Below are 114,754 nucleotides of genomic sequence, written 5' to 3'. Positions count from 1 at the left end.
CCGGGGGTCCGCGTTACGCGGCCGCCGCCTTGGCCGCCGTCAGGGCCTCGATCAGCCGCTCCGGCTCCCGCGTCGACAGGTACAGGTACGGAGTCGGGTCCTCCGGGTCCGTGACCACCACGCGCACGGCCCGCGGGATGTAGGCGCGCAGCAGCAGGAACGCCCGGACGTCCGCCTTGTACGTGCGCCAGGCGCGGGCCTCCTCGGGGTCGAGGATCTCCGCCTCGCCCAGCGCCGAGACCGGCACCTTCGCCTCGCCCGCGATCAGCGAGTCGCCCACGATCCGGATACGGACCGCGCCGTACGAACTGGCCGCCACCGCCGCCACCGCCGTGCCGCCCACGAGACCGCCCAGCATCGGCAGCGTGCCGAAGGGCAGCAGGATCAGCGCGAACGCCAGCCCCACCAGGAAGGAGACCAGCCACCAGGAGCGGGGCGCGGTGAGGCGTTCTTCGTACGGGGCCGTGGAGAGCTGCATGAAGCAAGCTTGGCACGGTATCGGTGTTCGGCCGACGCGCGGGTAAGGTCTGCGCCTGTGAGTGGTACTTCCCCAGGTCTCCAGCCCCCCGCCGACGCCGTGAAACCCGTACGGCACCCCGACGCGCCCGCCCCCGGCGAGCTGCTCGGCGCCCACTACGGGCAGTGCTTCGGCTGCGGCGGCGACCAGCCCCACGGACTGCACCTCCAGGCGCGGGCCGGTGAAGGCGTGTCGATCACCGCCGAGTTCACCGTCCGCCCCGCCCACCAGGGCGCTCCAGGCCTGGCACACGGCGGCGTGCTGGCCACCGCGCTGGACGAGACGCTGGGCTCGCTGAACTGGCTGCTGCGCACCATCGCGGTGACCGGACGGCTGGAGACCGACTTCCGGCGGCCGGTGCCCGTGGACACGACCCTGTACCTGGAGGCCGAGGTCACCGCGGTGGCCGGCCGGAAGATCTACTCCACCGCCACCGGCCGGATCGGCGGCCCCGACGGCCCGGTGGCCGTCCGTGCCGACGCCCTGTTCATCGAGGTCAAGGTCGAGCACTTCGTCCAGAACGGCCGCGAGGAGGAGATCCGCGCCGCCATGGACGACCCCGACCAGCTCCGCCGCGCCCGCGCCTTCGAGGTGAACCCGTGAGCCGTGCCGACCTAGAGGTCCTGATCCGCCGCGTCGACCCCGACGTGCCGCTCCCGGAGTACGCGCGGCCCGGCGACGCGGGCGCCGACCTGCGCACCACCGCCGGCTGCGAGCTGGCGCCCGGCGAACGCGCCGTTCTGCCCACGGGCGTGTCTGTGGCGCTCCCGGAGGGGTACGCGGCCTTCGTGCACCCACGTTCCGGACTGGCCGCCCGCTGCGGTGTCGCCCTCGTGAATGCCCCGGGGACGATCGATGCCGGGTACCGTGGGGAGATCAAGGTGATCGTGGTGAATCTCGACCCGCGCGAGAGCGTGCGGTTCGAGCGCTTCGACCGGATTGCCCAACTGGTCGTCCAGCAGGTCGAGAGGGTCCGCTTCCGTCAGGTCGCGGAACTTCCCGACTCGGCGCGGGCCGAGGGGGGCTTCGGGTCCACCGGCGGCCACGCCGGGTTGGACCGTGCAAGCGGCACAAGCGGTCAGGTCGCCGAAGGCGGCCCGACGGGTGGGAATCGATACGCTTCGGTCGTATCCGACCGGGAAGGACAGTGACGTGTTCGGACGTCGCAAGAAGAGGGATGCCGCCGAGGACGCGGCCGGCGAGACCGAGCAGGTCGTCGACAGCGTCGACACCGAGGCGGACGAAGAGCGCGAACGCGTGCGGCTCGAGCCCGAGCCGCGCCCCGACGGTCCCTGGGACAGCACCGAGGTCCGCGAACCGGGCGAGGGCAGGGTCGACCTGGGAGGCCTGTTCATCCCCGGGGTCGACGGCATGGAACTGCGGGTGGAGGTCGCGGGCGACGCGATCGTCGCCGCGACCGTGGTCCTGCGCGACAGCGCCATCCAGCTCCAGGGCTTCGCCGCGCCCAAGCGCGAGGGAATCTGGGGCGAGGTGCGCGAGGAGATCGGCTCCGGCATCACCCAGCAGGGCGGCATCGTCGACGAGGTCGAGGGTCCGCTGGGCTGGGAGCTGCGGGCCCAGGTCCCGGTGCAGCTGCCGGACGGCACGGGCGGCTTCCAGGTCGTGCGGTTCGTCGGCGTGGACGGGCCCCGCTGGTTCCTGCGCGGAGTGATCTCGGGCCAGGGCGCGGTGCAGCCGCAGGCCGCCGGGCTGCTGGAGCAGATCTTCCGGGACACGGTCGTCGTCCGCGGCGAGGGCCCGATGGCCCCCCGCGACCCGATCGTCCTCAAGCTGCCCAACGACGCCCAGATGGTCCCCGAGGGTGTCCAGCAGGAGGAGGGCTCCCGCTTCGCCGGCGGCATGGGCCAGCTCCAGCGCGGACCGGAGATCACCGAGGTCCGCTAGGCGATCGGGCGAGGACAGGCGACTCGGTACGGCCGGGGCCGTACCGCGCGTCACGAGGGCCGCATCCCCGGCGGGGGGGTGCGGCCCTCGTGGCACGCACGCCCCGAAGACCGGTCCCGGGGCCGTTGAATCCGCCCGCCGCTGCGGCGATACTGGCGCCCGGTTTCACGGCGTACGACGGGGGAGGACGCGGAATGAGCCAGGTGGTCACCGAGACCATGGTGCGCGTCGAGGACGTACGGAAGTCGTACGGTCGCGACGGCGCCGCCGTACACGCCCTGCGCGGCGTCTCCTTCGACGTGCGGCGCGGTGAGCTGGTCGCCCTCAAGGGGCGGTCGGGCTCCGGCAAGACCACCCTGCTCAACGTCGTCGGCGGTCTGGACACACCGGATGCCGGACGGGTCGAGGTCGACGGCCGGGACCTCGCGACGCTGGACGAGGACGGCCTGCTCGCCCTGCGCCGGGACCGGGTCGGTTTCGTCTTCCAGTCCTTCGGGCTCCTCCCGGTCCTCACCGCCGCCGAGAACATCGGTGTACCGATGCGGCTGCGCCGGGCCGCGCCGCGCGCCCGCGAGGAGCGCGTCGAGCTGCTGCTCTCCCTCGTCGGCCTCGCCGACCACGCCGCCCAGCGCCCCGGCGAGCTGTCCGGCGGGCAGCAGCAGCGGGTCGCCGTCGCCCGTGCGCTCGCCAACGAGCCCGCCCTGCTGATCGCGGACGAGCCCACCGGCCAGCTGGACGCGGAGACCGGGCGCTCCGTGATGGAGCTGCTGCGCGCCGTCGTGCGCAGCGAACGCGTCACCGCGCTGGTCGCCACCCACGACACGACCCTGCTGGGCCTCGCCGACCGGGTGCTGGAGCTGCGGGACGGGCGGATCGTGGAGGACTGACGCCCGGGGCGGCGTCCGCATCTCGCCGCGGTCCGGACGGCACCCCTTGGGCGTCAGGGTTCCGTCAAGGACGGCCGGCACCCGCCCCCCACCCCGATTTGTCGGGATTGCGGGTCGTAAGGTCGACGCTGCGCACTCGGCGCCGACCGGAAGACAATGAGGCCATGGGACGCGGCAGACTTCGGATCTACCTCGGTGCGGCACCGGGCGTCGGCAAGACGTACGCCATGCTGTCCGAGGCGCACCGCCGCGTCGAACGGGGCACCGACTGCGTGGTGGCGCTCGTCGAGCACCACGGCCGCTCCCGCACCGAGGTGATGCTGCGCGGTCTGGAGGAGGTGCCGCGCCGGGAGGTGGAGCACCGCGGCGCGGTCTTCACGGAGCTGGACCTGGACGCGGTCCTCGCCCGCGCCCCCCGGGTGGCGCTGGTGGACGAACTGGCCCACACCAACGTCCCCGGCGTGCGCAACGCCAAGCGCTGGCAGGACGTCGAGGAACTGCTCGCGGCCGGCATCGACGTCGTCTCGACCGTCAACATCCAGCACCTGGAGTCACTCGGCGACGTCGTGGAGTCCATCACGGGCGTACGGCAGCGGGAGACCGTGCCCGACGAGGTGGTGCGGCGCGCGGACCAGATCGAACTGGTCGACATGTCGCCGCAGGCGCTGCGCCGGCGCATGGCCCACGGCAACATCTACCAGCCGGACAAGGTCGACGCCGCCCTGTCGAACTACTTCCGCCCCGGCAACCTCACCGCCCTGCGCGAGCTGGCGCTGCTGTGGGTCGCGGACCGGGCCGACGAGTACCTTCAGCAGTACCGCAGCGAACACCGCGTCTCCAGGATCTGGGGCTCGCGCGAACGCATCGTGGTGGGTCTGACCGGCGGCCCCGAGGGCCGGACGCTGATACGGCGGGCCGCGCGCCTCGCCGAGAAGGGCGCCGGCGGCGAGGTGCTGGCCGTGTACATAGCCCGCAGCGACGGGCTGACCTCGGCCTCGCCCAAGGAGCTGGCGGTGCAGCGGACCCTGGTGGAGGACCTCGGCGGCACCTTCCACCACGTGCTCGGCGAGGACATACCGGCCGCGCTGCTCGACTTCGCGCGGGGTGTCAACGCCACCCAGATCGTCCTCGGCTCCTCGCGCCGCAAGGCCTGGCAGTACGTCTTCGGACCCGGCGTCGGCGCCACCGTCGCCCGCGAGTCCGGCCCCGACCTGGACGTCCACATCGTGACCCACGAAGAGGTCGCCAAGGGGCGCGGACTGCCGGTGGCCAGGGGCGCGCGGCTCGGCCGGTCCCGGATCGTGTGGGGCTGGTTCGCCGGCCTGGGCGGCCCGGTGCTGCTGACGCTGCTGCTCAGCACCGTCCACCTCGGACTCGCCAACGACGTCCTGCTCTACCTGGCGCTGACGGTCGCGGCCGCCCTGCTCGGCGGGCTGTACCCGGCGCTGGCGTCGGCCGCGGTCGGGTCGCTCCTGCTGAACTGGTTCTTCACGCCCCCCGTCAACCGGATCACCATCGCCGACCCGAGGAACATGCTTGCGCTCGCCATATTCGTGGGCGTCGCGCTCTCCGTGGCCTCGGTCGTCGACGTCGCGGCCCGCCGCACCCACCAGGCCGCCCGGCTGCGCGCCGAGTCGGAGATCCTCTCCTTCCTCGCGGGTGACGTCCTGCGCGGCGAGACCAGCCTGGAGACGCTCCTGGAGCGGGTGCGCGAGACCTTCGGCATGGAGTCGGCCGCTCTGCTGGAGCGGGAGGGCGACGTGGCGCCCTGGACCTGCGCCGGCCGCGTCGGAACGGGACCGCCGGTCGGCCGGCCGGAGGACGCCGACGTGGACATGCCGGTCGGGGACCACATGGCCCTGGCGCTGACCGGCCGCGTCCTGCCCGCCGAGGACCGCCGGGTGCTCGCCGCCTTCGCCGCCCAGGCCGCCGTCGTCCTGGACCGGCGCCGCCTGCGCGAGGAGGCCGACCGGGCCCGCACCCTGGCCGAGGGCAACCGCATCCGCACCGCGCTGCTGGCCGCCGTCAGCCACGACCTGCGCACCCCGCTGGCCGGGATCAAGGCGGCGGTGACCAGCCTCAGGTCCGAGGACGTGGCCTGGTCGGACGAGGACCGGGCGGAGCTGCTCGAAGGCATCGAGGAGGGCGCCGACCGACTCGACCACCTGGTGGGCAACCTGCTCGACATGTCCCGCCTCCAGACCGGCACCGTCACCCCGCTGATCCGCGAGATCGACGTCGACGAGGTGGCGCCGATGGCGCTCGGCGGCGTGCCCGAGGGCAGCGCGGAGCTGGACATCCCGGAGACGCTGCCCATGGTCGCGGTGGACGCCGGGCTCCTGGAACGGGCGCTGGCCAACCTGGTGGAGAACGCCGTCAAGTACAGTCCGGACGACCGGACCGTCCTGGTCGCCGCCAGCGCCCTCGCGGACCGCGTCGAGGTACGGATCGTCGACCGGGGGCCGGGAGTGCCGGACGAGGCCAAGGACCGCATCTTCGAGCCCTTCCAGCGGTACGGCGACGCCCCGCGCGGGGCCGGTGTCGGCCTCGGTCTCGCCGTGGCGCGGGGCTTCGTCGAGGCGATGGGCGGCACCCTGAACGCGGAGGACACCCCCGGCGGCGGCCTCACCATGGTCCTGACCCTGCGCGCGGTGGGCTCCGGGGAGCCGGCCCCGCACCTCGTGACGGCACAGAACGCGACCGCGGAAAGGCAGGCCGCCCCATGACCCGGGTGCTCGTGATCGACGACGAACCGCAGATCGTGCGGGCCCTCGTGATCAACCTCAAGGCACGGCACTACGAGGTCGACGTCGCGCACGACGGCGCCACCGCCCTCCAGCTCGCCGCCGCCCGCCACCCCGACGTGGTGGTGCTGGACCTGGGCCTGCCCGACATGGACGGCGTCGACGTGATCAGGGGCCTGCGCGGCTGGACCCGGGTGCCGATCCTGGTGCTGTCCGCCCGGCACTCCTCCGACGAGAAGGTCGAGGCGCTCGACGCGGGCGCCGACGACTACGTCACCAAGCCGTTCGGCATGGACGAGCTGCTGGCCCGGCTGCGGGCCGCCGTCCGTCGGTCCGAACCGGTTCCCGGCGGCGAGGACGAGGTGCTCGTGGACACCGCAGGGTTCACCGTCGACCTGGCTGCGAAGAAGGTCAACCGGGGCGGCAAGGACGTACGCCTGACGCCCACCGAGTGGCATCTGCTGGAGGTGCTGGTGCGCAACACGGGGCGCCTGGTCAGCCAGAAGCAGCTGCTCCAGGAGGTGTGGGGGCCGTCGTACGGGACGGAGACGAACTACCTGCGCGTCTACATGGCCCAGCTGCGCCGCAAGCTGGAGGCGGACCCCGCGCACCCGCGCCACTTCATCACCGAGCCGGGCATGGGGTACCGCTTCGAGAAGTGAGCGGCGGTGACGGCGCCGGTGGCGCAGGGCCGGCGTGAGGCTCGCCATCCCGGCCCGAGAGGGGTGCATGGCTGTCGGCGGGCCCCGGTACGCTTCAGATATGAGTGCTGCTCCGCGTTCCGACAAGCCGGTGGGCCGGTTCCGGCGCATGTTCGACCGGCTCTCCTCCTCGCAGGAGGATCTGGAGTCGGAGGAACTGCGCGAGGACGCCGACACCGCCGGCTGTACGCGCATCGGAGACTGCCAGGACCGGCAGGTCGTGTCGGTTACTGGTACCTTGCGCACGGTCACCCTGCGGCCGCGTGCGGGCGTCCCGGCCCTGGAGGCCGAGCTGTTCGACGGCACCGCCGCCCTGGACGTGGTGTGGCTGGGCAGACGCTCCATCGTCGGCATAGAGCCGGGGCGCAAGCTGATCGCATCGGGCCGGGTCTCGATGAGCCACGGCCGCCGGGTGCTCTTCAACCCGAAATACGAACTGAGACCCCTCGGACGGGAGTAGCCGGTGACGTCGCTCGACAAGCCGACCGAAGACACGACGGAAGCCGACGACGCCAACGCCCGGGCGGTGACGGAGGCCGCGCTGTTCGAGGCGTTCGGCGGCGTGCGCGGCATGATCGAGACGGTGCTGCCCGGCCTGCTCTTCGTCACGATCTTCACGCTCAACAACGACCTGCACATGTCGGCGATCGCGGCCCTGGCCGTGTCGGTGGTGCTGGTCGTGGTGCGGCTGGTGATGAAGGACACCGTCAAGCACGCGTTCAGCGGTGTCTTCGGCGTCGCCTTCGGCGTGGTCTTCGCGATGATGACCGACAACGCCAAGAACTTCTATCTGCCGGGCATGCTCTACACCCTGGGCCTGGCACTGGCGTACATCGTCACCTCGCTGGCCGGGGTGCCCCTGATCGGCCTGATCCTCGGCCCGGTCTTCAAGGAGAACCTCTCCTGGCGCACCCGCAACCCGGGCCGGAAGAAGGCGTACACCAAGGCCAGCTACGCGTGGGGCCTGATCCTGCTCGCCAAGAGCGCCGTCCTCTTCCCGCTCTACTGGTGGGCCGACACGGAACAGCTCGGCTGGGTCCTCGTCATCCTGAAGATCCCGCCGTTCCTGCTCGCCGTCTGGCTGACCTGGGTCTTCCTGGCCAAGGCTCCGGCCCCCATCGACGTGTTCGCGGAGATGGAGGCGGCCGAGGAGGCCGAGAAGGCCGCCAAGGCGGAGAAGGACGAGCGGGAACGGAGCGGCCAGGAGGCCGACGGCACCCTGGCCGGGTCGCCCCAGCCCGACGGGGAGGCCGCGGACCTGCGCGGCGGCAGGCACCGCAAGGCCTGACGGGCCGGACTGAACGGCTCGGCGGGGCGGGGGGGGGGGGGGGGGGGGGGGGGGGGGGGGGGGGGGGGGGGCGCGGGGGCGGCGCCCCGCGGGCGGGGGGGCCCCCCCCCCCCCCCCCCCCCCCCCCCCCCCCCCCCCCCCCCCCCCCCCCCCCCCCCCCCCGGGCCCGTGGACCCGCTGCGTCGGTCAGACGGTGTCGTCCGGGCGCCGGCGCGCCGACAGCAGGTCCTCCAGCTGCTCCTCACGGGCCTGGGCGGCGACGAACAGCAGCTCGTCGCCCGCCTCCAGAGAGTCCTCCCGGGACGGCGTCAGCACCCGCGTGCCGCGGATGATCGTCACCAGCGAGGTGTCCTCGGGCCACTGGACGTCGCCGACCTGGGTGCCGGCCAGGGCCGACTCCTCCGGCAGCGTCAGCTCGACGAGGTTGGCGTCGCCGTGACTGAAGCGCAGCAGCCGGACCAGGTCGCCGACGCTCACCGCCTCCTCCACCAGGGCCGACATCAGCCGCGGGGTGGAGACGGCGACGTCCACGCCCCAGGACTCGTTGAAGAGCCACTCGTTCTTCGGGTTGTTCACCCGGGCGACGACGCGCGGAACGCCGTACTCCGTCTTGGCCAGCAGGGACACGACGAGGTTGACCTTGTCGTCGCCCGTCGCGGCGATGACGACGTTGCAGCGCTGGAGCGCCGCCTCGTCCAGGGACGTGATCTCGCACGCGTCGGCGAGCAGCCACTCCGCCATCGGGACGCGCTCGACCGAGATGGCGGTCGGCGCCTTGTCGATGAGCAGGATCTCGTGACCGTTCTCCAGCAGCTCGCCCGCGATCGAACGGCCGACCGCGCCGGCTCCGGCAATGGCGACCCTCATCAGTGACCGCCCTCCTCTTCGGGACCCTTGGCGAACGCCGCCTCGACCTTGTGGACCTCGTCGGTGCGCATCATCACGTGCACGAGGTCACCCTCCTGCAGGACGGTCTGCGAGGAGGGCAGGATCGCCTCCCCGAGCCGGGTGACGAAGGCCACCCGCACGCCCGTCTCCTCCTGGAGCCGGCTGATCTTGTGACCGACCCAGGCCGAGGAGGTGTGCACCTCGGCGAGCTGGACGCCGCCGGTGGGGTCGCGCCACAGCGGCTCGGCACCCGAGGGGAGCAGCCGGCGCAGCATCTGGTCGGCCGTCCAGCGGACGGTGGCGACGGTGGGGATCCCCAGGCGCTGGTAGACCTCGGCGCGGCGCGGGTCGTAGATGCGGGCGGCGACGTTCTCCACGCCGAACATCTCGCGGGCCACGCGGGCGGCGATGATGTTCGAGTTGTCCCCGCTGGACACGGCGGCGAAGGCACCCGCGTCCTCGATGCCCGCCTCACGCAGGGTGTCCTGGTCGAAGCCGATGCCGGTGACCCGGCGGCCGCCGAACGAGGAACCGAGGCGTCGGAAGGCGGTGGGGTCCCGGTCGATGACGGCGACCGTGTGCCCCTGCTGCTCCAGGGTCTGGGCGAGCGCGGAGCCCACCCGCCCGCAGCCCATGATGACAATGTGCACGGCTCACACCACTCTTCTTCTCAGCCCTCTTACCGGGGTGAACATCCCGTTCATCTTCCTCTTTCGGCTCGACGGGCAAACACCGGCGGCCCCGCTGAGGGCCGCGGGTCACCATCATGCCGCTCCGCCGCCGCCGGACCCCGGCGGGGTGGTTCGTTCGCGTCGTGCAGTGCCGTCGGACCGGAGCGCGGGGCACGCCGCGGCACACCGACGCAGGCATCGCGCTTCACCGCTCCAGCGCGTCGGTCCTGTGTCGAGTCTGATTGGACCGTTGCCGTCCTGCTGGTCACCTCGGCGACGGCACGGAGCATTCCCACTGCCGCCCGCCTCGCCTCCTGCGTCGGCCTCGCCCCCCCACGACCGCAGGACCTGGAGACACCCCCCGTGCCGCTCGGCGCCGGGCTCAGCCCTCCGCCGACGACCCCCGCCGGCTGATGCTGCGGATACTCGCGAAGGCCAGGATGCCGAGACCGACGAGCGTGACGACGCCGCCGATCAGCTCCGCGGACAGATGCACGGGATCTCCCTCACAGGGCGACGAGTGGTGCTCACGGGCGACGGACGGTGCCCACAGAGGACGGACGGTGCTCACGGGCGACGGACGGTGCCCACAGGACGACGGGCGGTGTTGGTCATATAGCCATGCGAACGCCACCGCCCGCTTCATCCGCAGCCGCACCACCCCGCTGATTCACCCGTAGAGCAGACGGCGGGCGGATCGGGGGGTGGCGGTTGGGCGCTCGCCCGTTCGAACGCCTACGATCCTCTGTTGTGTCCAAACTGACCGACGTGCCCAAACGGATTCTCATCGGGCGCGCACTGCGCAGCGACCGGCTCGGCGAAACGCTCCTGCCGAAGCGCATCGCCCTGCCCGTCTTCGCGTCCGACCCGCTGTCCTCAGTGGCGTACGCGCCCGGCGAGGTGCTGCTCGTCCTGTCCATCGCGGGCGTGTCGGCATATCACTTCAGCCCCTGGATCGCGGTCGCGGTCGTCGTCCTCATGTTCACGGTCGTCGCCTCCTACCGGCAGAACGTGCACGCCTACCCGAGCGGCGGCGGCGACTACGAGGTGGCCACCACGAACCTCGGCCCGAAGGCCGGCCTCACCGTGGCCAGCGCCCTGCTGGTGGACTACGTCCTGACGGTCGCCGTCTCGATCTCCTCCGGCATCGAGAACCTGGGCTCGGCGATCCCCTTCGTCGTCGAGCACAAGGTCCTGTGCGCCGTCGCCGTGATCCTGCTGCTCACCCTGATGAACCTGCGCGGGGTCAAGGAGTCGGGCAAGCTCTTCGCGATCCCGACGTACGTCTTCGTCGGCGGCGTCTTCATCATGATCGTCTGGGGAGCGTTCCGCGGCCTGGTCCTGGGCGACACCATGCGCGCCCCGACCGCGGACTACGAGATCAAACCGGAGCACGGCGGCCTGGCCGGCTTCGCCCTGGTCTTCCTGCTCCTGCGCGCCTTCTCCTCCGGCTGCGCCGCCCTCACCGGCGTCGAGGCGATCTCCAACGGCGTCCCGGCCTTCCGCAAGCCCAAGTCGAAGAACGCGGGCAACACGCTCGCGATGATGGGCCTGCTCGCCGTCACCATGTTCTGCGGCATCATCGCGCTGGCCTCCGCCACCGACGTCCGCATGTCCGAGAACCCGGCCACCGACCTCTTCCACAACGGCGTCGCCGTCGGCGCGGACTACGTCCAGCACCCGGTGATCTCCCAGGTCGCCGAGGCGGTCTTCGGCGAGGGCAGCTTCCTGTTCGTCGTCCTGGCCGCCGCCACCGCGCTGGTCCTCTTCCTGGCCGCCAACACCGCCTACAACGGCTTCCCGCTGCTCGGCTCGATCCTCGCCCAGGACCGCTACCTGCCGCGCCAGCTGCACACCCGCGGCGACCGCCTGGCCTTCTCCAACGGCATCGTGCTCCTGGCCGGCGCGGCCATGCTCCTGGTCGTCGTCTACGGCGCCGACTCGACCCGGCTGATCCAGCTCTACATCGTCGGCGTCTTCGTGTCCTTCACGCTCAGCCAGATCGGCATGGTCCGGCACTGGAACCGCCTCCTGGCCACCGAGCGCGACCAGGCCGCCCGCCGCCGCATGGTCCGCTCCCGCGCGATCAACGCCTTCGGCGCCTTCTTCACCGGACTCGTGCTGGTCGTGGTCCTGGCCACGAAGTTCACCCACGGCGCCTGGGTCGCCCTGCTCGGCATGTGCATCTTCTTCGCGACGATGACGGCGATCCGCAAGCACTACGACCGTGTCGCCGAGGAGATCGCGGCCCCCGAGGACCCCGAGGAGGCCCAGAACGACGACATGGTGCGCCCCTCCCGCGTCCACTCGGTCGTCCTGATCTCCAAGATCCACCGGCCCACGCTGCGCGCCCTCGCCTACGCCAAGCTCATGCGCTCCGACAGCCTGGAAGCGCTCAGCGTCAACGTCGACCCGGCCGAGACCAAGGCCCTGCGCGAGGAGTGGGAGCGCCGCGGCATCGCCGTACCGCTCAAGGTCCTGGACTCGCCGTACCGCGAGATCACCCGGCCGGTCATCGAGTACGTCAAGAGCCTGCGCAAGGAGTCCCCGCGCGACGCGGTCTCGGTCATCATCCCCGAGTACGTGGTCGGCCACTGGTACGAGCACCTGCTGCACAACCAGAGCGCCCTGCGCCTCAAGGGCCGCCTGCTGTTCACGCCGGGCGTCATGGTCACCTCCGTCCCGTACCAGCTGGAGTCCTCCGAGGCCGCCAGGCGCCGGGCCCGCAAGCGCCAGGACTGGAACGCCCCCGGCGCGGTCCGGCGCGGCCCGGCCCACCACCCCCACCAGGACCGTACGAAGGACAAGGACTCCTCCTCGTCCACGTAGACTGGACGGCTGTTGTCCTTTGTCGTCCCGTTCTCTGGAGTCACCCCGCCATGCAGGCAGAACCGAAGAAGTCGCAGGCGGAGTCGCGAGCGGTCTCGCTGGTGGGGGAGGAGTACGAGGTCGAGGTGGGCCCGGTCGCCCACGGCGGCCACTGCATCGCCCGCACGTCCGAGGGCCAGGTGCTGTTCGTCCGGCACACGCTCCCCGGCGAGCGGGTCGTGGCCCGGGTGACGGAGGGCGAGGAGGGCGCGCGCTTCCTGCGCGCGGACGCGGTCGAGATCCTGGACGCCTCCAAGGACCGCATCGAGGCCCCCTGCCCCTTCTCGGGCCCCGGCCGCTGCGGCGGCTGCGACTGGCAGCACGCCAAGCCGGGCGCGCAGCGCCGCATGAAGGGCGAGGTCGTCGCCGAGCAGCTCCAGCGCCTGGCGGGCCTCACCCCCGAGGAGGCCGGCTGGGACGGCACGGTGATGCCGGCCGAGGGCGACAAGGTGCCCGCCGGGCAGGTCCCGTCGTGGCGCACCCGCGTGCAGTACGCCGTGGACGCCGACGGCCGCGCGGGCCTGCGCAAGCACCGCTCCCACGAGGTCGAGCCGGTCGACCACTGCATGATCGCGGCGGAGGGCGTCAGCGAGCTGGGCATCGAGGCGCGGGACTGGCCCGGCATGGCGTCCGTCGAGGCGATCGCGGCCACCGGCTCCCAGGACCGCCAGGTCATCCTGACCCCGCGCCCGGGTGGGAGGCTCCCCCTCGTGGAGCTGGACCGCCCGGTCTCGGTCATGCGGGTCGGTGAGAAGGACGGCGGCGTCCACCGCGTCCACGGCCGCCCCTTCGTCCGCGAGCGCGCCGACGGCCGCACCTACCGGGTCGGCTCGGGCGGTTTCTGGCAGGTCCACCCGAAGGCCGCCGACACCCTGGTGAAGGCGGTCATGCAGGGCCTGCTGCCCCGCAAGGGCGACATGGCCCTCGACCTCTACTGCGGCGTCGGCCTCTTCGCCGGAGCCCTCGCCGACCGCGTCGGCGACCAGGGCGCGGTCCTCGGCATCGAGTCCGGCAAGCGCGCCGTAGAGGACGCGCGCCACAACCTCGCCGACTTCGACCGGGTCCGCATCGAGCAGGGCAAGGTCGAGTCCGTCCTGCCCCGCACCGGCATCGACGAGGTCGACCTCATCGTCCTCGACCCGCCCCGCGCGGGCGTCGGCCGCACCACGGTCCAGCACCTGTCGTCCCTGGGCGCCCGCAGGATCGCCTACGTGGCCTGCGACCCGGCGGCCCTCGCCCGGGACCTGGGGTACTTCCAGGACGGGGGGTACCGGGTGCGGACACTGCGGGTGTTCGACCTGTTCCCGATGACGCATCATGTGGAGTGCGTGGCGATCCTGGAGCCGGCGGTTAGGGGCTCCTGACCTGGACTTTTGTCGTCCGGGTCGATCTTTGCGGATCGTTGACCTGCGGGTTCGTGGGTGAGGTGCCTGGGTGGACGACGCCCTCGGAGGGGCTTTCGGAGATTCTTGACGCTCGGATGACGCCCGAAGCGGAAGTCTCTGCTGCACCTTCGCAGGCGTTGTCAGCTGCCATCTTCGGCCCACACTTTGGGGAACAGGACATTCGACCCGCCGTGTGATACCGGTCAGGTATCATGGCCGTATGGCGATGACACTCCGACTCCCTGACGACCTGGACGCGCAGCTTACGGAGCGGGCCCGTCGGGAGGGCCGCAGTAAGCAGGAACTCGCCATCGAGGCCATCCGTGACGCCCAGAACCGGGCCGAGCTGAAGGTCGATGACGTCCTGGCCGAGCTGATGGACAGCGATGCGGAGATCCTGGACTACCTGAAGTGACGAACGTGCGCTACCTCCAGATCGACGAGATCCTGGCCATCGCCCGTACGGTCAACGGTACCGAACACAGCGTGCGCGACATGGGCCTCCTCGTGTCGGCGATCGAGCGGCCCCGGACCAACGTGTTCGGGGCCGAGTTGTATCCCACGCTGCACGAGAAGGCCGCAGCGCTGCTGCACTCCGTCGCCCGCAATCACGCGCTGATCGACGGCAACAAGCGCACCGCCTGGCTCGCCATGCGTGTCTTCCTGCGGTTCAACGGCGTCAGCGCCAGTACCGTCCCGCCGCCCGTTTCCGTGGCCGGCCCGTTCGTCGAGGGTGTCGCGCAGGATCACATCGATGTACCGGCCATTGCCAAGCGCCTGTCGGCCTGGTTCCCGGTTTCCTGACGTTACGGGACGTCCCGGGGGCGCCTCACGTGGAGGTCAGACGCGACCGATCCAGTCCACTACGGTCGCGGCGGACTCCTGGGGCACTTGCTCAGGTGCCGCCACGTGCCCGTCGGACAGCAGTCTTGTCGGGCAGTCCAGCACTGCTGCGAACTTCGCCGGGGACGGTCGCGAGTAGTGATCGTCGGGCGCGCACACCGCGTGCGTGCGTGCGGGCGGTGAGCTGTGGCAGGCGCGGCTCCCTGACGCAGCGGCGTACCGCCTCAGGGCCCTCCTCGACGCGGTCGAGGACGGTCAGCGCGTCCACGATGTACCGCCCTGGAGCCGGCTCCTCGCCGGGACGGCAGAAGGCGCGTCGCTTGTCCCGCAACTCCCGCAGATGCGTGCCGTCCGGCGCGGGGCCGACATGCTCGGCTCGTGCGTGGGCTTCGACCAGGTCGGAGGGCGGGACACGGATGCCGCGCTGCAACTGGCCGAGCGCGGGGTGGTCGTCGCCCACGCTTTGAGGCCGGAGACGACCGCGGTGGCCTGCCGGCCGCGGTTCCGGCTGCCGTGAATCAGGGCATCGGCCGGGCGAGGGCACGCCCCCTGCGTGCGGACCGGATGCCGTAAGAGTCCCGTCAAAGCCGGAGGCGCGGTCGTATGGGAGTCGTCAACGGGTGGCTTTTTTCGGCCACAGAGGCGCTTTCCTCTAATCGTCCGTACCAACCGAACCTCACTCCAGGAGTTCGCGATGGCCGATCTGGCCTTCGTCGTCGTCACACTCGCGGGATTCGCGCTCGTGGCCCTTGTCGCCAAGGGGGTGACGAAACTGTGACCGTCGAGAACGTCGTCGGCCTGGTCGTGGCCGTCTCCCTGCTGGGTTATCTCGTCCTCGCCCTGATCTTCCCGGAGAGGTTCTGAGATCTTCATGGGTCCCGTACTCGCCGGCGTCCTCCAGCTGCTCGCCCTCATAGCGGCGCTGGCACTCGCCTACAAGCCCCTCGGCACCTACATGGCCCGGGTCTACTCCTCCGACAAGCACTGGCGTGTCGAGAAGTGGATCTACAAGGGCATCGGCGCCAACCCCGACACGGAAATGCCGTGGTCCGCATACCTGCGCGGGGTCCTCGCCTTCTCGGCGGTCGGTGTGCTCTTCCTCTACCTGCTGCAGCGGCTGCAGGGCGTGCTGCCCGGCTCGCTGGGCTTCTCCTCGATCGACCCGGACCAGGCGTTCAACACGGCTGTGTCGTTCGTGACGAACACCAACTGGCAGTCGTACTACGGCGAGCAGGCCATGGGCCACGTCGTGCAGACCGCCGGACTGGCCGTGCAGAACTTCGTCTCCGCGGCCGTCGGTATCGCGGTCGCGGTGGCGCTGGTGCGCGGTTTCGCGCGGTCCCGCACCGGGGAACTGGGCAACTTCTGGTCGGACCTGGTGCGCGGTGTCGTGCGCGTTCTGGTGCCGCTGGCGTTCGTCGCCGCGATCGTGCTGGCCGCCTGTGGTGTCATCCAGAACTTCTCCGGGATCCACGAGGTCGGCCAGTTCATGGGCGGCACGCAGGAGTGGAACGGTGGAGCGGTCGCCTCCCAGGAGGTCATCAAGGAACTGGGCACCAACGGTGGCGGCTACTTCAACGCCAACTCCGCCCACCCCTTCGAGAACCCCACCCCGTTCTCCAACCTCTTCGAGATCTTCCTGATCCTGGTCATCCCCTTCTCCCTGACCCGCACCTTCGGCGTCATGGTCGGCTCGGTGAAGCAGGGCTACGCGATCCTCGCGACCATGGTCACCATCTGGCTGGGATTCACCGCCCTGATGATGTGGACCGAGTTCGCCCACCACGGCCCGGCACCGCAGATCGCGGGCGGGGCGTACGAGGGCAAGGAGGTGCGGTTCGGGGTCGGCGCCTCGTCGATCTTCGCGGTGGCGACCACGCTCACGTCGACCGGCGCGGTGGACTCCTTCCACTCCTCCTACACCGGCCTGGGCGGCGGTATCGCCATGCTCGGCATGATGCTGGGCGAGATCGCGCCCGGTGGTACCGGCTCCGGCCTGTACGGCATGCTGATCATGGCGGTCATCGCCGTGTTCATCGCCGGGCTGATGGTCGGCCGTACGCCCGAGTACCTGGGCAAGAAGATCGGGACCCGCGAGATCAAGTTCGCCGCCTGCTACATCCTCGTCACCCCGGCGCTCGTACTGGTTCTGACCGCGATCGCGACGGCCCTGCCGACACCGGCGCATTCCATGACCAACAGCGGGGCTCACGGCTTCTCCGAGATCCTGTACGCCTACACGTCCGCGGCCAACAACAACGGTTCGGCCTTCGCCGGACTGAACGCGGACACGCAGTGGTTCAACACCACGCTCGGTATCGCGATGCTCCTCGGCCGCTTCCTGCCCATGATCTTCGTCCTGGCGCTGGCCGGCTCGCTCGCCCGGCAGAAGCCCGTGCCGGACACCGCGGGCACCCTGCGCACCGAGAAACCGCTGTTCACCGGGTTGCTGGCGGGCGCGATCCTCATCATCACCGGTCTGACGTACTTCCCGGCGCTCGCGCTGGGCCCGCTGGCCGAGGGGCTGGCGTCATGACCACCACCCGGACCGAAAGCGAAGAGATGTCCACAGCCACTCCCACCCGGGCGCCGCACAGCGACGTTCCCACCGGGCACAAGTCCCCCGAGGGCCGTGTCGGCGCGGGCCTCTTCGATCCCGGGCAGCTGCTGAAGTCGCTGCCGGACGCCTTCCGCAAGCTCGACCCGCGGGTGCTGGTCAAGTCCCCCGTGATGTTCGTCGTGTGGATCGGCTCGGTTCTGACGACCGTGTTCTCCTTCAAGGACCCGGGCGACTGGTTCGGCTGGGCGATCAGCGCCTGGCTGTGGCTGACGGTGGTCTTCGCCAACCTCGCCGAGGCCGTGGCGGAGGGACGAGGCAAGGCACAGGCCGACACCTTGCGCAAGGCCAAGACCGGCACGATCGCGCGCAGGCTCGACGGCTCTGCCGAGGAGCAGGTGCCCGGTACCGAGCTGCGGATCGGCGACCTGGTCGTCTGCGAGGCCGGTGACGTCATTCCCGGCGACGGAGACGTCGTCGAGGGCGTGGCCTCGGTCGACGAGTCGGCGATCACCGGCGAGTCGGCGCCGGTCATCCGGGAGTCGGGCGGCGACCGCAGCGCCGTCACCGGCGGGACGAAGGTGCTCTCCGACCGGATCGTCGTCAGGATCACGACGAAGCCGGGCGAGACCTTCATCGACCGGATGATCAACCTGGTGGAGGGCGCGGCCCGGCAGAAGACGCCGAACGAGATCGCGCTGAACATCCTGCTGGCCTCGTTGACGATCGTCTTCCTGCTGGCCTGTGCCACGCTGCCGCCGTTCGCGGACTACGCGGGCACCCACCTGACGATGGTCGTCCTGGTCGCGCTGCTGGTCTGCCTCATCCCGACCACCATCGGTGCGCTGCTCTCCGCGATCGGTATCGCGGGCATGGACCGCCTGGTGCAGCGCAACGTCCTGGCCATGTCGGGAAGGGCCGTCGAGGCCGCAGGTGACGTCTCGACGCTGCTGCTCGACAAGACCGGCACCATCACCCTCGGCAATCGCCAGGCCGCCGAGTTCGTGCCGGTGGCCGGGGTGACGGACGGCGAAGTCGCCGAGACCGCCCAGCTCTCCTCGCTGGCCGACGAGACGCCCGAGGGCCGCTCCATCGTCGTGCTGGCCAAGGAGAGGTACGGACTGCGCGAGCGCCGGCAGGGCGAGCTCGCGGCAGCCGAGTGGATCGAGTTCACCGCGCAGACCCGCATGTCGGGCGTCGACGTCGACGGGCGCAAGATCCGCAAGGGCGCGGCCGGTTCGGTCATCGCGTGGGTCGAGGAGCGCGGCGGCACGGTCGCCGACGACGCGGACGCGACCGCCGGCCGGATCTCCGAGGCGGGCGGCACCCCCTTGCTCGTCGCGGTCGAGGACGCCGACGGCGCACGGGTGCTGGGTGTGATCCACCTCAAGGACGTCGTCAAGGACGGCATGCGCGAGCGGTTCGACGAGCTGCGCCGCATGGGCATCAAGACCGTCATGATCACGGGTGACAACCCGCTGACGGCCCGGGCCATCGCCGAGGAGGCCGGCGTCGACGACTTCCTCGCCGAGGCCACCCCCGAGGACAAGATGGCTCTCATCAAACGGGAGCAGGCGGGCGGCAAGCTCGTCGCCATGACCGGCGACGGCACCAATGACGCCCCGGCCCTCGCCCAGGCGGACGTCGGCGTGGCCATGAACACCGGCACGTCGGCCGCCAAGGAGGCCGGCAACATGGTCGACCTCGACTCCGATCCGACCAAGCTCATCGAGATCGTCGAGATCGGCAAGCAACTCCTCATCACCCGGGGCGCGCTGACGACGTTCTCCATCGCCAACGACGTCGCCAAGTACTTCGCGATCGTCCCGGCGCTGTTCGCCGCGGTCTACCCGGGCCTGGACAAGCTCAACATCATGGGCCTGTCCTCACCCGATTCCGCGATCCTGTCCGCCGTCATCTTCAACGCGCTGATCATCATCGCGCTGGTGCCGCTCTCCCTGAAGGGCGTGCGGTACCGGCCGGTCAGCGCCGACAGGCTGCTGCGCAGGAACCTGACCGTCTACGGCATCGGCGGGCTGATCTCCCCCTTCGTCGGCATCAAGATCATCGACCTGCTCATCTCCCTCATCCCCGGGATCGGCTGAAGGCCATGAACAACTCCGTATCGAACACAGGCCGGTTGCTGTGGGCGGGGCTGCGCGCCCTGCTGGTGCTGACGCTGGTGACGGGCGTGGTCTACCCGCTGGCCGTCACGGGCGTCGCCCAGGCCCTCTTCCACGACAAGGCCAACGGCTCGGAAGTCAAGGCGGACGGCAGGGTCGTCGGCTCCGCTCTCATCGGCCAGGCGTACAACCTGCCGCTGAAGAAGGGCCAGGAGACCCCCGAGCCCGACCTGAAGTGGTTCCAGGGCCGCCCGCAGAACGGCCTCGGCACCAACAGCGTCAACACCCGGTACCAGCTGATCCTTTCCGGAGCGACCAACCGGTCGGCCGACAACGAGGACCTGATCGACTGGGTGACCGCCGCGAAGGCCGCCGTCGTCAAGGACAACTCGGTGCCCGGCCACACCGTCAGGCCGACCGCGGTGCCCGCCGACGCGGTGACGTCCTCCGGCTCCGGTCTTGACCCCCACATCTCCCCGGACTACGCCGACCTCCAGGTCCACCGGGTCGCCGAGAAGAACGGCCTGCCCGTCGCCCGGGTGCAGAAGCTGGTCGACGAACACACCGAGGGCCGCACGTTCGGCTTCGTCGGGGAGCCCCGGGTGAACGTCCTGGAGCTCAACATCGCGCTGAAGGCGCTCACGGCCAGGAGCTGAGGGCGTCTCGCGATCCACAGAGGGAGCCGGCGACCGGGGCGACCGGGCTCGTCGGCTCCCTCGGCCATGAACAGGTACGTCCCCGACGGCGTACGACACGAAGGCGCACGCCGATGACACGGGTGCTGGTGGCGAAGGACGACCCGCGGCCCGACCACCCGCTGGACGATCGTGTCAGGGAGCGTGCGGGATCCCGCTGTCCGGTCGTGGTCGGATCGTTCGGCAAGACCTGTGAACGCGTGCGATCAGCTGATCGCACGTTGCCACCGGATCTCTCCGTCGTGCCACTGGTCGGTGGGGACGAGGCCGACCGCCGTCGCGACGGCGGCGGATGCCTTGTGGTCGGGGTGGATGTGGGCGACGACCGTGTGCACCCCGTTCTCGCGGAGCCAGGCGACGAGCGCTCGGGCTGCCTCGGTGGCGATGCCGCGACGCTGCCAAGGGGTACCCACCGTCCAGGCGATCTCCGCGGTGGCGCCGCGGTCGTCGGCAGTGATCGTCGCCTGGAGCGTGCCGGTCAGGCAGGTCGCGTCACGGAGCTGGATCGCCCAGTTGCACCAGGACGCGGCGGGGTCGGGCGAACCGGCCGTCCACCGTTCGTAGCGGGTGCGCAGGGCCTCGGCCGTGTCCGGAGCGCCGCCGATGAAGGTGTGCAGGCCGGGGTCGGAGAGCACCGTGGCCATCTCGTCGGCGTGCTCGGCCCGGAGGGGCAGCAGGGTCAGCCGGTCGGTGCGGATGGTTGCGGGCCGGAGAGTGATCACGCTGCCTCTTGGTCGGGATGTCGGTGGCACCGTCCAGGTGGACCGCGTGCCGGGGGCATGTTCGTGACGGATGGTCAGGGCGCGGCCCTCGCGGGCTGGTTACGGGAGCCGGCGCGGGTCACAGCAATCGGTCGACCAGACCGTCGATGTAGTCCGGGGTGAGCGGGACCATGCCGAACAGGACGCGGATGTACATCGGGGACAGGATGTGGTCCAGCACGTCGAGCACGTCGGGTGCGGGCTCGCCGCGTTCGCGGGCGCGGTCGAGGATGGACTGCAGTTGCCGGGTGCGTTCGGCACGGAGGGCGTCGCCGGCCTGCCGGCCCTGCTCGCCACTGCTCGACAGGGCGACGGCCAGGTGCAGCACCGCCGGCCCGTCGGGTCCGGTGATCTCGCGGGCCACTTGTGCCGCGTACGTGCGCAGATCCCCGGCGAGGCTCCCGGTGTCGGGCATCGGCGACCGCGCGTTGAGGCGGGTGAGCGCCACGTCGGTGAGCAGCGTTTCCAGGCTGCCCCACCGGCGGTAGACGCTGCTGTCGGCCACGCCCGCGCGGGCCGCGACGTCGCCGATGGTGAAGTTGCCGTAGCCGCGCTCGCTGATCAGGTCGGTGACGGCCTGGTGCACCTGCGCGCCGACGCGGGCACTGCGCCCGCCGGGCCGCCGGACTGGCTGTCGCTCGTTCATCGCACCACTTTAACGCAGGCGCCGCTTGCGTTAGTGAGGGGACGGTCTTACAGTCATCTAACGCAGTCACCGACTGCTTTAGTGCGCTCAGAGCGGGTCGCCACCCGTGTCGACCGTGGCCGGGGCGCGACCAATTCGGGAGAGGAAAAGCCCATAACCGCATCGCGTGTGGCCGCAGGCAGTCGATCGAACCGGGGCGTGCTGCTCACGGTGACCTGCCTGGGCCAGTTCATGGTCCTGCTCGACAACACGATCGTCGGAGCGGCGCTGCCCGACATGCAGCACCGGCTGCACACCCAGCTGACCGGTCTGCAGTGGATCGTCGACGCGTACGTACTGCTGGTCGCCATGCTGCTGCTGTCCGGCGGTGTCTTCGCCGACCGGTTCGGCCGCAAGCGGGTGTACCTGACCGGCGTGGCCGTGTTCACCGCGGCGTCGGTGCTGTGCAGCCTCGCGCCCTCCGTCGGCTGGCTGGTCACCGGCCGGGCGTTGCAGGGCATCGGGGCCGCGGCGCTGAGCCCGGCCTCGCTCGCCCTGCTCGCCGCCGCCCATCCGGTGCCGCAGGAACGCGTCAGGGCGATCGGGCTGTGGGCCGGACTCAGCGGAATCGGGCTGGCCGCGGGCCCCGTGGCCGGCGGCGTGCTGACGGAAGCCTTCGGCTGGCCCGCCATCTTCCTGGTCAATCTGCCCATCGGCCTGGTCCTGCTGCTGGTCGGCCTGCGTCACCTCGGCGAGACCCGCAATCCGGGCGCCCCCGCGATCGACGTCCCCGGTACCGTGCTGTCCGTCCTGGCGGTGGGGGCGCTGACCTACGGTCTGATCGAGGGTGGCGCCCGCGGCTGGACCTCACCGGTCATCCTGGGCAGCCTCGCCGCCGCGGCCGTCCTCCTCGCCGCCTTCGTCGCCGTCGAAGCGCGTCGCTCCGCACCGATGCTGCCGCTGCGGCTGTTCCGGCAGCGCCTGTTCACCGTGTCCAACGCCGCCATGACCGTGGTCGGGTTCGCGCTCATGGGTTCGTCGTTCTTCTTCTCCCAGTTCTTCGTGTACGTCCAGGGCAGCTCGATCCTGCGCGCCGGTCTGCAGACCCTGCCGCTGTCCCTCGCCATGGTGGCCGTCAGTCCGTACGCGGGCCGGCTCGCCGCCCGCCACGGCTTCCGCGCCGTGGTGACCACCGGCCTGGTCCTCGCCGGCCTGGGCCTGCTCGCGCTCGGCACGGTGCACGCCGACACGGGATACGGCAACGTGTGGTGGCGGCTGGGACTCGCCGGCGCCGGCTTCGCGCTGGCCATGTCCCCCCTGACAGGCGCCGCCATCCAAGCGGTCGACCCGCAGGAAGGCGGCCTCGCCTCCGGCATCAGCAGCACCACCCGGCAGATCGGCGCGGTGCTCGGCGTGGCGGTGCTCGGGGCCGTCGTCCGCACCCGGCAATCGGGCGGCGCCTCCTTCGAGACCGGCCTCGACAGCGCCTTCCTCGCCGCCGGTGCCGTCACACTGGTCACCGCCGTGTTCACCGGCCTGTGGCTGGCGAGGACCAAGCCCGCGGAAGGCCCGGCGACACCGCACCGAGCCACCGGTCCCGGTGCGGGCGCCACCGCGAACGAGGCGTCTGTGCAGAGCCGTTGACGGCAACAGGCAGCGGCACGGCCAGGGCAGGCGGCTGCGCGGCATGGTCACCACCGGCCGCTGCCTTCAGGGTCAGGCTCGTCGTGATCAACCTGGATAGGCTGTGCTCATGTCACGTGTACGAGCCGTTCTCGCTACGTCCCTTGTCGCTCTGACCGCCCTCACCGCCTGCTCCTCCAGCAGCGACAAGCCGGACTCGGCCTCGGGCGGCAACAAGCCGGCTTCCTCCCCGGAGCCGAAGCCCATCACGAAGGAACTCAGCCAGGCGCACTTGACCCAGGCCCTGCTGGGTGTCGGCGAGACGCTCCCCGGATACACCGTCCACAGTCCCAAGTCGACGTCCGAAGGGCAGTCCTGCGGCACGGCGGACGACGACTCCACTCCCAAGGGATGGGCTCGGGGCTCCGACGTCGACTATGAATACAACGGCTCCACGGTCAACATGGCGGCCCTGTACATCTGTCTCTTCGATACGGCGGAGGACGCCCACAGCGCCTATGCCTCGTGGAAGGGTCATGAAGCGAACAAGGAGCAGAAACCCAAGCGACCGGTGGGTGACGAGAACACGCTCGTGATCAATCCGGGCTCCAGCGACGACAGCGTCCACGGCTACGTCCGCTCCGGCAGGGTCAACATCAGCGTGCTGATCGACGGTGCCACCGGAGGCGACCCCTCGGGTGCGCAGGCCATGCTTTCCGCAGCGTTGAAGCGCCTCCAGCAACTCCAGGACGGGAAGCCCGCCACGGTCACGGCCGTAGACGAGCAGGCGGGCGCCCGCCAGTAGACGCAGCGGGGGGTCCTCGGGAGTGCGGCAGCTTCCGGCGAGCCTTCAGCAGGGGTGTCGTTCTCCTCGACGGTCCCGCGTTCTTGGACGGTGCGGGTGCGAGGACCGGGATGCGTCGTGGCGCACGGTGGATCCGATCGGTCTGGTGACCGTCCGGGAACAGGGGTACCTGCTGGCCAAGCGGGGCGCCGAGGACCGCACGTACCGGCTGAGCCGGGTCCTGGCAGCCGACGAACTCGACGAACCCGGCAGCGTCCGGACACGTTCGATCTGGACCGGGCCTGGCGCGAGCGCAACGTGCGGTTCCGGACCGGCGGCGACACCACCGCCGTGGTGGTCCGCGTGGATCCCGCGCACCGGGAGCATCTGGTCGCCACCGCTCTGGCGGTCCGCTCCGAGGAGACCGTCGAGAACGGTGAACTCCGGCTGCACCTCGACTTCCAGGACGCGCGCCACGCGGAATGGGCGCTGTGGCAGCACGCCGTGTACACGGAGGTGGAGGCTCCGCAGTGGCTGCGCGCCTCCCCGCACCGGCGCGCGACAGCGATCGCGGCCCGACACGCGCCCTCGGCCGGAGAGGCTCCGCCGACGCCCGGTAGGTCGGACTGAGGTTTCCGGGCCGGCCGTACGCCGGACGATCGAAATTTTCGGCGGCGGGCAATGTGCTTGCGGAGACACCGCGCCGACCCCTGGTTCGCACCCCGGCGATGTTCCGCGTATGAGCCGTATTGACCTGCAAGGACAGGCGCAAAGCTACCCGTGGGTGGTCGGATGGAAGTTTCCGAAAGCTTGTCGAAAGCGTTGACAGGGGCATGGCGGCCTACGAAAACTGTGGCCACCGAACGACAGGAGACAGCGGTCCCCGCGTCGTGCGACTCGGGAACACACCCGCCCCCCACCAGCCTTCATCGGGAGGATTCATGCAGCAGGACGGCATGCACCAGGACCACAGCAGCCAGAGCGGCCAGAGCGGTCAGAGCCCCGCGCCCTTCAGCGGCTTGAGCCGACGGGGCTTCCTCGGCGGCGCCGGTACCGTCGCGCTCGCCACCGCGTCCGGGCTGTTGCTGCCCGGCACCGCCCAGGCCGCCACCACCATCACCACCAGCCAGACGGGCACCGACGGCCTGTACTACTCGTTCTGGACCGACGGCGGCGGTTCGGTCTCCATGACGCTCAACGGCGGCGGCAGCTACAGCACGAGGTGGACCAACTGCGGCAACTTCGTCGCCGGCAAGGGCTGGAGCACCGGCGGGCGCAGGACGGTCCGCTACAACGGCTACTTCAACCCGTCCGGCAACGGATACGGCTGCCTCTACGGCTGGACCTCCAACCCGCTGGTCGAGTACTACATCGTCGACAACTGGGGCAGCTACCGGCCCACCGGCGAGCACAGGGGCACCGTCTCCAGCGACGGCGGCACGTACGACATCTACAAGACGACGCGGTACAACGCCCCCTCCGTCGAGGGCACCCGCACCTTCGACCAGTACTGGAGCGTCCGGCAGTCGAAGGTGACCAGTGGCTCCGGCACCATCACCACCGGCAACCACTTCGACGCCTGGGCGCGCGCGGGCATGAACCTGGGCCAGTTCAGGTACTACATGATCATGGCCACCGAGGGCTACCAGAGCAGCGGAAGCTCCACCATCACGGTCAGCGGCTGACCTCTGGCCCTGACCCCTGACCCCCGTCCCCGGGCCACCGGCTGCGGGTATGCGGACACCCCGGGTCGCCGCCGTCACGGCGGCGACCCGGGGTCGTCGGGCACCGTCCCGTCAGGAGCGGGTCCAGCGCTGGTTGTTGCCATTCGAGCAGGAATAGAGCTGGAGCAGCGTGCCGTTGGCGGTGCCGCTGCCGACGGCGTCGAGGCAGAGGCCGGACTGGACGCCGACGACGGTCCCGTCGGAGTTCAGGCGCCACTTCTGGTTGTCGCCGCCCCAGCAGCTGTAGATCTGCACCTTGGAGCCGTTGCCGGTGCCGGCGGCGTCCAGGCACTTGTTGCCGTAGACCCGGAACTCACCGGCATCCGTGTACGTCCACTGCTGGTTGGTTCCGCTGTGGCAGTCCCACAGCTGGAGCTGGGTGCCGTCGGTGGTGACGGCGTTGGGCACGTCCAGGCACCGGCCCGAACCGACGCCCTTGATCGAGGTGCCGTCCGCGGGGGGCTCCGAGGTGCCGCCACCGTTGAGTGCGTTGAGGACGGCGGTGTAGGCGGTCTTCTTGCTGCCGTCGTTGTTGAACAGCAGCGGCGTGTCACCGGAGCGCCAGGAGTCGCTGTCCCGCACGCCCCAGACGGTGATGCCGAGGCAGCGCGCGACGGCCAGGCAGTCGTTGGTCACCGCGGCGTAGGTGGCGGCCGAGGCGCCCTGGATGTCGAGTTCGGTGATGGCCACGTCGACGCCGAGGGCGGCGAAGTTCTGCAGGGTGGTGCGGAAGTTGCTGTTGTAGGGACTGCCGCTGTTGAAGTGCGACTGGAAGCCGACGCAGTCGATCGGCACGCCGCGCTGCTTGAAGTCCTTGACCATGTTGTACATCGCCTGGGTCTTGGCCCAGGTCCAGTTCTCGACGTTGTAGTCGTTGTAGCAGAGCTTGGCGGACGGGTCCGCGGCGCGCGCGGTGCGGAAGGCGACCTCGATCCAGTCGTTGCCGGTGCGCTGCAGGTTGGAGTCGCGCCGGGCGCCCGAACTGCCGTCGGCGAAGGCCTCGTTCACGACGTCCCACTGGGCGATCTTGCCCTTGTAGTGGGCCATCACGCCGTTGATGTGGTCGATCATCGCCTGGCGCAGGGCGCTGCCGCTGAGGCTCTGCATCCAGCCGGGCTGCTGGGAGTGCCAGGCCAGGGTGTGGCCGCGCACCTTCTTGCCGTTCTGCACCGCCCAGTTGTAGACGCGGTCGGCCGAGGAGAAGGTGAAGTTGCCCCGCTGCGGCTCGGTGGCGTCGATCTTCATCTCGTTCTCGGCCGTCACCATGTTGAACTCACGGCTCGCGATCGACGTGTACGCCGAGTCGCCGAGCTTGCCCGAGGCGATGGCGGTACCGAAGTAGCGGCCGCTCTGCGCCGCGGCGGCACCGAGCGTGCTCTCGGCGGCGTGCGCGGACGGTGGCGCGACCAGCGCGAGCGCCACGCCGAGGGCGCCGGCGAGCAGCGTGAGCAGCAGGCCGTGGATCCTCCGGCGGACTAAGGGTCTGGCAAGGGCGTACGAGCCCATGACTGAGCCTCCAAGGTAGACGTCACGAAAGGACGGAAGGACGGAAGGACGGAAGGACGGAAGGACGGGCGGAGCTTCCACACCGTTACGGGGAGCGTGGTGGGGTCTTCGTAGCGCTCGGTCGGCGGGCCGCCGACAGGAATGATTGAGGCCGTGGTGATGCACCGTCAATGCTTCGGGCGGGAGAACTTTTCTGTTTCGGGTCCGAAACATTCGACGCACCGCATGAGAGGCCGGCGTGCCGTGCTGCATGACCTGCTCGCCCATGCCGCGGTGTGGCATGGGCCTTGAGTCTCCGGAGCGATATAAAAGTTTCGGCTCCCAGGGCGATACGTGCGAGAGGTGTTGACGTCGTTCACCGGCTCCTTATGATGCAGATTGCTCGACACTTCGACCCTAGTTCGGTATTTCGAACACCTGGTCATGCACCCGCTTTCATGTCATGACCTTGCCAATCGGTGTCATCACCTTGCCGATCGACTCCCACTCAAGGTTGGGGAAGCCCATGCAGAGACGAAGTTTCAGCCGCAGACATCCGTCCGCGGTGCTCGCCGCCGTGGTCGCGGCCCTGGCCGCGTTGGCGGCGGTGCTCGTCGCGGTCCCGGCCCAGGCGGCCGCCGCCGGCGCCCTGCGCGGTGCCGGTTCGGGCCGGTGTCTCGACGTGCCGGGGGCCGTCCAGACCGACGGCACGCACCTCCAGTTGTACGACTGCTGGAACGGGACCAACCAGCAGTGGACGCTGACGGACGCCCAGCAACTGACGGTGTACGGCAACAAGTGCCTGGACGTTCCCGGCCACGCCACCACGGCCGGTACCCCGGTACAGATCTGGAGCTGCTCCGGTGGCGCGAACCAGCAGTGGCGGGTGAACTCCGACGGCACGGTGGTCGGCGTGGAGTCCGGGCTGTGCCTGGAGGCAGCCGGTGCCGCCACGGCCAACGGCACGGCGGTGCAGCTGTGGACGTGCAACGGCGGCAGCAACCAGAAGTGGAGCGGTCTGACCGGGACGCCGCCGACCGACGGTACCTGTGCGCTGCCGTCGACGTACCGCTGGACGTCGACGGGCGTCCTGGCGCAGCCGGCGAACGGCTGGGCCGCGGTGAAGGACTTCACCACCGTCACGCACAACGGAAAGCACCTGGTCTACGCGTCGAACGTGTCGGGATCGTCGTACGGCTCGATGATGTTCGGCCCCTTCACCAACTGGTCGGACATGGCGTCGGCCGGCCAGACCGGGATGAACCAGGCCGCGGTGGCGCCCACGCTGTTCTACTTCGCGCCCAAGAACATCTGGGTGCTGGCGTACCAGTGGGGTGCGTGGCCCTTCATCTACCGGACGTCGAGCGACCCCACCAACCCCAACGGCTGGTCCGCTCCGCAGCCCCTGTTCACCGGGAGCATCTCCGGATCCGACACCGGACCGATCGACCAGACCCTGATCGCCGACGGCCAGAACATGTACCTGTTCTTCGCCGGGGACAACGGCAAGATCTACCGGGCGAGCATGCCGATCGGGAACTTCCCGGGCAGCTTCGGCTCCTCGTACACGACGATCATGAGTGACACGAAGGCCAACCTCTTCGAGGCCGTGCAGGTCTACAAGGTCAAGGGCCAGAACCAGTACCTCATGATCGTCGAGGCCATGGGTGCGAACGGGCGCTACTTCCGCTCCTTCACGGCCTCCAGCCTCAACGGATCGTGGACCCCGCAGGCCACCAGTGAGAGCAACCCCTTCGCGGGCAAGGCCAACAGCGGCGCCACCTGGACCAACGACATCAGCCACGGCGACCTGGTCCGCGACAACCCCGACCAGACCATGACCGTCGACCCCTGCAACCTGCAGTTCCTCTACCAGGGCAAGGACCCGAACGCGGGCGGCGAGTACAACCGGCTGCCGTGGCGGCCGGGCGTCCTGACCCTGCGACGCTGACTGTCCCGGCCCACGCCCGGGCACCGGACGGGAACGCAGGTCGGACCGTGCGGATCAGCGCTTGAAGTCGGTCTCCTCGACGCGGGTCTGCACGGTCCGGCCGCTCTCCCACATGTTGGCGCCCGGTGCCACCTCCGGCATCGGGATGTCCGACCGGTTCTCGCGCTTGCCCGGCGTGGAGAGGCCGAGCCGGTCGTCCCGGGCGCGGATCATCTCGTCGGACGCCTGCCCGTCCCCGGTGAAGCCCATCATCAGCCGGGGGATGCCGTACGGGAAGTCGTCGCGGTCGTACTGCCAGGTGTGGAAGGTCTTTCCGTAGGTGGTGACGAGGTCCTCGAAGTAGGCGTGCTCGGCCAGCTCGGGGATGCCCGGGGCGGTGAGGCTGCCGGACTTCACCTCGTAGTGGTGGCTGTGCCAGAGCCGCTTCTCGTCCTCGGGCAGGCCGCGGAAGCGCTCCTCGCTGATGATGTACTCGATGCCGATCAGACGGGCGTCGGGCGCGTTGCGGTCGAAGATGACGCACTGGTGCAGGTCGTGCCGCAGGTGGATGCAGAAGTGCGTGGCCTCCACCTGGCGGCCCATGTCGTCGGCGTACATGTGGAAGCCGTTGAGGTAGGTGCTCATCGCCTCCAGCGGGTACTTCCGCTGCAACGAGCCGGCGGCCAGGTCCAGCACGCGGTGCTTGAGCGGGTGCCCCTTGCCGATCTTGCCGGCCGTGGCGGCTTTGCGGCCGACCAGGAGGCCGACCGCGGCCGTCACGCCTGCCGCGGCGCCGACGCCGATGCTCGCGGCCGCGCCCAGGCCGGATCCGCGCGAACGGTGCGAGCCCTGTGTGAGTGCCATGGGCGGCGAGTGCCCGACGCCGGGCGGACGTAACGCCCGACGGCGGCGCCCGGATGCTCGCAGGGACCTGACGTGCCGGTTCCGGGGAAAGGCCCCGCCCACGGCCCGCGTCGCCTGCGCCGGTCACTCGCGGTGGCGAACTTCGGCGGTCGGCGAGTGGGCCGCCCGGATGTCCGGCACGGTAGGGAGCCGACAGCAGCCGATCGGCGGACGGGGACGCCGTCCGGCGGGGGAGGGGAGCGCGTGACCGACCAGCCGGTGTTCGTCCTGGGCGAGGAACTGCAGGCCCTGGAGCTTGCCGCGTTCGAGACCGAGGAGGAGTTCCAGGAACTGCTCGCCCGCCATCCGCGGGTGCTCGACTTCGGCTCCCTGGCCGACGGCCGCCCACTGCGGCTGGTGCTGGTGGCCCGGGAGATGGGCGTCCCGACCGGCACGGAGAGCGGGTCGGCGTACTGGCTGGACCACCTCTTCGTCGACGCCGACGGTGTCCCGACGCTCGTGGAGGTCAAGCGGGCCACGGACACCCGGATCCGGCGCGAGGTCGTCGGGCAGATGCTCGACTACGCGGCGAACGCCGCCCGCTACTGGCCGGCCGCCCTGTTGCAGCGGTCCTTCGAGGAGACCTGCGCCAAGGACGGGCGCCCGCCCGGGGACGCGTACGGGGAACTCCTCGGTGCGGGCGGTTCCGCGGACGAGTTCTGGCAGGCGGTGGAGGAACGGCTGGCCGCCGGGCAGATGCGGTTGCTCTTCGTCGCCGACCGGATTCCGCTGGAGCTGCGGGCGATCGTGGAGTTCCTGAACCGGCAGATGCGGCAGACCGACGTGTACGCGGTGGAGCTGACCCAGTACCGCGGCGGGGGAGACCTGCGTGTCCTTGTGCCCCGCATCCACGGGGAGGTCGCCACGGCGGCGAAGTCTCCCTCCGGACGCCGCACCGCGCAGCGGACCACCCGGGCGGACATGGACGCGGCGATCCGGTCCCGCCCGGATGCGGAAGTGCGGCGGATCGCGACCGCCCTCCTCGATCACGCGGCAGCGGCCGGCGGGCGACTCGAGGGCGGTACGGCCAAGTACCGCAGCATGTCCGTGTACTACCCCGTCGCCGGGCGCCAGGTGCCGGTCTGGACCCTTTCCCTGCAGGACGATCCGGTCCGCGACGACCTCTCCTTCGCCTTCGGATCGATCACCCACCACCTCGGGCGCGAGCAGGCGGCGGCCTTCGCCGCGGCGCTGCCGACCCTTCCCGGCCTTGCGGAGAGGCTGGCGGCGCTGCCGGCCAAGGGCTACAACGCCTGGCCTTCGGTCTCCCTGACCGCCCTCGCCGCGGCGCCCGGAGCCCTGGAAGGCGTCCTGTCCGCGATCCGCGCTCTGATGGAAGGCCGAGCGGCCCCCGCCTGACGGCCGCCGCGCATCCCTCCGGGGGGCCTCAGGATCAACCCGCCTGGCCAGCGGCATCCACGGGCAGCGGCTCCTGGTCCCCCCGGCCTCGACATGGTCGCCGTGCACTTCGGCTCCCAGGTCGTCTCCCCGGCCGTACCGGCCGCGCCGCTGCTCCAGGCCTTCCTGCGGATCGGCGCCCACCTCTGACCGGCACCCACCTCTGACCGGCACCGGCCCTTCGACCGGCTCCCGCCGCCGCCCGGCGGCCACCGCTGACCGCCTCGGCCGCCACTGCCCCCTACCCCGGTAGCACCCCCAGCTTGGCTCCCCGGTATGACGCCCGGTGCGCGGGCGTCACCGCACTCTTCCACCCGTCACCCAAGGGCCGCCGTACCACCCGAGGACGGCGCCCGCACGGACGAGGAGGCGGGGATGACGACCCGACAGGAAGAGCACGACACCGGTGAGCCGGCCGGCGCGGCCGCGGCAGGACGCCCATGACCACCACCCTGGCCCCACCGGCCCGCGTCAGCAGGGCAGCGGTCGGAGCCCTCGGCCTGCTGGCGCTGTCCACCGGCGCGCTGGAGTCGGTGGTGTCACCGACGATCCCGCTCCTGGAACGCGAACTGGACATGAGCCAGTCCGAGGGAGCACTGCTCAGCATCGTCCCGCTCATCACCGGCGCGCTCGTCACCCCCCTCGCGGGCAAGTTCGGCGACCGCTACGGCGGGAAGAAGGTGCTGATCCGTCTGATGGCGGTGGTCTCGGTCGGCGGCACGGTGTCCGCCCTTGCCCCGAACCTGCCCGTGCTGCTGCTCGGTCAGGTCCTGCAAGGCGCGATGATCGGCGCGCTGCCCCTGTCGTTCGTCGTGGTCCGCAGGCACCTGCCGGCCGGCGAGTCCAAGGTGGCCATCGGAGTGGTCAGCGGGCTCTTCGTCGGCGGGTCGATGGCCGGCATGCTGTCGGCCGGTCCGGTGGCGGAACAGCTCTCCCGGCACTGGATGTTCGCGCTGCCGACCGGCGCGGTCCTCGGATCCACCCTGCTCGTGAACCGGCTGATGCCCGCCGACCCGCCGGGCCGGACGGACGGCGCCGGGATCGACTGGCCCGGCCTGCTGCTCCTGAGCGGGATGCTGACCACCCTCATGCTCGTCCTCGCGCTGGCGCCCGAAGCGGCCGCGCAACCGGTCGTGTTCGTCGTCCTCGCACTCGTGCTGGCCGCGTTCGTCACCGGGTGGGTGCGGGTCGAACGGCGGGCCGCCGCACCGATGACCGACCTGCGCATGCTGGCCCGGCCCGCGATCTGGAAGGCGTGCCTGCTGACGTTCGTGATCTGCCTCGGCACCGCGATGGCGGTCTATCTCGTGCCGCAACTGCTCGACGAGCGCGGCGACGGGTACGGATTCGGGGCGAGCGCCACCGAGATCGGCTTCTTCCTGCTGCCCGGCGCCGTCGCCGCGACGCTGGCCGGACCGCTCGGCGGGATCGGTGACCGGCGTTTCGGCTCGCGCGCCGTGGTCAACACCGGCGTCGTCATGATGGCCGGGTCCCTGGTCGCCGTGGCGGCCGTGCACTCCGAGATCTGGCACCTCGTCGTCGGCAAGGCGCTGATCGCGCTGGCCAACGGCCTGTGCGTCACCGCGCTGATGACCAGCACCGCCACCGCGGTCCACCGGAACGACACCGGCATCGCCACCAGCCTCATCCTGGTCAGCCGCGTCCTCGGCTACGCCGTCGGCGGGCAGCTCGGCGGCGCGCTCCTCACCGCCGCCACCCCTTCCGGGTCGGAGGTCGCCGCCGAATCGGCCTACGTCACCGGATTCGTCCTCGCCGGCGTCGTCACGTCGCTGGCCCTCTTCGTCACCCGCACCCTGCGCAAGGGAGTCACCGCATGACCCGCACCACGCCCCGGCCCGAGGTCCTCGTCTCCGGCGCGAGCATCGCCGGTCCCGCCCTCGCCTACTGGCTGAACCGCCACGGATACGCGGTCACCGTGGTGGAGAAGGCACCGACCGTGCGCAGCGGCGGTTATCCCGTCGACGTACGCGGCCCCGCGCTCGACGTCGTGGAGAAGATGGGCATCCTGCCGCGGCTGCGGGACGCGCACATCGACCTGCGCCGTCTCACCTTCCTCCACGCGGACGGCGCCGAGATCGCCTCGCTCCACCCGCACACCGTCACCGGCGGCGCCACCGGACGTGACCTGGAGATACGGCGCGGCGACCTGACCGACGCGCTGTACGCGGCGGTGCGGGACGACGTGGAGTTCCTGTTCGACGACTCCATCGACACCCTCGACCAGTCCGGCCACGGTGTCGACGTCACCTTCCGCGGCGGCGGCAGCCGCACGTTCGACCTGGTCTTCGGCGCGGACGGCATGCACTCGCGCACCCGGGAGATGCTGTTCGGTCCCGAGGAGCGGTTCCACCGGTACCTCGGTCACTGCTTCGCCGTGTTCACCATGCCCAACACCCTCCGCCTCTCCCACGAGACGGTCCTGTGGAACACCCCGGGCAGAGCCGCCGCCCTCTACGCCGTGGGCGACGACGACGAAGTGCATGCCTTCCTGACCTTCGCCCGGCCCGAGCCGCCCCAGCAGGCCGCCGGGGGCCCGCACGCCCGACGGGCGCTCGTCGCCGAGGCGTTCACCGGCGCGGGATGGAAGGTCCCGGACATCCTGGCCGCCCTCCACGACGCGGACGACGTGTTCTTCGACGCGGTCGGCCAGATCCGCATGCCCCGCTGGTCCCACGGCCGGGTCGCGCTGCTGGGCGACGCGGCGCACGCCCCCTCGTTCCTCACCGGTCAGGGCACCAGTCTCGCCCTGACCGGCGCGTACCACCTCGCCCGCTCCCTGGCGGGCCGGGGGCACGCCGAGGGCTTCGCCGCCTACGAGCACGGGACGCGCGACCTCGTGACCCGCACCCAGGACCGGGTCGGCGAGGGCGCCGGCACCCTCTTCCCGGCCACGAGGCAGGCCCTGGAGCGGCGCAACGAACGGCTGCGCGGCCTCGCCGGCCGATGAACGGCGCGAGCGGGCGAGGCGTCCGGAGTCGGGACCGCCCCGCCCTCGGCACCGGGCACGGCAGCGCCGCCGTCCCGGAGGGGGGCGGCGGCGGAGGGAAGCGCCGGTGCGCAGTCAGGCGGACGGAGTTCCGGTGCGGCGCCGCAGGAAGAGCGCGGCGACGGCGACTCCGAGGAGCACGAGGGCCGCGTTGACGGCGATGGCCGTGGTGACGCCGTGGTGGATGGAGGAGGCGGTGGCCGCGCCCGCGGTGCCGGCGGTGGCGACGGCGGACATGATGGGCGTTCCCATGGTGATGCCGACCTGCTGGGACATCGAGGCCAGGCCGGTGGCAAGTCCCTGTTCGGAGTCCGGAAGCCCGCTGGTGGCCGTGACCATGAAGCCGACGATCACCAGCATGTTGCCGACTCCGCCGAAGAACGTCGCGGGCAACAGCAGGGCGAGGGACGCCCCCGTCGTCGTACCGAGGAAGAGCAGGGCCGCGGTGAAGACCGCCTGGACGAGGCCGCCGCCGACCAGCACGGTCAGCGTGGACGTCCTGGCGAGCAGCCCGGGGGCGAGTAGACCGCCGACGACGGTGCCCGCGCCGAGCACGCCGAAGGTGACGCCGGCCGCGAGGGGGGAGAAGCCCAGGGTCTTCTGCAGGTACAGGGTGAGCAGGTAGACCAGCGAGGTCTCGGTGACGAAGGCGAGCAGGCCCAGCAGGTTGCCGAAGGCCACGTTGCGGCGCCCGAGCGTGCCGAGCGGCACCAGCGGCGCGGCGACCCGCCGCTCGATCAGGACGAACGCGGTCAGGAGGAGCACGCCCGCGAGCAGACCGGCCAGTGCGTGCGGGTGGGTCCAGCCGTACTCGCCGGCCTGGGTCATGCCGTAGACGAGACCCAGCAGACCGAGGGTGACGGTGAGCGCGCCGGGCAGGTCGAGGGTGGGGCGGGTGGCGGGCCGGGACTCCTTGATGACGGCCGGGGCGACGAGGACGACGGCGAGGGCGACGGGCACGTTGACGAAGAAGGCCCACCGCCAGGAGAGCAGGTCGGTCAGGACACCACCGAGGATCGCGCCCGTGGTGAAGCCGGCCGACATCAGCGCGCCGTTGATGCCGAGCGCCTTCTGCCGCAGCGGTCCCTCGGCGAAGGAGGTCGTCAGCAGGGACAGACCCGCCGGGGTGGCGGCGGCCGTGGCCAGGCCCTGGGCCACCCGGGCGGCCAGGAGCACCTCGGGGCTGGTGGCGAGACCGCCGAGCAGCGAGGCGAGGCCCAGCAGGCCGAGACTGCCGATGAAGATCTTCTTGCGGCCGATCAGGTCGCCGATGCGGCCGAAGAAGAGGGTGAAGCCCGCGGCCGACAGGGCGAAGGAGGTGGCGACCCACTGAAGGTCGGCGAGGGAGAAGCCGAGTCCGTCACCGATCGCGGGCAGCGCGACGTTCAGGATCGAGAAGTCGACGGCCAGCATGAACTGGGCGACCAGCAGCACCGCGAGGACCAGCTTCGTACGGCCGGTGAGCCGCTGGGATCCGGGCCCGGCCGCGAGCGGGCCGGAGGCCGTGCCGGGACCTGCGGCCGGCCTCGACGCGCGTTCGGTGATGGACATGGCATTCCCCTCCGAGGGGCTAATGGGTCTGTGGTGCCGTTACGAGGGAGAAGCTAGCACGGTCGAGCCGGTAAGGGAACTGTGGTTCCGATAAGGTGGGGGTCATGGCGTCGCGAGCACGCTGTGCGGAAAGAGAAGGAGTCGTCATGCCGGACCCAGCCGCCCCCGGGACCTTGCGCCCGGGAGGGCGCACCGCCCGTATCCGCGAGGCCGTTCTCCAGGTGGCGGGCGACACGCTCGCCACCGACGGCTTCGACACGCTCGACCTGGGCGAGATCGCCCGCCGCGCGGGCGTCGGCAAGACGACGGTCTACCGCCGCTGGGGGAGCCCCGGGGGTCTCGCCGCCGACCTGCTGGCGGACATGGCGGACCAGTCGCTGCCCCGTGCCGACACCGGCACCCTGGAGGAGGACCTGCGGGCGAACGCGCGCCTCGTCGTCCGGACGCTCAACGACCCCCGCCAGGGGCGCCTGTTCAAGGCGCTGATCGCGGCCTCGCTCTGCAACGAGCAGGCGGCCGAGGCACTGCACCGCTTCTACGCCGTCCGCGTCGACGAGTGGTCCGGCTGTGTGCGGGACGCCGTCGCGCGGGGCGAAGTCCCGGCCGGCACCGACCCGCACGGCGTCGTGGCGGCCGTCTCCGCTCCGCTCTACTACGCGCTGCTCAACACGGGCCGGTCCCTGTCCGACGCCGACGCCGACCGCGCGGCGCGCGCGGTGACCACCGCCGCGTGCGCGGGCGTGTGGGTGACGGGCGACGGGGGCCGACCGGCGGGCGACACCGAGAACGGGGAGGTCACCGGCTGATTTCCGGCACCGGCCGGGGCGTGATTTCCGCCCGGCGGGAAACCTGAGGCGGCATGGCGAGACTCGGAACACCACAGGCGGCCGGCGCCCCGGACACCCCGGCCCTCAAGCGCGCGCTGACCACCCCGCTGCTGTACTTCTTCATCCTGGGCGACGTGCTCGGCGCGGGCGTCTACGTGCTGGTCGGCCAGGTGGCCGCCGACGCCGGGGGAGCGGTGTGGGTGCCGCTCGCCGTCGCGCTGCTGCTGGCGATGCTGACGGCCGCCTCCTACGCCGAGCTGGCCACGAAGTACCCCAGGGCGGGCGGCGCCTCGCACTACGCCACCCGCGCCTTCGGGCCGTTCGCCGGGTTCGTCGCCGGTTTCTGCATGCTCGCCGCCGGCATCGTCTCCGTCGCGGCGCTGGCCCGCGGCTTCGGGGGCGACTACCTGTCCGCCTTCGTGACGCTGCCGGTCGGGCTCGTCGCCGTGCTGTTCCTCGCCCTGCTCGCGCTGGTCAACGCGCGCGGCATCAAGGAGTCCACCCGGGCCAACGTCGTCGCCACCGTGGTCGAGGTCGGGGGCCTCCTCGTCATCGTCGTCCTCGGTGCCTGGCTGCTGCTGCGCGGCGACGGCGACGTGAGCCGGCTCGGGCAGCTCGGCACGCCGGAGAAGGGCGCGGCGGCGGCCGTACTGAGCGGCTCGGTCCTGGCGTACTACTCCTTCGTCGGCTTCGAGACCTCGGTGAACGTCGCCGAGGAGACCCGCGACCCGCGACGCTCCTACCCGCGCGCCCTGTTCGGCGCCCTCGCCACCGCGGGCGCCGTGTACGTGCTGGTGGGCCTCGCGGCGTCCGCCGCGGTGCCGACGGACCGGCTGGCCGGGTCGAGCGGGCCGCTGCTGGAGGTCGTCAAGGAGGCCGGCGGCGTCCCGACCCGGCTGTTCAGCGCCATCGCGCTGGTCGCCGTCGCGAACGGCGCGCTGCTCACCGGCATCATGTCCTCGCGCCTGGCCTACGGCATGGCCCGCGACGGGCTGCTTCCGGCCGCGCTGACCCGGGTGCTGCCGGGCCGTCGTACGCCGTGGATCGCGATCGCCGTCACCACCCTGCTGTCGATGCTGCTCGCGCTCACCGGCAGTGTCGCCACCCTCGCCTCCACCCTGGTCCTGCTGCTGCTCGTGGTCTTCCTCATGGTCAACACGGCCGTCCTGGTGCTGCGCCGCGACCGGGGCGAAGCCGACCACTTCCGGACTCCGACCGTGCTCCCGGTGCTCGGCGCCGCGTCCTGCGTCGCGCTCGCCACGCAGATCGAGGCCGAGGTGTGGCTGCGCGGCCTGCTGGTCGTGGCCGTGGGGACGGTGCTCGCCGCGGTCGCCGCCGTCCGGCGCGGCAGAGCCAAGGACGCGGCCAAAAGCGCGTAGCGGCGCGGGGCGGCCGGAGGTGTCGCCTCGTCCCGCTCGGCGTCCTGCTCGGCGTCCCGCTCGTGGCGCCCCGTGACAGAATGGACGGCCCGCGCCCGTATCTCTGGCGCCCCTCCCCGCGTCGTCCCGCCCCGAGGTTGCCGTGACCAAGCCCGTCGCCCGTGAACCGCAGCGGCGCAACGCGCGGTCCAACCGGGCGCGCATCCTGGCCACTGCCCGCCGGGAGCTGGGGCGGAACCCGGACACCACCCTGGAGGAGCTGGCCCGGGCCGCCGGTGTCGTACGGCGCACCCTCTTCGGCCACTTCCCGGGCCGGGCGGCGCTGCTCGAAGCCCTCGCCGAGGAGGCGTCCGAGGTGCTGCGCGGCGCGATGGCCGAGGCGGCGGAGCCGGGCGCGCCCGCCGACCGGGCGCTCGCGCACTTCACGCTGCTGATGTGGCCCGTGGGCGACCGCTACCGGATGCTGCTGGCCCTGGCCCGGCACGATCTGGGCGTGGAGCGCGTGGCGGAGATCCTGGCCCCGGCCCGCGCCGAGGTCACCGCCATCCTGGAGCGCGGCCAGCGGGACGGGGTCTTCCCGGCCCACCTGCCGCCCGCCGTGCTGAGCGCGGGACTCGAAGCGATGGTCGTGGCGCTGCTGGAGCAGGTCAACACCGGAGCCCTGGAGGACGACGGCACCCGGGCCGCCGCCGCCATCCTCATGGCGGCCGGGGTGCCGGAGCGGGCCGCGCGGACCGTGGTCGAGAGCGTGGGCCCGGCGGTGCCGGCCACGGCGGTTCCGGCCGAGTAGGCCACCCACCCGTTCAGTAAGGCGCCCCCCGCCGGGGGGCGCCTTATTTGCACGTCCATGTGCAACAAACTACGCTGCTCTTGTCTGCTCATCTATGGGCAATTAACTTGCCCTCGTTCGTATCCGGGAGCCTTCATGCCCCTACTGGCCACCACCCCCGTCGAGAAGATGTCCGGGCCCTACGCCCGGCGCTGGTGGGCTCTCCTGGTCCTCTGCCTGAGCCTGCTGATCGTCGTCATGGCCAACACGTCGCTGATCGTGGCCGCCCCGGACATGACGGCCGACCTCGGGCTGAGCAGCAGCGACCTGCAATGGGTCATCGACGGCTACACCGTCCCCTACGCCGCGCTGATGCTGGTGCTCGGCGCGATAGGCGACAAGTACAGCCGCCGCGGCGCCCTGGTCACCGGTCTGGTGATCTTCGCGGGCGGTTCGGTGATGGGCAGTCTGGTCCACGAGACGGGGCTGGTCGTCGCGGCCCGCGCGGTCATGGGCGTCGGCGCCGCCGTCGTCATGCCGGCCACCCTGTCCCTGCTGGTCGCGGTCTTCCCCAAGGGCGAGCGGGCCCGTGCCATCACGGCCTGGACCGCCACCTCGGGACTCGCCATCGCGGTCGGCCCGCTGGTCGCCGGCTGGCTCCTTGAGGACCACGCCTGGGGCTCGACCTTCCTGGTCAACGTCCCCGTCGCGGTCCTCGCCGTCATCGGCGCGCTGGTCCTCGTACCGCCGTCCAGGGCGGCCGGCCAGGGCCGCATCGACTACGTCGGCGGTCTGCTCTCGATCGTCTCCGTCGGCAGCCTCGTCTACGCCACCATCGAGGGCCCGCACTTCGGCTGGGGCGCGGGACCGGTCACCGGGGCCGTCGTCGCCGGGGTCGGCCTGATCGCCTTCGTGGCCTGGGAGCTGCGCCACCCGCACCCCATGCTCGACGTGCGCAGGTTCCTGCTGCGGCCCTTCAGCGGCTCCATGCTGGCGGTGCTGTTCTTCTTCTTCGGCACCTACGGCGCCATCTACTACGCCACGCAGTTCCTGCAGTTCGTGCTCGGCTACGGCGCGCTGGAGACCGGCGTACGGCTGCTGCCGCTGGCCGGGGCCGTGTTCGTGGGCGCCGCGGTGACCGGCCGGCTGACGCCGAAGCTCGGCGTGAGGGCCATGGTCGGCTCCGGCATGGCGATCGGCACCGTCGGCGTCTTCCTGCTCGTCCTGATCGAGCAGGGCTCCACCTACGCCGACTTCCTCGCCCCGATGCTGCTGCTCGGACTCGCCATCGGCCTGAGCGTCTCCCCGGCGACCGACACCATCATGGGCTCCTTCCCGGAGAGCGAACTGGGCGTCGGCGGCGGCGCCAACGACACCGCGCTGGAACTGGGCGGCTCGCTGGGCATCGCCGTGCTGGGCTCCCTGCTCGGCACCGCCTACCGCGACGAACTGGCCGGCCTCGTCGGCGACCGGCTCCCGGCCGCCGCCCTCGACACCGCCCAGGACTCCGTGGGCGGCGGACTGGCCGTCGCCCGGCGGCTCGCCACCGACCCGGCCGCGGGTCCCGAGCAGGCGCACGCCCTCACCGACGCCGTGAACAAGGCCTTCGCGCACGGCGTCTCGACGACCAGTCTCGTCGGCGGCGTCATCATGGCCGCCGGCACCCTGATCGTCCTCGCCGTCCTGCCCGGCCGCCGGGCCCGGCAGCAGGCCGACGAGGACACGGTGCGCGGCGTGGGGCAGGACCGGGAGACCGAGCCCGCCCGCTCACAGGGCTGACCCGGTCCCGGGGTGTGCGCGGGTCCGGGCGGTGCTCCGGGTGCCGGCGCACACCCCGTCAGTCGGCCAGCGCCGCCAGCTCCTCCGCCGTGCGCGGGCCCGTCGCCGAGTCCGCCAGCAGGCCGCGGGCCCGCAGCAGCCCGGTCGCCGCGACGCCCCACGGGAGCCGCAGCCCGGCCTGCCGCAGCAGGTCGGTGCGGGCCAGCGTCGGCGCGGTCGGGCCGGTGCGCACACCGTCCGGGGTGAGCAGGGCGGCGTCGTCGGACCAGCGCAGGGCGAGGTCGACGTCGTGGGTGGCCATCACCACGGTGGTGCCCGCGGCGCGCAGCCGGTCCAGGGTGGCGAGCAGCCGCTCCTGCCCGTCCGGGTCGAGCCCGGCGGTCGGCTCGTCGAGGATCAGCACCCGGGGCCGCATCGCGACCGCCCCGGCGATCGCCGTCCGCTTGCGCTGCCCGTACGACAGCAGGTGCGTGGGCCGGTCGGCCAGCGCCGCGATGTCCAGCGCGGCCAGCGCCTCCCCGACCCGGGAGCGCACCTCCGCGTCCGGCAGGCCGAGGTTCAGCGGCCCGAAGGACACGTCCTGGCCGACCGAGGCGGCGAAGAGCTGGTCGTCCGGGTCCTGCACCACCAGCTGCACCGTGGTCCGCAGCCGGGTCAGCCCCTTGCGGTCGTACGTCACCGGCTCGCCGCCGAGCGTCAACGACCCCGCCCGCGGCCGCAGTCCGCCGCTGAGCAGCCGCATCAAGGTGGTCTTGCCGCTGCCGTTGCGGCCGAGCAACGCCAGCGCACGTCCCTCGCGCACCGCGAAGTCCAGCCCCGCCAGCACGTCGGGGCCCTCCTCGTACGCGAAGGACGCACCCCGCAGGGCGACCAGGGCCGGTTCCGGTGACAGCGCCGGTCCGCTCACGACAGGGGTCCTTCCAGTACGAGGGTGAGACCGGCCAGCACCGCGAGGAGCGCGACACTCGCCGCCGTGAACGGCACCGAGAGCCGCGCCTCGGGCACCAGCACGCGCAGCGTGCCGTCGTAACCGCGCCCGGCGAGCCCCGACTGGAGCCGAGCCGCCCGGTCGAAGGCCCGCACGAACGCGGTGGCCCCGAGCCCGCCGAGCGAACGCCAGGTCGCCGCCCGGGTGGTGTGCCCCAGCCGCGCGGCCTGCGCCTCGCGGATCCGGCGCACCGAGTCCAGCAGCAGGAAACTCATCCGGTACGTCACCAGCGCCACGTCCACGACCGGCGCCGGCACCCCGGCCCGCACCAGCCGCGGCAACAGGTCGGACATCGGCGTGGTGAACGCGAACAGCAGCACCCCGAGCGAGGCCGCCGAGGTGCGCAGCAGCAGCTCACCCGCGCGCACCGCACCGCCGTCCGCCGCCGACAGGAACCCGTCCGGGCCCCCGACCTGCACCAGCAGTGGCAGCACCCCCGTCACACAGAATCCCAACGGCACCCGGTACGCCCGCCACAGCCGGCGTCCGGGCACACCCGCCGGGCCGAGCAGCACGATCAGCGCCGTCACCAGCACCAGTGCCGCGCCGGGCCACGGCGGCAGCGAGATCGCGAGCACGGTCAGACCGAGCCCGAGCACGGCCTTGTCCACGGGGTGCCGGCGGCGCCAGCGACTGCTGTGCGCCGCCGCGTCGATCGGCAGCACTCAGTCCCCACCGGGGGTGTCCCGCGGAGCCGCCGTCGCCGCCGTCGACGCCCGCTCCTCACCCTGCCGCCGGCCCCGGCGCAGCCCGAAGTAGTACGCCAGCACGCCCGCGCCGAGCGCGGCCTGCAACGCGAACAGCGCCGACTCGATCTCCCCGGAGGGCGGTTCGTACAGCGGGGAGAACCACGGTTCGTAGTCCGGCTCGATCTCGGTGATCGCCGTCTCCGCCTCCGCGTCCGCACCGGCGAACGGCTCCTCCTTGTGGTCGCCCAGCCCCAGCACCAGCGGCAGCACCGCCAGCGCGGCGACGGCGAGCAGCAGCAGGGCGTTGATCTTCGCGTTCCGGCTCATCGGGCCACCGCCTGTTCCTTGTTCCCGCTACCCGCCGGCGCCTTCGTCAGGAGCACGCCCAGCCGGGTCAGTTCACCCTTGCTGGACTGCACCAGCAGTCGCATGACGATCACGGTGAGCAGGCCCTCGCTCACCGCCAGCGGGATCTGCGTGACGGCGAAGATCGAGCCGAACTTGCCGAGCGCGCCCAGGAAACCGCTGCTCGGGTCGGGGAAGGCCAGCGCCAGCTGCACGCTGGTGACGCAGTAGGTGGACAGGTCGGCGACGAACGCCCCGAAGAACACGGTGACCATCAACGGCACATCGAAGCGGCGCAGCAGGCGGTAGACGCCGTAACCGGCCCAGGGGCCGACGATGGCCATCGAGAAGACGTTGGCCCCGAGCGTGGTCAGCCCGCCGTGGGCGAGCAGCAGCGCCTGGAAGAGCAGGGTGATGGTGCCCAGTACCGCCATGATCGGCGGCCGGAACAGGACGGCGCCCAGACCGGTGCCGGTCGGGTGGGAACAACTCCCGGTGACCGAAGGCAGCTTCAGGGCCGACAGGACGAACGTGAAGGCCCCCGAGGCCCCGAGGAGCAGGGTGCTCTCCGGGTGCTCCCTGACCTCACGGGTGAGTGACCGGACTCCGTGGACGACGAACGGCGCGGACGCGACACCCCAGGCGATCGCGTGCGCCGGTGGCAGAAAGCCCTCGGCTATGTGCATGGCTCAGCAGACCCTCTCCAGCACCTCGTGGATGGACGACGCGCCTTGGCCGGTCTCCTGGCTTACGGGTACCACCGCCCGTGCTCCGCCTTCCCGGACCGCAAGCGATCCAGTGGCTGCCCGCGAGGGCCGGAGCCGGACTTCCCGATTCACAGTGGCGAGGGCCGCACCGGCATCACACCGGATTTCCCGTTCACCAAGGCGTGGCGACAGTAGTGCTCACACGGGGCCGGGCACAAGCGGGCCGCACGCCGGGCGGACGCCCCGCCGGGCCGTCGAAGAGGCCCGGGGCCTGCGAAAACGCAAGGCGCCACCGGTCCGACATCCGCCACCGCCCCTCCGCGCCCGACGTGGCGAAGATCTCCGCGCGCCTGTGCCGCGGAGCACCCGGATCGGCGGAACCGGCCCCGCTGATCCGGGGGACCTGACCACCCTGTCCGCATCCGGCCGGTCACCGTGGCGCCTCCGCCGCCTCCTTCGGTGCCCTGCCCGCCTCCGGCCCGGTCCGGCGCACCAGTTGGGCGACGACGAAGGAGACGACCGACGCCATGACGATCAGCGGCGTCTGGTCGTGGGCGTCCCGGCCCATCAGCAGCACCGCCAGGACCGCGCTGGCCAGCGGCAGCCCCGTCACCGCGGCCGCCGCGGCGGAGATGCCGAGGGCGAGGGCCGGGGTCGCGCCGAACCCGGGCAGCCCGGAGCAGGCCAGGGCGGTCGCCGCGCCCAGCAGCACCGACGGGAAGATCGGGCCGCCGCGCAGCGCCCCCAGCGCGATGCCCCAGGCCAGTCCCTTGCACGCGACCAGCGCGACGAGCGCCCCGACGGACCACGCGTGGGGGTGCGCGGCGAGCTGGGCGAGGGCGGCCTGGCCGGACAGCGCCGCCTCGGCCGGGGAGCGGCCCGTGATGAGCGCGTACGCGGCGATGCAGACGCCGACGGCGGTGGCGCACACGACGGTGCGGGTGGCCCTGCGGTGCCGGGTCCAGGTGACGGTGCGATGGCCCAGCCCCCGGGCCAGCGTGACCAGTACGGCGATCAGGGCCGCCGTGGGAAGACCCCACAGGAAGTCGCCCGCGTCCGGACCGGCCTGCGGCGGCAGATCGGGCAGGGCCAACGCGCCGATGTCCAGCCCCGTCCACTGCCCGAAGCCGGTGAAGACCAGCGCGCCCGTCGCGCTGGCCAGCAGACACGGCAGCAGCAGCGTGACCATCTGCGCCCCGGCGAGCCCGGCCCCCTCGATGAGCAGGACCGCCGCCGCGACCGGACCGCCGAGAATGGTGGAGATCGCGGCGGTGGAGCCGGCCGTGGCGAGGATCGCGCTCGCCCGCTGGTCGCCGCCCGCACCTGCCCGCCGCACCGCCAGCAGGGCGAGCCCGCTGCCGACGGCCATGAGCGGAGCCTCCGGACCCAGCACCACGCCGAGCGGCAGCGTGGCCAGCGCGGCGAGCACCGCGCCGGGCAGGGCACGCGGGCCGACCGGCGCACCGCCCAGGCCGTTCACCGGGAGATGGCCGCCGCCGCCCGGCATCCGGGTCACGATCGGCGCCAGGATCAGCCCGGCCAGGAGCAGCGCGGGCAGCGGCCACCACCAGGGCGGCGTGTCGTAACCGGCCGCCTCGGGCAGCGAGGTCCACACCCAGTGCTGCAACTCGTGCTGGAGGCCGACGAAGAAGAAGCAGGCCAGCGCGATGGGCACGCCCAGCAGCACGCACAGCAGCAACAGCCGCCGGTAGCCGGGGCTGAGCAGGGTCTGCCGCAGGGACTGCTCAGCCCGGTCCGCGGCGGCGTTCGCGGGCCCGCTCACCGAACCGGCCCGCGCGGGCCCCGCCGGGAGAGCCCGACCGACCGGGGCAGCCGACCCCGCCGGGACAGCAAGCACCCCCGGGCCAGCAAGCACCCCCGGGCCAGCGGGCCCCGCCGGGACAGTCGGGACAGCGGCCGACTCGTCACATGCCCTCCTTCGTCCGCGCCGCGCTCCGTCGCCGGCCCCGCCGGTCCCGTCGCCGGTCGGTCGCGGGCAGCCGCGGGTGCCGTTCAGTCAACGCGAGTCCGCGAGCCCCCGCATGCGCAGGACCGGCGCGCGGTTCACCCGTTCGGCGTACCCGCGTGGCCGGGGAGCCCGGACGCCCGCAGGCTCGGAACGACCTGTCGGTGCCGTCGGCGCCGGTGGGCAGCTGCCCCGTACGGGGGACACAGAAAGGACTCCGCTCATGAGCCAGCACGCCGAACCCACGCCCGGCCGGCCGTCCCGCGGCGACGCCTCCTGGGCTCAGCGCTCGGGCGACCGCACCAGCGGCTGGGTGACCGGAGGGGTCGTCTTCGCGGGCGTACTGCTGCTGCTGAACGGCGCCCTCGCCGTCCTGCAGGGCATCGCGGCCATCGCCGAGGACGACGTGTACGCCCGTATCGGCACCTACGTCTACGAGATGAGCCTCACCGGCTGGGGGATCGTCCACGTCATCCTGGGCGCCCTCGTGTTCGTCACCGGGTTCGGCCTGCTCAAGGACATGGCCTGGGCGCGGGTGGCGGGTATCGTCCTGGCCTCGCTGAGCCTGGTCGCCCAGTTCCTCTTCCTGCCGTACTCGCCCGTCTGGTCCGTGATCATGATGGCGATCGACGTGTTCGTGATCTGGGCCCTGGCCAGCCGCCAGGAGCACCCGTCCCGGACCTGAACCCTCCCACCCACGACGGCGGTCACCCCGCGCCGGCGGCGGTGACCGCCGTCGTGTCCGGGCTCAACGGCGGCGCAGGTTCCGGACCAGCACCGCCGCCGCCCCCACGGCGCCCGCGGCGGCCGCCGCCGTGCCCGCGAGGGCCAGGGACCGGGCCCGGCGGCCGGGAACCGCGGGACGGGCGCCCGGCGCGGTGCCGTACGCGCTGCCCGGGACCTCGGCGGTCGCGGTGCCCGGCAGGGCCGAGGCCAGCAGCTCCGCGAGGTGGACGCCCTCGTGTCCGCCGCTGTCGAACTCGTGGATCTGCGTACGGCAGCTGAAGCCGTCCGCGAGGACGACGGTCGACTCGTCCTCCTCCCGCAGCCGCGGCAGCAGCACCCGCTCCGCGCACGCCTCGCTGACGTCCAGGTGACCGCGTTCGAAGCCGAAGTTCCCGGCCAGGCCGCAGCAACCGGAGTCGAGCCGCTCCGCGTCCACCCCGGCCCGGCGCAGCAGCTCCCGGTCGGCGTCCCAGCCCAGTACGGCGTGCTGGTGGCAGTGCACCTGGGCCAGCGCCCGCGCGGACCGGCCGGGGACCTGGGGCGGCTCGTAGCCGGGGGAGTGCTCGGTGAGCAGCTCCGACAGCGTCACCGTCCGCTCGGCCAGCCGGCGCACGTCCTGGTCGCCGGGGAACATCTCCCCGGCGTCCGACCGGAACACGGCCGTGCAGCTGGGCTCCAGCGCCACCACCAGGCCGCCCGCCCGCACATGGTCCGCCAGAGCGCGCACGGTCCGGGTGAGGACCTTCTCCGCCGTGCCCAGCTGCCCCGTGGAGATCCAGGTCAGCCCGCAGCACAGCGGCTCGTCCGGCAGTTCCACCCGCCAGCCGGCGTGCTCCAGGAGCCGTACCGCCGCCCGGCCGACGTGCGGGTGGAAGTGGTTGGTGAAGGTGTCCGGCCACAGCAGTACCGGCCCGCGGTGCCCGTCGCCCTCCGGCTCGTGGTCCGCGAACCACTGCTCGAAGGTCCGCTCCGCGAACAGCGGTACCTCCCGGTCCGCCACCCCCGCCAGCAGCACCGCGGCCTTCGACAGCAGCGGGGCGTGGGTGAGGGCGTTGACGACCGGCCCGAGCCGGGCGCGGCCCACGACCCGGGCGAGCGCGGGCAGCCAGCCCATCGACCAGTCCGAGCGCGGCCTGCGCCACGGGCGGCCCTCGTAGTGGTGGGACAGGAACTCCGCCTTGTACGTGGCCATGTCCACGTCCGCCGGACAGTCCTTCTTGCAGCCCTTGCAGGACAGGCACAGATCGAGGGCGTCCTTGACCGCCTCCGAACGCCAGCCGTCCCGGATCGCACCGTCCCCGTGGCCGTCGAGCATCTCGAACAGCAGCCGGGCCCGGCCCCGCGTCGAGTGCTCCTCCTCCCGTGTCACCTGGTACGACGGGCACATCACGGTGCCGTCGCTGGTGTGCTGCCGGCACTTGCCGACACCGACGCAGCGGTTGGCGGCCTGCGAGAACGAACCCCCGTCGTGCGGGAACCGGAAACGCAGGTCGCGGGGCTCGAACGGGGCCCAGTCGCCCCCCAGACGCAGGTTCTCGTCCAGCCGGTACGGCGCGACGACCTTCCCCGGGTTCATCCGGTTGTGCGGGTCGAAGACGGCCTTGAGCCGCCCGAACGCCTCGACGAGCCGGTCGCCGAACATGCGGGCGAGCAGCTCCCCGCGGCTCTGCCCGTCCCCGTGCTCGCCGGAGAGCGAGCCGCCGAACCCGACGACGAGGTCGGCCGCCCGCTCCATGAACCGCCGGTACGTCGCCACGCCGTCCGCGGTGTACAGGTCGAACGGGATGCGGGTGTGCACGCAGCCCTGCCCGAAGTGGCCGTACAGGCTGGGGCCGGTGTCGCTCAGGTAACCGAACTCGTCGAACAGCGCCCGCAGTCGGCGCAGGTAGTCGCCCAGCTTCTCCGGCGAGACCGCCGAGTCCTCCCAGCCCTCGAAGGTGTCGGGCTTGCCCGGGATGTGCGCGGTGGCGCCGAGTCCGGCCTCGCGGACCTGCCACAGGTCCTGCTCGTGCGACGGGTCGTCCATGAACGCGCAGTCGGCGTCGTGTTCGGAGCGGTGCAGCGCCTCCAGCATCCGGTGGGCCCGCCCGTCGGCCTCCTCGGCGGTGTCCCCTCCGAACTGCACCATCAGGTAGGCGTCGCCCTCGGGCATCTCGGCCAGCGCCTTCGTGTTCAGGCGTTTGATCCGCTCGTCGCGCACGAGCCGGGCGTCGACGCCCTCCAGCGCGATCGGTCCGTGCGGCAGGATCTCGGGCACCGCGTCGGCGGCCTTGTCGATGGTGTCGAAGCCCAGCACCACCAGGGTCCGTTCCCGTACCACCGGCACCAGTTCCAGCTCCGCCCGCAGGACGGTGACGAGGGTCGACTCGCTGCCCACCAGCAGCCCGGCCACGTCGAAACCGAACTCCGGCAGCAGCGAGTCCAGGTTGTAACCGGAGACCCGGCGCGGAACGTCCGGGAAGCGGCGGCGGACCTCGTCCCCGTAGGTGTCGCGCAGCGCGCGCAGCCGCCGGTAGACGGCCGCCCGCAGATCGCCCTGCCGCTCGATCTCGGCGTACTCCTCGTCGCTCGTCTCGCCGCACCAGAAACGGGTGCCGTCGTACAGCAGCACTTCCAGGCGGGCGATGTTGTCGACGACCTTGCCGTGGGCCTGCGCGGTCGCGCCGCAGGAGTTGTTGCCGATCATGCCGCCGAGCGTGCAGTTGGCGTGGGTGGCGGGCTCGGGCCCGTAGCGCAGACCGTACGGCGCGAGCTGCCGGTTCAGGTCGTCGAGCACGATCCCGGGCTGCACGACGCAGGTGCGGGCCTCGGTGTCCACCGACTCCACCCGCGTGCAGTACTTCGACCAGTCGAGGACCACACCCGCGTTGGTGCACTGCCCCGCCAGGCTCGTCCCGCCGCCCCGCGACAGCACGGGCGCGCCGAACTCCCGTGCCACGGCCACCGCCTCCGCCCCGGCCTCCGGGGTGCGCGGGACGACCACACCGATCGGGGTCTGCCGGAAGTTCGACGCGTCCGTGGAGTAGGCCGCCCGGCTCCCGGCGTCGAAGCGGATCTCCCCGTCCACCCGCTCACGCAGGGCCGCCCGCAGCGCGGCGGTGTCGACCGGAGGCGGTGCCCCTTCCCGCGTGACGGGCTCGGGCAGATCCAGCGCACCCATGGGCACTCCTCCGTGTGGTGTGTACGTCCGTCGGTACGGCGGCGGGGCCCGCGCGGGGACCGGCGGCCGTCGCTGAGTACCCCGCCGGGCACCCGGCAATCACCGGACACGGAGCGTCGCCAACCGTGTCGCTGTTGGGCCGAACGGGTGACTTGGCGTAAGAATTGGCTGGTGCAGGCAATGAAGGCGAGTGAGATCGGGGGAGCCGGTGAACAGCCACGACGTCACCGATGAACAGTGGGAAGGGCTCGCCCAGGTCGTTCCGTTGCGCGGGCGCGACGCCTGGCCGTCGGCGGTCGGTCACCGGGCGATGCCGGAGGCGGAGACGGAGCGGCGGCGCCGGTTCGTCGTGCTGCGGGTCAACGTGTTCGCGGACGCCCGCGAGGTCGCCGAGACCCTGATGGCGGGCATCCCGGTCCTGCTGGACCTGACCAGTGCCGAGGGCGAGGTCGCCAAGCGGGTCCTCGACTTCAGTACCGGCGTCGTCTTCGGCCTGGCCAGCGGGATGCACCGGGTGGACCGCAACGTCTTCCTGCTGACCCCGGCGGGGACCGAGGTGAACGGGCTGATGGAGAGCGCGGCGGGGGTCCCCGGGGTGTGACGGCTCCGAGGGGTGTGACGGCCCCGAGGTCCGACGGGTGTGACGGCTCCGAGGTGGCGACGGCTCCGGTTTCGACGACTCCCGGAGAGTGACGGTCGCCCCCGCCCTGACCGCACGGTCCCCCGATCGTAGGAACGCCGTTCGGGCAAAACGGTTCGGCGCCCCGCGGAGTCCTACGGTCCGCATATGGCTGCGTCACCTGCGTCCCCTGCGTCCTCCGCGTCTCCTGCGTCATCCCCGTCACCGGCGTCCTCGGCGTCCTCGGCGTCCTCCGCGCCCGCCGGGCCGACGGCGTCCGCCGGGGCGCTTCCCGGCCGGCCCCGCGTCACCCAGCTCCGGCTGGCCGCCTTCGCCGGGCACCGCCGCGCCGTGCTGCGGCTCGGCCCGCTGACCGTGCTCGCCGGGCCCAGCGGCAGCGGCAAGACCAGCGCGCTCAGCGCGTACGACGCCCTGGCCAGGCTCGGCGGCGGCGCGGAACTCGGCGCGGTGTTCGCCGATCCGGGCGCCTGCGTGCCCGAGCGGGCCCGGCCCGACGCGCAGCGCCGGCGGGGCTTTCGCATCGGCTGCACGGCCGACGGCGCCGAGGGGCCGGTGCACCTGGACGTCGCCGTGCAGGCCGAACCGGAACTGCGCATCGTGGGGGAGCGGCTGACGGCCGACGGCGTCGTGCTGCTCGAGACCGCCCTGCGCGATCCCGGCCGCCGTGCCGTGCAGGCCGCCTGGCACACGGCCGGGTCGGCGCCCGTGACCCGCGCACCCCTGCCCGACGACCGGCTCGGCACCCCGCTGCTGCCGCTGCGGGTGGCCGGCAAGACGGACGGGCAGCGCAGGGTGCTGGCGGCGGCCGAGCAGATGGTCGTCGCCCTGCGCTCCGTCTTCGCCTGCGATCCGCTGCCGGGCCGGATGCGCGAGCCCGTCCCCACCGGCTCGGGGCGGCTGCTCGGCGGCTGCGACAACCTCGCCGACGTGCTGGGGCGCACCCGCGTCGAGTGCGGTCGGCGGCACGCGCAGTTCGTCGCGGCGGTACGCACCGGCTGTGCGGGCCCCGTCGAGGACGTCCTGGCCGAACCCGTCGTCGGCGGCGTGATCCGCGCGCTGATCGACCGGGGCGACGGCGTCCGCACCGGCCTCGGCCGCCTCGGCTACGGCGAACTGCGCTACCTCGCCCTCGCGCTCGTGCTGTTCACCGGGCCCGGCGTGCTGGAGGTCGATCCGGCCGGTGAGGTGCCCGCGGCACTGCAGACGCTCACCGTCCTCGCCGACGGCTTCGACCGCGGCCTCGACGTGCGCCAGCGCGCCGAACTGCTCCGGCTGGCGGCGCGGATGTGCGAGCGGGGGCACATCCGCTTCGTCGGAGCGGTCGCCGACGCGTCGTGGGCGGAGCGGACGCAGGGGGTCACGGTGGTACACCTGAGCCCGTGAGCGGGGCCACGGTGGTACACCTGAGCCCGTGAGCGATGATCCCCGTGACCTCGATGCCCTGCGGCGCCGGCTGGCCGCGTTCGCCGCCGCACGCCACTGGCAGCCGTACCACACCCCGAAGAACCTGGCCGCCGCGCTCAGTGTGGAGGCGTCCGAACTCCTGGAGATCTTCCAGTGGTTGACGGCGGAGCAGTCGGCCCGGGTGATGACCGAACCGGACACCGCCCACCGGGTCCGCGACGAGGTCGCCGACGTCCTGGCGTACCTCCTCCAGTTCTGCGACGTGCTCGGCGTCGACCCGCTGGCCGCCCTGGAGGCGAAGATCGAGCGCAACGAGACCCGCTTCCCCGTGGCGGGCGGGACCGGCGAGGCGGGCGGACCGGAAGGCTAGCCGGAGGAGCCGACGACTCCGCTATCACTCTCCGCAGTCAAAATCCGGCCAGACCTCGTCATGTTGTCCGAAGATTTCCGCCTTCCTCTGGCTTTTTGCCCCACACACCCTCACTCTGGGTAGTGAGTAACGGAGTTCGGGCGGACGCGCCGCGAGCGCGTCGGAGACAGACGGGGGCAGCGCATGGACGCTGTGCGGCTCATCGTGACGAGTGGACGCGCCCTGGCCGCCGGTGGCGAGGTGCCGGAGGTCCTGACGGAGGTGTGGCAGGTGCAGGCTCTGGCCCAGGCGATCGGCAGCCGTCTCGCGGTGTACGGCCCGCCCGAACTGCGGGGCGAGGCCATCGGGTTGACCGAGCTGGCGGGCCGCGGCTGCGGAGTGCTGCGCACTCCGGAGCTGGCTCCGGGTGAGCTGCGCGCCGCCCAGCTCACCGAACTGGGCGACGCCCGTCAGGCGCTGATGCGCCTGGGCACCCTGCTGGGCGAGACCGGCATCGCCCTCGTGGGCGCGGCCTGCGCCGCCGACGACGAGGCGACGTACTGGCAGTGCATGGAGGCCATCGACGCGGCGGACGAGTCCCGCGACCGCGTCCTGGAGATGCTGCGCAAACTGACGGACCGCGACGCGGAGTTACCCGAGCGGGAGGCCGGTTAGGATCCGCGTGCCGCGCGGCGCGGCGGCAGCCTGAGCCGGACACCCGCACCGAGCAGGCAGGATGGGAGACATGGATCTCCGCATCTTCACCGAGCCCCAGCAGGGGGCCACCTACGACACCTTGCTCACCGTGGCCAAGGCGACCGAGGACCTCGGCTTCGACGCCTTCTTCCGCAGCGACCACTACCTCCGCATGGGCGCCGCCGACGGTCTTCCCGGGCCCACCGACGCCTGGATCACCCTGGCCGGACTCGCCCGGGAGACCAAGCGCATCCGGCTGGGCACCCTCATGACGGCCGGCACCTTCCGGCTGCCGGGCGTCCTCGCCATCCAGGTCGCCCAGGTCGACCAGATGTCGGGCGGCCGCGTCGAGCTGGGCCTGGGCGCCGGGTGGTTCGAGGAGGAGCACAAGGCGTACGGCATCCCCTTCCCGAAGGAGAAGCTCGCCCGCCTGGAGGAACAGCTGGCGATCGTCACCGGTCTGTGGGCGACCGAGACCGGCAAGACCTTCGACTTCCACGGCACCTACTACGACCTCACCGACTCGCCCGCGCTGCCCAAGCCCGCGCAGGCCAAGGTGCCCGTGCTCATCGGCGGCCACGGCGCCGCCCGCACCCCGCGGCTGGCCGGTCGGTACGCCGACGAGTTCAACATGCCGTTCGCCTCCGTCGAGGACACCGAGCGCCAGTTCGGCCGGGTACGGGCCGCCGCCGAGGCGGCCGGCCGCGGCGCGGACGCCCTCACCTACTCCAACGCCCTCGTCGCCTGCGTCGGCAAGGACGACGCCGAGGTCGCCCGGCGCGCCGCCGTCATCGGACGCGAGGTCGACGAGCTGAAGGCCAACGGCCTCGCGGGCTCTCCGGACGAGGTGGTCGAGAAGATCGGCCGGTACGCCGAGGCCGGCGCCCGGCGGATCTACCTCCAGATCCTCGACCTCGACGACCTGGACCACCTGGAACTGATCTCCTCCCGCGTCCAGTCGCAGCTGTCCTGAGTCACTCCCGGCGCCCGGCCGGATAACCGAAGGCGCCGGTCACCCGCCCTGTGCGATGGTGTGACCGCCGCCTGCCGGAGCCCCCGGGGGAACACCCCCTGGGGGCTCTCGCGCGCACGGCACCGAAGCAGCCGTCCCCATAACCCCGACCCGGCCGGAGAGGCCCATGTTCCTGACCGTCACCACCACCGGTACCCCCGAGCACCCCGCGACCGACCTCGGTTTCCTGCTGCACAAGCACCCCGACAACGCGCAGGCGTTCTCCACCTCCTTCGGCACGGCCCATGTGCTCTACCCCGAGGCGGACGAGCAGCGCTGCACGGCCGCGCTGCTGCTGGAGGTCGACGCGGTGGCGCTGGTCAGGCGCGGCAAGGGCAAGGGGCGCGGCGGCGCCCCCGACGCGGCCCTCGCGCAGTACGTCAACGACCGCCCGTACGCGGCCTCTTCACTGCTCGCCGTCGCGCTGAGCAACGTCTTCTCCAGCGCCATGCGCGGCGTGTGCAAGGCACGCCCCGAGCGCGCCGCCCGGCCGCTCCCGCTGCGCGTCGACATCCCGGCGCTGCCCGCCCGCGGCGGCCCCGGCCTCGTACGCCGCCTCTTCGAGCCGCTCGGCTGGACGGTCGCCGTCGAACCGGTCCCGCTGGACACCGAGTTCCCCGAGTGGGGCGACTCGCGCTACGTCCGGCTGCTGCTGGAGTCCAGCGCCCTCACCCTCGCCGAGGCCCTGCGCCACCTGTACGTCCTGCTCCCGGTGCTCGACGACGCCAAGCACTACTGGGTCTCGCCGGACGAGGTCGACAAGCTGATGCGGGCCGGCGAGGGCTGGCTGCCCCGCCACCCGGAACAGAAGCTGATCACCAGCCGCTACCTGTCCCGCCGCTGGTCCCTCACCCGCGAGGCGATGGACCGGCTGGAGCTGATCCGGCTGGCCGAGTCCGACGACAGCGAGGTCGAGGAGATCGACAACGCGGTCGAGGCGGAGACCGAGCAGGAGGCGAAGCCCACCCCGCTCGCCGTGCACCGCCGGGAGGCGATCCTCACCGCGCTGCGCGACCACGCCGCCGCCCGCGTCCTCGACCTCGGCTGCGGCGAGGGGCACCTGGTGCGCGAGCTGCTCAAGGAGCCCCGCTTCACCGAGATCGTCGGCGTGGACGTGTCGGTGCGCGCCCTCACCATCGCCTCCCGGCGCCTCGGCCTCGACCGCATGGGCGAGCGGCAGGCCGCGCGCGTCCGGCTCCTCCAGGGCTCCCTCGCCTACACCGACAAGCGCCTCAAGGGGTACGACGCCGCCGTGCTCAGCGAGGTGATCGAACACCTCGACCTGCCGAGGCTGCCCGCCCTGGAGTACGCCGTGTTCGGCTCGGCGCGGCCCCGCACCGTCGTCGTCACCACGCCCAACGTCGAGTACAACGTGCGCTGGGAGACCCTGCCCGCCGGCCACGTCCGCCACCGCGACCACCGCTTCGAGTGGGCCCGCGAGGAGTTCCGCACCTGGGCCCGCGCGGTCGCCGAACGGCACGGCTACGACGTGGAGTTCCGCCCCGTCGGCCCCGACGACCCCGAGGTGGGCCCGCCCACCCAGCTGGCCCTGTTCACCCTCAGGCCCGCGAACGAGACCGCGACCCCGACCGAGAAGGAGGCGAAGGCCGCATGAGCACCACCGACACCACCGACCCCACCGGGGCCACTCCGGCCCGCGCCCGCGTCCTGCCCGTCACCGACCTCTCCCTCGTCGTGCTGATCGGCGCCTCCGGCTCCGGCAAGTCCACCTTCGCGCGACGCCACTTCGCGCCGACCGAGGTCCTCTCCTCCGACTTCTGCCGCGGCCTGGTCGCCGACGACGAGAACGACCAGAGCGCCAGCCGGGACGCCTTCGACGTCCTGCACTACATCGCCGGCAAACGGCTCGCCGCCGGCCGCCGCACCGTCGTCGACGCGACCAACGTGCAGCAGGACGCCCGCCGTCAGCTGATCGACCTGGCCAGGAAGCACGACGTACTGCCCATAGCCGTCGTCCTCGACGTGCCCGAACAGGTCTGCGCCGAGCGCAACGCCCACCGCACCGACCGCGCCGACATGCCCCGCCGGGTCGTCCAGCGCCACACCCGCGAACTGAGGCGCTCCCTGCGCCACCTGGAGCGCGAGGGCTTCCGCAAGGTGCACGTGCTGCGCGGCACGGAAGAGGTCGAGCACGCCACCGTCGTCACCGAGAAGCGGTACAACGACCTCACCCACCTCACCGGCCCCTTCGACATCGTCGGCGACGTCCACGGCTGCGCCGCCGAGCTGGAGACCCTGCTCGGCAAGCTCGGCTACGGCACGGACGGGGTCCACCCCGAGGGCCGCACCGCCGTCTTCGTCGGCGACCTCGTCGACCGCGGCCCGGACAGCCCCGGCGTGCTGCGCCGCGTGATGTCCATGGTCAGGTCGGGCAACGCCCTGTGCGTCCCCGGAAACCACGAGAACAAGTACGGCCGCCACCTCAAGGGACGCAAGGTCCAGCACACCCACGGACTGGCCGAGACCGTCGAGCAGATGGAGGGGGAGAGCGAGGAGTTCCGCGCCGAGGTACGGGAGTTCATCGACGGCCTGGTCAGCCACTACGTCCTCGACGGCGGCCGGCTGGTGGTCTGCCACGCCGGGCTGCCCGAGAAGTACCACGGCCGCACCTCCGGCCGGGTCCGCAGCCACGCCCTGTACGGCGACACCACCGGGGAGACCGACGAGTTCGGGCTGCCGGTGCGCTACCCGTGGGCGGAGGACTACCGGGGCCGCGCGGCCGTCGTCTACGGTCACACCCCCGTCCCCGAGGCCACCTGGCTCAACAACACCATCTGCCTGGACACCGGCGCCGTCTTCGGCGGGAAGCTCACCGCGCTGCGCTGGCCGGAGCGGGAGATCGTCGACGTACCCGCCGAGCGGGTCTGGTACGAGCCGGCCAGGCCGCTGCGCACCGAGGCGCCCGGCGGACACGACGGCCGCCCGCTGGACCTGGCCGACGTGCGGGGCCGCCGGACGGTGGAGACCCGGCACGCCGGGCGGATCACCGTGCGCGAGGAGAACGGCGCGGCGGCCCTGGAGGTCATGAGCCGCTTCGCCACCGACCCCCGCCTGCTGCCGTACCTGCCGCCGACCATGGCACCGACCGCCACCTCCGGCGTGGACGGCTACCTGGAGCACCCGCGGGAGGCCTTCGCGCAGTACGCGGCGGACGGCGTCGCGCGGGTCGTGTGCGAGGAGAAGCACATGGGCTCCCGGGCCGTCGTCCTGGTGTGCCGCGACGCGGAGGCGGCACGCGCCCGGTTCGGCGTCGACGGGCCCACCGGATCCCTGTACACCCGTACCGGCCGTCCCTTCCTCGACGACGCGGCCGTCACCGAGGAGATCCTGGGCCGGCTGCGCACCGCGGTCGGCGAGGCCGGCCTGTGGGACGAACTGGCCACCGACTGGCTGCTCCTCGACACCGAGCTGATGCCGTGGTCGCTCAAGGCCTCCGGCCTGCTGCGTTCCCAGTACGCCGCCGTGGGCGCCGCCTCCGGGGCGGTGTTCCCGGCCGCGCTCGCCGCGCTGGAGGGCGCCGCGGCGCGCGGCGTCGAGGTGCGGGACCTGCTCGACCGCCAGCGCGCCCGGTCCGCGGACGCGGCCGCCTTCACCGACGCCTACCGCCGCTACTGCTGGACCACCGACGGCCTGGACGGCGTCCGCATCGCCCCGTTCCAGATCCTCGCCGTCCAGAGCCGCAGCCTGGCCGCCCTGCCGCACGACGAGCAGCTCGCCCTCATCGACCGGCTCGTCGAGCACGACGGGAGCGGACTGCTCCGGACCACCCGGCGGCTGTACGTCGACACCGGCGACCCGGAGTCGGTGGCGGCCGGGACCGACTGGTGGCTGGAGATGACCGGCCGCGGCGGCGAGGGCATGGTGGTCAAGCCCGTCGGCGCCCTGGTACGCGACGAGAAGGGGCGCCTGGTGCAGCCCGGCATCAAGTGCCGCGGCCGGGAGTACCTGCGGATCGTCTACGGTCCCGAGTACACCCGTCCCGAGAACCTCGCCCGGCTCAGGCACCGGTTCCTGAACCACAAGCGGTCGCTGGCGATCCGCGAGTACGCCCTGGGCCTGGAGGCCCTGGACCGCCTCGCCGACGGCGAGCCGCTGTGGCGGGTGCACGAGGCGGTGTTCGGAGTACTGGCCCTGGAGTCGGAGCCGGTGGACCCGAGGCTGTGACCCTCACTCGCCCCGTCCCGGCCCCTCGGCAGCGCCCTCGGCCGTCGCGTACGGCTGCGGGGCGGTGCCGGGGGCCGGCGGCACCGGGCGGTCGCGTGCCGCCAGGCGCCGGGTCAGCGCGAGGAGCGGCTGGGTCAGCAGGGTCGTGGCCAGGGCCATGAACACCAGGACCGTGTAGAGCGGCGCGCTGACCAGACCCGCCTCCAGTCCGGCGTTGAGGGCGATCAGCTCGGTCAGGCCCCGGGCGCTCAGCAGCACCCCGACGGTGCGGGCGTCGTGCCGGTCCAGGCCGCCGAGCCGGGACGCGACCAGGCCGCTGCCGACCTTCGTGGTGACCGCGAGCACCGTCACCACCAGCAGCACCGCCCACCCGGTGCCGGTCATGCCGTTCAGGGCCACGGACTGTCCCGAGAGCACGAAGAAGAACGGCAGCAGCAGGGAACTGATCTCGTGCAGGGGGCGCAGCAGGTCCGGGTCGAGGGTGCCGCCCTCCTCACGGGGCGTCACCAGACCGGCGAGCAGCGCCCCGAAGATCACGTGCAGGCCGAGCCGGTGCGTCACCCAGGCCGACCCGAGGGCGAAGCCGACGAGCAGCGCCAGCCGGAGCGAGGGCTCCAGGCGCGTCCGCCACAGCAGCCTGCGCAGCACCGGCCGGGCCGCGACCCCCATCACGGTGACGAAGCCGAGGGCGAGCGCCGCCCGCCACGGCCAGCCCAGGGCCGTCCCGCCGGCCCCGCTGTCGAGCATCGCGCCGGCCAGCACCGTCCAGCACACGGCGTCCAGGACGCCGGCCGCCGAGACCGCCACGACCCCCGGCACGGTGCGGGTGAGGCCGTTCTCCCGCACGATCGCGGTCAGTACGGGCACCGCCGTTATCGACAGGGCGATCCCCGCGAACACCACCGCGGCGGCCGACGGCTCCCACCCCCCGCCCAAGTCGCGCACGGTGCCCCGGAAGAGCACCGCGGCGCCGCACCCCACCGTCATCGGCACCGCGAACGACGCCAGCGCCACGGTCACCGAGACGCGCGCCCGGTCGCCGAGGATCGTCAGGTCCAGCTCGTAGCCCACCGCGAACAGGAACACCACCAGGGACAACTGGGAGAATCCGGTCAGCGCCGGGCCGACGGCCGCCGGGAAGAGCTCGTCGTACGCCCGTGGGGCGAGGGCGCCCAGGAGCGAGGGACCCAGCGCGATGCCCGCCGCCAGCTGGCCCACGATGTAGGGCTGCCCGAGCCGCCGGGCCAGCCCCCCGCCCGCGTGCGCGGCGACCAGGATCAGAGCCGATGCGCCCACGAGGTGGGCGATCAACGCGTCAGGACTCAAGGTGTCTCCGCACGCTCCGGGGTCCGATGCCGGCCCCCGTCGCGAGCCGGCCGGCATACCAACCTCCTCAGGATGGGCGCGGCCCGGCGTCGCATCGCAGGTCGTACACCGGACATCGACCGGAGCACCGGGAGCACGGGGGAAAGACCGTCCTCGTCCGACGCACCGGCGCCCGCGCCGCGGGCCTCGGTGCGACCGAGGGGCGCGGGCCGGCCGGGGCGTAGGGGCCGGAGCGGGCGGGCGCGGGCCGGCCGGGCGCAGGGCCGGAGCGCACGGGTGCGCGCGAGCAGGGGATGAACACGCGCCCGAGTGGTCAGGATGGAGACATGGCATTCCACGTCGACTCCGAAGCCGGGCGGCTCACCCGCGTCATCCTGCACCGGCCGGATCTCGAGCTCAAAAGGCTCACCCCCAGCAACAAGGACGCCCTTCTCTTCGACGACGTGCTGTGGGTGCGCCGGGCGCGCGCCGAGCACGACGGGTTCGCCGACGTGCTCCGCGACCGCGGGGTGACGGTGCACCTCTTCGGCGACCTGCTCACCGAGACCCTGGACGTGCCGGCCGCCCGGCGCCTCGTCCTGGACCGGGTCTTCGACGAGAAGGAGTACGGAGTGCTGGCCACGGACCACCTCCGGGCCGCCTTCGAGACCCTGCCCGCACCGGAGCTGGCCGAGTGGCTGGTCGGCGGCATGACCAAGCGGGAGTTCCTGGCCGCGCACCCGGAGCCCACCTCCGTGCGCTTCCACGCCATGGAACTGGACGACTTCCTGCTCGGCCCGCTGCCCAACCACCTCTTCACCCGGGACACCTCGGCCTGGATCTACGACGGCGTGTCCATCAACGCCATGCGCTGGCCCGCCCGGCAGCGCGAGACGGTCCACTTCGAGGCGATCTACCGGCACCACCCGCTCTTCCGCGACGAGACGTTCCCCCTCTGGTCCGAGGGGCAGGCCGACTACCCCTCCACCATCGAGGGCGGCGACGTGCTCGTCATCGGCAACGGCGCCGTGCTCATCGGCATGAGCGAGCGCACCACGCCCCAGGCGGTCGAGATGCTCGCCCACAAGCTGTTCGCCGCCGGGTCCGCCCGGACCATCGTGGCCCTCGACATGCCCAAGCGGCGGGCCTTCATGCACCTCGACACGGTGATGACGATGGTCGACGGCGACACCTTCACCCAGTACGCCGGGCTCGGCATGCTCCGCTCCTACACCATCGAGCCGGGGGTCGGGGAGAAGGACCTGAAGGTCACCGACCACCCGCCGGAGCACATGCACCGCGCGATGGCCGCCGCCCTCGGACTCGGTGAGATCCGGGTCCTCACCGCCACCCAGGACGTCCACGCGGCCGAGCGCGAGCAGTGGGACGACGGCTGCAACGTGCTGGCCGTCGAACCGGGCGTCGTCGTCGCCTACGAACGCAACGCCACCACCAACACCCACCTGCGCAAACAGGGCATCGAGGTGATCGAGATCCCGGGCAGCGAACTGGGGCGGGGCAGGGGCGGGCCGCGCTGCATGAGCTGCCCCGTCGAGAGGTCGGCCGTGTAGGCGCCCGTCCACCGGTCCCGTATAGAAATTCGGAGAGTCGTATATAGTTCCAGTAGTTCCCCGTTCCCGTCCGTATCCCTGGAGCGCCCTCATGGCGACAGTCCCGACCGCCCTCGCCGGCCGCCACTTCCTCAAGGAGCTGGATTTCACCGAGGAGGAGTTCCGCGGTCTGGTCGAGCTGGCCGCCGAGCTGAAGGCCGCCAAGCGGGCCGGGGCCGAGCCGCGGTACCTCGCCGGACGGAACATCGCGCTCATCTTCGAGAAGACCTCGACGCGCACCCGCTGCGCGTTCGAGGTCGCCGCCGCGGACCAGGGCGCGTCCACGACCTACCTGGACCCGGCCGGATCGCAGATCGGCCACAAGGAGTCCGTGAAGGACACCGCGCGCGTGCTGGGCCGGATGTTCGACGCCGTCGAGTACCGCGGCGACAGCCAGACCAAGGTCGAGGAGCTGGCCGCCTTCGCCGGAGTCCCCGTCTACAACGGTCTGACCGACGACTGGCACCCCACCCAGATGCTCGCCGACGTGCTCACCATGACCGAGCACTGCGACCGGCCCCTGCGGGAGATCACCTTCGCCTACCTCGGCGACGCCCGCTTCAACATGGGCAACTCCTACCTGGTCACCGGCGCCCTGCTCGGCATGGACGTGCGCATCGTCGCCCCTGAGTCCTACTGGCCCGCCCAAGAGGTCGTCGACCGGGCACGACGGCTCGCCGAGACCAGCGGGGCGCGCATCACCCTCACCGAGGACGTGGCCGCGGGCGTGCGCGGCGCCGACTTCGTCGTCACCGACGTCTGGGTCTCCATGGGCGAGCCCAAGGAGGTCTGGGCGGAGCGCATCAAGGCCCTCGCGCCCTACGCCGTGACCATGGACGTCCTGCGCGCCACCGGGAACCCGGACGTCAGGTTCCTGCACTGCCTGCCCGCCTTCCACGACCTGGGCACCAAGGTCGGCCAGGAGATCTTCGAGGCCCACGGACTCGACTCGCTCGAGGTCACCGACGAGGTGTTCGAGTCGAAGCACTCGGTCGTCTTCGACGAGGCGGAGAACCGGCTGCACACCATCAAGGCCGTCCTCGTCGCCACCCTCGCCTGACTCGTCCCCACGCGCCCTCCCCCCCCACCAGGCCCTATGCTGACCGACGGTTGTGGAGCCACCCCTTCCGCGCCGCCGCCCGCGACCACCGTCGCGCCCCCCGCACCACCAGAAACGAGCACCACCCGCCATGCCCGCTTCCCGCGTCAAGTCCCCCCACCTGCTGGTCGCCGAATCCGGCGCCGACCGTGAAGGCCACGGCCTGAAGCGCACGATGGGGCTGTTCCAGCTCGTCTGCTTCGGCGTCGGCGCGATCGTCGGCACCGGCATCTTCGTCGGCCTGTCCGACTCCGTCGCCGAGGCCGGCCCCGCCGTCGTCGTCTCCTTCGTGCTGGCCGCCATCACCTGCGTGTTCACCGCGTTCGCCTTCGCCGAGCTGGGCGGCGCGATCCCGGTCTCCGGCTCCTCGTACTCCTTCGCCTACGCGGGGCTCGGCGAGCGCACCGCCTTCCTCGTCGGCTGGTGCCTGCTCCTGGAGTACGGCGTGTCGGTCTCGGCGGTCGCCGTCGGCTGGAGCCAGTACGTCAACGAGCTGCTCGACAGCGCCCTCGGCGTCCAGCTCCCGCACGCCCTGTCCGCCGGGCCCGGCGACGGCGGCGCGGTCAACCTGCCCGCGGTGATCGTCATCGCCCTGGCCTCGGTCCTGCTGGTGCGCGGCGTGCGGGAGAGCGCCCGCGCCACGGCCGCGATGGCCGTCCTCAAGCTCGCCGTCCTCCTCGCCTTCTGCGCCATCGGCTTCTCCGCCTTCCAGGACGGCAACCTGACCCCGTTCTCCCCGGCGGGCCTTGGCGGCATCGGCGCCGGCACCACCGCCGCCTTCTTCTCGTACATCGGCTTCGACGCGATCACCACGGCCGGCGAGGAGGCCAAGAACCCGCGCCGGGACATCCCCGTCGCGATCCTGGTCTGCATCGGCCTGGTCACCCTGCTCTACTGCGCGGTCGCCGTCGCCGCGATCGGCGCCGTCGGCGGCGACCAGGTCGGCGACCGGCCCGCCGCGCTCTCCTACGTGGTCGACGAGGTCACCGGCTCCGCCGTCGGCGGCGGCGTGGTCGCCTTCGGCGCGGTCGTCGCCATCGCCTCGGTGGTGCTCGCCGTGATGTACGGCCAGACCCGCATCCTGATGTCGATGTCCCGGGACGGACTGATCCCCCGGGTCTTCGAGAAGGTCTCGCCGCGCACCGCGACCCCGGTCGCCGGCACCCTGATCGTCGGCGTGGTCTTCGCCCTCCCGGCGGCCTTCGCCCCGCTGGACGCGGTGGTCAACCTGTGCACCATCGGCACCCTCGCCACGATGGCCGCCGTCAACGTCTCGGTGATCACCCTGCGCCGCCGCGAGCCGGGTCTGGCCCGCACCTTCCGCGTCCCGCTGTACCCGGTGACGCCGCTGCTCGGGGTCGCCTTCTGCCTGTACCTGATGTACGAGACGGGCGGGGCCACCTGGCTCCAGTTCGCGGTGTTCCTCGCGGTGGGCCTGCTGGTCTACAGCCTCTACGGGCGCCGGCACTCCCGGCTCGCCCTCAGCGCGGACGACGCTGAGCGGGTATAGCGGGAAGCCTGAACCAGACCGCCTTGCCGGCCCCGGCGGGCCGGTGGCCGCAGGACGAGCTGAGGGCGCGGATCAGCAGCAGACCGCGCCCGCCCTCGCGCCACGGGTCGGGCGGCTCCACGTCCGGCCGGGTGAGGTCGGCGGGCGGCGAGGGGTCCGGGTCGTGCACCTCGACCTGGCAGCCGGTCGGCATCAGCTCCACCACCAGCTCGATCGGTGTCGAGCCCACCGGGGTGTGCTCGACGGCGTTGGCGACCAGTTCCGCCGTGAGCAGCTCCGCGGTGTCGCCGTCGGCCGTGTGCTGCAGCTCGGCCAGGGCGTTGCGCACCAGCGCACGCGCCACCGGCACGGCCGCGGCGGAGTGCGGCAGCGCGATGCGCCAGGAGGCGGGTGCGGGGGAGTGATCGTGCACGGCGGGTCCGTTTCGTGGAGCAGGGGGTCCTGTCCTGCTTTCAACCTTATGAATGGTACGGCGCACCCGGCAGAGCCGTTCGACGGGCACCCCCCGGGACCTTCGGCCCTCGACACCGCGACGCACCGGCCGCCCGCGCCCGCCGGTGTATCGCGCACCCATGACGACAGTCACAGAAGGGTGATAACTTCGGATGCCATGAGTCCCTTCACCGGCTCCGCCGCCCCCACCTCCGACTGGCGGCACCTGCGTGTCGAGATCACCGACGGCGTCGCCACCGTCACCCTGGCCCGCCCCGACAAGCTCAACGCCCTCACCTTCGAGGCCTACGCCGACCTGCGCGACCTGCTCGCCGAGCTGTCCCGCGGGCGGTCCGTCCGGGCGCTGGTGCTGGCCGGCGAGGGGCGCGGCTTCTGCTCCGGCGGCGACGTGGACGAGATCATCGGCGCGACCCTGTCCATGGACACCGGCCGCCTGCTGGATTTCAACCGGATGACGGGCCAGGTGGTGCGGGCGGTACGGGAGTGCCCGTTCCCGGTGATCGCCGCGCTGCACGGGGTCGCCGCGGGGGCCGGAGCGGTCCTCGCCCTGGCCGCCGACTTCCGCGTCGCCGACCCGTCGGCCCGCTTCGCCTTCCTCTTCACCCGCGTCGGCCTCTCCGGCGGCGACATGGGCGCCGCCTACCTGCTGCCCCGCGTCGTCGGCCTCGGCCACGCCACCCGGCTGCTGATGCTCGGCGACACGGTCCGCGCACCCGAGGCCGAGCGCATCGGCCTGATCAGCGAGCTGACCGAGGAGGGCCGCGCCGACGAGGCCGCCCACACCCTGGCCCGCCGCCTGGCCGACGGCCCGGCCCTGGCCCACGCCCAGACCAAGGCCCTCCTCACCGCCGAACTGGACATGCCGCTCGCGGCAGCCGTGGAACTGGACGCCTCCACCCAGGCCCTGTTGATGACGGGGGAGGACTACGCCGAGTTCCACGCGGCGTTCACGGAGAAGCGCCCGCCGAAGTGGCAAGGGAGGTAGGGCGATGCCGCCAACGCGGGACAGCGCAGCCACCCCAGGGGTGAGCGGCAGTGCCGACGAGCGGTTCCACCGCGGAGCGCGACCAGCCGCGACGGCGCCGCAGTCGCATGACGACCGCACCGGCCCTCACCGCATCGCCGTCGTCGGCGGCGGCCCCGGCGGCCTCTACACCGCCGCCCTCCTCAAACGCCTCGGCCCCGACCGCGAGGTCACCGTCTACGAGCGCAACGCCCCCGACGACACCTTCGGCTTCGGCGTGGTCCTCTCCGACGAGACCCTCGGCGGCATCGAACACGCCGACCCCCTCGTCTACGAGGCCCTCACCGCACACTTCGTCCGCTGGGACGACATCGACATCGTCCACCGGAACACCCGCCAGACCTCCGGAGGACACCGCTTCGCCGCCCTCGGCCGCCGCCGCCTCCTGGAGATCCTGCACGACCGCTGCCGCGACCTCGGCGTCGACCTGCGCTTCCGCGCCGACGCGCCGCCCACGGACCAGCTGGCGCGGACCCACGACCTCGTCGTCGCCGCCGACGGGGTGCACAGCGCCACCCGCGAGCGGTACCGCGACATCTTCCGGCCGCACCTCACCCCGCACCGCTGCCGCTACATCTGGCTCGCCGCCGACTTCGCCTTCGACGCCTTCCGCTTCGAGATCGCCGAGACCGAGCACGGCGTGATGCAGCTGCACGGCTACCCCTACTCCCGCCCGTCGCCCGACCACCACCCCTCAGCGAGGCCCTGCGGGCCGCAGGACGAAGCCGCCTCGACCGTCATCGTCGAGATGCGCGAGGAGGTCTGGCGGGCGGCCGGCTTCGACGAGCTGGACGAGACGGAGTCCACCGCCCGCTGCGCCAAGATCTTCGCCGACGCGCTCGGCGGCCGGCCGCTCCGGTCCAACAAGTCCGCGTGGACCACCTTCCGCACGCTCGTCACCGAACGCTGGTCGCACGGCAACGTCGTCCTGCTCGGCGACGCCGCCCACACCGCCCACTTCTCCATCGGCTCCGGCACCAAGCTCGCCGTCGAGGACGCCCTCGCGCTCGTCGCCTGCCTGGAGGAGCGGCCCACCCTCCAGGAGGCGCTCACCGCGTACGAGGAGGAGCGGCGCCCCGTCGTCGCCTCCACGCAGCGGGCGGCCAAGGCCAGCCTGGAGTGGTTCGAGGACCTGGAGCGGTACCTCGGCCAGCCGCCCCGCCAGTTCGCGTTCAACCTCCTCACCCGCAGCCGCCGGGTCACCCACGAGAACCTGCGGCTGCGCGACGCCGGCTTCACCGGCGAGGTCGAGCGCGAGTTCGGCTGCCCGCCGGACACACCCCCGATGTTCACCCCGTTCCGGCTGCGCGGCCTGACCCTGCGCAACCGCGTCGTCGTCTCCCCGATGGACATGTACTCGGCCACCGACGGCGTCCCCGGCGACTTCCACCTGGTCCACCTGGGGGCCAGGGCGCTCGGCGGCGCCGCACTGGTGATGACCGAGATGGTGTGCGTCAGCGCCGAGGGCCGCATCACCCCCGGCTGCGCCGGCCTCTACACCGGCCGGCAGGGCGAGGCGTGGCGGCGGATCACGGAGTTCGTGCACGACAGCGCGCCCGGCACCGCGATCGGCGTGCAGCTCGGTCACAGCGGCCGCAAGGGCTCGACCCGGCTGATGTGGGAGGGCATGGACGAGCCGCTGCCCGACGGCAACTGGCCCCTCGTGGCGCCCTCCCCCCTGCCGTACCGGCCCGGCGGCCAGACCCCGCGCGAACTGTCCCGGGCGGGACTGACGGACGTGCGCGAGCAGTTCAGGTCCGCCGCCGCGCGGGCCGCCGGGGCCGGTTTCGACCTGCTCGAACTGCACTGCGCCCACGGCTACCTGCTCTCCGGCTTCCTCTCCCCGCTCACCAACCACCGCACCGACGCCTACGGGGGCTCACTGGAGAAGCGGCTGCGCTTCCCGCTGGAGGTCTTCGACGCCGTACGCGAGGTGTGGCCCGGCGAGCGGCCCATGACCGTGCGGGTCTCCGCCACCGACTGGGCCGAGGGCGGCACCAGCGCCGAGGAGGCGGTCGCGATCGCCCGGGCCTTCGCCGCGCACGGCGCCGACGCCATCGACGTCTCCACCGGCCAGGTCGTCGCCGGTGAACGGCCCGAGTTCGGGCGGTCCTACCAGACGCCGTACGCGGACCGCATCCGCCACGAGGCGGGCGTCCCGGTGATCGCGGTCGGTGCGATCTCCTCCTGGGACGACGTCAACTCGCTGGTCCTGGCCGGCCGTACCGACCTGTGCGCCCTCGCCCGCCCCCACCTCTACGACCCGCACTGGACGCTGCACGCCGCCGCCGAGCAGGGCTACGACGGTCCCGGCGCCCCCTGGCCGGCCCCGTACCGGGCGGGCAGCCGCCCACCGCGCACCGGCCGCACCGACGCCCCCCGGCCGAGGCTCACGCTGCACGGCCCGCGTCAGGACGCGTAGCCCCAGGCCGCGCACATCGAGCGCAGCCGCTCCGGGATCTCGTCCTCGCCGGGCAGCGCCCGCCCCGGCTGCACGGTGCCGGTGCGGATGTTCTCGCGCCAGTCGCCCAGGCCCCGGACCAGTTCGGCGCTGCTCCTGCGGCCGTAGCGCAGCATCGCCGGCGCGTAGTCGACGCCGAGGTGCGCGCACAGGCGCCGCATCTCGCGCTCGGGGTCGTCGGTGATGTCCTCGTAGCGCACGGTGAAGCCGCCGGCGTCCGCCGTCCGGGCCTCCTCGACGGCCGTCATGTAGCGCAGCACGTCCGTGACGGCCGTGTCGTGCGGCCGTTTCACGGGGTCGCTCTCGTGCCAGGAGCGGGCGATCGACACCGGGTGGCGCAGCAGGAAGACGAAGCGCGCGTCCGGCCAGCAGTCCTTGAGCCGCTGGTACATGTAGGCGTTGGCCGGTGTCTTCTCGACCACGAAGTCCTTGCCGTGTCCGACGAGTTCCCGGTGCAGGACACGGTCCCACAGCAGGTGCTCCAGGTCTCCGCGCCGCAGGCCGAGTTCACTCATCGCCCGCTCGGAGTGCCAGGTGGTGCACGTGACCTCCAGCCGGCCCAGGTGCAGCTCGTGCGGGGCGTGCAGTCGCGGGTGGGCGCCCATCATCATGCGCAGCAGGGTGGAGCCGGACCGGATGGACGAGATGATGAAGACGGGCCTTCTCAGCAGTCGGTCGGCGGGCAGTTCCCCGGCCGGCGGACATCGGTACGCGGCCGCCTGCCGGGCCGCGGGCTGCGCGGCGGCCGGCCCCTTCCCCTGTTTTCCCTTCGGGTTTCCCTTCGCCGCCTGGGGCGCCCTCCGTACCTGGAGGCCGGTGGTGGCGGTGAGGACCCGGTTCACGTTGCGCGCGAGACTCATGCGTCCGCACGGTAGGGGGGAAACCTGAGAAGAGGATCGGAGGAGGCTGAGGGTTCACTGATCCCCGGGAGAGGTGACCGGGCTCATGTCCCGGCCGGCGGGGTCGGCCCCATGCCCGCGTAGCGCGCGCCCGCGTCGCGCAGCCGCTCGTGCAGCGCCCGGAAGACGGCCGCCGAGCGGGTGCCCGGCCAGTCCTCGGGCAGCAGTCCGACGGGCAGCCCCGGGTCCGCGTAGGGCAGGTGGCGCCAGGAGTCCAGCGCGAGGAGGTAGTCGCGGTAGGCCTCCTCGGGCGGGGTGTCGGTCCGGCGCTCCCAGTCGTGCAGGACGCGCGCGTGCCGGTCGAGGAACGCCTCGTGCTCCTTGGCGATCGCCGCCAGGTCCCACCAGCGCGCCGCCGCCTCGGCGGTCGGGGTGAAGCCCAGGTGCTCGCCGCGGAAGAAGTCCACGTAGGAGTCCAGGCCGAGGCGGCCCAGGGCGTGCCGGGTCTCCTCGTACAGGCGGGCGGGGGCGATCCACACGCCGGGCGCCGCGGTGCCGAAGCCGAGGCCGGCCAGGCGGGAGCGCAGGACGTGCCGCTTCTGCCGCTCCGACTCCGGCACGGAGAACACGGCGAGCACCCAGCCCTCGTCCCGGTGGGGCGCGGTGGCGTACACCCGCCGGTCCCCGTCGTCCAGCAACTGCCGTGCCTCCTCGGAGAGTCCGTAACCGGCCGCGCCCTGGGCCGTACGGGCGGGCAGCAGCAGCCCGCGCCGCTTCAGCCGGGAGACCGACGAGCGCACGGAGGGCGCGTCCACGCCGACCGCGGCAAGCAGCCGGATCAGCTCGGCGACGGGCACCGGACCCGGCGCGAAACGGCCGTACGCGCCGTAGAACGTGACGATGAGGGAGCGCGGGGCGTGCGGTACGGGCTGGTCGGACACGTTGATCATCTTATGCGGCGCCGGAGTCCGGGCCGGGGGCGGGCGGGTCCACGAGCCGGTAGCGCTGGAGCTTGCCGGTCGCCGTGCGCGGCAGCGCGTCCCGGAAGACGACCTCCCGCGGGCACTTGTACGGCACCAGCTCCGAGCGGAGGAACTCGCGCAGCGCGTCCGCGTCCCGCCCGGCGCCCTCCCTCAGCACCACGTGCGCCACCACGACCTGGCCCCGGTGCCGGTCGGGCCGGCCCACCACCGCCGCCTCCACCACGTCCGGATGCCGCAGCAGCGCGTCCTCGACCTCGGGTCCGGCGATGTTGTAGCCGGCGGAGATGATCATGTCGTCGGCGCGTGCCACGTACCGGAAGTATCCGTCGGGCTCGCGCACATAGGTGTCGCCGGTGACGTTCCAGCCGTCGCGCACGTACTCCCGCTGGCGCGGATCGGCGAGGTACCGGCAGCCGACCGGCCCGCGCACCGCCAGCAGCCCGGGCTCCCCGTCCGGCACGGGCACGCCGGTCCCGTCCTGCACGCGCGCCTGCCAGCCCGGCACCGGCACGCCGGTCGTGCCGGGCCTGATGTCGTCGTCCGCCGCGGACACGAAGATGTGCAGCAGCTCGGTGGCGCCGATGCCGTTGATGATGCGCAGGCCGGTGCGCCCGTGCCAGTCCCGCCAGGTGGCCGCGGGCAGGTTCTCGCCCGCCGAGACGCACCGCCTGAGGCTGCTCACGTCGTACGCGTCCAGCTCGTCGAGCATCGCGCGGTACGCCGTCGGCGCGGTGAACAGCACCGACACCCCGTGCTCGGCGATCGCGGGCAGCAACTGCCGAGGGCCCGCCTGTTCGAGCAGCAGGGCGCTCGCACCGGCCCGCATCGGGAAGATCACCAGACCGCCGAGCCCGAAGGTGAACCCGAGCGGCGGACTGCCCGCGAAGACGTCGTCCGGGCGGGGCTTGAGCACGTGCCGGGAGAAGGTGTCCGCGATCGCCGGCACGTCCCGGTGGAAGTGCACACAGCCCTTGGGCCGTCCGGTGGTGCCCGAGGTGAAGGCGATCAGCGCCACGTCGTCCGCCGCCGTGTCGACGGCCTCGTACGGTGTGCGGGGCACCGCACCGGACGCCGTACGGGCGTGCAGGTCGTCGGGCGCGTCCCCGCCGTACGTCGTGATCCTGAGGCCCGCGATCTCCGCCTTGGCGAGATCGTCGACGGCGCGGACGTCGCACAGGGCGTGCCGCACCCGGGCGATCTCGCACACCGCGCGCAGCTCGTGCGGGCGCTGCCGGTCCAGCACGGTGACCGCCACCGCGCCCGCCTTCAGCACCGCGAGCCAGCACGCCGCCAGCCACGGGGTGGTCGGGCCGCGCAGCAGCACCCGGTTGCCCGGGACGACGCCGAGGTCGCCGGTCAGCACGTGCGCGATCCGGTCGACGCGCTCCCGCAGCCCGCCGTAGGTCCAGGTGTCCCCGGACGCGGTGCGGAAGACGGGACGGTCGCCGGGCGGGCCGGTGAGCAGTTCGGCCGCGCAGTTCAGCCGGGCGGGGTAGTGCAGCTCGGGCAGGTCGAAGACGAGCTCCGGCCACTGCTCGGGGGGCGGCAGGTGGTCGCGCGCGAAGGTGTCGACGTGGGCGGAGCGGTGCGGGTCCGCGCGGCGCGGATCGGCCATGGCGGTTCGCCCCCTTTGTCGTGGTGGGCTCGCGCAACGAGCGTATCGTGTTGGTGACGACAGTCAACGGGGCGCGATAACCTCGGCTCCGGACCGGCGGCCCGTCCGCGGGGCGGAGGAACAGGGGAAGGGACCGGCGATGACCGCATTCTCGCTCGAACCGGAACAACTCGCCTGGTGCGACGAGTTGCGCGCCCTCGCCGCCGAACGGCTGCGCCCGCTCGCGGAGAAGGGCGAGCCGGGCCGCGTCAACCGCGCCCTGGTCGCCGAACTGGGCGCCCACGGCCTGCTGTCCCGGCTGTTCACCTCGGGCGCGCTCGACCTGTGCCTGATGCGCGAGTCCCTCGCCCGCGCCTGCACGGAGGCGGAGACCGCCCTCGCCCTCCAGGGCCTGGGCGCCCACCCCGTGCACGCGCACGGCACCGAGTCCCAACGCGCGCGCTGGCTCCCCGGGGTGAGCGACGGCACGGTGGTGGCCGCCTTCGCCCTCAGCGAGCCGGACGCCGGCTCGGACGCGGCCGCGCTGTCGCTCCGGGCGGAACCCGAGGGCGGAGCGGACGGCACGGGGCGCGGCGCGGGGACGGGCTCGCCGTCGCCGGACACCGGCCGACGCACCGCCGCGCAGGCCGGACCCGGTGAGGGCGGGCGCTTCGCCGCGCAGGCCGGACCCCACGAGGGCGGCGACGGCCGGTGGCCCGCGGCCGGTGAGGCGGCGGACGGTGAGGCGGCGGACGGCGACAGCGGGCGCCCCGCCGCCGGACGGCACCCGGCCCGCGAGTCGACGCGGCACACCCCCGGGCAGCCGGCCGCCGGGCACGGGACCGCCCCACCCCCCGCCCCCCTGACCGCCGACGCCGACGGCACCTCCGCCTGGCGGCTCACCGGCGAGAAGTGCTGGATCTCCAACGCCCCCGAGGCCGACTTCTACACCGTGTTCGCCCGCACCACCCCCGGCGCCGGGGCCCGGGGCGTCACCGCCTTCCTCGTGCCCGCCGACCGCCCCGGCCTCACCGGCACCCCGCTCGACATGCTCTCCCCGCACCCCATCGGCGCCCTCGCCTTCGACGCCGTGCCCGTCACCGCCGACGACGTCCTGGGCATGCCGGACCGCGGCTTCCGGGTGGCCATGGACACCCTCAACCTGTTCCGCCCCAGCGTCGGCGCCTTCGCCGTCGGCATGGCGCAGGCCGCCCTGGACGCGACCCTGGCGCACACCGCCGCCCGCGACGCCTTCGGCGGCAAGCTGTGCGACCTCCAGGCCGTCTCCCACCAGGTCGCCGAGATGGCCCTGCGCACCGAGGCGGCCCGCCTGCTCGTCTACGCGGCGGCGACGGCGTACGACGCGGGCGCACCGGACGTCCCGAAGCGCGCCGCGATGGCCAAGCTCCTCGCCACCGAGACCGCCCAGTACGTCGTCGACAAGGCCGTCCAGCTGCACGGCGCCCGCGCCCTGCGCCGCGGCCACCTCCTCGAACACCTCTACCGCGAGGTGCGCGCCCCGCGCGTCTACGAGGGCGCGAGCGAGGTGCAGCGCGGCATCGTCGCGAAGGAGCTGTACCGCACCCACCGCACGCGGCACGCCGCGACCGAGGAGGCCGGAGCATGACCGCCGAACGGGTCAACCCACCCGAACTGTCCCCGCCCACCGGCTTCTCCCACGCCGTCGTCGCCACCGGCACCCGCGTCGTCTTCCTGGCCGGGCAGACGGCCCTCGACACCGACGGCAAGGTCACCGGCGACACCCTCCCCGCCCAGTTCGAGCGGGCCCTCACCAACCTGCTCACCGCCCTGCGCGCCGCCGGCGGCACCCCCGCCGACCTCGCCCGCGTCACCGTCTACGCCACGGACGTCGCCGCCTACCGCGTCCACGCCGCCGAACTCGGCCGCACCTGGCGGGAGCTGGCCGGCCGCGACTACCCGGCGATGGCGGTCGTGGAGGTCGTACGGCTGTGGGACGAGCGGGCGCTGGTGGAACTCGACGGGTTCGCCGTACTGCCGTAGACACCCCCCTGGCCCCTACCATTCCGGCATGCCGGACATCGAGCTGAGCGCGGGAACCATCGAGTACGAGGACACCGGCGGCGAGGGCCCGGTCGTCGTCCTCCTCCACGGCCTCGTCCACGACGCCACCGTCTGGCGCAACGTCGTCGCCGACCTGCGCACCGACCACCGGGTCGTGGCGCCCACCCTGCCCTACGGCGCCCACCGCCGCCCGATGCGCCGACCGCCCACGCCCGACCTGGTCAACGAACTGATCGCCGAGTTCCTGGACCGCCTCGACCTGACCGACGTCACCCTCGTCGAGAACGACTGCGGGCGCGCCCAGACGGTGGCCGCCCGGCACCCGGAGCGGCTCGCACGGCTGGCGCTCGTCGCGTGCGAGGCGTTCGACAACTACCCGCCGGGTCTGCCCGGGAAGCTGATCGGCATCGCCTGCCGGGCCCCCGGCGGCGTGTCCCTGCTGGTGCGCACCCTTGGCCTCAGGCCGCTGCGCCGCCTCCCGGTCGGCATCGGCGCCCTCACCAAGCGGCCCGTGCCGGACGCGGTCGTCGACGGCTGGCTGCGTCCGCTGCGCACCGACCCGGCGATCCGGCGCGACTTCCGCCACTACGGCACCCACGTCCGCCGTGACGAACTGCTGGAGGCCGCCCAGGGGCTGCGGAGGTTCGACCGGCCCGCACTCGTCGTCTGGGCGACCGAGGATCTGATGATGCCCCGCGCGCACGGCCGGCGCCTGACCGAACTCCTCCCGCAGGGGCGGCTGGTGGAGGTCGAGGACACCCGGACGCTGATCCCCGAGGACCAGCCGGAGCTGCTCGCCTCCCTGCTGCGGGAGTTCATCGCCGAGAAGCACTGACCACCGTCGCGGCCCGCGGTGGATCAGGCGGCCGTCGCCAGGTGTCCGCCCGACACCCGGTGCGGGCCGACGACCAGACCGTCGGGCCGCAGCTCGCCGGTGTCGTCGAAGACGATCGTGCCGTCGCACAGCAGGTTCCACCCCTGCTCCGGGTGGGCGGCGACGACGTGCGCGGTGACGGCCCGCGCCTCGGGGGAGCCGGCCGCGGGGCAGGAAGTCCGGTGGGTACACATGGCGCACCTCCACGTCGGGAGACCGTCCCGTCGTCGGGACCGTCGCGTGTACCGACCGTGCGCCCGCCGTGGACGCGTCGCCAAGTCCCGCGCGGCAAGCGTGACAACACCCGGACACACCGGCGACGGTTCCACGACGGCCGACGCGGACTCGCCACCGAAGGGGTGACGGTCACGGTCGTCGGCCCCTGCGCCCGGTACCAGTGGAACCCCTCGTTCCGCACTTCCGGGAGGTTCCCATGTCCGTACGGTCCGCCGCCCTCGCCACGGCCGCCGGTGCCACCCTGCTCCTGCTCGCCGCGCCCGCCGTCACGGCCGCACCCCATGACGCCCGCCTCGTCGCGGAGTCGGTGACCGTCGACCCGACCGGCCGTCTCGCCGCCGACGGCAGTGTCACGCTCTCCGGCACCTACCGCTGCACCGGCGGCACCGGACCGGTCTACGTCAGCTCCACGGTGAGCCAGACCGACCCGTCCGTCCGGTACGGCGTCGGCGGCACCCGCGCGGTCTGCGACGGCCTGGAGCACCGCTGGGTCAACACCGGCACGCCCGACACCGTCGTCCTCAAGCCCGGGGCGGCCCACGTGGAGGCCACCCTGATGGAGCTGCGCCCCATGGGCATCGTGCCGCTCCCGAGCTTCCACGCCCGTCAGGCGCAGGACGTGACACTGACGGCGGTCTGACCCCTCGCCCCCCCCCCGCGCTCGCCTTCCGCACCTCCCCGGACGCGGCCGGGTCGGCATCCCGCATTCCGCATCCCCCTTTTCCTTACGTACCGGTGAGGAAAAGGGAGGCCGGTTCCGATCCCCTTGTTCCGCCGCAGTTCAGGTTCTTTTCCCGGGCCCCGTACCGGGTCGCGGTGAACGCACCACGTGCTGCCGCTGCTGCGGAAGGGCCACCGGGTCGGAGGCGGCCCTGCCCGACGCCTCGTCACCCGGTGTGACCGCGGCGCGCTGCCGGTGGCGCGGCACCGCGCGCCGGGGCGGCCGGGTGAGCGTGATCTGGCGGACGACCTGCTGGAAGCAGACCAGCGAGGCCAGACCGGGCAGGGCGGCCGCGGCGCCGTCGCTGACGGTCCTGGGCGCCTCGGCGATGCACAGCAGCATCGCGATGGCCGAGAACAGCAGCACGACGGCCCAGGAGTGCACCGCGCGGCGCTGGTGCAGCGCCGACCGCAGCACCGCGAGCGAGGCCACCAGCCAGGGCCCGTAGACCAGCAGCGGCCACCACGACACGACGCTGCCGCGCGTACGGGTCACGGCGGCCAGCCGCAGCGGCTCGTAGGCCACCATGCCGCCGAACAGGCTCACGGAGGCCGCGATGACCGCGGCCAGCGCGGCGACGAACAGGCTCGCGGCGCGCAGCCGGCTCACCTTTCTCCCTCTGCGGACCCTGCGGTGGCTCGTCGGGGACTCCCTCAACGGGGGCAACTCCGCCGTGATCTCCTGGAGATTGCTCAGCGGTGTGCCCGGGGCGGGCGCGAGCGCCGAAGTGTCCGTGGCGGAGGGGGAGGGGACGCCGGTCTGCTGCTCCATCGCGTCCTGGAGCAGGAACGCCAGTTCCTCGGCCGGGTCCCAGCCGGGTTCGGGCGGGACCAGGACCTCCTGGTACGCCGCCTCGGGCGCCCGGTGCCTGCCGGTACCGGTGCCGGTGGCGCGGAAGGCTCCCTCGCCGTACGGCATGTCGGGGTGCGGGTGTTCTTCGTACACGGGGCGCCGATCACTCCGGCCGGGAGCACGTCAGCGAACCCTGCGTACGGCCCCATCGCTCGGCGAGGCCGATCTCCAGCTCGGTCATGACGTCGAGGAAGCGTTGCAGCACGGGTTCGGTCACCAGGAGCGGGACGGGCTGACCGCCTCCGGTCAGGGTTCCGTCAGCCGGTGACGGAAAGTGATCTCTGCCGGGCCTGTAGGTGTACGGGCCGAGCGCTGTCGATTCCCCGTGTTCCTCGGTCATATCCGAAGTAACGTCTGCCTACTCCGTCGGATGCGCGGCAGTCGAGTGAACGATTTCTGCGATACTTACCCAATCTCGAAGTCACACCGGTGCGGATCGTGACCCGGTACGAAAAGCACCGGACAGCGCGCGAACGGTGGAAACCGCGCCGTTCGGCCGCGCGTACGGGTGAGCTTCGAGAAGTGAGCCGCGCCGACGGCCCCGCGGCGGTCGTCTGTCCCGTTCGGCAGACGCGCGGGCCCGCCTTCCGGGCCACGAACGCGACCGGTTCGTCATCGGCACGACGCCAGGTCGCCGTCCGTGCCGTCCGTGCTGTTTGTGCCGTCCGTGCCGTACTTTCCGGCGCGGCGCCCTGCAAGCGCTGCGGACGGGTGGACTGACACCGGCCCCGCTCCCGGCGCCGCGCGTTTCGGTGACTCCGGGCCCGTCTTCGCCGGTCGTGCCCGGAGCCGCGCTCTGACGCGCGTCGGGGTGACTGCCGCCGCCGTGTGTCGGGGTTGGCTGCCCCCGCCGCGCGTCCGGGCACCTGCACCTCACCGTGCCCGGCGCACACGCCGGTTCGCACGCGGCACACCCGGGGCCGCGACGGCGAGATCCGTGCCCCCGGCCGGAGCGGCAGCCCGTGAGCAGAGGGACGTCGGAGTTTGACTCCGGCTCAGTCCAGCGGCAGCGTCGCGTCGACCCGCCAGCCGCCGTCATCGTGCGGCCCGTACTCCAGACTGCCGCCGAGGGCCTCCACGCGCTCGGCGAGTCCGGCCAGCCCCGTGCCCCCGCCGTGCCGTCCGCCGCCGAGCGGACCGCTGGGTTCGCCGCCGCCACGGCCAGGGCCACCGGCGTCGCCGGAACCCGCTCGTGCCGGCCCGCCACGGCCAGCGCCCCCAGCACCGCGACCGCCATGGTGACGACCGGAAGCCACCCCGCCGTACCTCCGGCCACCAGGCCGCCCACCACCCCGAGCACCGCCGACACCGCGAAGACCGACCGGACGATCCACTTCCGCCACTGGCTCCCCTTGGCGCTGGTCATCCGCCACACACTACCGAGGCCCGGTCGACTCTCCTACGTCCGTTCGGTGAGGCGGGGTGGTGCCGTCCGGGCCTGCCGGGTGCGGGGAGAAGGGGCCGTCCAGGGCCGCCCAGTGCAGGAGCAGGACGGTCTTGCCGTCGGTGATGCGTCCGTCGCGGGTCATGGCGAGGGCTTCGGCGAAGGGCACTTCGAGGACCTCGATGTCCTCGCCCTCCTCTTCCACCCCGCCGCCGGTTCCGGCCCGGTCGGCGGGGGTGTAGGGGGCGGCGAAGAAGTGGAGGCGTTCGGTGACGGAGCCGGGGCTCATGTAGGCGTCGAGGACGTGGGTGAGCGGCCCGAGGGTGACGCCGAGTTCCTCGGCCGCCTCGCGGCGGATCGCGGTGTGCGGATCGTCCGCGTCGAGCAGACCGGCCGCGGCCTCGACGAGCATGCCGTCGGGGTGGTCGTTGACGTAGGCCGGGTACCGGAACTGGCGGGTGAGCAGGACGCAGCCGCGTGCGGAGTCGTACGGCAGGACGACGGCGCCGTTGCCGCGGTCGTACGTCTCGCGCACCTGCGTTTCCCAGCGGCCGTCGCGGCGGCGGTAGTCGAAGGTGGTGCGGCGCAGGACGTGCCAGCCCTGGGAGGTCAGCTCGACGTCGCGGACCCGTACGGCGGGGTTGCGGTCGAGAGCGCGCCCGGCCCGGTCGAGTCCCGTCCGGCCGCGATGGTCCGGGACGTCCACACCGGGGCGGGACTTCACGCCGCCTCCTGCCGGTCGAGGGCCGGTATCTCCGCGACGTCGTAGTAGACGGGCAGGCCGCGGCGGCGCGCGAGGGCGACGTCCTGGTCGGCACCGGCGGAGTCGCCGGGCAGTCGCAGCACGGCGTCGCAGCGGGCCAGCAGGCGCTCGGCCGTCGGGTACAGCACCTCGTCGGCGAGAGGGTCGGTGGGGCCCGCGCCGGCCGAGCGCAGCACGGGCAGGGCGATCCACTCCCCGATGACGGGGAGGTGCCCGGCGGCGAACACGGGCCACGCCGCCGTTTCGAGGCGCGCGAGGTTGGCGGCCATGGCCTGTGGGTCGCCGTCGGTGCCGGACCGGTAGGGGCCGGCGATGAGGATGAGCAAGGGCTTGGCGGTCATGGGCGCTACGATACATGCAGAAACGTGCAAGAACGGGAGAGAACAAGGATGCTGGCTGCGGAACGACGCGATCACCTGCTGGATCTGCTGGCCCGGCGGGGCAAGATCGTCGCCAAGGAGGTCGCCGCCGAGCTGCGGATCTCCGAGGACTCCGTACGGCGTGACCTGCGCGATCTGGCGAGTGAAGGGCTGTGTCAGCGGGTCTACGGCGGGGCGCTGCCCGTCTCGCCGGCCGTGGTGGACTATGGCGCCCGGCAGAGCGTGGCCCCGGACGGCAAACGGAAGGTCGCGGCGGTGGCCGCCGGACTTGTGCGGCCCGGCGGCACGCTGATCCTCGACGGCGGCACCACCGCCCTGGCAGTCGCCCACGCCCTCCCGCGGGATCTGGCCTGCACCGTGATCACCCACAGCCCGCCGATCGCCGTCGCCCTCCTCGACCACCCGCAGGCCGAGGTCTTCATGCTGGGGGGCCGCCTCTTCAAGCACTCGGCGGTCGCCTGCGGCGCGGCCGCGGTCGAGGCCGCGCAGAACGTCTCCGCCGACCTCTTCCTCCTCGGCGTCACCGGCGTGCACCCCGAGGCGGGACTCACCACCGGCGACGCCGAGGACGCGGCGATGAAGCGCGCCCTCGCCGCCCGGGCGGCGGACACCTACGTCCTCGCCTCCTCCGAGAAGATCGGCACCGCCTCCCGGTTCCGAGTCCTGCCCTGGGAAGGGATCACCGGCCTCGTCACGGACCGGGCCCCGGACGACCCGGTGATCGAGCAGCTCACGGAGAGCGGGGTCGACGTGCTGCCGGCCGGCTGACGCAGCCGCCGCAGCCGCAGCCGCAGCCGCGTCACGCGCGGTCACACGCACCACCTCGCCCCGGCACCCGGACGCGGCGCCCCTCGCGACCCCGGACGGTGACCCGGGCATTCCGTCGAGTGAGGTGTCTGCCTTCGCAGGGTGACGGTAGGCGGTCAGCGGGTGACCGGCCCTGTGAGGGCGCGCACAGGGCCCACGTCACACAGGGCCGGAGTTAGTAGACGCCCGACGGCCGCTCGCCCGCGCGGGCGAGCGGCCGTCGGGGCCGTCACGCCGCCTTTCTGCGAAGCGGCGTAGTAGGTCACACACTTGTCGCGGCGCCGAGGCGTTCCGCAAGGTGTTCGACGTACCGGGGAGCCGAGCGCCGGGACCGGACGGCAAGAGCCCGTCCGTGATCCAGACACCGGCCCTGATGACGCGAAGCCGCGTCCAACGCGGACACCGCGTCGCCGACCCCCCGTCGGCCTCCCCATCACGTCCCCGAATGGAGAGGTACACCCCCATGCACGCCATCATGCGCCGCCCCAGCATCCGCAAGTCCGCCGTGGCCTCCCTCGCCGCCGCGGGCGCCGCCGCCGTCACCCTCACCCTCGCCCCGAGCCCGGCGCACGCCGCCGAGCCGGCCAAGGCCTCCACCGCGCAGACCCAGGCCCAGACCGACAAGATCGAGGCCATCGTCAAGGCCGGCAAGAAGAAGCACGGCAACGACCTCGACGGCTGGATCCGCACCGCCCTGGACGTCATGGACGCCAAGAACATCCCGGGCACCTACGAGGGCCTGCACCGCAACATCATGCGCGAGTCGTCCGGCAACCCGAAGGCGCAGAACAACTGGGACGTCAACGCCCAGAACGGCATCCCCTCGAAGGGCCTGCTCCAGACGATCCAGCCCACCTTCGACGCCTACCACGTCAAGGGCACCAAGGACTCCATCACCGACCCGATCGCCAACATCGTCGCCGCCTGCAACTACGCGGCCGACAAGTACGGCTCGATGGACAACGTCGACTCCGCCTACTGACCGGCGGACCCACTGACCGCCTGAGCCCCGGGGACACCGGTCCCACGCGGAGGCCGGCGGGGCCCAGGCAGCACGGCGGGGCCGGAGGGACCACACGTCCCTCCGGCCCCGCCTGCGTGGTGCATGCGAGTGCGATGTGGCCGGTGATCGCGAATCGGCCCGGCCCGAACGGACGGCAACGCGCACCGCTCGAACGGCTCTCATCCGATGAAGCGCATGCCCGCATCGGCCACGTGGGCCGAAACTGACCGGCCGTGCCATCGGCGTCGTGGCATCGCCTGATGTCCCGTACGCCGGGATAACTCAATCCTCCTGGCGGATCGGTGGCCGAGGCGCCACCGGGGGAGGCGGGGGGAAGCCCGGGGCGGGGGCTTCGGGGTGGGCAAAGTCGGGGAGAGGGGGGTGAGGCGGAGGCGGGGAGAAGTACGGGACGGGTGCTTCTGGGGCGGCGAAGCCGGTGAGAGGGGGGTGAGGCGGAATCGGGGGCGCGTCGTCGGAGCGCCTGCGGGTGGCGGCGGCCTTGGCACGGTCGAACGCGACCCGGCTCTTGCGCACGGCAGCCCGGTTCAGTTCGGAGTCGACGACTCGCCGTACGGTCTCGTGTCCGGCGACCCTGCCGTCCCGAGTGTTCTGGACCGCGTTCTTCCAGGCTGCCCGGCTGTCACGGGCCCTGGCGAGCCCCAGGTCCATCGTCTGGCCGATGCCCTGCCGTGCGGCGCCCCAATCGGGCTGGGGCACCGTGATGTTGCCGACGGTGGTACCGGCCAGGCGGTCGGCGAGGGAGAGCCTGCGTCCCCGGAGGGCGGGGGCACCATTGACCCAGAAGACGGCCACCGCGACCGCCCAGCACAGCACCGACAGCACGACTGAGCCGCTGACCAGCACGCAGCAGGCCACCGCGAAGCAGCCGACGTCGGCGAGCGTGGTGACACCGGCTCGGATCGCGGCCCGGCGAGCGCCGAGGGCACCCGGCCCGGTGGGGGAGACGCGCAGGCCGGTCAGCAGCTTGCCCAGGGTGCGGTTGGTCAGAACGAGCGCCGCGAAGTGGTAGGCGAAGGTGATGAGCACCAACGCGACGAACGCCTGTTGGACGGCACTCACGGCGGAGCCCCAGACGTGGTCCCACACCCGCTCGGTGGCATCAAGAGGGTGGCCGCCCGAGGTGAGAACCTCCCATGCGCTGCTGCCGATCAGCTCGGTGGTGTCGGTGATCATTGCGCTGATGCGATGGAAGGTGAAGGAGCCGAGAAGAACGGCCACCGCGACCACGAGGGCGAAATCGATCAGCCAGGCCATGATCCGTCGACCGGACCCAGGCATAGGCGGTCCGTAGGCTAAGCCGGATTCTCCGGCTGATGCAGGCCTGGCGGGCCCCGAATGGTGAGACATGCACGCCCCCGTGATGACGAAGAGTCAACTAGCCGAAATTGACAGCGACAGGTTAACGCAGCCCCATTGCGGCGGGCAGGTGTTCGTGGGGGACGAGAACCGGACAGGGATGCACCGGGGCGCGGCCTTGCGCCGCCTGGGAAAGACCGGTGTTTGCTGGTTGTGGCTCCAGGGGAGATCGGGACCCGATACGGTTCGAACCGAGGGGTATCGACGTGCCGCAGGAACCGTGGGCCGAGCTGGGGGAGACCATCAGCGTGATTCGCGCCGAACTGCAGAGCGCCATGGAAACGGGAGAGGGGGAGTCGCTGAAATTCAGGACCGGACCGGTTGAACTCGAGTTCACGGTGGAGGTCAAAAAAGACAGCGGGGTCAGAACCAGGATATTCGTTCTTCCGTGGACGGTTGAGGCCCAGGGTGCCGCACATGCGGGTCGGGTCCACCGGGTCAAGCTCACGTTGCAGCCGGTCGACGGCGACGGCAACGATCTGAAGATCTCCGCCGACTCTCCACAGCGTCCGAGATAGCGCGCACGGTCCGAGTGGAGAACAGCTCGTCTGGTGAGGGGCGGGGCGGGGGATGGACCAGACACGGGTCATGGAGATCTGGAACCCGGCCTCGAAGAGGTCGGGCAGCGGGTACCTGATCGGTGACCACTTGGTGCTCACCGCGCACCACATCGTGGCCGGCGTTCCCCTGCGCGGCGGTGTGGAGGTCCGTCGGCTGGACCCGGAGGGTGGCACGGACTGGACGGCCGCCGAACCGGTGTGGCTGCCGGACGCAGTGGCTTCGGAGGTGCCGCCGGACACGGACGGGGCGCTGCTGCGGATCACCGGGCCGGACTGGCGACCGCCGGTGACTCCCCCGGTGCGCTTCGGGCGGGTGGTGGGCAAGCACCGGCTGCCCTGCCTCGGACTGGGTTTTCCCGACGCGGTGACACGTTCCGACCACGTACGGGACACCATGCCCATACGTGGGCACGTGGACCCGTTGCACGGCATGAAGTCGCGGATGACGACGGTGCACGTCGACGAGGGCATCACGCCGAGCCGTTCGGGCTGGAGCGGCAGTTCGGGAGCCGGGTTGCTGTGCGGACCGCACCTGGTCGCGATCGTGACCACGGAGATGAGCTTGGCTCCCGGCGTGCTGGAGGCCGTACCCGTCAGCGTCCTGGCCGAACTGCCGGGATTCGAGGAGACTCTGCACGCCCACGGCGTCCACTTCGTCACCGAGGAGGTCGACGGGGCGCCTCCGGATCCCGACGACGAGCCGGACTACACGCCGGTCGCCCTACCTCCGCCCTCCCCGCGGCACCGTCTGAGGAAGCTGCTGGCGCCCGCGGCGGCAGGGACGACGACAACACTGGCACTTTTGGCGTTCTCCCCGCCCGCGCCGGGTGTCACTTGGCCGGTCGGGTCGGCGCTCTCCGGCCTTCTGGCGGGGTGGAGCATGGATTGGTTCCGTGGCACGCGGGCGGCGGGAGACGGCCGGGAAGCCGCTGTCCGAAGGCTGCGCGAGACCGTTCGCAGGGAGGTCGGGCGACGCCGTCGGCAACTGCTGGGCAACGACGACAAGGCCATCAACGTCACCTTCGTCACCTTGCCGCAGGACGGCAGGGACGCGGACAGGGCCTGGCCGCGCGGAGATTTCGCCGGCATCGCCCGTTACCTGGACGCCCTGCGGCCTCAACGCCTGGTCATCACGGGCGGTCCCGGCTCGGGCAAGACGCTCCTGGCCTACGAACTCGTTCATCGGTCGCTCGCCCGCAAGCACTACGACGGCCCGGTGCCGGTCCCGGTCGACCTGTCCGGGTGGGACACCGGCGTGATGTTCGCAGACTGGTTCAGCGTTCGTCTGAGTCAGGAGTACCTGGGCGGTTCCGAGACCAGGGCACGGGACTTGTTGGCCTCAGGCCGCGTCATGCCGGTCCTGGACGGCCTCGACGAGATGGATCCCGCGGACGGAGCGCGCCCCAGGGCCGTCGCCGTGCTCGCCGAGCTCAACCGGTTCGCCGGGCCATTGGTGCTGACCTGCCGTTCGGGCGAGTACGCCGGGCTCAGCCGTGCCGGTCAGCGTCTGCTGGACTGTGCGACGGTACGGATCGAGAGGGTCCGTCCCGTCGACGGCTGGCGGTTCCTGGTCGAGCGGACGGTGGACAGGGCCCGGCTCGCCGACTTGGAGAACGATCTCTGCACAGCGGGGACGGCCATGGGAGCCGTGCTGTCCTCACCCTGGATGCTCACGCTGGCGTCACTGGCCTCGCAGACGGAAGCCGGAGCCGCGAGACTCCTCACGTTCATCGGGGCGCCGGCCTCGGGCGGCCGGGCGCAGGAAGAGCTGCGCGCGACGCTGTTGGAGGAGCTCATCCCGTCCCTGTGCGAGCGGGATCCGGCCGACCGGCGCCAGCGGTACCAGGCTGAAGCCGTGACTCGGTGGCTACGGCTGCTCACCGCGAGCCTCAGCGGCGACCGTGCGACACCGGCCGACGGCCGCGGCGCCGCCGTGCCCACCCGAGACCTGGCCATCCACACGCTGTGGCCGGTCGCGGGGGCGCGCAGCGCACGCTACGCCGCCGCGGCGATCACCTTCGCCTGCTGGCTCCCCGCCCTGCTCTCCCTGGCGGTCTGCCTCCACCACAACCACGCCCTGCCCCTGCCCGGCGCCGTGCTGCTCGCACTACTGACCCCTGCGCCGCTCCTGTCGGCCTGGACCGCACGGGCACGGTACGTCGAACCCCGCCGCATCCTCTTTCAGCGGCTGGGCAGCAGACTCGGCTGGACCCGGATTTTTCTGGGAGCCACACTGGGTGGCGTCCTGATGCTGCCCCTGACGCCCGCGTTCGGTCCCGGCTTCGCGTTGGCCGCAGGCACCGGTTCAGCCGCCGTCTTCGGCTTCGGCCTGGCACTGTCGGTGCGGGCGGACATCGACCGTCCCCGTCTGATGGCCGTCAGTATCCCGACTGCCCTGTCGGTGACTGTGGGGGCGGGATTCCTCGTCGGCCGGCTCGGCGATTTCGTCGGGCTCATCGCGGGATGCGGTGCCGGAGCGATCGGATTGGCCGCGGGGGTGCCCGCAGGGCTGCGTGCCGCTCGGCGCAACAACGGCGGAGAACCGGACCCGGACTCGCCCGGGGTGCCCACGCCGCTGGCTCCCCTGCGCAATGACGTGATGGCAGGAGCGGTGTCCGGCCTCGTCGTCGTACTGCTCACGCTCTACGGGACGCTGTGCATCGAATGGCTGCGGGTTCCCTGGCCCCTCGCTGTCCTCACGGCCCTGGCCTGCGGGGTGGCAGCCGGGCCCGGATTCGTCGCAGTCACCGGTCGCCAGTACCTCGGGCTGCTCCTGGCCATGCGTGGAAGGCTGCCGTGGCGCCTGACCGCGTTCCTCCGCTGGTGTCACGAACGCGGTCTGCTGAGGTCAGCCGGCACCGCCTACCAGATACGTCACGACGAACTCCTCGAGTGGCTCCGACATTGACCCTGTCGGCACGTCGCCCGCGTCGACGCGTGGCGTGACTTCACGCTGCCGAGCCCACTGAACCCCGACGACTTCGGCATCTGCTTCATCAAGGAACTGCCCTTGCGCTGTCTGGCGGGTGAGGGCAGGCGCCGGGGGACCGCGCTCGCCTGCGTGACGACACCCGACGACGTGCTCAACGAACTGTTCTCGGCCTCGTACGTCGGCGGAGTGAACGGCCAGGGGCAGGGCGGTGCGTACGCGCGGCTGCATGCCTGGGAGAGTCTCTACGCGCTCATGGGGTTGCCCAGCTGCGTACCCCTCTGAAGCGGTGCGGCGCGCGACGGATCACCGGTGGTTGCGGTTCATGGCGTTCACGGACTGGTTTCACCAGGACGCTTCGGACCTGGTATTCGCCGTGCTCGATCCCGCCCGGACTCGGGTCGCGGTGCTGGCGGCGACCGATATCAGGGTCCACCCCTACGCGATCGGATGGCGGGCAGTCGTCCCTGGCGCCTTCTTCGCCCCTGTCCTCAGAGGCCGCTGAGGTTCGGAGCTCACGCTGCCCCGGCCGGACTCAACGCTCGTCGGGGCCTTCGACGAGGCGCCCGGAGCGGCAACGGGGCGTCCCCTCCTGCCCGCTTCCGTGCAGGCAGGAGGGGTTTCGCGCTGCTTCCCCTCAGCGCCTTCAAATATCCCGGAAGATCTCGATCTGCGCCCCGATCGAGTTCAGCCGCTCCGCCAGGTCCTCGTACCCGCGGTTGATGACGTACACGTTGCGCAGCACCGACGTGCCCTCGGCGGCCATCATCGCCAGCAGGACGACCACGGCGGGACGCAGGGCGGGCGGGCACATCATCTCGGCGGCGCGCCAGCGGGTGGGGCCCTCGACCAGAACGCGGTGCGGGTCGAGGAGCTGGAGGCGGCCGCCGAGGCGGTTGAGGTCGGTGAGGTAGATCGCGCGGTTGTCGTAGACCCAGTCGTGGATGAGGGTCTGGCCCTGCGCCGAGGCCGCGATGGCCGCGAAGAAGGGGACGTTGTCGATGTTCAGGCCCGGGAAGGGCATGGGGTGGATCTTGTCGATCGGGGCTTCGAGCTTGGAGGGGCGGACGGTGAGGTCCACCAGGCGGGTGCGGCCGTTGTCGGCGAAGTACTCCGGCGTGCGGTCGTGGTCGAGGCCCATCTCCTCCAGGACCGCCAGCTCGATCTCCAGGAACTCGATCGGCACGCGGCGGACCGTCAGCTCCGACTCCGTGACCACGGCGGCGGCGAGCAGGCTCATCGCCTCGACCGGGTCCTCGGAGGGGGAGTAGTCCACGTCGGCGTCGATGACCTGCATGCCGTGCACGGTGAGGGTGGTGGTGCCGATGCCCTCGACGCGGACGCCCAGGGCCTCCAGGAAGAAGCAGAGGTCCTGGACCATGTAGTTGGACGAGGCGTTGCGGATGACCGTGACGCCGTCGTGGCGGGCGGCGGCCAGCAGCGCGTTCTCCGTGACCGTGTCGCCCCGCTCGGTCAGCACGATCGGGCGGCCCGGGCGGACGGAGCGGTCCACCACCGCGTGGTAGTGGCCCTCGGTCGCGGCGACCTCCAGGCCGAAGCGGCGCAGCGCGATCATGTGCGGCTCGATGGTGCGGGTGCCGAGGTCGCAGCCGCCGGCGTAGGGCAGCCGGAAGCGGTCCATGCGGTGCAGCAGCGGGCCCAGGAACATGATGATGGAGCGGGTGCGGACGGCGGCCTCGGCGTCGATGGCCTCCATGTCCAGCTCGGCCGGCGGCACGATCTCCAGGTCGGTGCCCTCGTTGACCCAACGGGTGCGCACGCCGATGGAGTTGAGCACCTCCAGGAGGCGGTAGACCTCCTCGATGCGGGCGACCCGGCGCAGCACCGTGCGCCCCTTGTTGAGCAGCGAGGCGCACAGCAGGGCCACGCAGGCGTTCTTGCTCGTCTTGACGTCGATGGCGCCCGAGAGGCGCCGGCCTCCGACCACGCGCAGGTGCATCGGACCGGCGTAACCCAGGGAGACGATCTCGCTGTCCAGTGCCTCGCCGATACGGGCGATCATCTCAAGGCTGATGTTCTGGTTGCCGCGCTCGATGCGGTTGACGGCGCTCTGACTGGTGTTGAGCGCCTCCGCGAGCTGTGACTGCGTCCAGCCGCGGTGCTGCCGGGCGTCACGGATGAGCCTGCCGATGCGTACGAGGTAGTCGTCTGCCATGAGGTTGAGGCTATCTCAGATATGAGATGGCGCCTCTCGGGGGGTCCGTTCGGGTGATGCGACGTCAAGGAACCGCAGGTGACGGCTCAGCGGCGCTTGCTCGTCGTGGTGCGGTGCCACCCGAAAGGTCCCGGCAAATCCATAGATGTCGTACGACGTCCGGTGCTGCTGCGGGTGTGGCGCGGGCCGTTCTTGCCCCCGGTCGTGATGGACCAGGAGCGCTTGTTGATGTTCAGGCGCACTCCGGGGAGGATCCGGAAACTCTTGCGGAACGTGAGTGGCATCGTGCCCCCTTCCGATTCGTGCCGGGTCGGTCCGGCACGCATCGGATACCCCCGTTCGGCGTAGTGATGGCCGCACGGGTCACCCGGGGTGGGGCGTACGCCACACTGCGCCCGGGCATGACCGGGCCGCCCCCATGTACTAGAGTTATCTCGACATCGAGATATCTGCCGAGGCGTACCGCAGTCGCGCGCCGCCGGTCGGTCTGCCGGTAAGGGATACCTAACTTAGCCTTACCTTAGCGGATCGGCCGGGGATGCTGACGGCAGGATGCGGTGGTACGCGCACATGAATGAAGGAGACTGTCGTGTCGGCGAACAGCTTCGACGCCCGCAGCACGCTGCAGGTGGGCGACGAGTCGTACGAGATCTTCCGGCTGGACAAGGTCGAGGGCTCCGCGCGCCTTCCCTACAGCCTGAAGGTGCTGCTGGAGAACCTGCTCCGCACCGAGGACGGCGCGAACATCACCGCCGACCACATCCGCGCCCTCGGCGGCTGGGACTCCCAGGCCCAGCCGTCGCAGGAGATCCAGTTCACGCCGGCCCGCGTGATCATGCAGGACTTCACCGGCGTGCCCTGTGTCGTCGACCTCGCCACCATGCGTGAGGCCGTCAAGGAGCTGGGCGGCGACGCGAACAAGATCAACCCGCTCTCCCCGGCCGAGATGGTCATCGACCACTCCGTCATCGCCGACAAGTTCGGCACCAACGACGCCTTCAAGCAGAACGTCGACCTGGAGTACGGCCGCAACAAGGAGCGCTACCAGTTCCTGCGCTGGGGCCAGACCGCCTTCGACGACTTCAAGGTCGTCCCGCCGGGCACCGGCATCGTCCACCAGGTGAACATCGAGCACCTGGCCCGCGTCGTCATGACCCGTGACGGCAAGGCCTACCCCGACACCCTGGTCGGCACCGACTCGCACACCACCATGGTCAACGGCCTGGGCGTCCTCGGCTGGGGCGTCGGCGGCATCGAGGCCGAGGCCGCGATGCTCGGCCAGCCGGTCTCCATGCTCATCCCGCGCGTCGTCGGCTTCAAGCTGACCGGCGAGCTCACCGCCGGCACCACCGCCACCGACCTGGTGCTGACCATCACCGAGATGCTGCGCAAGCACGGCGTCGTCGGCAAGTTCGTCGAGTTCTACGGCGAGGGTGTGGCGGCCACGAGCCTCGCCAACCGCGCCACCATCGGCAACATGTCGCCGGAGTTCGGCTCCACCGCCGCGATCTTCCCGGTCGACGGCGAGACGCTGAACTACATGCGCCTGACCGGCCGCAGCGAGCAGCAGGTCGCCCTGGTCGAGGCGTACGCCAAGGAGCAGGGCCTCTGGCTGGACCCGAAGGCCGAGCCGGACTTCTCCGAGAAGCTGGAGCTCGACCTCTCCACGGTCGTGCCCTCCATCGCCGGCCCGAAGCGCCCGCAGGACCGCATCGTCCTCGCGAACGCCGCCGAGCAGTTCAAGCAGGACGTGCGCAACTACGTCGACAGCGTGGACGAGGCGGGCCAGGAGTCCTTCCCGGCCTCCGACGCCCCCGCCGTCACCGACGGCGCCCCGTCCAACCCGGTCCCGGTCACCGCCCCCGACGGCACGACCTACGAGCTGGACCACGGTGCGGTGACGGTCGCGGCCATCACCTCCTGCACCAACACCTCCAACCCGTACGTCATGGTCGCCGCCGCCCTGGTGGCCAAGAAGGCGGTCGAGAAGGGCCTGACCCGCAAGCCGTGGGTCAAGACCACCCTCGCCCCGGGTTCCAAGGTCGTCACCGACTACTTCGAGAAGGCGGGCCTGACCCCCTACCTCGACAAGGTCGGCTTCAACCTCGTCGGCTACGGCTGCACCACCTGCATCGGCAACTCCGGCCCGCTGCCGGAGGAGGTCTCCCAGGCCGTCAACGAGCACGACCTCGCCGTCACCTCGGTGCTCTCCGGCAACCGCAACTTCGAGGGCCGGATCAACCCCGACGTCAAGATGAACTACCTGGCGTCCCCGCCGCTGGTGGTCGCCTATGCGCTCGCGGGCTCCATGAAGGTGGACATCACCACGGAGGCCCTGGGCGCCGACCAGGACGGCAACCCGGTCTACCTCAAGGACATCTGGCCCTCCGAGGCCGAGGTCAACGACGTCGTCGCCAACGCCATCGGCGAGGACATGTTCTCCAAGTCCTACAGCGACGTCTTCGCGGGCGACGCCCAGTGGCAGGCGCTGCCGGTCCCGACCGGTGACACCTTCGAGTGGGACACCGAGTCCACCTACGTGCGCAAGCCCCCGTACTTCGAGGGCATGGGCATGGAGCCGGCCCCGGTCGAGGACATCTCCGGCGCCCGTGTGCTGGCCAAGCTGGGCGACTCGGTCACCACCGACCACATCTCCCCGGCCGGTGCGATCAAGGCCGACACCCCGGCCGGCAAGTACCTGACGGAGCACGGCGTGGAGCGCCGCGACTTCAACAGCTACGGCTCGCGCCGCGGCAACCACGAGATCATGATCCGCGGCACCTTCGCCAACATCCGCCTGCGCAACCAGATCGCGCCGGGCACCGAGGGCGGCTACACCCGCGACTTCACGCAGGACGGCGGTCCGGTGTCGTTCATCTACGACGCCTCCCGCAACTACATCGAGCAGAACATCCCGCTCGTCGTCCTGGCCGGCAAGGAGTACGGCTCCGGCTCGTCCCGCGACTGGGCCGCCAAGGGCACCGCGCTCCTCGGCGTCAAGGCCGTCATCGCCGAGTCCTACGAGCGCATCCACCGCTCGAACCTCATCGGCATGGGCGTCCTGCCGCTCCAGTTCCCGGAGGGGCAGACCGCGTCCTCCCTCGGTCTGACCGGCGAGGAGACCTTCTCCGTCTCCGGCGTCACCGAGCTGAACGACGGCACCACCCCGCGCACGGTGAAGGTCACCACCGACACCGGCGTCGAGTTCGACGCGGTCGTCCGCATCGACACCCCGGGTGAGGCGGACTACTACCGCAACGGCGGCATCCTGCAGTACGTGCTGCGCAGCCTGATCCGCAAGTAGGCGGCGGCGCACAACAGTCGAGGGCCGCACCCCCCGCCGGGGGGTGCGGCCCTCGCTCATGCCGTCAGACCCTCATGCCTCCCGAGAGGCACCGGGTGCTCAGAACAGCAGGCGGTACGTGTTCCAGCCGCCGTTGCCGATCTTCACGCGGGACTTGTACGGGGAAGCGGCGTTGCCGGTGCCCTTGTACAGGTACAGCGCACCGCTCTTGTCGCGCGCGACCAGGTCGGTGATGCCGTCGATGTCGATGTCACCGACGGAGACGATGTTGTTGTACGTGTTCCAGCCACCGCCGATGCGGGTGCGGGACGAGAACGGCGCCTTGTAGTTGCCGGTGCCCTTGTAGAGCCACAGCACGCCGGACTTGTCCTTGGCGACGATGTCGTCCTTGCCGTCACCGGTGAGGTCGCCCTTGCCGGTGATGTTGGTGTAGGCGTTCCAGCCGGCACCCACCTTGTAGCGCTGGGTCAGCTTGCCGTTGCCGTAGCCGAGGTACAGCCACAGCACGCCGGAGCTGTCCCGGGCGAGCAGGTCGTCGGCGGCGGCGCCACCGACGTTGGCGGGCGAGAAGAGCTGGTTGTAGATCTTCCAGCCGTTGCCGACGAACAGGTGCTCGTCGCTGCCGGTGCCCCACTCGCCGTAGTAGAGCTGACCGCCGGACGTGACGTGGAAGAGGCCGTCGGAGAACCCGTCGGCGTCCTGGTCGACCTGCGTCATGGCGCGGGCGGTGTCCCAGCCGTAGCCGGCGTTCCAGCGGGCGTCGAGCCCACCCTCGAAGTCGGGGTCGTAGCTCCACAGGTCACCCTTGCCGTCCACACCGAACAGCGGATTGATCTGGGCGTCGCCGGGCAGGGCCGAGGCTGCGAACTTCTCGCCGCCCGAGGGCTTGGCGTCGAGCTGGTGCCGGGGAGCCGTGCCGGCTCCCGGTCCGTCGGCGGCGACGGCGCTGCTCGCGCCCGTCGCCACCAGTGCGGCAGTGAGCGCCGCAGCCGTGGCACGCGCCAGCGCGCGACGCGTGTTCAGGCCAGAGCTTTTGGCCACGTGGGTCCTCCGTTAGGTCATGCCGACGGGATCGGGCGCCCGGGTGGGGCACAGCATGATCCCGATAACTCCGTGATCCTTACACATGGTCTTTACCTGTCAATCGGATTAGATGAAATTGATACGGGAAGGCACCGTAAACGCGCCCAAAGGGCAACGAAGTTGCCTCAGGCGGCCCCCGTGACCTCCGCCAGCCACGCCAGTTGGCGCCTCACGTGCACCGCGTCCCCGTGCTCGTGCCCGTTGAAGGGGTACGCGTGCATCTCCTTGCGGGGCTCCGTGCCCGACCGCTCCCCGTACCGGTTGAAGGCGGCGTACGCCCCGCTCGGCGGGCAGACCGTGTCGCGCAGGCCGACGCCGAAGTGGGCCGGTGCGCACGCCCGGCGGGCGAAGGAGACGCCCTCCAAATAGGAAAGGGTGCGGTACGCGGCGCTCTCGGCGCCCCGGTGCACCGACAGATACGCCGCGATCTCGCCGTAGGGCCCGGCGTCCGTGAGGTCCAGGGCGCGGCGGATCCCGCACAGCAGCGGTGCGGAGACCAGTACGGCCGCCAGGTCCGGCACCAGGCCCGCGACGGCCAGCGCGAGCCCGCCGCCCTGGCTGTTGCCGACCGCCGCGACGCACCCCGCGTCCACCCCGGGCAGCGCCCGTACCGCCCCGACCGCGCGCACCGCGTCGGTGATCAGCCGGCGGTAGTGGTGGTCGTGCGGGTCGAGCAGGCCCCGCGCTGCGTGGCCCGGGCCGCCCGGAGCACCGGCGTGCGGGTCGGGGGTGCCGCCGCCGCAGCCGTACTGGTCGCCCTGTCCCCGGTTGTCCATCAGCAGATGGGCGTACCCGGCGGCCACCCAGGTCAGCCGCTCGTGGGGGAGGCCGCGGCCGCGCCCGTACCCGGCGTACTCGACGACCGCGGGCAAGGGCCCGTCCAGGCCGGCGGGTCTGCTGAACCAGGCGCGCACCGGGTCGCCCGCGAAGCCCCGGAAGGTCACGTCCCAGGTCCGGGTCAGGCGCAGTCCGGTCTCCACCGGGTGCGCCGACAGCAGGGGGCCGCCCGGCGGGGGCTCCGCGAGGGTGTCGCGCCAGAAGGCGTCGAAGTCGTCGGGCTCGTCGGGGACCGGACGGTGGCGGGCCAACTCCGTCGGCGGCAGGTCGAACGCGGGCACGGCGGCACCTCGCAGCGGGTCGGGGGAGGCCGGGACGATGAAGCACGGACGGTCCGTGAGCACCGATCGTTGCGAGGTTCGCGCAGAAAGGTGCGACCGACCGTAACAGCTTCCGACGGCGCGGCCCAGGTGCCGATCACGGATCGACCGAAGCTTCACACGGCTGCTCACGCCTCAAAAACCAGCTCCGCACCGGCCATTGACAGCGCTTTCCCGCTGCCTCTAAGTTGCCGCGAAGTTACCGGTGGGCACTCGAAACTTTCGAAAGTCCGCATGACGGGGAGGCCTGAGAGATGAGCACCTCCACCGCGCCGTCCGGCTGGCGGCGTGCGCTGCGCCGCGACTGGCAGCTGTACTCACTGGCCGTCCTGCCGCTGCTGTTCTTCCTGGTCTTCCGCTATCTGCCGATGGTCGGCAACGTGATCGCCTTCCGGCGTTTCGAACCCGGCGGGTCGATCCTGGGGGAGCAGTGGGTCGGGCTGCGCTACGTGGAGATGTTCCTCAGCGACCCGACTTTCTGGCAGGTGTTCCGCAACACCCTCTGGATCGGCGGCCTCACGCTCGTCTTCTGCTTTCCCCTCCCCATCGTCCTCGCGCTGCTCCTCAACGAGGTCCGCACCCGGGCACTGAAGCGGTTCGTGCAGTCGGTGTCGTACCTGCCGCACTTCCTGTCGATCGTGATCGTCGCCGGCATCACCCTGCAGATGCTCGCCACCGACGGCCCCGTCAACCACGCGCTCGGCTGGTTCGGCCAGGACCCGATCCGGTTCATCCAGGAACCCGAGTGGTTCCGCACCGTCTACGTGGGCTCGGAGATCTGGCAGACCGCGGGCTGGGGCACCATCCTCTACCTGACCGCGCTCACCACGATCGACGACGACCTCTACGAGGCGGCACGCATCGACGGCGCGAACCGCTGGCGGCAGATCTGGCACGTCACCCTGCCCGGCATCCGGCCCACCATGATCACCCTGCTGATCCTCAACATCGGCACGTTCCTGGCGGTCGGCTTCGAGAAGATCCTGCTCCTCTACAACCCGCTGACCTACGAGACGGGTGACGTGATCTCCACCTACCTCTACCGCACCGGTGTCGAGTCCAACAGCTTCAGCTACGCCGCCGCCATCGGCCTGTTCGAAGCGGTCATCGGCCTGGTGCTGATCACCTCGGCCAATCTGCTCTCGCGGCGCACGGTGGGGACGAGCCTGTGGTGAGCGTCGACCGGCCCACCCGCGGCTACCGCGTCTTCCAGGGCGTCAACGGGCTGATCCTCACCGGTGTCGTCGTGGTGACGCTGTACCCCTTCGTCAACATCGTCGCCCGCTCCTTCAGCGGGGAACGCGAGATCCGGGCCGGCGAGGTGACGCTGTGGCCCAAGGGGTTCAACCTCACCACGTACAGGATCGTCTTCCAGGACGGCACCTTCTGGCGCAACTACGGCAACACCGTCTTCTACACGGTCGTCTCCACCGCCGTCGCCATGGTCCTGACGACCTGCTACGCCTACGTCCTGTCCAAGAGGCAGCTCAAGGGGCGCGGGGTCCTCGTCGGCGTCGCCGTGTTCACCATGTTCTTCTCCGGCGGGCTCATCCCCACCTACGTGCTCGTCACCAGCCTCGACCTGAAGAACACGGTGTGGGCGCTGGCCCTCCCGAACGCGATCAGCGTCTTCAACCTGCTGGTGATGAAGGCGTTCTTCGAGAGCCTGCCCGACGAACTGGAGGAGGCCGCCCAGATCGACGGCCTGAACACGTACGGCATCCTGTTCCGGATCGTGCTGCCGCTGTCCAAGGCCGTCGTCGCGACCATGGTGCTGTTCTACTCGGTGTCCTTCTGGAACTCCTGGTTCGGCGCCTTCCTCTACATGGACCGCATCGAGCTGATGCCGGTCACGGTCTATCTGCGCAACCTCATCGCGGGCGCCACCGGGGGCACCGCCGCGGGCGCGGGAACCGAGCAGCTCACCCAGGTCGCGGCCAACATCCAGGCCGTCACCATCGTGCTCACCGCCCTGCCCATCCTCTGCGTGTACCCGTTCGTCCAGCGCTACTTCGTGTCGGGCGTGATGCTCGGCGCGGTCAAGGGCTGAGCCCCAGCCACACCGAGGGAGTAACCGTGAAGAACGTGAGACAGCTCTCGCGACGCCAGATCCTGGCCGCCGCGGGCTTCGCCGGCCTCGCCGCGCTCACCGGCTGCGGCAGCGGCGACGACGGCGGGGACTCCAAGGACCTGTCGAAGAAGCGGCACGGTGCCATGAAGGAGTACCGCGCCGGACAGCCGTTCAAGGCGACCGAGCCGCTCACCTTCCCGCTGCTGCACCTCAGCAACCCCAACTACCCGCCGAAGGACGGCTGGCTGCTCTGGAAGGAACTGGGCAGCCGCACGGGCGTCACCCTCAAGCGCACCGACGTCCCCCTCAGCGACTACGAGAAGAAGCGCAGCCTGCTCATCGGCGCGGGCGACGCGCCCCTGCTCCTGCCCAAGACCTATCCCGGGCAGGAGACCCCGTTCGTGTCGTCGGGCTCCGTCCTGGCCGTGAGCGAGTACGTGAAGCTGATGCCCAACTTCCGCGACAAGGTCCGCAGGTGGAAGCTGGAGCCCGAGGTCGACTCCCTGCGCCAGTCCGACGGCAGGTACTACCTGCTGCCCGGCCTGCACGAGAAGGCCAAGTCCAACTATTCCCTCGCCCTGCGCACCGACGTCCTCGACAGACTGGGCCTGGGCCTGCCGGCCACCCTGGAGGAGACGGCCGACGTCTTCCGGGCGCTCAAGTCGGAGTACCCCGGCAGCCACCCCTTCTCCGACCGCTGGAACCAACCCGAGCCGGGCGGCGCGCTGCTCGGCTACATCGGCCAGGCGCACGGCGTCCGCGCGGGCTGGTCGTACCTGAACACCAGCTGGGACGCGAAGGCCGGGATGTTCGTCTTCACCGGCGCCACGGACGGGTACCGGCAGACGATCGAGTACCTGCGGGGACTCGTCGACGAGAAGCTGGTGGACCCCGAGGGCTTCACCCAGAGCGACGACGAGGCGGTCAAGAAGCTGCTCTCCGAGAAGTCCTTCGCGATCAGCGCCAACCCGCAGGAACTCGTCCAGAACTACCGCTACAACCTCCAGCGGCAGGTCAAGGGCGCGAAGATGGAGATGATCCCGGTGCCGCTGGGACCGGCCGGCCCCGTCGTGCTCGGCGGCTCCCGCCTGGAGAACGGCATGATGATCTCCGGCGACGCCCTGGACCGCGACGACTTCGTCGCCCTCCTGCAGTTCGTGGACTGGCTCTGGTACTCCGACGAGGGCCAGAAGTTCACCAAGTGGGGCGTCGAGGGAGTCACCTACACCGAGTCCGGCGGCACCTACCGGGTCGCCGACGGCATCAGCCTCATGGGCTCCGACCCGGACGCCCCCAAGGACCTCCAGAAGGACTACGGCTTCTACAACGGCGTCTTCTCCTACGGCGGCAGCTGGGAACTGGTCTCCTCCTCCTTCAGCCCCGACGAGAAGAAGTTCCAGCAGGCCATGGCGCAGCGCAAGGAACTCCCCGTCGACCCGGCCCACCCGCTCCAGTCGGTGGAGCAGGAACAGGCCACCCTCTGGGACACCCCCCTCAAGGACCACGTCCGGCAGAACACCCTCCAGTTCATCCTCGGCAAGCGCCCCATGACCGAATGGGACGCCTACCTGACCGAGCTGAAGGCCAAGAACATGGACCGCCTGGTCGACGTACACAACAAGGCCCACGAGCGGTTCAGGAAGGAGCAGGGGTGAGCCGCGTCCACGTCCCGGCCGAAGCGGCCGGCGTCCTCCCCGACGCGTGGCGGTACTGCGTCGGCACCGGCCGCCTCGACCTCGCCCTGCGCCGCGACTACCAGGACTCCCTCGCCCTGCTCCAGCGCGAGATCGGCTTCCGGTACCTCCGCGGCCACGGGCTGTTCAGCGACGGCATGGCCGTCCACCGTCCCTACACCCACCGGGGCACCCGGTACGTCCACCACTCCTTCACCCACGTCGACCAGGTCGTCGACGCCTGCCTGGCGGCGGGCATCCGGCCCTTCCTCGAACTCGGCTTCATGCCGAGCGGCCTGGCGAGCGGCGAGCAGACGGTGTTCTGGTGGCGGGGAAACGTCACCCCGCCCCGCGACCACGCCGAGTGGGCCGCGCTCGTCCAGGCGACCCTCGCCCACCTCATCGACCGCTACGGCCTCGACGAGGTGCGCACCTGGCCGATCGAGGTCTGGAACGAACCCGACCTGCCCGACTTCTGGCGGCACGCGGACCAGGACGCCTACCACCGCCTCTACGAGACCACCGCGCACGCCGTGAAGGAGGTGGACGCGCAGCTCCAGGTGGGCGGTCCGGCGCTGTCACCGGGGGCCGGGCCCGACTGGCTGGAGCGGTTCGCCGAGTTCACCGAACACCATGACGTCCCCGTCGACTTCGTCTCCCGCCACGCCTACAGCTCCGGGCCCGCCCAGCACGTCCCCTTCGGCGTGCACCAGACACTCGCCCCGGCCGGCCGGCTGCTCGACCAGTTCGCCGAGCCCCGCCGCACCCTCAAGGGCACCCGGCTCGCGGACGTGCCCGTGCACATCACCGAGTTCAACTCCTCCTACCGGCCCGACAACCACGTCCACGACACCGCCTTCCACGCCGCCTACCTCGCCCCCGTCCTGGCCGCCGGCGGCGACCTCGTCGACTCCTTCTCGTACTGGACGTTCAGCGACGTCTTCGAGGAGGCCGGCGTCCCCACCGCCCTCTTCCACGGGGGCTTCGGGCTGCTCACCCACCGCCAGGTCAGGAAACCGACGTTCCACCTCTACGCCTTCCTGGCCCGGACCGGCCCCGAGCTGCTGGCCCGCGGCGACGACCACCTCGTCACCCGGCACCCGGACGGCCGGGTCACCGTCCTGGCCTGGGCGCCCGTCGACCCGTCGGGCGCCACACCCGGCCCCGACGGACACGCCCTGCGACTGTCCCTGCCGGTCGGCCCCGCCGGCGGCCGGGGCGAGGCGTTCGTCCGGCGCCTCACCGTCGACGAGGAGCACGGCAACGCGTACACCGCGTGGCGCCGCATGGGCAGCCCCCGCTCGCCCCGCCCCCACCAGCTCGACGTCCTCCACGAGGCATCCGAACCCGCCCGCACCCACCGGAGCCTGCCGGTCGAGGACGGCCGGGTGGACCTGCCCCTCACCCTCGCCCGGCACGAGGTCGCCTTCGTCGAGGTGAGCCCCGTCGAGGACGAGACCCCGCCCTGGTGGGACGAGCGCCGCCTGCTCGGCCGGGACCCGGACTTCGGCCGCGATGCGGAGTCCGGCCGGGACCCGGAGCCCGGCCCGGACCCGGACGTCGGCCGCGCCCCGCAGCCCGGCCGGGACCCGGTGTGAGCGCCGCCCGCAGCGCCGACCTCGGCACCGGCGTCCTCTCCCGCGCCGTCGCCCTCATCCACACCCTGCTCACCGTCGAGGCCCTGCTGCTCCTGACCTGCGCACCCGGCCTCGCCGTCCTCCTCCTGCTCGCCCCCGACCCCGCCAACCTCCCCCTCGCCGCCCTCTGCCTGCTGCCGCTCGGCCCCGCCCTGTCGGCCGCCGCGTACGCCCTGCACCACCGCAGCGCCGACCTCACCGAACTCCACCCCGCGCACGCCTACGTGCGCGGCTGGCGGCTGAACGCCCGGCCGGCACTGCGGCTGTGGGCGCCCCTGCTGGCCTGGCTCACCGTCATCGCCTTCACGCTCACCCACTTCACGGCCACCGGCCTGCCCCGCTGGTGGGCGGTGCTGCTCGCGCTGGTGGGCGCGGGCTCCCTCCTGTGGGGCGCGCACGCCCTCGTCCTGACCTCCCTGTTCACCTTCCGCGCCCGCGACACCGCCCGCCTCGCCGCGTACTTCCTGCTCCGGCACGGCCGCGCCACCCTCGGCGCCGCGTCCCTGCTGCTCCTGGCCGCCGCCCTGACCGCCCTGCTGACCGAGGCCCTGCCCGCCCTGCTGGCGGCACCCCTGCTCCTGTCCCTGCTGCACAGCAGCCGGCCGGTGATCACCGAAGCCCGGGAGGAGTTCACCGCGTGAGCGTGCCCCGCACCCCGAAGATCCCGTACGGAGGCCGATCACAGCCCCGAGCAGTGGCCGGATGACGTGTGGGACGACGACCACCGCCCGGTCACCCGGGCCGGCACCGCCGCCCTGCCGCCCTGGCCCGCCGAGCGCCACGCCGGGCATCGCGTGCTGCTCGCCCGGCACGTCGACAACGAGTCGCAGACCGTCCTCAGTGAATCGTCCGCCCCCGCTCGTCCGGCACCCCGGACTTGCGCAGGAAGTAGCTGTTGACCTGGTCGCGCCACTCGCGTGCCGAGCGCACCTGCTCCTCGTACAGCTCCGCCACCCGCGCGTGCCGGGCGGGCGCCACCAGGTCCGCGAGGCCCGCCCACACCCGGCGGGCCTCCTCGGCCTCCTCGACGCCCTCGAAGTGCGTGTCGTAGATGTGCTGGATCACCGTCCTGCCGCTGTGCAGCACATGGCCGTAGGGCACGTGGTGGAAGAACAGGAGCAGTTCGTCGGGGCAGGTGCCCGGCGTCTCGTACAGCTCCGCCCAGGGCTTGGCGTACTGGGCCGCGTACCCGGTGCCGGTTCCGGCGCTGCGGTCCACGCCGACGCCGTCCCGGTCGGCGAAGTGGTAGGTGCCCCAGGGGCTGTACTCGTAGCCGTCCACGCTCGGCCCGTAGTGGTGCCCGGGCTGCACCATGAACCCCACGCCGAGCGGCGCCGTGTACTTCTCGTACGTCGCCCGGGAGCCGTCGAGCACGGCGCGCAGGCCCTCGGTCAGCCGCCGGCCGGCGCCCGGGTGGGTCAGCGCGATCCACTCGCCGAGGACCGCCCGCGGGTCGGCCGCCGGGTCCCAGGCGAGGCGCCCGAAGGTGTACAGGTTGGCCTGGGCGAGCGGGTGGCCGGTCCAGAACGGGTCGTCGCCCACGTTGGACACCGCCACCAGGGCGTCCGCCAGCCGCCCGACGCTCACCTCGCCGTCCGGACGCGCGCGCAGCACCTCGCTCCACATCGGGCCCAGCCAGCACACGTGCCGCTGCTGCCCGGTGTACTCCTGCGTCGCCTGCACCTCCACCGCGAGCCGGGTGCCCGGCATCGCCCCGATGAGCGGCGACAGGGGCTCGCGTACCTGGAAGTCCATCGGGCCGTGCTTGACCTGGAGCACCGCGTTCGCGGCGAAGGCGCCGTCCAGCGGCACGAAGTGGTCGTAGGCGGCCCGGGCGCGGTCCGTCGTCCGGTCCCGCCAGTCCTGGCGGTGGTCGTAGACGAACGCCCGCCAGTGCACGGTGCCGCCGTACGGGGCGAGCGCGGCGGCCAGCAGGTTCGCGCCGTCCGCGTGTGTGCGGCCGTACGCGAACGGGCCCGGCTGGCCCTCGGAGTCGGCCTTCACCACGTAGCCGCCGAAGTCCGGGACCGCCTCGTACACCCGCGCGGTCGCCCCCGCCCACCAGTGACGCACCCGCTCGTCCAGCGGGTCGGCGGTGGGCAGCGCGCCGAGGACCACGGGGGCCGCGAAGGTGACCGACAGGTGCGTGCGCACGCCGTAGGGCCGCAGCGCGTCGGCGATCGCCGCGACCTCGCCGATCCGGTCGGTGAGCAGGTGCGCCTCGGTCGCGTGGACGTTGACGTTGTTGACGCACACCGCGTTGATCCCGCAGGCCGCGAGCAGTCTGCCGTAGGCCCGCACCCGGTCGAGACCGTCGCGGGCGCGGCCGTCGGACCAGAACAGCGAACCGCCCGCGTAGCCCCGCTCGACCTGGCCCATCACCGGGTGCACGGCCACGTTGTCCCAGTGGTCCAGCATCCGCAGCGCCAGGGCCGGGCGGTGCTCCTCCCGGACCGGGCCGCCCAGGAACGCCGACTCGCCGAGCCGCACGACGTGGAACAGGCCGTACAGCAGCCCGCGTTCGCCGGACGCCGTGACGGTGGCCCGGCCGTCCGCACGGACGAACCCGAACCCCTCGTCGCCGAAGTCCCGTCCGTCCCCGGCGCCTTCGCCGTCTCCGCCGTCCCCGTCCCCGCTCACGCCCCCGTCCGCCAGGTCCAGCACGAGATCGGCCGGGGCGTCCTCGCCCACCGGAACGCCCCCGAACCGCTCGCAGGCCGCGGCCACTTCACCGCGCACCGTCTCCACGAGCGGGCCGGTGCCGCGCACGAGCGTGCGCCGGGTGCCGACCGCGCGGAAGGCGGCGTCCGGAAGCCACGCCGGGTCGATGTCCTTGCCGTCCGAGTCCCGCATGCGTCGAGCGACCGCCCCTTCGACCACGAGTGGTGTGCCTCCGGCGGCTGCCACCGGCGCACCGCCATTCTGATCCATCCGGCGGGCGCGGGGAACGGGGCGGAACGCGCGGGCGGCGGGCCCGGACCGAAGCCCGGACCCGCCGCCCGTCCGTCAGCGCTGCCGACCGCCTACGCCAGCAGTTCCACCTCCGCCAGCGTGTGCTCGCCGTCCAGGACCAGCCGGTACTTCGCGTACGAGCCCGGCGACTTCACCGAGAACGCCCGCGTCTGCCGGTCCCAGGCGAAGGACTGGCCCGAGCGCTCGTCCAGCGTCCGCCAGGTCGTGCCGTCGGCCGAGCCCTCCAGCTTCCAGCCGGCCGGCGCCTCGGTGCGGTCCGCCGAGGAGGTCAGCGTGTACTGGACCGCCTCGGTGCCCTCGCCCGACACGGGCAGGTCCACCGACGTCACCTTCGCGTCCGTCGCCGAGGTGTTGTCGAACAGCGCGCCCTCGCCCGTGATCGCGTCGGCGCGCGGCGTCGGCACCTCGTCGTCCCGGGTGATCGACGGCGGCGCCGCGTCCTCACCGGTGGCCCACGAGGACGGCTTCGCGCCCATGTCGAACTCCAGGACGCCGCCCTTGGCGAGCAGCGAGTGGGGCAGCGACGTGGAGTTCCAGCGCTTGCCGTTGACCTTCAGGCCCTGCACGTAGACGTTCCTCGTGCTGTTCTTCGGCGCCTTGACGACCAGCTCGCGGCCGTTCTCCAGGTGGACCGTGGCCTTGGTGAACAGCGGGGACCCGACGGCGTACTCGCCGCTGCCCATCACCAGCGGGTAGAAGCCGAGCGAGGAGAAGAGGAACCAGGCCGACTGCTCGCCGTTGTCCTCGTCGCCGTGGTAGCCCTGCCCGATGTCACTGCCGGTGTACAGACGCTGGAGCACCTCGCGGACGTTCTTCTGCGTCTTGTACGGCTGCCCGGCCGCGTCGTACATGTACAGGGCGTGGTGGGCGACCTGGTTGGAGTGCCCGTACATGCCCATGCGGACGTCCCGCGCCTCGACCATCTCGTGGATGACGCCGCCGTAGGAGCCCTTCAGCTCGGGGGAGGCCGTCTCCGGGGTGGAGAGGTACTCGTCGAGCTTGTCGCCCAGGCCGCTGCGGCCGCCGTACAGGTTGGCGAGGCCGCGGCTGTCCTGCGGGGCGGTGAAGGCGTAGCCCCAGCCGTTGGTCTCCGTGTAGTCGTAACCCCACACGCGCGGGTCGTACTTCTCGGAGTCCACGCGCCAGTTCCCCTTGGCGTCCTTGCCCTGGAAGAAGCCGGCCTTCGCGTCGAAGAGGTTCACGTAGTCCTGCGCGCGGTTGAGGAAGTACGCGGACTCCTCCTTGTACCGCTTCTCGCCGGTGTCCTTGTAGAGCTTCTCGCCCATCTTGGCGATGCCGTAGTCGTTGAGGTAGCCCTCCAGCGCCCACGACAGGCCCTCGTGCGTCTCGGTGCCGGTGTAGCCGAGGAACGGCGAGGAGTCCATGCCCTTGCGGCCCACGCCCGAGGACGGGGGCACGACGGTGGCGTTCTTGAGCGCCGCGTCGTACGCCGCCTCGGTGTCGAAGTCGACGCCCTTGACGTAGGCGTCGGCGAAGGCCACGTCGGAGGAGGTGCCGGTCATCAGGTCCGCGTAGCCGGGGGAGGACCAGCGCGAGGTCCAGCCGCCGTCCTTGTAGTGCTGCACGAAGCCGTCGACCAGCTCACCGGCCTGGGAGGGGGTGAGGAAGGAGTACGCGGGCCAGGTGGTCCGGTAGGTGTCCCAGAAACCGTTGTTGACGTAGACCTTGCCGTCCACGATCTTCGAGCCGGTCTCCGTGGGCGTGTCCGCCTTCACCGCCTTGGAGAACGGGGAGGCGTACCGGTACTTTCCGCCGACCTTCTCGTGTCCCGAGTTCGGGTACAGGTAGAGGCGGTAGAGGCTGGAGTACAGCGTGGTCAGCTGGTCCCGCGTGGCGCCCTCCACCTCGACCTTGCCGAGGATCCGGTCCCACTGCTTCTGGGCGTCGCGCTTGACCTTGTCGAAGGAGGTCCGCTTGGGAATCTCCTGGCGCAGGTTGTCCTTCGCCTGGCCGACGCTGATCAGCGAGGTCGCGATGCGCAGCGTCACGGCGTGGTCCCGGCCGGCGTCGAAGCGCAGATGCCCCTTGACGCCGCTGGAGTCGCCGCCGGTCACCTTGCTGTCGAACTCGCCGTAGACGAAGAGGCGGGTGGCACCGGTGGAGCCGCCGGACTTGACGTCCGAGTAGCCGGTGAAGGTGCCGTTCTCCTTGTCCAGGGTCAGGCCGGCCTGGTCCTCGACGTTGTCGAAGAGCACGCTCGCGTCGTCACCCGGGTAGGTGAAGCGCATCATCGCCGCGTGGTCGGTCGGCGTCATCTCGGCCTTGACGCCGTTCTCGAACCGCACGCCGTAGTAGTACGGCTTCGCGGTCTCGTTCTCGTGCCGGAAGGCCAGCTCGCGGGCCTCGCGGCCGGTGTCCGGGGTGCCGGCGGCGGCCGAGGGCATCACCTGGAAGGTCTGCCGGTCGCCCATCCACGGGCTCGGCTCGTGGCTGGCGCTGAACGCCTGCACGGTGGGCAGGTTGTCGTCGTTGTTGCCGCTCGCGTACTCGTAGAGCCAGCTGAGCGAACCGGCGTTGGTCACCGGCGTCCAGAAGTTGAAGCCGTGCGGCACGGCGGTCGCGGGGAAGTTGTTGCCGCGCGAGAAGCTGCCGCTGGAGTTGGTGCCGCGGGTGGTGAGCGCGTAGTCGGACAGGTGGGCCTGCGGGCGCTCCGGCGCGGCCTGCTTGATCTCCACGTCGTCCAGCCAGCCGCGGAACTTCGCGGGGCCCTTGGCGGAGTCGTACGCCACCAGGATCCGGTCGACGGTCTTGCCGGCCGCGACCGAGCCGATGCCGGACTCGACGCTGTTCCACTGGTTGACGTAGAGGATCTTGGCGTCGCCCTGGCCGCGCGGCGTCAGCGGGAACCCGTGCTGGTCGGTGGCGTTCAGGCCGCTCAGGTAGGTGCCGTCGGTGAAGGCGAGGTCGACGGAGACATTCGTGGCGTCGTAGTCGAGGTCGCCGTCCGCCATCGACGGGAAGATCTTGTACGACAGCTCGGTGCGCCGGTCGACCTTGACGTCGACGTCGAAGACCTTGTTGTACGAGTAGGCCCGGCCGTCGGCGGTGTGGCGGCCCGCGTAGCGCAGCGCGTGGGTGCCGGTGAAGCCCGCGTCCGCCTTGGCGGTGGGTGAGCCCGCCGGGCCGTCGTCGACGGAGGAGAGCATGTCCTCGGGGGTGGGGACGTCGGTGCCGCCGGTGGCCAGCTGGACGTCGGCGAGCTGGAGCGCGTCGCCGGCCCCGTTGTTCTTGGTGATCTCCAGCCGGAAGTGCTGGAACTCGGCCGTCCCGGCCAGTTCGTACGTCTTGGTCTGGAACCGCTCGCCGAAGGACTCCCCGCTGCGGGTGTCCAGCGTCTGCCAGTCCTCGCCGTCCACCGAGCCCTTCAGCGTCCAGTCGGCCGGGTCGCGTTCGTCGTGGTCGTTGGCCGAGGTGAGCGCGTACTTGGCGATCTTCTGGGGAGCGTCCAGGTCGAACTCGACCCAGCCGGTCGGGGCGAAGGTCAGCCACTTGGTGCCCGGCTCGTTGTCGAAGAGGTTCTCCTTCACCTCCCCGCCGCCCGTGTTCTCGGCACTGGCCCGCACCTCGGTGACGTGCTCCGTGACGTTGCCGGGTATGCCCGTGCTGAAGCCGCCGTCCACCCCGGAGGCCCGCTTGCGGCCGTGTGCGTCGGTGTCCACGGTGTCGAGCCAGTCCGGAGCCGGGTCGCCGGCCTCGAACGACGACGAGAACTCCCGGTCGGCCTTCGCGGGCGCGCCGGGCAGGGCGACCGCCGCCCCCTGTGAACCCACCGCCAAGGCGAAGGCGGTCGTCATCACGACCGCCGGACCCCATCTGTGCCGAACTCTGTCCTGCATGTCCTGGCCACCCTCCCTGCGCTGGGGACAACGTTGTCAATTCGATCGCGCAAGGACCAGTAGGGGTCAAGTGGTAAGTGATGTCAAGGGTGTTGGATGTGGCGTTCGGGGGTTATGCCAGGGATTCTTACGGCATGCGATGCACAGGCCACTCATATTTCCGGGAGGTCTCAACTCGGAAAAGACGTACCGGGAACCTTGCATTCGATCTTGCTCCGCCGACGGAAAGTGGACTATACCTGTCGGCCACCGGGGGATACGGGGGGAACCGCGACGAGGAACCGCCCACGCGCCCGAACAGCAGTGACACCATCGTGACTGCACAGGCAGTACCCGCTTTTCCCGCAAGGCCCAGCACGACCCAGCACGACCCAGCGTGACCCGATCGCGGTGCCGGCGAGGATCCGGTTCACCGCCTGAGTCCTGGAGAAGGCGAGGACTTGAGCATGGGATCCACCACCGGCGTGGGCCATCACGATCTGATCAGGCGGAGCGCGACCGACGCTCCGGCCCCGGCGACTGTTGTGCCGGCATCACTCAGCTGATCATCGGCGCCGCACCGCGGCTCCGAGACGACGGCGACAACGCCTCACGTGTGGCCGGCGCAGGACCGGTCCGGTCACGGCGGCCGCACATGCAGCACACCCGGACAGAACCAATCGATCAGTGAGGATGCAAAGATGACCATTCGTGCCGGCTCTCTTGACAGGCGGACACTCCTGCGCGGCGCCATCGCCACCGCGGCGATGGGCTCGTTCGCGGTCGCGTGCAGCTCTCCCTCCAGCGAGGAGAAGGACAGCGACGGCGGCCCGAAGGGCGAGAAGAGCGCCCAGAACCCGTTCGGTGTCGCCGCGAACTCCACGATCGAAGCGGCCATCTTCGACGGCGGCTACGGCACCGACTACGTCGACTACACCAACCAGGTGCTCGGCAGTCACGTCAAGGGACTCAAGGTCCAGGTCAAGCCGGTCGTCGACATCGCCCCCCAGCTCCAGCCCCGCTTCGTCGGCGGCAACCCGCCGGACCTCATCGACAACTCCGGTGAGGACCAGATCGGCTTCCTCGGCATCCTCGACCAGCTGGAGGAGCTCGACGACCTCTTCGAGGCCAGCACCTACGAGGGCAAGAAGATCGCCGACATCGTCTACCCCGGCGTCAAGGACCCCGGCACGTTCAAGGACAAGTTCGTCGCGCTCAACTACGTGATGACGGTGTACGGCGTCTGGTACTCGAAGACGCTCTTCGAGGAGAACGGCTGGACCCCGCCGAAGACCTGGGACGAGGCGCTCGACCTCGGCCAGGAGGCGAAGAAGAAGGGCAAGTACCTCTTCGTCCACGGCAAGGAGGCGGCGACCTACTACCGCACGCTCCTGATCGACTCGGCGATCAAGGAGGGCGGTGACGAGGTCCGGCTCGCCCTGGAGAACCTGGAGAAGGGCTGCTGGTCGCACCCGGCCGTCCAGGGCGTCATCAAGGTCATGGAGACCATGGTCAAGCAGAAGATGTTCGTCCCCGGTGGCTCCGGCACCCAGTTCCAGAAGGCGCAGGCGATCTGGAGCAACGACCAGAAGGCGCTGCTCTACCCGTCCGGTGGCTGGATCGAGAACGAGATGAAGAAGGCCACCAAGGCCGACTTCCAGATGACCGGCATCCCGTCGATGACGCTCACCGACAAGCCGGCGCTGCCCTACGAGGCCCTCCGCGCGGCCGCCGGTGAGCCGTTCATCGTGCCCAAGCAGGGCAAGAACCGGGCCGGCGGCAAGGAAGTGCTGCGGGCGATGCTGTCGGAGAAGGCGGCCGCCAACTTCTCCAAGACGAAGCTTGCCCCGACGATCGTCAAGGGCACCGTGCCCGCCGACGGCTACGGATCGACGGCGCTCGTCTCGCAGACGAAGATGCTGGAGGCCGCGGGCACCAACATCTTCAACTACATGTTCGTCGAGACCTACGGGCTGAACACCGACCAGCTGGTGCCGTGGAACTCGTTCCTCGCCGGTGACCTCGACGGCAAGGGGCTGACCTCGGCTCTGCAGAAGATCTCCGACAAGGTCCGGGAAGACGACTCCGTCGACAAGGTCAAGGTCAGCTAGCACCGCGATGAAAGACACGATCCCCACTGCCGAGACCGCGAGCCGCCGGCCCGAGCCGGCCGCTCGCGGCGGGCGGCCATGGCGCCGCAAGCTCACGTTCGACCGGGTGACGTTCTTCCTCGCGTTCCTCGGTGTCCCGCTGGCCATCTTCGTGATCTTCGTTCTGATCCCGTTCGGCCAGGCGATCTTCTGGGGGATGACCGACTGGCGCGGCTTCAGCCCGGACTACAACTTCGTCGGCTTCGACAACTTCACGAAGATGTTCCAGGACGACATCTTCCTGAAGGCCTTGCGCAACGTCGCACTCCTCGCGGCCTTCGTGCCGCTGGTGACGCTGACGCTGGCCCTCGGGGTCGCCGTGGCCATCACCCTGGGCGGGCCCAGCAAGGGCCCCGTCCGAGGGATCCGGGGAGCGTCGTTCTACCGGATCATCTCGTTCTTCCCCTACGTCGTGCCGGCGATCATCGTCGGTCTGATCTGGGCGCAGATGTACGACCCGAACGCCGGCCTGCTCAACGGCGTCCTCACCGGCCTCGGCCTCGACCGGTTCGACACGTTCGCCTGGCTGGGCGAGAAGGCCACCGCGATGCCGGCCGTGATGTTCGTCATCATCTGGGGGCTCGTCGGATTCTACGCGGTGCTCTTCATCGCCGCGATCAAGGGCGTTCCCGGCGAGCTGTACGAGGCGGCGAAGATCGACGGGGCCGGCCGGTTCCGCACCACGATCTCGATCACCCTGCCGGCGATCAGGGACAGCGTGCAGACGGCGTACATCTACCTGGGCATCGCCGCCCTCGACGCGTTCGTCTACGTCCAGGCGATGGTGCCGAACGGCGGCCCGGACAACTCGACCCTGACGATCAGCCAGCGTCTGTTCAACGTCGCTTTCGCCAAGCAGCAGTTCGGATACGCCACCGCGATGGGCGTGGTCCTCGCCGCCGTCACCCTGGTGTTCGCGGCGCTGGTGTTCCTCGTCAACCGTCTCACGGGCGGCGGCGAGGGCGAGAGCAAGAGGAAAGCACCTGGGTCCAGGGCTCGGCGTGCCGCAGCCAAGGGAGGTGTCCGGTGAGCGTCATCGCCGCCGACCGGAAGCCGGCCAGTGACCGGAAACCGGCGAGCGACCGCAAGCTGACGAGGGCCGCCGCGAGCAGCGACCGCAGATTCGCGGCGATCTCGCACACCCTGCTGATCCTGTGGTCCGTGATCGTGATCGTGCCCATGCTGTGGGTGCTGGTGTCGTCGTTCAAATCGACCAGCGAGATCCTTTCGTCGCCGTTCTCACTGCCGGATCACTGGCGCTTCGAGAACTACGCGAACGCGTGGACCGACGCGAACATCGGGAAGTACTTCCTGAATTCCGTGATCGTCGTGGTCTCGGCACTGATCCTGGTGATGCTGCTGGGCGCGATGTGTGCCTACGTTCTCGCCCGGTTCGAGTTCCCCGGACGCCGACTGATCTACTACGTGATGCTCGCCGGCCTGACCTTCCCGGTTTTCCTGGCGATCGTTCCGCTCTTCTTCCAGTTGCAGAACTTCGGGCTGCTGAACACACGTCCCGGACTGATTCTCACCTACGTCGCGTTCGCGCTGCCGTTCACGATGTTCTTCCTCTACTCGTTCTTCCGGTCCCTGCCGCATGACGTGTACGAAGCCGCGCTGATCGACGGTGCCGGGGACTGGCGGGCGTTCTTCCAGGTGATGCTGCCGATGGCCCGTCCGGGCATGGCGGCGGTGGCGATCTTCAACTTCTTGGGCCTGTGGAACCAGTTCCTGCTTCCGGTGGCGCTCAACACCGACCAGGACAAGTGGGTCCTCACTCAAGGCATGGCCGCCTACGCGTCCTCGCAGGTCTACGACATCGACTACGGTGCGCTGTTCGCGGCGATCGTGGTCACGGTGGTGCCCGTACTCCTCGTGTACTGCGTCTTCCAGCGGCGGATCGCCGGTTCGGTGTCGCAGGGCACCTTCCGCTGACGCCCACCACCGCTTCACCCGTCGTACGCAGGGGTCCGTCCCCGGAGAGACAGCTCTCCGGGGACGGACCCCTGCGGTGTACCGCCGGCAGCCCTGTCGTGGACACGGCCTGGAACCGATTTCTTTCAAGGGCTTGACGCCACTGGGGGACTCAGCGGAGTTTGGGGTTCATAACTTGTACAAGGTCCGCATCGCACCGGGTGACGCGGACCCAGGGGATGAGGGTGAGAGTCAATGGAGACTCCCGGGTCGCAGTCGTCGCTGCACCGAGCCAACCTGGAACGGGTCGTACGAGCGGTACGGCTCGCCGGTTCGCTCACGCAGGCGGAGATCGCGAGGACGACGGGCCTGTCCGCGGCCACCGTCTCGAACATCGTCCGGGAGCTGAAGGACGGCGGAACGGTCGAGGTCACACCCACCTCCGCGGGCGGCCGGCGAGCCCGCAGCGTCTCGCTGAGCGGCGACGCCGGGATCGTCATCGGCGTGGACTTCGGCCACACCCACCTGCGCGTCGCGGTCGGCAACCTCGCCCACCAGGTGCTCGCGGAGGAGTCCGAGCCGCTGGACGTCGACGCGTCCGCGGCCCAGGGCTTCGACCGGGCGGAGCAGCTGGTCAGCAGGTTGATCGCCGCCACCGGCGTGGACCGCGCCAAGATCGCCGGGGTGGGTCTCGGCGTGCCGGGCCCGATCGACGTGGAGTCCGGCACGCTGGGCTCGACCGCCATCCTGCCCGGCTGGGGCGGCACCCGGCCCGCCGAGGAGCTGCGGGGGCGGCTCGGCGTGCCCGTGCACGTGGACAACGACGCCAACCTGGGCGCCCTGGGCGAGCTCGTCTGGGGCAGCGGCCGGGGGGTGCGGGACCTGGCGTACATCAAGGTCGCCAGCGGTGTCGGCGCCGGTCTGGTGATCAACGGGAAGATCTATCGCGGCCCGGGCGGCACAGCGGGTGAAATCGGGCATATCACCCTCGATGAGGCCGGTCCCGTCTGCCGGTGCGGCAACCGGGGTTGCCTGGAGACCTTCGCGGCAGCACGCTATGTGCTTCCGCTCCTCCAGCCCAGCCACGGCACCGACCTGACGTTGGAGGGCGTCGTCCGCCTGGCACGTGACGGTGACCCCGGTTGCCGTCGGGTGATCGCCGACGTCGGCCGCCACATCGGCAGCGGAGTCGCCAACCTCTGCAACCTGCTCAACCCGAGCCGAGTCGTCCTCGGCGGCGATCTCGCCGAGGCCGGCGAGCTGGTGCTCGGGCCCATAAGGGAGTCCGTCGGGCGGTACGCCATCCCCAGCGCGGCGCGTCAACTCTCGGTACTTCCCGGGGCCCTTGGGGGCCGTGCGGAGGTGCTCGGGGCCCTCGCCCTCGCCCTGAGCGAGATGGGCGATTCGACGCTGTTGGACGGATCTGCGACCGGCGCTCTGCCGGCGGCCACGCCTGCCTTCACTTAGAGCACGGATGGCACCGTTGTCATCTCGTTAAGGATTTACTTCTTGACGTCGCACGTGCGGCCGAGTTGACTTCCAGCCACCTCGGCCGCAACGTCGCGGCCTCGTCAGGGAGGTTTCTGAAGTGAACACGCGTATGCGTCGCGCCGCCGTTGCTCTCGCCGCCGGTGCCATGGCCGTCTCTCTCGCCGCCTGCGGCAGCGCCAAGGAGTCCGGCGACAAGAACGACTCGTCGGACTCGGCGGCCAAGAAGGGCGACGACATCAAGGTCGGCCTGCTCCTTCCGGAGAACCAGACCGCGCGGTACGAGAAGTTCGACAAGCCCATGATCGAGAAGAAGGTCAAGGAGCTCACGAACAACAAGGGCGAGGTCGTCTACGCCAACGCCAAGCAGGACGCCAGCCTGCAGAACCAGCAGGTCGACACCATGGTGACCAACAAGGTCGACGTGCTGATCATCGACGCGGTGGACTACAAGGCCATCGCGGGCTCGGTGAAGAAGGCCAAGGACGCCGGCATCAAGGTCGTCGCCTTCGACCGCCTGGCCGAGGGCCCCATCGACGCCTACACGTCGTTCGACAACGTCACCGTCGGCAAGACGCAGGGCGAGGCCCTCCTCCAGGCCCTGGGCGACAAGGCCAAGGACGCCCAGATCGTCATGATGAACGGCTCCTCCACCGACCCGAACGCCGCCCAGTTCAAGGAGGGCGCCCACGCCGCCCTCGACGGCAAGGTGAAGGTCGGCCGCGAGTACGACACCAAGGAGTGGAAGCCGGAGAACGCCAACGCCAACATGGAGGGCGCCATCTCCGCCCTCGGCAAGGGCAAGATCCAGGGCGTCTACTCCGCCAACGACGGCATGGCGGGCGGCATCATCACCGCCCTGAAGGCCGCCGGCATCGCGGACGTCCCGGTCACCGGCCAGGACGCCGAACTCGCGGGTGTGCAGCGCATCGTCACCGGTGAGCAGTACATGAGCGTCTTCAAGTCCTACCCGAAGGAGGCCGAGACCGCGGCCGAGATGGCCGTCGCGCTGGCCAAGGGCGAGTCGCTCGACTCCATCGCCAACGACAAGGTCGACAGCGCCACCGCCAAGGGCGTTCCCGCGGTCATCGTCCCGGTCGTCTCGCTGACCAAGGACAACATCAAGGAGACCGTCATCAAGGACGGCTTCTACACCATCGACGAGATCTGCACCGCCAAGTACAAGGCCGCCTGCGACAAGATCGGCCTCAAGTAAGCGGATCCGCGTCCCGGGCCGCGTGAGCGCCCCGGGCCGGCCGCCCCGGCTCCTCCGGCGCCCCGCACTCATCAGCCCCGCAAGCTACGCGGGGCGCCGGACGGAACAACCCCCCAACAAACTTCTGCACAACCTCCCGCCGGGTCAGGCGGCGAAGGAGATGGTTCACGTGTCCGCTACGCCCGTGCTGGCGTTGCGCGGGGTCTCCAAGCGATTCGGTGCCGTCCAGGCGCTCACCGACGTAGAGCTTGAGGTCCACGCCGGTGAGGTGGTCGCCCTGGTGGGCGACAACGGAGCCGGAAAGTCCACGCTGGTCAAGACGATCGCCGGCGTGCACCCCATCGATGAAGGCGCCATCGAGTGGGACGGCAGGTCCGTCACGATCAACAAGCCGCACGACGCCCAGAACCTGGGCATCGCGACCGTCTACCAGGACCTCGCGCTGTGCGACAACATCGACGTGGTCGGCAACCTCTTCCTGGGCCGGGAGATCCGCCGGCGCGGTGTCCTGGACGAGGTGGAGATGGAGCGCCGCTCCCGCGAGCTCCTCGACACGCTGTCCATCCGCATCCCGAGCGTCCGCATCCCGATCGCCTCGCTCTCCGGCGGTCAGCGCCAGGTGGTGGCGATCGCCCGGTCCATGCTCGGCGAGCCCAAGCTGGTCATCCTCGACGAGCCCACCGCGGCTCTCGGCGTCGAGCAGACCGCGCAGGTCCTCGACCTCGTGGAGCGGCTGCGCGAGCGCGGCCACGCCGTCATCCTCATCAGCCACAACATGGCCGACGTCAAGGCGGTCGCCGACAAGGTCGCAGTCCTGCGCCTCGGGCGCAACAACGGCATCTTCGAGGTCAAGTCGACCTCGCAGGAAGAGATCATCTCCGCCATCACGGGCGCCACGGAGAACGCCGTGACCCGTCGTGCGGCGCGCACCAATGGGGAGATAAAGAAGTGAGCATCGACAAGACCTCCACCCCCGCCGAGGACTCGGTGGAGAACCCCGCGGCCGCCGCCGGGGCGGCCACCGTGGTCGACCCGAGGCTGCTGGTGCGCGAGCAGGGCCTCGCGGGCTACATCGGCGAGTTCAAGCGGAAGATGAAGGCCGGTGACCTCGGCTCCATCCCGGTCGTCGTCGGACTGCTGATCATCTGGGCCATCTTCACCAGCCTGAACTCCAACTTCCTCACCGCCGGCAACTTCTCCGACATGTCGGTCGCCATGGTCGGCACCGGCATGATCGCCGTCGGTATCGTCTTCGTCCTGCTGCTCGGCGAGATCGACCTGTCGGTCGGCTCCGTCAGCGGTGTCGCGGGCGCCACCTTCGCGGTGCTCAGCGTCACGCACGGGATGAACGAGTGGCTCGCCCTGCTGCTGGCCGTTCTCACCGGCACCGTGGCCGGTGCCCTGCACGGCTTCGTCTTCGCCCGCATCGGCGTGCCGGCCTTCGCCGTGACGCTGGCCGGACTGCTGTTCTGGCAGGGCTTCATGCTGCAGATCCTGGGCGACAACGGCACGATCAACCTCGATTCCGAGGGCGTGGTCGTGAAGATGACCAGCTACTACTTCAGCGACGTGGCCGCCGCGTACGGCCTGGCGATCGTCGTGACCGCGGGGTACTTCCTCACCGCGTTCTTCGACAACCGCCGCCGCGAGGCCGCCCAGGTGCCCTCCCGGCCGCTGAACGAGATCATCGTGCGCACGGTGCTGCTCGCGATCCTGGCCTTCGCCGTGGCGATCGTCTTCAACCAGTACAAGGGCCTGCCGCTGGCCGTGGTGATCTTCCTGGCGTTCCTGCTGCTCACGGACTTCGTCCTGCGCCGCACCGCCTACGGTCGCAAGATCTTCGCCCTCGGTGGCAGCGTCGAGGCGTCCCGCCGTGCCGGCATCAACGTGGAGCTGGTCCGGATCTCGGTCTTCGCGATCGCCGGCGGCTTCGCCGCGATCGGCGGCCTCTTCGTGGCCTCGAAGATCGCCTCCGCCAACCAGGGCGCGGGCACCGGCGAGTTCCTGATGAACGTCATCGCCGCGGCCGTGATCGGCGGTACGTCCCTGTTCGGCGGCCGCGGCCGCACCTGGGACGCGCTGCTCGGTGTGATGGTCATCGTCTCGATCCAGTACGGCCTCGCCCTGGAGGGCATCGCCTCGCCGGTCCAGTACATGATCACCGGTGGCGTGCTGCTGGCGACCGTCGTCATCGACGCGGTCACCCGCAAGACGCAGAAGTCGGCCGGCCGCGCGTAGCTTCCCGCACGGCCGACGACGGTCCGCCCGCCCGCCCAGCTGAGCCCTGGGCCGGCGGGCGGACCGCTTTTCCCTGCCGATGCCTCCGTGCCGCCGTCAGCAGGCGCCGAGGTCCTGCCAGACGCCCCACTGGCCGGTGGTCCCGGGCTCCTCGCCGGTCGTCCACCACTTGGCCTTCCAGGTGTGCCCCGCGTGCGAGACCTGCTGCCCGCCGGTGTAGACCGCGCCGGTGTTCCACGGGGCGGCCGTGCACTGGCTGCCGTTGCCACCGGTGACGGTCAGCGCGTACGTGGCGCTGTGGCTGCCGGACGCGCTGGTGCCGGTGACGGTGACGGAGTAGGTCCCCGACACGGCCTTGTCGGTGGTGGCGAGGGTCAGCGTCGACTGCCCGCCCGCCGTGACCGAGGCGGGACTGAAGGACGCGGTGACCCCCGCGGGGACCCCGCTCGCGGTGAACCGCACCGTCTCGGCCGCACCCGACTTCACCGCGGTCTTCACCGTGGTGGTGGCCGAGGCGCCCGCCTTCACCGTGCCGGAGGCCGGGGCCGCGGAGAGGGTGAAGTCGTTCGCCGGGGCGGTGCTGCCGCCGGTGAACGGCGCGAAGATGTGCGAGAAGTCCCAGGTGTTCTGCTGGATGCCGGAGCAGTTGTCGGCCGCCGCGCCGCCCGCGCAGCCGCCGTTGTCCCGTTGCAGCGCCCAGAAGGACAGCGTGTTGATGCCCTGCTTCAGCGCCCAGTCGTAGACCGTGCGGGCGTTGGCCAGGGTGAAGGTCTCCGCCGGTCCGAAGTCGTCGACGCCGATCATCTCGATGACGCCGATCATGCGCCACAGCTCGGCGGAGGACTTCTGCGGGTACAGCCGGGCCAGCACGTCGTGCAGGCCCTGGGTCGCCGTCTGGGTGTCCTTGGCCATGTCGTGCTGCTGGTTGTCGTAGTAGTCGAACGTCATGAGGTTGACGACGTCGACCCTCGTGCCGTTCTTGACGGCGTTCTCCAGCAGGGCGACGCCGTTGCTCGCGAGGCCCCGGGTGGTGGTGGGCAGCGTGTAGGAGATCTCGACGTCGCGGCCGTTCGCGGCGGCCCAGTCCTGGACCAGCTTGATCGCCTTGTTGCGGCGGTCGATGCCGGCGGCGTTGTCCAGCGAGTCGATCTCGATGTCCATGTCGAGCCGGCTGACGTCGTAGGTCGTGATGACCTTCTCGTAGACCGCGGCGATCTGCTGCACGTCGGTGCAGCTGTCGGCGATCTCGGTGCCGGTGGTGTCGGCCGTGTAGCCGCCGAACGAGGGGATGACGTCGCCGCCGTTCGCCTGGATGGTGTCGACGTCGGCGCCGAAGGTCGACTGGGCGACCGGCATCGACGTGTCGCCGTTCCAGTACGCCGTGCAGGAGCCGGGGGTCGCCGTCTGGAGGAAGGCCATGGTCAGGTGCTTGGCACCCGACTGGGCGGCCAGTGCGGCCGGGCTCTCGCCGGTCCAGGCCTCGAAGTAGGGGGCGAAGACCCGGTCCGGCAGCGGGGTCGCCGCCTGGGCCGTGCCGGTGCCGGAC

General features: G+C 71.6%; 95 protein-coding genes, 1 pseudogene and 1 riboswitch (1 of these 97 only partly in view). Of the genes and pseudogenes, 65 read left to right on the top strand and 31 right to left on the bottom strand.

Going from position 1 to position 114,754, the window contains the following annotated elements; genetic code table 11:
• Nucleotides 1-13 precede the first annotated feature (13 nt).
• Nucleotides 14-478: a DUF3093 domain-containing protein gene (locus ACIBCJ_RS24380; protein ID WP_362101251.1), complete on the bottom strand. Its 465-nt coding sequence runs from the start codon at nt 476-478 to the stop codon at nt 14-16.
• A 57-nt stretch (nt 479-535) separates the two neighbouring features.
• Here ACIBCJ_RS24380 and ACIBCJ_RS24375 point away from each other — a divergent pair, with 57 nt between their 5' ends.
• From ACIBCJ_RS24375 to ACIBCJ_RS24340, 8 genes are all read left to right on the top strand, one after another.
• Entirely contained in the window at nt 536-1,120 is a 585-nt protein-coding gene (locus ACIBCJ_RS24375) for a PaaI family thioesterase (protein ID WP_093457139.1), read from the top strand.
• Nucleotides 1,117-1,668, top strand: a complete 552-nt coding sequence (gene dut, locus ACIBCJ_RS24370; RefSeq protein WP_365978416.1) for a dUTP diphosphatase — start codon at nt 1,117-1,119, stop codon at nt 1,666-1,668. The genes ACIBCJ_RS24375 and dut overlap by 4 nt, the downstream gene beginning before the upstream one ends.
• Nucleotide 1,669: 1 nt before the next feature.
• The gene (locus tag ACIBCJ_RS24365; protein WP_362101244.1) at nt 1,670-2,422 is read left to right on the top strand and encodes a DUF3710 domain-containing protein; all 753 of its coding nucleotides are present in this window, start codon (nt 1,670-1,672) and stop codon (nt 2,420-2,422) included.
• A 194-nt stretch (nt 2,423-2,616) separates the two neighbouring features.
• Nucleotides 2,617-3,309, top strand: a complete 693-nt coding sequence (locus ACIBCJ_RS24360; RefSeq protein WP_362101241.1) for an ABC transporter ATP-binding protein — start codon at nt 2,617-2,619, stop codon at nt 3,307-3,309.
• Between the two features lie 164 nt (nt 3,310-3,473).
• A complete protein-coding gene (locus tag ACIBCJ_RS24355) occupies nt 3,474-6,035 on the top strand; it encodes a sensor histidine kinase KdpD (RefSeq protein ID WP_362101238.1) in 2,562 nt (853 codons plus the stop codon).
• A complete protein-coding gene (locus ACIBCJ_RS24350) occupies nt 6,032-6,715 on the top strand; it encodes a response regulator (RefSeq protein WP_365978415.1) in 684 nt (227 codons plus the stop codon). The genes ACIBCJ_RS24355 and ACIBCJ_RS24350 overlap by 4 nt, the downstream gene beginning before the upstream one ends.
• Nucleotides 6,716-6,815: 100 nt before the next feature.
• Nucleotides 6,816-7,214 carry an OB-fold nucleic acid binding domain-containing protein gene (locus tag ACIBCJ_RS24345; protein ID WP_133890177.1) on the top strand — a complete coding sequence of 133 codons (399 nt, stop codon included), beginning with the start codon at nt 6,816-6,818 and terminating at the stop codon, nt 7,212-7,214.
• 3 nt (nt 7,215-7,217) lie between these two features.
• Complete coding sequence (locus ACIBCJ_RS24340) at nt 7,218-8,042, top strand: DUF3159 domain-containing protein (protein ID WP_362101231.1); 825 nt, start codon at nt 7,218-7,220, stop codon at nt 8,040-8,042.
• Between the two features lie 186 nt (nt 8,043-8,228).
• On the opposite strand, the gene ACIBCJ_RS24335 is transcribed toward ACIBCJ_RS24340, so the two are convergent.
• Nucleotides 8,229-8,909, bottom strand: coding sequence for a TrkA family potassium uptake protein (locus ACIBCJ_RS24335; protein WP_362101228.1), 681 nt, complete (start codon nt 8,907-8,909; stop codon nt 8,229-8,231).
• Nucleotides 8,909-9,580, bottom strand: coding sequence for a TrkA family potassium uptake protein (locus ACIBCJ_RS24330; RefSeq protein WP_362101226.1), 672 nt, complete (start codon nt 9,578-9,580; stop codon nt 8,909-8,911). Before ACIBCJ_RS24330 ends, ACIBCJ_RS24335 begins: the two co-directional genes overlap by 1 nt.
• 771 nt (nt 9,581-10,351) lie before the next feature.
• On the opposite strand from ACIBCJ_RS24330, the gene ACIBCJ_RS24325 reads away from it, so the two are divergent.
• From ACIBCJ_RS24325 to ACIBCJ_RS24285, 9 genes are all read left to right on the top strand, one after another.
• The gene (locus ACIBCJ_RS24325; RefSeq protein ID WP_362101223.1) at nt 10,352-12,430 is read left to right on the top strand and encodes an APC family permease; all 2,079 of its coding nucleotides are present in this window, start codon (nt 10,352-10,354) and stop codon (nt 12,428-12,430) included.
• A 50-nt stretch (nt 12,431-12,480) separates the two neighbouring features.
• Nucleotides 12,481-13,833, top strand: a complete 1,353-nt coding sequence (locus tag ACIBCJ_RS24320; protein WP_365978414.1) for a class I SAM-dependent RNA methyltransferase — start codon at nt 12,481-12,483, stop codon at nt 13,831-13,833.
• A gap of 241 nt (nt 13,834-14,074) precedes the next feature.
• The gene (locus tag ACIBCJ_RS24315) at nt 14,075-14,269 is read left to right on the top strand and encodes a ribbon-helix-helix protein, CopG family (RefSeq protein ID WP_365978413.1); all 195 of its coding nucleotides are present in this window, start codon (nt 14,075-14,077) and stop codon (nt 14,267-14,269) included.
• Nucleotides 14,266-14,658, top strand: coding sequence for a type II toxin-antitoxin system death-on-curing family toxin (locus ACIBCJ_RS24310; protein WP_365978412.1), 393 nt, complete (start codon nt 14,266-14,268; stop codon nt 14,656-14,658). Before ACIBCJ_RS24315 ends, ACIBCJ_RS24310 begins: the two co-directional genes overlap by 4 nt.
• A 205-nt stretch (nt 14,659-14,863) precedes the next feature.
• Nucleotides 14,864-15,214 (top strand): hypothetical protein, encoded by a 351-nt coding sequence (locus ACIBCJ_RS24305; protein ID WP_365978411.1) that lies wholly within the window; start codon nt 14,864-14,866, stop codon nt 15,212-15,214.
• Nucleotides 15,215-15,471: 257 nt separating this feature from the next.
• Nucleotides 15,472-15,561, top strand: coding sequence for a K(+)-transporting ATPase subunit F (gene kdpF, locus ACIBCJ_RS24300; RefSeq protein WP_033530374.1), 90 nt, complete (start codon nt 15,472-15,474; stop codon nt 15,559-15,561).
• A 7-nt stretch (nt 15,562-15,568) separates the two neighbouring features.
• Complete coding sequence (gene kdpA / locus ACIBCJ_RS24295) at nt 15,569-17,233, top strand: potassium-transporting ATPase subunit KdpA (protein WP_365978410.1); 1,665 nt, start codon at nt 15,569-15,571, stop codon at nt 17,231-17,233.
• A 26-nt stretch (nt 17,234-17,259) separates the two neighbouring features.
• A complete protein-coding gene (gene kdpB, locus ACIBCJ_RS24290; RefSeq protein WP_399283286.1) occupies nt 17,260-19,359 on the top strand; it encodes a potassium-transporting ATPase subunit KdpB in 2,100 nt (699 codons plus the stop codon).
• 5 nt (nt 19,360-19,364) lie between these two features.
• Nucleotides 19,365-20,033, top strand: coding sequence for a potassium-transporting ATPase subunit C (locus ACIBCJ_RS24285; protein ID WP_365978408.1), 669 nt, complete (start codon nt 19,365-19,367; stop codon nt 20,031-20,033).
• A gap of 245 nt (nt 20,034-20,278) precedes the next feature.
• Here the strand turns inward: ACIBCJ_RS24285 and ACIBCJ_RS24280 are convergent, their stop codons facing one another.
• Together ACIBCJ_RS24280 and ACIBCJ_RS24275 are read right to left on the bottom strand one after the other, a co-directional pair.
• Nucleotides 20,279-20,794, bottom strand: a complete 516-nt coding sequence (locus ACIBCJ_RS24280; protein WP_362101209.1) for a GNAT family N-acetyltransferase — start codon at nt 20,792-20,794, stop codon at nt 20,279-20,281.
• Between the two features lie 118 nt (nt 20,795-20,912).
• Nucleotides 20,913-21,479 carry a TetR/AcrR family transcriptional regulator gene (locus tag ACIBCJ_RS24275; RefSeq protein WP_362101206.1) on the bottom strand — a complete coding sequence of 189 codons (567 nt, stop codon included), beginning with the start codon at nt 21,477-21,479 and terminating at the stop codon, nt 20,913-20,915.
• Between the two features lie 153 nt (nt 21,480-21,632).
• On the opposite strand from ACIBCJ_RS24275, the gene ACIBCJ_RS24270 reads away from it, so the two are divergent.
• The 4 genes and pseudogenes from ACIBCJ_RS24270 to ACIBCJ_RS24255 all read left to right on the top strand — a co-directional run bounded on the left by ACIBCJ_RS24270 (nt 21,633) and on the right by ACIBCJ_RS24255 (nt 25,550).
• The gene (locus ACIBCJ_RS24270; protein WP_399283284.1) at nt 21,633-23,102 is read left to right on the top strand and encodes an MFS transporter; all 1,470 of its coding nucleotides are present in this window, start codon (nt 21,633-21,635) and stop codon (nt 23,100-23,102) included.
• Between the two features lie 109 nt (nt 23,103-23,211).
• Nucleotides 23,212-23,886, top strand: coding sequence for a hypothetical protein (locus ACIBCJ_RS24265; RefSeq protein WP_365978406.1), 675 nt, complete (start codon nt 23,212-23,214; stop codon nt 23,884-23,886).
• A 22-nt stretch (nt 23,887-23,908) separates the two neighbouring features.
• Nucleotides 23,909-24,495 (top strand): annotated as a pseudogene (locus ACIBCJ_RS24260) (helix-turn-helix transcriptional regulator).
• 311 nt (nt 24,496-24,806) lie between these two features.
• Nucleotides 24,807-25,550, top strand: coding sequence for a glycoside hydrolase family 11 protein (locus tag ACIBCJ_RS24255; RefSeq protein WP_365978405.1), 744 nt, complete (start codon nt 24,807-24,809; stop codon nt 25,548-25,550).
• Between the two features lie 111 nt (nt 25,551-25,661).
• Here ACIBCJ_RS24255 and ACIBCJ_RS24250 read toward each other — a convergent pair whose 3' ends face one another.
• Nucleotides 25,662-27,095 carry an endo-1,4-beta-xylanase gene (locus ACIBCJ_RS24250; RefSeq protein ID WP_365978404.1) on the bottom strand — a complete coding sequence of 478 codons (1,434 nt, stop codon included), beginning with the start codon at nt 27,093-27,095 and terminating at the stop codon, nt 25,662-25,664.
• Between the two features lie 505 nt (nt 27,096-27,600).
• On the opposite strand from ACIBCJ_RS24250, the gene ACIBCJ_RS24245 reads away from it, so the two are divergent.
• Complete coding sequence (locus tag ACIBCJ_RS24245) at nt 27,601-29,025, top strand: non-reducing end alpha-L-arabinofuranosidase family hydrolase (protein WP_365978403.1); 1,425 nt, start codon at nt 27,601-27,603, stop codon at nt 29,023-29,025.
• A gap of 54 nt (nt 29,026-29,079) precedes the next feature.
• Here ACIBCJ_RS24245 and ACIBCJ_RS24240 read toward each other — a convergent pair whose 3' ends face one another.
• Nucleotides 29,080-29,868 carry an OBAP family protein gene (locus tag ACIBCJ_RS24240; RefSeq protein WP_362506292.1) on the bottom strand — a complete coding sequence of 263 codons (789 nt, stop codon included), beginning with the start codon at nt 29,866-29,868 and terminating at the stop codon, nt 29,080-29,082.
• 243 nt (nt 29,869-30,111) lie between these two features.
• Between ACIBCJ_RS24240 and ACIBCJ_RS24235 the strand changes: the two genes are divergently transcribed.
• The 3 genes from ACIBCJ_RS24235 (at nt 30,112) to ACIBCJ_RS24225 (ending at nt 34,273) form a co-directional block, all read left to right on the top strand.
• Nucleotides 30,112-31,266 (top strand): hypothetical protein, encoded by a 1,155-nt coding sequence (locus ACIBCJ_RS24235; protein ID WP_362101192.1) that lies wholly within the window; start codon nt 30,112-30,114, stop codon nt 31,264-31,266.
• Nucleotides 31,267-31,745: 479 nt separating this feature from the next.
• A complete protein-coding gene (locus ACIBCJ_RS24230; RefSeq protein ID WP_365978402.1) occupies nt 31,746-33,143 on the top strand; it encodes an MFS transporter in 1,398 nt (465 codons plus the stop codon).
• Nucleotides 33,140-34,273 carry an FAD-dependent monooxygenase gene (locus ACIBCJ_RS24225; protein ID WP_365978401.1) on the top strand — a complete coding sequence of 378 codons (1,134 nt, stop codon included), beginning with the start codon at nt 33,140-33,142 and terminating at the stop codon, nt 34,271-34,273. Before ACIBCJ_RS24230 ends, ACIBCJ_RS24225 begins: the two co-directional genes overlap by 4 nt.
• Before the next feature lie 114 nt (nt 34,274-34,387).
• Here ACIBCJ_RS24225 and ACIBCJ_RS24220 read toward each other — a convergent pair whose 3' ends face one another.
• Nucleotides 34,388-35,863 carry an MFS transporter gene (locus ACIBCJ_RS24220; protein ID WP_365978400.1) on the bottom strand — a complete coding sequence of 492 codons (1,476 nt, stop codon included), beginning with the start codon at nt 35,861-35,863 and terminating at the stop codon, nt 34,388-34,390.
• Nucleotides 35,864-36,009: 146 nt separating this feature from the next.
• Between ACIBCJ_RS24220 and ACIBCJ_RS24215 the strand changes: the two genes are divergently transcribed.
• The 4 genes from ACIBCJ_RS24215 to ACIBCJ_RS24200 all read left to right on the top strand — a co-directional run bounded on the left by ACIBCJ_RS24215 (nt 36,010) and on the right by ACIBCJ_RS24200 (nt 40,617).
• The gene (locus ACIBCJ_RS24215) at nt 36,010-36,669 is read left to right on the top strand and encodes a TetR/AcrR family transcriptional regulator (protein WP_362506277.1); all 660 of its coding nucleotides are present in this window, start codon (nt 36,010-36,012) and stop codon (nt 36,667-36,669) included.
• Nucleotides 36,670-36,722: 53 nt separating this feature from the next.
• A complete protein-coding gene (locus ACIBCJ_RS24210; RefSeq protein ID WP_365978399.1) occupies nt 36,723-38,069 on the top strand; it encodes an APC family permease in 1,347 nt (448 codons plus the stop codon).
• Nucleotides 38,070-38,211: 142 nt separating this feature from the next.
• A complete protein-coding gene (locus ACIBCJ_RS24205; RefSeq protein WP_362101182.1) occupies nt 38,212-38,859 on the top strand; it encodes a helix-turn-helix domain-containing protein in 648 nt (215 codons plus the stop codon).
• A gap of 135 nt (nt 38,860-38,994) precedes the next feature.
• Nucleotides 38,995-40,617, top strand: coding sequence for an MFS transporter (locus tag ACIBCJ_RS24200; protein ID WP_365978398.1), 1,623 nt, complete (start codon nt 38,995-38,997; stop codon nt 40,615-40,617).
• 58 nt (nt 40,618-40,675) lie between these two features.
• Here the strand turns inward: ACIBCJ_RS24200 and ACIBCJ_RS24195 are convergent, their stop codons facing one another.
• The 5 genes from ACIBCJ_RS24195 to ACIBCJ_RS24175 form a co-directional block, all read right to left on the bottom strand.
• Nucleotides 40,676-41,524 (bottom strand): ATP-binding cassette domain-containing protein, encoded by an 849-nt coding sequence (locus ACIBCJ_RS24195; protein WP_365978397.1) that lies wholly within the window; start codon nt 41,522-41,524, stop codon nt 40,676-40,678.
• A complete protein-coding gene (gene cbiQ / locus ACIBCJ_RS24190) occupies nt 41,521-42,270 on the bottom strand; it encodes a cobalt ECF transporter T component CbiQ (protein WP_365978396.1) in 750 nt (249 codons plus the stop codon). The genes ACIBCJ_RS24195 and cbiQ overlap by 4 nt, the downstream gene beginning before the upstream one ends.
• The gene (locus tag ACIBCJ_RS24185; protein ID WP_365978395.1) at nt 42,271-42,621 is read right to left on the bottom strand and encodes an energy-coupling factor ABC transporter substrate-binding protein; all 351 of its coding nucleotides are present in this window, start codon (nt 42,619-42,621) and stop codon (nt 42,271-42,273) included.
• Nucleotides 42,618-43,325, bottom strand: a complete 708-nt coding sequence (locus tag ACIBCJ_RS24180; protein ID WP_362101170.1) for an energy-coupling factor ABC transporter permease — start codon at nt 43,323-43,325, stop codon at nt 42,618-42,620. The genes ACIBCJ_RS24185 and ACIBCJ_RS24180 overlap by 4 nt, the downstream gene beginning before the upstream one ends.
• Before the next feature lie 29 nt (nt 43,326-43,354).
• Nucleotides 43,355-43,541: riboswitch (cobalamin riboswitch) on the bottom strand.
• Nucleotides 43,542-43,776: 235 nt separating this feature from the next.
• Nucleotides 43,777-45,129: a chloride channel protein gene (locus ACIBCJ_RS24175; RefSeq protein WP_365978394.1), complete on the bottom strand. Its 1,353-nt coding sequence runs from the start codon at nt 45,127-45,129 to the stop codon at nt 43,777-43,779.
• Nucleotides 45,130-45,535: 406 nt separating this feature from the next.
• Here ACIBCJ_RS24175 and ACIBCJ_RS24170 point away from each other — a divergent pair, with 406 nt between their 5' ends.
• Nucleotides 45,536-45,997 (top strand): hypothetical protein, encoded by a 462-nt coding sequence (locus ACIBCJ_RS24170; protein WP_133886408.1) that lies wholly within the window; start codon nt 45,536-45,538, stop codon nt 45,995-45,997.
• 63 nt (nt 45,998-46,060) lie between these two features.
• On the opposite strand, the gene ACIBCJ_RS24165 is transcribed toward ACIBCJ_RS24170, so the two are convergent.
• Nucleotides 46,061-49,198, bottom strand: coding sequence for an FAD-binding and (Fe-S)-binding domain-containing protein (locus tag ACIBCJ_RS24165; protein WP_365978393.1), 3,138 nt, complete (start codon nt 49,196-49,198; stop codon nt 46,061-46,063).
• Nucleotides 49,199-49,406: 208 nt separating this feature from the next.
• Here ACIBCJ_RS24165 and ACIBCJ_RS24160 point away from each other — a divergent pair, with 208 nt between their 5' ends.
• The 7 genes from ACIBCJ_RS24160 to ACIBCJ_RS24130 all read left to right on the top strand — a co-directional run bounded on the left by ACIBCJ_RS24160 (nt 49,407) and on the right by ACIBCJ_RS24130 (nt 57,484).
• Entirely contained in the window at nt 49,407-49,799 is a 393-nt protein-coding gene (locus tag ACIBCJ_RS24160; RefSeq protein ID WP_208298327.1) for a cell division protein SepF, read from the top strand.
• Nucleotides 49,800-49,985: 186 nt separating this feature from the next.
• Entirely contained in the window at nt 49,986-51,221 is a 1,236-nt protein-coding gene (locus ACIBCJ_RS24155) for an ATP-binding protein (protein ID WP_365978392.1), read from the top strand.
• Nucleotides 51,222-51,249: 28 nt separating this feature from the next.
• Nucleotides 51,250-51,612, top strand: a complete 363-nt coding sequence (locus ACIBCJ_RS24150) for a nucleotide pyrophosphohydrolase (RefSeq protein ID WP_365978391.1) — start codon at nt 51,250-51,252, stop codon at nt 51,610-51,612.
• A 183-nt stretch (nt 51,613-51,795) separates the two neighbouring features.
• Complete coding sequence (locus ACIBCJ_RS24145; RefSeq protein ID WP_365978390.1) at nt 51,796-52,266, top strand: DUF6099 family protein; 471 nt, start codon at nt 51,796-51,798, stop codon at nt 52,264-52,266.
• A 70-nt stretch (nt 52,267-52,336) separates the two neighbouring features.
• Nucleotides 52,337-53,260: an LLM class F420-dependent oxidoreductase gene (locus ACIBCJ_RS24140; RefSeq protein WP_362101156.1), complete on the top strand. Its 924-nt coding sequence runs from the start codon at nt 52,337-52,339 to the stop codon at nt 53,258-53,260.
• A 166-nt stretch (nt 53,261-53,426) separates the two neighbouring features.
• Entirely contained in the window at nt 53,427-54,914 is a 1,488-nt protein-coding gene (locus tag ACIBCJ_RS24135; RefSeq protein ID WP_365978389.1) for a 3' terminal RNA ribose 2'-O-methyltransferase Hen1, read from the top strand.
• Complete coding sequence (locus ACIBCJ_RS24130; protein WP_365978388.1) at nt 54,911-57,484, top strand: polynucleotide kinase-phosphatase; 2,574 nt, start codon at nt 54,911-54,913, stop codon at nt 57,482-57,484. The genes ACIBCJ_RS24135 and ACIBCJ_RS24130 overlap by 4 nt, the downstream gene beginning before the upstream one ends.
• 3 nt (nt 57,485-57,487) lie before the next feature.
• Here the strand turns inward: ACIBCJ_RS24130 and ACIBCJ_RS24125 are convergent, their stop codons facing one another.
• Nucleotides 57,488-58,810, bottom strand: a complete 1,323-nt coding sequence (locus tag ACIBCJ_RS24125; RefSeq protein WP_362506242.1) for a cation:proton antiporter — start codon at nt 58,808-58,810, stop codon at nt 57,488-57,490.
• A 326-nt stretch (nt 58,811-59,136) separates the two neighbouring features.
• Here ACIBCJ_RS24125 and ACIBCJ_RS24120 point away from each other — a divergent pair, with 326 nt between their 5' ends.
• From ACIBCJ_RS24120 to ACIBCJ_RS24110, 3 genes are all read left to right on the top strand, one after another.
• Nucleotides 59,137-60,360, top strand: coding sequence for an arginine deiminase (locus ACIBCJ_RS24120; protein ID WP_365978387.1), 1,224 nt, complete (start codon nt 59,137-59,139; stop codon nt 60,358-60,360).
• A 91-nt stretch (nt 60,361-60,451) separates the two neighbouring features.
• Nucleotides 60,452-61,459, top strand: a complete 1,008-nt coding sequence (gene argF, locus ACIBCJ_RS24115; protein ID WP_362101144.1) for an ornithine carbamoyltransferase — start codon at nt 60,452-60,454, stop codon at nt 61,457-61,459.
• 130 nt (nt 61,460-61,589) lie between these two features.
• Nucleotides 61,590-63,008, top strand: a complete 1,419-nt coding sequence (locus tag ACIBCJ_RS24110; protein WP_365978386.1) for an amino acid permease — start codon at nt 61,590-61,592, stop codon at nt 63,006-63,008.
• On the opposite strand, the gene ACIBCJ_RS24105 is transcribed toward ACIBCJ_RS24110, so the two are convergent.
• Entirely contained in the window at nt 62,980-63,420 is a 441-nt protein-coding gene (locus ACIBCJ_RS24105; protein WP_362101139.1) for an ATP-binding protein, read from the bottom strand. The genes ACIBCJ_RS24110 and ACIBCJ_RS24105 overlap by 29 nt on opposite strands.
• Nucleotides 63,421-63,618: 198 nt before the next feature.
• On the opposite strand from ACIBCJ_RS24105, the gene ACIBCJ_RS24100 reads away from it, so the two are divergent.
• Together ACIBCJ_RS24100 and ACIBCJ_RS24095 are read left to right on the top strand one after the other, a co-directional pair.
• A complete protein-coding gene (locus ACIBCJ_RS24100) occupies nt 63,619-64,446 on the top strand; it encodes an enoyl-CoA hydratase family protein (RefSeq protein WP_365978385.1) in 828 nt (275 codons plus the stop codon).
• 4 nt (nt 64,447-64,450) lie between these two features.
• Nucleotides 64,451-66,907 (top strand): bifunctional salicylyl-CoA 5-hydroxylase/oxidoreductase, encoded by a 2,457-nt coding sequence (locus ACIBCJ_RS24095; RefSeq protein WP_365978384.1) that lies wholly within the window; start codon nt 64,451-64,453, stop codon nt 66,905-66,907.
• On the opposite strand, the gene ACIBCJ_RS24090 is transcribed toward ACIBCJ_RS24095, so the two are convergent.
• The 3 genes from ACIBCJ_RS24090 to ACIBCJ_RS24080 all read right to left on the bottom strand — a co-directional run bounded on the left by ACIBCJ_RS24090 (nt 66,895) and on the right by ACIBCJ_RS24080 (nt 70,446).
• Nucleotides 66,895-67,806, bottom strand: coding sequence for a sulfotransferase (locus ACIBCJ_RS24090; protein WP_365978383.1), 912 nt, complete (start codon nt 67,804-67,806; stop codon nt 66,895-66,897). The two genes, ACIBCJ_RS24095 and ACIBCJ_RS24090, sit on opposite strands and share 13 nt — an antisense overlap.
• Before the next feature lie 83 nt (nt 67,807-67,889).
• Nucleotides 67,890-68,735 (bottom strand): PaaX family transcriptional regulator C-terminal domain-containing protein, encoded by an 846-nt coding sequence (locus tag ACIBCJ_RS24085; protein WP_362101123.1) that lies wholly within the window; start codon nt 68,733-68,735, stop codon nt 67,890-67,892.
• A gap of 1 nt (nt 68,736) precedes the next feature.
• Nucleotides 68,737-70,446 (bottom strand): AMP-binding protein, encoded by a 1,710-nt coding sequence (locus ACIBCJ_RS24080; RefSeq protein ID WP_365978489.1) that lies wholly within the window; start codon nt 70,444-70,446, stop codon nt 68,737-68,739.
• Nucleotides 70,447-70,522: 76 nt separating this feature from the next.
• On the opposite strand from ACIBCJ_RS24080, the gene ACIBCJ_RS24075 reads away from it, so the two are divergent.
• From ACIBCJ_RS24075 to ACIBCJ_RS24065, 3 genes are read left to right on the top strand one after another with little or no spacing between them, the layout of a single operon-like run.
• Complete coding sequence (locus tag ACIBCJ_RS24075; protein WP_365978382.1) at nt 70,523-71,989, top strand: acyl-CoA dehydrogenase family protein; 1,467 nt, start codon at nt 70,523-70,525, stop codon at nt 71,987-71,989.
• Entirely contained in the window at nt 71,986-72,384 is a 399-nt protein-coding gene (locus ACIBCJ_RS24070) for a RidA family protein (protein WP_133886392.1), read from the top strand. The genes ACIBCJ_RS24075 and ACIBCJ_RS24070 overlap by 4 nt, the downstream gene beginning before the upstream one ends.
• Before the next feature lie 28 nt (nt 72,385-72,412).
• Nucleotides 72,413-73,240: an alpha/beta hydrolase gene (locus ACIBCJ_RS24065; protein ID WP_365978381.1), complete on the top strand. Its 828-nt coding sequence runs from the start codon at nt 72,413-72,415 to the stop codon at nt 73,238-73,240.
• A gap of 23 nt (nt 73,241-73,263) precedes the next feature.
• Here the strand turns inward: ACIBCJ_RS24065 and ACIBCJ_RS24060 are convergent, their stop codons facing one another.
• The gene (locus ACIBCJ_RS24060; protein WP_362101112.1) at nt 73,264-73,473 is read right to left on the bottom strand and encodes a DUF5999 family protein; all 210 of its coding nucleotides are present in this window, start codon (nt 73,471-73,473) and stop codon (nt 73,264-73,266) included.
• Nucleotides 73,474-73,712: 239 nt separating this feature from the next.
• Here ACIBCJ_RS24060 and ACIBCJ_RS24055 point away from each other — a divergent pair, with 239 nt between their 5' ends.
• The gene (locus ACIBCJ_RS24055) at nt 73,713-74,156 is read left to right on the top strand and encodes a DUF6299 family protein (protein ID WP_362101108.1); all 444 of its coding nucleotides are present in this window, start codon (nt 73,713-73,715) and stop codon (nt 74,154-74,156) included.
• 141 nt (nt 74,157-74,297) lie between these two features.
• On the opposite strand, the gene ACIBCJ_RS24050 is transcribed toward ACIBCJ_RS24055, so the two are convergent.
• The 3 genes from ACIBCJ_RS24050 to ACIBCJ_RS24040 form a co-directional block, all read right to left on the bottom strand.
• The gene (locus tag ACIBCJ_RS24050; protein ID WP_362101390.1) at nt 74,298-75,155 is read right to left on the bottom strand and encodes a DUF2637 domain-containing protein; all 858 of its coding nucleotides are present in this window, start codon (nt 75,153-75,155) and stop codon (nt 74,298-74,300) included.
• 1,310 nt (nt 75,156-76,465) lie between these two features.
• The gene (locus tag ACIBCJ_RS24045) at nt 76,466-77,197 is read right to left on the bottom strand and encodes an NUDIX domain-containing protein (RefSeq protein ID WP_365978380.1); all 732 of its coding nucleotides are present in this window, start codon (nt 77,195-77,197) and stop codon (nt 76,466-76,468) included.
• Nucleotides 77,194-77,577, bottom strand: coding sequence for a DUF4406 domain-containing protein (locus ACIBCJ_RS24040; RefSeq protein ID WP_365978379.1), 384 nt, complete (start codon nt 77,575-77,577; stop codon nt 77,194-77,196). The genes ACIBCJ_RS24045 and ACIBCJ_RS24040 overlap by 4 nt, the downstream gene beginning before the upstream one ends.
• 48 nt (nt 77,578-77,625) lie before the next feature.
• On the opposite strand from ACIBCJ_RS24040, the gene ACIBCJ_RS24035 reads away from it, so the two are divergent.
• Together ACIBCJ_RS24035 and ACIBCJ_RS24030 are read left to right on the top strand one after the other, a co-directional pair.
• Nucleotides 77,626-78,384 (top strand): DeoR/GlpR family DNA-binding transcription regulator, encoded by a 759-nt coding sequence (locus tag ACIBCJ_RS24035; protein WP_362101097.1) that lies wholly within the window; start codon nt 77,626-77,628, stop codon nt 78,382-78,384.
• Nucleotides 78,385-78,886: 502 nt separating this feature from the next.
• Complete coding sequence (locus ACIBCJ_RS24030; protein WP_362101094.1) at nt 78,887-79,405, top strand: transglycosylase SLT domain-containing protein; 519 nt, start codon at nt 78,887-78,889, stop codon at nt 79,403-79,405.
• 303 nt (nt 79,406-79,708) lie between these two features.
• On the opposite strand, the gene ACIBCJ_RS24025 is transcribed toward ACIBCJ_RS24030, so the two are convergent.
• A complete protein-coding gene (locus tag ACIBCJ_RS24025) occupies nt 79,709-80,725 on the bottom strand; it encodes an RDD family protein (RefSeq protein WP_365978378.1) in 1,017 nt (338 codons plus the stop codon).
• A 284-nt stretch (nt 80,726-81,009) separates the two neighbouring features.
• On the opposite strand from ACIBCJ_RS24025, the gene ACIBCJ_RS24020 reads away from it, so the two are divergent.
• The 4 genes from ACIBCJ_RS24020 to ACIBCJ_RS24005 are packed head-to-tail and all read left to right on the top strand — an operon-like array spanning nt 81,010 to nt 84,797.
• Nucleotides 81,010-81,321: a trypco2 family protein gene (locus ACIBCJ_RS24020; protein ID WP_365978377.1), complete on the top strand. Its 312-nt coding sequence runs from the start codon at nt 81,010-81,012 to the stop codon at nt 81,319-81,321.
• Nucleotides 81,322-81,373: 52 nt separating this feature from the next.
• Entirely contained in the window at nt 81,374-84,271 is a 2,898-nt protein-coding gene (locus ACIBCJ_RS24015; RefSeq protein ID WP_365978376.1) for a hypothetical protein, read from the top strand.
• Between the two features lie 45 nt (nt 84,272-84,316).
• Nucleotides 84,317-84,577, top strand: a complete 261-nt coding sequence (locus ACIBCJ_RS24010; RefSeq protein ID WP_362101387.1) for a DUF6183 family protein — start codon at nt 84,317-84,319, stop codon at nt 84,575-84,577.
• Nucleotides 84,522-84,797: a DUF6183 family protein gene (locus tag ACIBCJ_RS24005; protein WP_365978375.1), complete on the top strand. Its 276-nt coding sequence runs from the start codon at nt 84,522-84,524 to the stop codon at nt 84,795-84,797. The genes ACIBCJ_RS24010 and ACIBCJ_RS24005 overlap by 56 nt, the downstream gene beginning before the upstream one ends.
• A 141-nt stretch (nt 84,798-84,938) precedes the next feature.
• On the opposite strand, the gene ACIBCJ_RS24000 is transcribed toward ACIBCJ_RS24005, so the two are convergent.
• Nucleotides 84,939-86,468 (bottom strand): UDP-N-acetylglucosamine 1-carboxyvinyltransferase, encoded by a 1,530-nt coding sequence (locus ACIBCJ_RS24000; protein WP_365978374.1) that lies wholly within the window; start codon nt 86,466-86,468, stop codon nt 84,939-84,941.
• Between the two features lie 86 nt (nt 86,469-86,554).
• Nucleotides 86,555-86,752 (bottom strand): DUF4236 domain-containing protein, encoded by a 198-nt coding sequence (locus ACIBCJ_RS23995; RefSeq protein ID WP_133886365.1) that lies wholly within the window; start codon nt 86,750-86,752, stop codon nt 86,555-86,557.
• Nucleotides 86,753-87,057: 305 nt separating this feature from the next.
• On the opposite strand from ACIBCJ_RS23995, the gene acnA reads away from it, so the two are divergent.
• Nucleotides 87,058-89,772, top strand: a complete 2,715-nt coding sequence (acnA, locus tag ACIBCJ_RS23990; RefSeq protein WP_362101076.1) for an aconitate hydratase AcnA — start codon at nt 87,058-87,060, stop codon at nt 89,770-89,772.
• A 99-nt stretch (nt 89,773-89,871) separates the two neighbouring features.
• Here the strand turns inward: acnA and ACIBCJ_RS23985 are convergent, their stop codons facing one another.
• Nucleotides 89,872-90,813 carry a VCBS repeat-containing protein gene (locus ACIBCJ_RS23985; protein ID WP_365978373.1) on the bottom strand — a complete coding sequence of 314 codons (942 nt, stop codon included), beginning with the start codon at nt 90,811-90,813 and terminating at the stop codon, nt 89,872-89,874.
• Between the two features lie 167 nt (nt 90,814-90,980).
• The gene (locus ACIBCJ_RS23980) at nt 90,981-91,973 is read right to left on the bottom strand and encodes an acetylxylan esterase (protein WP_365978372.1); all 993 of its coding nucleotides are present in this window, start codon (nt 91,971-91,973) and stop codon (nt 90,981-90,983) included.
• Nucleotides 91,974-92,266: 293 nt separating this feature from the next.
• Between ACIBCJ_RS23980 and ACIBCJ_RS23975 the strand changes: the two genes are divergently transcribed.
• The 5 genes from ACIBCJ_RS23975 to ACIBCJ_RS23955 are packed head-to-tail and all read left to right on the top strand — an operon-like array spanning nt 92,267 to nt 98,034.
• Nucleotides 92,267-93,187: an ABC transporter permease subunit gene (locus ACIBCJ_RS23975; protein WP_365978371.1), complete on the top strand. Its 921-nt coding sequence runs from the start codon at nt 92,267-92,269 to the stop codon at nt 93,185-93,187.
• Nucleotides 93,181-94,062 carry a carbohydrate ABC transporter permease gene (locus ACIBCJ_RS23970; RefSeq protein WP_362101065.1) on the top strand — a complete coding sequence of 294 codons (882 nt, stop codon included), beginning with the start codon at nt 93,181-93,183 and terminating at the stop codon, nt 94,060-94,062. Before ACIBCJ_RS23975 ends, ACIBCJ_RS23970 begins: the two co-directional genes overlap by 7 nt.
• Before the next feature lie 26 nt (nt 94,063-94,088).
• Complete coding sequence (locus ACIBCJ_RS23965; RefSeq protein ID WP_365978370.1) at nt 94,089-95,738, top strand: sugar ABC transporter substrate-binding protein; 1,650 nt, start codon at nt 94,089-94,091, stop codon at nt 95,736-95,738.
• Entirely contained in the window at nt 95,735-97,354 is a 1,620-nt protein-coding gene (locus ACIBCJ_RS23960) for a xylan 1,4-beta-xylosidase (RefSeq protein ID WP_365978369.1), read from the top strand. Before ACIBCJ_RS23965 ends, ACIBCJ_RS23960 begins: the two co-directional genes overlap by 4 nt.
• Nucleotides 97,351-98,034 carry a hypothetical protein gene (locus ACIBCJ_RS23955; protein WP_365978368.1) on the top strand — a complete coding sequence of 228 codons (684 nt, stop codon included), beginning with the start codon at nt 97,351-97,353 and terminating at the stop codon, nt 98,032-98,034. The genes ACIBCJ_RS23960 and ACIBCJ_RS23955 overlap by 4 nt, the downstream gene beginning before the upstream one ends.
• 196 nt (nt 98,035-98,230) lie before the next feature.
• Here ACIBCJ_RS23955 and ACIBCJ_RS23950 read toward each other — a convergent pair whose 3' ends face one another.
• Both ACIBCJ_RS23950 and ACIBCJ_RS23945 read right to left on the bottom strand, forming a co-directional pair.
• Nucleotides 98,231-100,246 carry an alpha-glucuronidase gene (locus ACIBCJ_RS23950; protein ID WP_365978367.1) on the bottom strand — a complete coding sequence of 672 codons (2,016 nt, stop codon included), beginning with the start codon at nt 100,244-100,246 and terminating at the stop codon, nt 98,231-98,233.
• A gap of 170 nt (nt 100,247-100,416) precedes the next feature.
• Nucleotides 100,417-104,223 (bottom strand): GH92 family glycosyl hydrolase, encoded by a 3,807-nt coding sequence (locus tag ACIBCJ_RS23945; RefSeq protein ID WP_365978366.1) that lies wholly within the window; start codon nt 104,221-104,223, stop codon nt 100,417-100,419.
• Between the two features lie 746 nt (nt 104,224-104,969).
• Between ACIBCJ_RS23945 and ngcE the strand changes: the two genes are divergently transcribed.
• The 7 genes from ngcE (at nt 104,970) to ACIBCJ_RS23910 (ending at nt 113,208) form a co-directional block, all read left to right on the top strand.
• Nucleotides 104,970-106,313, top strand: a complete 1,344-nt coding sequence (ngcE, locus tag ACIBCJ_RS23940) for an N-acetylglucosamine/diacetylchitobiose ABC transporter substrate-binding protein (protein WP_362101383.1) — start codon at nt 104,970-104,972, stop codon at nt 106,311-106,313.
• Nucleotides 106,314-106,320: 7 nt separating this feature from the next.
• Nucleotides 106,321-107,382 carry a sugar ABC transporter permease gene (locus ACIBCJ_RS23935; RefSeq protein WP_362101046.1) on the top strand — a complete coding sequence of 354 codons (1,062 nt, stop codon included), beginning with the start codon at nt 106,321-106,323 and terminating at the stop codon, nt 107,380-107,382.
• Nucleotides 107,379-108,287: a carbohydrate ABC transporter permease gene (locus ACIBCJ_RS23930; RefSeq protein ID WP_362101044.1), complete on the top strand. Its 909-nt coding sequence runs from the start codon at nt 107,379-107,381 to the stop codon at nt 108,285-108,287. The genes ACIBCJ_RS23935 and ACIBCJ_RS23930 overlap by 4 nt, the downstream gene beginning before the upstream one ends.
• Before the next feature lie 234 nt (nt 108,288-108,521).
• Nucleotides 108,522-109,733, top strand: a complete 1,212-nt coding sequence (locus tag ACIBCJ_RS23925; RefSeq protein ID WP_365978365.1) for an ROK family transcriptional regulator — start codon at nt 108,522-108,524, stop codon at nt 109,731-109,733.
• Between the two features lie 133 nt (nt 109,734-109,866).
• Nucleotides 109,867-110,970 (top strand): sugar ABC transporter substrate-binding protein, encoded by a 1,104-nt coding sequence (locus tag ACIBCJ_RS23920; protein WP_365978488.1) that lies wholly within the window; start codon nt 109,867-109,869, stop codon nt 110,968-110,970.
• Nucleotides 110,971-111,130: 160 nt separating this feature from the next.
• A complete protein-coding gene (locus tag ACIBCJ_RS23915) occupies nt 111,131-111,922 on the top strand; it encodes an ATP-binding cassette domain-containing protein (RefSeq protein WP_031046702.1) in 792 nt (263 codons plus the stop codon).
• Entirely contained in the window at nt 111,919-113,208 is a 1,290-nt protein-coding gene (locus ACIBCJ_RS23910; protein ID WP_362101039.1) for a sugar ABC transporter permease, read from the top strand. The genes ACIBCJ_RS23915 and ACIBCJ_RS23910 overlap by 4 nt, the downstream gene beginning before the upstream one ends.
• A gap of 96 nt (nt 113,209-113,304) precedes the next feature.
• Here the strand turns inward: ACIBCJ_RS23910 and ACIBCJ_RS23905 are convergent, their stop codons facing one another.
• On the bottom strand, nt 113,305-114,754 hold the 3' portion of the coding sequence (locus tag ACIBCJ_RS23905; protein WP_365978363.1) for a glycosyl hydrolase family 18 protein. The gene runs 74 nt beyond the window's last position; only the last 1,450 of its 1,524 coding nucleotides appear in the window; its start codon lies off the right edge, out of view — the gene reads right to left on this strand; the stop codon is at nt 113,305-113,307.

This window comes from Streptomyces sp. NPDC051136, from assembly GCF_044455745.1.
GTDB lineage: Bacteria > Actinomycetota > Actinomycetes > Streptomycetales > Streptomycetaceae > Streptomyces.
The sequence above is the reverse complement of the archived record's forward strand: the minus strand, read 5'-3'. Positions and strand labels throughout refer to the sequence as shown.

Coding starts and splice junctions, on each gene's coding strand:
- ACIBCJ_RS24245 (WP_365978403.1), top strand. CDS start 27,601: ATGCAGAGACGAAGTTTCAGCCGCAGACATCCGTCCGCGGTGCTCGCC.
- ACIBCJ_RS24170 (WP_133886408.1), top strand. CDS start 45,536: ATGAGCCAGCACGCCGAACCCACGCCCGGCCGGCCGTCCCGCGGCGAC.
- ACIBCJ_RS24355 (WP_362101238.1), top strand. CDS start 3,474: ATGGGACGCGGCAGACTTCGGATCTACCTCGGTGCGGCACCGGGCGTC.
- kdpB (WP_399283286.1), top strand. CDS start 17,260: ATGTCCACAGCCACTCCCACCCGGGCGCCGCACAGCGACGTTCCCACC.
- ACIBCJ_RS24000 (WP_365978374.1), bottom strand. CDS start 86,468: ATGGCAGACGACTACCTCGTACGCATCGGCAGGCTCATCCGTGACGCC.
- ACIBCJ_RS24275 (WP_362101206.1), bottom strand. CDS start 21,479: ATGAACGAGCGACAGCCAGTCCGGCGGCCCGGCGGGCGCAGTGCCCGC.
- ACIBCJ_RS23935 (WP_362101046.1), top strand. CDS start 106,321: ATGAAAGACACGATCCCCACTGCCGAGACCGCGAGCCGCCGGCCCGAG.
- ACIBCJ_RS24220 (WP_365978400.1), bottom strand. CDS start 35,863: ATGTCCATCACCGAACGCGCGTCGAGGCCGGCCGCAGGTCCCGGCACG.
- ACIBCJ_RS24180 (WP_362101170.1), bottom strand. CDS start 43,325: ATGCACATAGCCGAGGGCTTTCTGCCACCGGCGCACGCGATCGCCTGG.
- ACIBCJ_RS24015 (WP_365978376.1), top strand. CDS start 81,374: ATGGACCAGACACGGGTCATGGAGATCTGGAACCCGGCCTCGAAGAGG.
- ACIBCJ_RS24075 (WP_365978382.1), top strand. CDS start 70,523: ATGACCGCATTCTCGCTCGAACCGGAACAACTCGCCTGGTGCGACGAG.
- ACIBCJ_RS24060 (WP_362101112.1), bottom strand. CDS start 73,473: ATGTGTACCCACCGGACTTCCTGCCCCGCGGCCGGCTCCCCCGAGGCG.
- argF (WP_362101144.1), top strand. CDS start 60,452: ATGGCGACAGTCCCGACCGCCCTCGCCGGCCGCCACTTCCTCAAGGAG.
- ACIBCJ_RS24320 (WP_365978414.1), top strand. CDS start 12,481: ATGCAGGCAGAACCGAAGAAGTCGCAGGCGGAGTCGCGAGCGGTCTCG.
- ACIBCJ_RS24240 (WP_362506292.1), bottom strand. CDS start 29,868: ATGGCACTCACACAGGGCTCGCACCGTTCGCGCGGATCCGGCCTGGGC.
- ACIBCJ_RS24050 (WP_362101390.1), bottom strand. CDS start 75,155: ATGCCGTACGGCGAGGGAGCCTTCCGCGCCACCGGCACCGGTACCGGC.
- ACIBCJ_RS24255 (WP_365978405.1), top strand. CDS start 24,807: ATGCAGCAGGACGGCATGCACCAGGACCACAGCAGCCAGAGCGGCCAG.
- ngcE (WP_362101383.1), top strand. CDS start 104,970: ATGGGCTCGTTCGCGGTCGCGTGCAGCTCTCCCTCCAGCGAGGAGAAG.
- ACIBCJ_RS23995 (WP_133886365.1), bottom strand. CDS start 86,752: ATGCCACTCACGTTCCGCAAGAGTTTCCGGATCCTCCCCGGAGTGCGC.
- ACIBCJ_RS23950 (WP_365978367.1), bottom strand. CDS start 100,246: ATGCGGGACTCGGACGGCAAGGACATCGACCCGGCGTGGCTTCCGGAC.
- ACIBCJ_RS24130 (WP_365978388.1), top strand. CDS start 54,911: ATGAGCACCACCGACACCACCGACCCCACCGGGGCCACTCCGGCCCGC.
- ACIBCJ_RS24085 (WP_362101123.1), bottom strand. CDS start 68,735: ATGATCAACGTGTCCGACCAGCCCGTACCGCACGCCCCGCGCTCCCTC.
- ACIBCJ_RS24070 (WP_133886392.1), top strand. CDS start 71,986: ATGACCGCCGAACGGGTCAACCCACCCGAACTGTCCCCGCCCACCGGC.
- ACIBCJ_RS24035 (WP_362101097.1), top strand. CDS start 77,626: ATGCTGGCTGCGGAACGACGCGATCACCTGCTGGATCTGCTGGCCCGG.
- ACIBCJ_RS24120 (WP_365978387.1), top strand. CDS start 59,137: ATGGCATTCCACGTCGACTCCGAAGCCGGGCGGCTCACCCGCGTCATC.
- ACIBCJ_RS24140 (WP_362101156.1), top strand. CDS start 52,337: ATGGATCTCCGCATCTTCACCGAGCCCCAGCAGGGGGCCACCTACGAC.
- ACIBCJ_RS24225 (WP_365978401.1), top strand. CDS start 33,140: ATGACCCGCACCACGCCCCGGCCCGAGGTCCTCGTCTCCGGCGCGAGC.
- ACIBCJ_RS23925 (WP_365978365.1), top strand. CDS start 108,522: ATGGAGACTCCCGGGTCGCAGTCGTCGCTGCACCGAGCCAACCTGGAA.
- ACIBCJ_RS24380 (WP_362101251.1), bottom strand. CDS start 478: ATGCAGCTCTCCACGGCCCCGTACGAAGAACGCCTCACCGCGCCCCGC.
- ACIBCJ_RS24285 (WP_365978408.1), top strand. CDS start 19,365: ATGAACAACTCCGTATCGAACACAGGCCGGTTGCTGTGGGCGGGGCTG.
- ACIBCJ_RS24040 (WP_365978379.1), bottom strand. CDS start 77,577: ATGACCGCCAAGCCCTTGCTCATCCTCATCGCCGGCCCCTACCGGTCC.
- ACIBCJ_RS24230 (WP_365978402.1), top strand. CDS start 31,746: ATGACCACCACCCTGGCCCCACCGGCCCGCGTCAGCAGGGCAGCGGTC.
- ACIBCJ_RS24145 (WP_365978390.1), top strand. CDS start 51,796: ATGGACGCTGTGCGGCTCATCGTGACGAGTGGACGCGCCCTGGCCGCC.
- ACIBCJ_RS23945 (WP_365978366.1), bottom strand. CDS start 104,223: ATGCAGGACAGAGTTCGGCACAGATGGGGTCCGGCGGTCGTGATGACG.
- ACIBCJ_RS24025 (WP_365978378.1), bottom strand. CDS start 80,725: ATGCCTGGGTCCGGTCGACGGATCATGGCCTGGCTGATCGATTTCGCC.
- ACIBCJ_RS24135 (WP_365978389.1), top strand. CDS start 53,427: ATGTTCCTGACCGTCACCACCACCGGTACCCCCGAGCACCCCGCGACC.
- ACIBCJ_RS24100 (WP_365978385.1), top strand. CDS start 63,619: ATGAGTCCCTTCACCGGCTCCGCCGCCCCCACCTCCGACTGGCGGCAC.
- ACIBCJ_RS24095 (WP_365978384.1), top strand. CDS start 64,451: ATGCCGCCAACGCGGGACAGCGCAGCCACCCCAGGGGTGAGCGGCAGT.
- ACIBCJ_RS24360 (WP_362101241.1), top strand. CDS start 2,617: ATGAGCCAGGTGGTCACCGAGACCATGGTGCGCGTCGAGGACGTACGG.
- ACIBCJ_RS24215 (WP_362506277.1), top strand. CDS start 36,010: ATGCCGGACCCAGCCGCCCCCGGGACCTTGCGCCCGGGAGGGCGCACC.
- ACIBCJ_RS24155 (WP_365978392.1), top strand. CDS start 49,986: ATGGCTGCGTCACCTGCGTCCCCTGCGTCCTCCGCGTCTCCTGCGTCA.
- kdpA (WP_365978410.1), top strand. CDS start 15,569: ATGGGTCCCGTACTCGCCGGCGTCCTCCAGCTGCTCGCCCTCATAGCG.
- ACIBCJ_RS24110 (WP_365978386.1), top strand. CDS start 61,590: ATGCCCGCTTCCCGCGTCAAGTCCCCCCACCTGCTGGTCGCCGAATCC.
- ACIBCJ_RS24090 (WP_365978383.1), bottom strand. CDS start 67,806: ATGAGTCTCGCGCGCAACGTGAACCGGGTCCTCACCGCCACCACCGGC.
- ACIBCJ_RS24315 (WP_365978413.1), top strand. CDS start 14,075: ATGGCGATGACACTCCGACTCCCTGACGACCTGGACGCGCAGCTTACG.
- ACIBCJ_RS23975 (WP_365978371.1), top strand. CDS start 92,267: ATGAGCACCTCCACCGCGCCGTCCGGCTGGCGGCGTGCGCTGCGCCGC.
- ACIBCJ_RS24345 (WP_133890177.1), top strand. CDS start 6,816: ATGAGTGCTGCTCCGCGTTCCGACAAGCCGGTGGGCCGGTTCCGGCGC.
- ACIBCJ_RS24165 (WP_365978393.1), bottom strand. CDS start 49,198: ATGGGTGCGCTGGATCTGCCCGAGCCCGTCACGCGGGAAGGGGCACCG.
- ACIBCJ_RS24030 (WP_362101094.1), top strand. CDS start 78,887: ATGCACGCCATCATGCGCCGCCCCAGCATCCGCAAGTCCGCCGTGGCC.
- ACIBCJ_RS24200 (WP_365978398.1), top strand. CDS start 38,995: ATGCCCCTACTGGCCACCACCCCCGTCGAGAAGATGTCCGGGCCCTAC.
- ACIBCJ_RS23915 (WP_031046702.1), top strand. CDS start 111,131: ATGGTTCACGTGTCCGCTACGCCCGTGCTGGCGTTGCGCGGGGTCTCC.
- ACIBCJ_RS24005 (WP_365978375.1), top strand. CDS start 84,522: ATGCCTGGGAGAGTCTCTACGCGCTCATGGGGTTGCCCAGCTGCGTAC.
- ACIBCJ_RS24055 (WP_362101108.1), top strand. CDS start 73,713: ATGTCCGTACGGTCCGCCGCCCTCGCCACGGCCGCCGGTGCCACCCTG.
- ACIBCJ_RS24265 (WP_365978406.1), top strand. CDS start 23,212: ATGTCACGTGTACGAGCCGTTCTCGCTACGTCCCTTGTCGCTCTGACC.
- ACIBCJ_RS24350 (WP_365978415.1), top strand. CDS start 6,032: ATGACCCGGGTGCTCGTGATCGACGACGAACCGCAGATCGTGCGGGCC.
- ACIBCJ_RS24250 (WP_365978404.1), bottom strand. CDS start 27,095: ATGGGCTCGTACGCCCTTGCCAGACCCTTAGTCCGCCGGAGGATCCAC.
- ACIBCJ_RS24335 (WP_362101228.1), bottom strand. CDS start 8,909: ATGAGGGTCGCCATTGCCGGAGCCGGCGCGGTCGGCCGTTCGATCGCG.
- ACIBCJ_RS24065 (WP_365978381.1), top strand. CDS start 72,413: ATGCCGGACATCGAGCTGAGCGCGGGAACCATCGAGTACGAGGACACC.
- ACIBCJ_RS23920 (WP_365978488.1), top strand. CDS start 109,867: ATGCGTCGCGCCGCCGTTGCTCTCGCCGCCGGTGCCATGGCCGTCTCT.
- ACIBCJ_RS24185 (WP_365978395.1), bottom strand. CDS start 42,621: ATGAGCCGGAACGCGAAGATCAACGCCCTGCTGCTGCTCGCCGTCGCC.
- ACIBCJ_RS24210 (WP_365978399.1), top strand. CDS start 36,723: ATGGCGAGACTCGGAACACCACAGGCGGCCGGCGCCCCGGACACCCCG.